Consider the following 115,343-nt stretch of genomic DNA (forward strand, 5'->3'; position numbering starts at 1 on the left):
GCGCCATCGAAGATCCTGACATCGCGATACGGATGTCGGAAGTCGAGGTCGATATCGATGCGCTCGAGATGACCGAGCTCAGGGTGTTGTCTGCGCTGCAGACCGGGCAGAATCCCGGCGCGGTGTCGTCGCTGATCAAGCTGCGGGTCAGCGAGATCCGCCAGGCGGTGACGCGGCTCGGCGTCGACGTGATCGGCCAGGACGGTCTTGCCGTCGAGCCGGCGCGGCCGTTCTACCGGCTCAACCATGAGCCGGCGATCCCGGAAGAGCTGTTGCCGGTGGTGCCGGAATATCTCAACGGGCGGGCCTACACGATCTTCGGCGGATCGTCCGAGATCCAGCGCGACATCATCGCGAAGATGGTGCTGGGGCTGTAGCGCACCCCGACGCGCTCGCCTTCCCGTCACCCTCCCCTGGAGAGAGGTGACGGTGAAGGAACTCCTCGCCAAGTGCGCCGCCAAAATATCGAAAACAACCCCATGCAAAGGAGCTGGCGGCTGCCGGCGTTCGACCAGGCAACTTGACACGTCGGGCAAATCGGGGATACATTTCCAATATTCCGAAATCGTGCAAGCAACGTCTTGGACGCCCCCTCGCCCGAGAGTGGCGACGCTGGCGGGCTACGCCCCCGCCTTGGCGTCCTGGATCGCCTGCCAGATCTTCACCGGCGTCAGCGGCGTGTTCAGCTGGGTGATGCCGAGCTCGCTCAGCGCATCCATCACGCCGTTGGTGATGCAGGGCGGGCCGCCGATCGCACCCGACTCGCCGCAGCCCTTGGCGCCCAGCGGATTGGTCTTGCAGGGCGCGGAGGGATCGAGCGTCACTGACATCGGCGGAATGTCCGAGGCGCGCGGGATGCAATAGTCCTGATAGCTTGCGGTCAGAAGCTGGCCTTCCTCGCTGTACGCCACACCTTCGTACAGTGCCTGGCCGATGCCCTGGACAACACCGCCATGCACCTGCCCCGTCACCAGCATCGGATTGACCGCGACGCCGACGTCGTCGACCGTGGTGTAGCGCACTACCCGCGTGACGCCGGTCTCGGGATCGATCTCGACCTCGCAGATATGGGTGCCGTTCGGCCAGCTCGGGCCGTCGACATTGCCCTCGCTCTCGACCGAGAGCTTGGCGCCACTTTCCTTCTTCGCGATCTCGAACAGGCTGATGCGCCTGTCGGTGCCGACCACGGTGAGGAAGCCGTCGCGATACTCGATGTCGCCAACGGAGGCTTCGAGCAGGTGGGAGGCCTTGTCGCGCGCCTTGTTGATCATGTCGTTGGTGGAGACCGCTACCGCGGTGCCGCCGACGAACAGCGAACGCGAGCCGACGCTGCCGAAGCCGGTGGCGAGATCGGTGTCGCCCTGGACGACGTCGATCTTGTCCATGGCAATGCCGAGCGTATCGGCGATCATCTGGGTGTAGGTGGTGGCGAGGCCCTGCCCCATCGCCATGGTGCCGGAATGCAGGATGACGCGGCCTTCGGCGGTCGCATGCAGCGAGACGTTTTCGGTGTGGGCGCGGCCGCCGGTCCATTCGATGTAGCTGGTCAGGCCACGGCCGTAGAGCAGGCCCTTCTTCTTCGCCGCCTTCTTGCGCGCGGCAAAGCCGTTTCCAGTCGGCCAAGTCAGACGCGCGCTCCAGCATGTGGGCGAAGGCGCCGGAGTCATACACCTGCCCGACCGCGTTGGTGTAGGGCAGCTGCGCCGGCTTGATGTAATTGACCTTGCGGATGGTGCGCGGGTCCATGCCGATCTGGCGTGCGGCGGCATCGAACAGCCGCTCGACGATGAACACCGCCTCGGGCCTGCCGGCGCCGCGATAGGCGCCGACCGGCGCGGTGTTGGTCATCACCGACTTCACCTCGAAATGCACCAGCGGCAGATCGTAGACGCCGGTCTGCACGAACGGGCCGAGCACCAGCGGAATGATGTTGGCGGTGCCCGACGAGTACGCTCCGGTGCCGCCGATCGAGCGCACGCGGTAAGCCAGCACGCGGCCCTTGGCGTCGAGCGCGAACTCGCCGGTCGACGTGAGGTCGCGGCCATGGGTGCCGCCGACGAACTCGTCGGTGCGGTCGCCGCGCCAGCGGATCTTCTCATTCAGCTTGGTCGCTGCATAGGCGACGATGCCGTCTTCGGGATAGAGGCTGGTCTTCTGGCCGAAGCCGCCGCCGATATCGCCGACCAGCACGCGCACGCTGTCCTTCGGCCGCTTCAGGATCGATTCCGCCAGGAGATCGCGGGTCGAACCCGGGGTCTGCGACTGCACATGGAGAATCAGCCGGCCGGTCTTCTTCTCGATCTCGGCAATGGTCGAGCGCGGCTCCATCGCCGACGGCACCAGGCGCTGGCTGACCAGGTCGAGCGACACCTTGTGCGCGGCGTTGGCGAAGGCTTCCTCGACCTTGGCGGCGTCGCCATAGCTCATCGCAGCCACGATGTTGTCGGGCGCCTCCGGCCAGACCGCCGGCGCGCCCGGCTTGATCGCCTCGACCGGATCGACCACCGAAGGCAGCACCTCGTAATCGACCTCGATTGCTTCGGCCGCGGTCTGCGCCAGCACGCGCGAGGTCGCGACCACAGCCGCGACACCCTCGCCCGCGTAGCGCACCCACCTCATGCGCCAGCAGCCGCCGCGGCGGCACGGTCATCGGCGAGCCGTCGGGGCGCTTGAAGATCGCGAGCGTCGGCAGCGTGCCGATATCGTCCTTCACGAGGTCAGCGCCGGTATAGACGGCCTTGACGCCGGGCATCGCCAGCGCGGCCTTGGCGTCGATCGACTTGATGTTGGCATGGGCATGCGGCGAGCGCAGCACGTGCAGCCAGAGCGCGCCGTCCTGTGGCTTGTCGTCGATGAAATGCCCCTTCCCGGTGAGCAGCCGCTGGTCTTCCAGACGCTTGACCGGCTGGCCCACACCAAAACGCATATTGCCGGGAAGAATGTTCATCGGAGGGTCCTTGATTTCAGAAATTTCGGCGGGTTTTAGCGGATTTTCGGCGCGAGACAACACGCCCAAGAAAGACGACGCAATGCGCCTTATGCAACGCGCAAGCCAGGTTCAGTTGAGATCGCGCAACGCGTCCTCGACCACCTTGCGCTGCTCGGCCGTGAGCGGCTCCTGCGGCGGCACGGGGTCGCCGACGTCGTAGCCCTGGATCGCGAGCCCGGCCTTGATGCAGGCCGCGAGGTTGAAGCGGGCGAACGCCTCGTTGATGCGCCAGAGCTTGCGCTGCAGGGCCATCGCCTCGTCCCAGCGGGCGCGGCGGCAGAGATTGTAGAGCTCGACGCTCTGGCGCGGGATGATGCAGGCCGGGCCGGCCATCCAGCCATGGCCGCCGATCAGCATCACTGCGGCCGGAATATGGGCGGAAGCCGAGAACACTTTCAGGCTGTCGCCGCAGCGGTTCATGATCGACAGCAGCCGGCCGGTGTTGGTCGAAGCGTCCTTGATGTAGCCGATCCGTGGATGCGCGGCGAGCCGCGCGATGACGTCGAGCGTGAGGTCGGAGCGCTGGAAATTCGGATTGGTGTAGATCACGACCGGAATGTCGACGGCGTCGGCGATGGCGCGGAAATAGGATTCCACCTGGGCGTCACTGAGCGGAAAATACGCCTCCATGATCGCCAGAATGCCGGCAGCACCCCGCTTCTGATAGGCCTTGGCCTGCGCCACCGCATCCGCCGTCGAGGTCGAGGCGACGCCGGCCACCACGGGCACGCGGCCCTGCGCAGCCTCGATCGTGGTCGCCACCACCTGCATGCGCTGCGCATTGTTGAGATAGGCGAATTCGCCGGTCGAGCCGAGCGGCGTCAGCCCGTGGACGCCGGCCTTGACCAGATCGTCGCAGAGCCGGCCCAGCACCTCGGTGCGGACATGGCCGGCGGGATCGACCGGGGACACCAGATACGGAAAGACGCCGTGAAAATCAGCCATTTGCGAGCCTCGTTGACGGCGAGACATAATCGGGATCGTGCGCAAAGGGAAGCGGCTCGCCGCTGCGCAGGGCGCCGAGCACCGCTGCAAAGTCGGTGACCGCGCGGAAACCGAGCAGGCGTTCGGCCTTGCTCGCGTCGTAGATCCGGCCGATCGAATGCGGCAAATGCCAGCCCGCGGCGCGCGAACAGCGCCGGTGCATCGGGGAAAATGCGCGCGATCACGCCGGCCGCGTCGGTCTTCAGATCAGCGACGTCGCTGCGCGCAAACGGCGTCGGCGCGCTGATCACGAAGACCTCGAAGCCACGGATCTTCTCCAGCGCCACGACATGGGCGTCGGCGGCATCCTCGACCGTGAGACGGCGATACAGCAGCTCGGTCGCCTTCAGGTTCTCGCCATGGATGTCGCGGATGGTGTCGTCGTCCTCGGGGAAGAAACGGCTGGTGCGCAGCACCGCGCAGTTCAGCCCATGCTCGCGGCTGTACAGCCGGCACAACCCCTCGGCGGCGAGTTTTGTAACGCCGTAGATGTTGCGCGGCTCGAGTGGCCCCGAGCTCTCGTCGAGCCACACCGCCGAGTGACCTTCATCGTCGCGGATCGCCTGCGAGATCATCAGCGATGTCGTCGAGGTGAAGACGAAACGGTCGTGGCCGGCGGCGGCCGCCGCCTGCAGCAGATTGAGCGTGCCTGACACGTTGACGTCGACAAAGGCCTGCGGCGAGAACCGCGCGATGTCAGGCTTGTGCAGCGCGCCGCCATGGATCACAGCCTCGATGCCGTGATCGCCGAACACCCGATCGACCACCGATCGGTCGGCCACGGAGCCGATCACATTGGTCGCCTCGCCCGCAACGACGTCGAGGCCAGTCACGTCATGGCCGGCCTGTCGAAGCCGCGGCGCGAGGAAGCGGCCGAGCCAGCCGGAGGAGCCGGTCAACAATACGCGCATGAATTCCGCCGGCCCCTGCCTCAGAACACCTTGGCGATCGCGGCCTGCGCGTCGCCCTGGATCTGTTTCAGATGATCCGGCCCGCGGAAGCTCTCGGCGTAGATCTTGTAGACATCCTCGGTGCCGGAAGGACGCGCGGCAAACCAGCCGGCCTCGCTCTCGACCTTGATGCCGCCGAACGGCTGATCGTTGCCCGGCGCCTTGGTCCTGACCGCGCGCACGGGATCGCCGGCGAGCTCGGTCATGTTGAGCTGCTCGGGCCCGAGCGCCTTCAGCGCGCTCTTCTGCTTCGGCGTCGCCGCAACATCGATCCGCTCGTAATAGGGAACACCCAATTCGGCCGTCAGCTCGTTGAACAATTCACTGGGATCACGACCGGTCCTGGCGATGATCTCCGCCGCCAGCAGGCCGAGGATGATGCCGTCCTTGTCCGTGGTCCACGCCGAGCCGTCGCGCTTCAGGAACGACGCGCCGGCGCTTTCCTCACCGGCGAAGCCGAAGGTGCCGCTGCCGAGCCCTTCGACGAACCATTTGAAGCCGACCGGTGTCTCGACCAGCTTGCGACCGAGCTTCTTCGCTACGCGATCGATGATCGAGCTCGACACGATGGTCTTGCCGATCGCGGCGTCCTTGCTCCATTGCGGCCGGTGCGCGAACAGATAGGCGATCGCGGTGGCGAGGAAGTGGTTCGGGTTCATCAGCCCGTTCGAGCGGGTCACGATGCCGTGGCGGTCGGCATCGGTATCGTTGGCAAAGGCGACGTCGAACCGGTCGCGCATCCCGATCAGGCTCGCCATCGCGTAAGGCGACGAGCAGTCCATCCGGATCTTGCCGTCCCAGTCCGCGGTCATGAAGCGGAAGGTCGGATCGACCGCATTGTTGACCACGGTGGCGTTGATGCCGTAGCGCGCGATGATCGGCTGCCAGTAATGCACCGCCGCGCCGCCGAGCGGATCGATGCCGATCTTGACGCCGGCGGTCTTGATCAGCGCCAGATCGACAGTGTTGCCGAGATCGGCAACGTAGGGCGTGATGTAGTCGTGCAGATGCGTGGTCGCGGCCTTGCGCGCGCGATCAAACGGCATTCGCGCGACGCCCTTGAGGCCGGCCTCGATATAGCGGTTGGCGTTCTTCTCGACCACGGCGGTGACGTCGGTGTCGGCCGGGCCGCCATGCGGCGGATTGTATTTGTAGCCGCCATCCTCCGGCGGATTGTGTGACGGCGTGATGACGACGCCGTCGGCAAGCCCCGTGCTGCGGCCCTTGTTGTAGCTCAGGATGGCGTGCGAGATCACCGGCGTCGGAGTGTAGCCACCCTGCGCGTCGATCATGATCTCGACGCCGTTGGCCGCGAACACTTCCACCGCGCTGGCCAGCGCCGGCTCGGCGAGCGCATGGGTATCGATACCGATGAACAGCGGCCCGGTGAGGCCCTTCTCACGCCGGTAGTCGCAGATCGCCTGGGTAGTGGCGAGGATATGGTCCTCGTTGAAGGAATTCTTCAGCGAGGAGCCGCGATGGCCCGAGGTGCCGAAGGCAACCCGTTGGGTGGGATCGCTGGCGTCGGGCTTGCCGGCAAAATAGGCCGTGACCAGCCGCGGCACATTGGCAAGCGCGGCGGGATCGATGGGTTTGCCGGCGGCAGGATTTGGTGCAGTCACGTGACCTCTCAGATCTGGTATCGCCGACCATCAGCACAACGAGTGATACTCATTGCGTAACATCCTGGCGTGCTACCATGGCGGCTTACGTTCAATCAAGCCGAGAGCATTTCGTTCCGTGCCGTCAGCGGCAATCCGCTATTCGACGTCGATCTGCTGCACCTTCTCGCGCAGTTCGTCGACCAGCACCCGCTTGTTCTCGGTATAGTCGATCGGCACCACCACGAGATGCACGCCGCCGCCGGAGAAGGCCCGCTCGAGGGTCGGGACGATCGCCTCCGTACTCTCGATCCGCGAACCCTTGGCGCCATAGCTTTCCGCATATTTGACGAAATCCGGATTGCCGAAGGTCAGTCCGAAATCCGGGAAGTTGTCGACCGCCTGCTTCCAGCGGATCATGCCGTAGGCAGAATCCTCCAGGATCAGGATCACCAGATTGAGCTTGAGTCGGACCGCGGTCTCCATCTCCTGCGAGTTCATCATGAAGCCGCCGTCGCCGCAGACCGCGAGCACGCGGTTCTTCGGATACAGCATCGCCGCCATCATCGCCGACGGCAGGGCCGGCGCCCATGGTGGCGAGTGCGTTGTCCAGCAGCAGCGAGTTCGCGAGCAGCGTGCGGTAGTTGCGCGCGAACCAGATCTTGTACATGCCGTTGTCGAGCGCGACGATGCCGTCCTCGGGAATGACCTGCCGCACATCGTGCACGATGCGCTGCGGCGTCGGCGGCCAACGGCCTTCGGTGGCGCGATCGGTGATCCTCGCCAGGATGCCCTCGCGCAGGCTGAGCAGCGCGCTGGCAGACGGCAGCTTTCCCGCGACCCGGTCGGCCAGCAGTTCGAGGCTCGGCCCGACGTCGCCGATCACCTCGCATTGCGGGAAGTAGACCTGCTCGACATTCGTTGCCGTGTAGCTGACATGGATCACCTGCGGCCCCTTCGGCCCCATGATGAACGGCGGCTTCTCGATCGTGTCGTGACCGATCGCGATGATCAGGTCGGCGCGGTCGATCGCCTCATGCACATAGTCGCGCTCGCTCAGCGCGGCCGTCCCCATATATTGATTCGTGCCGCCGGATACCGTGCCCTTGCCCATCTGGGTGGTGAAGAACGGAATCTTGGTGCGCCGCACGAAGTCGCCGATCCCCGCGGTACTACGCGGCCGTGATGCCGCAGCACCGAGCATGATCAGCGGACGCTGCGCCTTCAAAATCATGTCGGCGGCGCGGTCGAGGGCGGCCGCATGCGCGATCGGAATTTCGATCGGATGAGGCGGCACGATCTCGACCGGGGCGATCTCCTCGCGTGCGATATCCTCCGGCAGTTCGAGCAGCACCGGCCCCGGCCGCTCCTGCGTCGCGATCCGGAAGGCATCACGGACCAGCGTCGGAATGGTCGCGCCACTGACGATCTGCAGCGACAGCTTGGTCAGCGGACGAAAGGTGTTGACGATGTCGACGATCTGGAACTTGGCCTGCCGGCTGCTCAAGATGCCCTTCTGCCCCGTCAACATCACCATCGGCATCGCGCCGAGCAGCGCATAAGCCGCCCCCGTGGTGAGGTTGAGCGCGCCGGGGCCGAGCGTTGTCATACAGACACCGGGCTTTCCGGTCAGCCGGCCATAGGTCGCCGCCATGAACGCCGCCGCCTGCTCGTGGCGGGTCACGATCAGCTTGATCGAGGATTTGCGCAGGCTCTCGACGACGTCGAGATTCTCCTCGCCGGGAACGCCGAACACCCGTTCCACGCCCTCATTCTCGAGGGCCGCGACCAGCAAATCGGAACCTTTGACCATGTCAGCCTCGCATCGTTGATTGCATGCCGCGCATGGAGCATAGCCGCATCGCGCGCCGCCGGAAACTCTCTTGCGATCTCACGGCTTGTGCGCCCTGATCCAGGCGTCGGCGGCGGGGAGCACACGCGCGGCGAGATCGGCCGAGATCGCGATCGCCTGCAAGGAGCGCGCCACCATCACCCGCCCGCCGCTGGTGGACTGTGACGGGGCGAACGCGGCCAGCTCTGCCGCGTGGGCTTGATCGGTAAAATTGGTCATGAAGTTCGGCACGAACTGGTCGCGGAAGCTCGGCCCCTGCTTGACCAGCAACGTATCGAAATTCGCTTGGACGAAGTCCCAGGCAAGCTGCGGCTGTTCGCCTGCGGATGCAACCGCGTTGATCATCCCGGTGACGATCGTGTCGGGCAATTCGTTGGTCAGCGTCAACGCCAGCGTCGCGCGCGCCAGCTCCGTATCGCGGGCGCTGGCCGCGGCGAAATAATAGCGCAGCCGCTCATTGGTCGCCGTGCTGTTGCGAGCGAGCGCCAACAGTCTGTCATAGGTTGCCCGATCGGCCGTGATACCGGCAACATGGGTGACCGCATCACGCAGCGTGGTCGGCAGTGAATTGGGATCATCGCGGAACGCCGCAAAGCGCCGCTTCGCCTCGGCGACGATTGCCGCGTCGCCGAGATCGCCAAGCGCCGAGATCAGGCTCGCGCGCAGCAGCGCGGTGTCATCGTCGCCCAAGCCTCCGCCATCCCATCCGATCCGGTCGAACACCGGGCGCAGCCTGGCGCGGGCATAGGCCTGAATCACCGGCCGCTCGCTGCGGTCGCGCGACAGCCGGTTGAGCGCAGCAAATGTCGAGATCACCTGATCCCACACCGCGCGATGGTCGCCGGCATCGAGCGCGTCGAGCAGCGCGAGATGGGACGGCGCCTCGGCGCGGCCGGCCTGCACCAACGCCCAGCTGTCGGTGACGACGTTGAGCCGGTCAGCGACCTGCATTTGCGGAAATGCGTTCAGCAATGCCGCACGGTTCTTCGGGCCGTATTCGACCCTGAAGTAACCGACGTCGCCGAGATTGACCTTGATCGCATCGCCGCATGTGCCGGCCGGGATATCGGCACTGCCCTTCAGCAGTATCTCGTCAAAGGGCGTGCCGCGCGCCGGTCCTACCGCAACCGGGACCTGCCAGTTGTGGGCCGGCAGCGGCGGATCGTGGGCCGGCGCGATCACGAAACGGTCCTGCCGCAACGTCAGGCGTTGCGCTGTGCCATCGCAGGTCGTCTCGGCCACCACCAGCGGCACGCCATCCTGCTCGGTGAAGGAGGCGGCGATGCCGGTGATCGGCTTGCCGCCGGACATCTCGAGCGCCTGCCAGAGATCGGCCGTGGTGGAATTGCTGTAGGCATGCGCGGCCATGTATTTGCGGATACCGTCGCGGAACGCCTGCTCGCCGAGATAGGTCTCGAGCATGCGGATCAGCGCCTGGCCCTTGTTGTAGGTGATGGCATCGAACGCCGTGACCGCTTCGCTGTGATCGGCGATCGGCTGCTGCACCGGGTGCGAGGTACGGCGCGCATCGAGCGCCATGGCAAACTGCTTCGCACTGTTGCCGTTCAGCCAGCTCTGCCATTGCGGATAGAACTGCTCCGAGGCCTTGGTCGCCATCCAGCTGGCAAAGCCCTCGTTGAGCCAGAGATTGTCCCACCACGCCATGGTGACGAGATCGCCGAACCACATATGCGCCATCTCGTGCGCGATGATGGCGAAGATGCCGCGCTTGGCGGTCTCCGCATTGGTTGCGGGATCGAACAGCAGCCGGCTCTCGAAGAAGGTGATGCCGCCCCAGTTCTCCATCGCACCGCCGAACCCGCCGGGGACGGCGATCAGGTCGAGCTTCGGCAGCGGATATTTGACGCCGAAATAGTCGTTGTAATAGGCGAGCAGCTTCACTGCGCTGTCGAGCGCGAACCGGCCTTGCCCGCTCTTGCCCTCCGTCGTCACCACGCCGATGGTGACGCCGCCGGCATCCGCCGTGACGCGCTCGAGCTCGCCGACCGTGAGCACGAACAGATAGCTCGACATCTTCGGCGTCGGCGCGAACGTAACCTTCTTGAGATCGCCGGCGACCGGCGCCTCGCCCGCCACGGGCATGTTGCCGACCGCGAGCAGATTGCGCGGGATCACGACACTCAGCGCGAAGCTCGCCTTGAACGACGGCTCGTCCCAGCACGGAAAGATCCGCCTTGCATCGGCCGGCTCGAGCTTGCTGGAGATCAGCCGCTTGATCCCGGTCGGGGTCGGATAATCGACCGAGAACAGCCCAGTACCGAATTTGTTGATCTGCGCCGTGAAGGCGATGCGCAGCCTGTGCTGGCCGACGGCAAGCGGCCTGGCGAAGGTCAGCGTCGCGGTCTGCGCGGTGGCGTCGGTCGTCACCTCCGCGCGTTGCGCACCGTCATCGATCGTGGCCTCGGCAAACGTCGTGTTGATCGCGTTCAGCGTCAGTTGCGCCGTGGCCTCACGCACCTCGATGTCGACGGTCTCCACGCCCGGCAGCGCCAGGCTGGTGATATCAGGCGTCAGCTCGATCGCGTAGCTCAACGGGACAACCGTCTTCGGCAGCTTTCCGGGTGTGCTGTCGAACGAAAATGTCTGCTCTGCCTGCGCCGTAGCGGCCGTCGCCAGCAGCAAGCCGATTGCCGTGGCAAGACGGCGCAGGAGCGCGGATCGGACATGGGTCGCAGGCTTGTTCATCGCGCAGCTCACCGGGATCTCGGGATTTTTGGATGTCATTGCGGAAGGACGTAGCAGGCAATCTAGTAGAGAACATGTCGCCATAAAACTGACAACTCCGCGACATCTGACATCGCAACGGTTCGCACCGATTGGTGTGCCGCTCGCTACCGCGCCTCGACCTCTGGCCGTTGTTGCTCAACGGCGGGGTGGAAGGTTAACCTGCGGCTGGCATTCCAGCCGCAGCGTCCGGCCACGGGAGACAATAATGTTCGGTAAGTTCTCGCGCCGGCAGTTTGCGGGCCTTGCAGGCCTCTCGGCGCTCGGTTTGACCGGCCCTGCCGAGGCAGCGAACCATGCTCCGCGGCGTGACGGCGCGAACTTTCCAGCCGGCTTCGTCTGGGGCACCGCGACCTCGTCCTACCAGGTCGAAGGCGCGGTCAATGAGGATGGCCGCGGCCCGTCGATCTGGGACACATTCACCCACACATCGGGCAAGATCGAGGACGGTTCTACCGGCGACCGTGCCAACGACCACTATCACCGCTACAAGGAGGACGTCCGCCTCATCAAGGAGCTCGGCGCCAAGGCCTACCGTTTCTCGATCGCCTGGCCGCGGGTGTTCCCCGATGGCACCGGCGCGCCGAATCCGAAGGGCCTCGACTTCTACAACCGCCTGGTCGACGAGCTGCTCGCGAACGGCATCGAGCCCTACGCCACGCTCTATCACTGGGACCTGCCGCAGGCATTGCAGGACCGCGTTGGCGGCTGGCGCTCACGGGACACGTCGAAGGCGTTCGGCGACTACGCCGGCCACGTGGCGCAGCGGTTGACCGACCGGGTGAAGAACATCTTCACCCTCAACGAGGTCGGGCGTTTCCTCCCCTTCGGCTATGCGCTCGGCGTCGACGCGCCGGGCCTGACGCTGCCGCCGGCCGAGGTGAACCAGGCGCGCCACCATGTCGCGCTGGCGCACGGGCTCGCGGTGCAGGCGATCCGCGCCAAGGGCCGCCCCGGCACGCGGGTCGGCCCCGCCGAAAACATCACCGCCTGCGTGCCCGCGATCAACACGCCGGAGAACATCCGCGCCACCGAGATCGCGACGCGCGAGCTCAATGCGGGCTTCCTCGGCGTCGTGCTCGAAGGCAAGTACACCGAGGGCTTCCTGCAATATGCCGGCGCCGACGCGCCCAAATTCACCGCCGAGGAACTGAAGATCATCGCACAGCCCAACGATTTCGTCGGGCTCAACATCTACGCGCCGCACTGCTATGTCCTCGCCACCGACCGAGCCCCCGGCTGGAAGCCGCTGCCGATGCCGGGCTCGTTCCCGCACATGAGTTCGGATTGGCTGCGGATCGCGCCGGAGACGATCTACTGGGCGCCGCGGATTGCCGCCAAGCTCTGGAACATCAAGAGCATCTATATCAGCGAGAACGGCGCGTCCGGCGAGGACAAGGTGCAGCCGGACGGGCAAATCTACGACCTCGACCGCATCATGTTCCTGCGCAACTACCTCGCCCAATTGCAGCGCGCGACCGCCGACGGTGTGCCGGTCCACGGCTACTTCCTGTGGAGCCTGATGGACAATTTCGAATGGATCTTCGGCTACGCGAAGCGCTTCGGGCTGTACCGGGTCGATTTCGAGACCCAGGCGCGCGTGCCGAAACTGAGCGCGGCGTTCTATCGCGATGTGATCGCACGCAACGCCATCGGGGTTTGATCTATCCGGCCTGCGGCCGTGCGCCCGACCACGCGCGCCGGAGCAGATCGCTGATGCCGCGCTCTTCGATCGGCCGCGGATTCCAGTAAGGATTCCTGGTGGCGAGTGCGGCCGCCTTTGCGATGCCGTCTTCAGGCATGCCGATCTCGGCGAGCGAACGCGGCGCGCCGAGCCTTGCCGACAGATCGAACAGGCCGTCGGCCGCATCAGCAACCCCGAGCGCCCGCGCGGCGCGGCCGATCGCATCGCGCGCGGCCGGCGTGTTGTAGGCGATGGTATGCGGCAGCAGCACCGCATGGGTTTCGGCATGCGGCAGGTCGAACAACGCGCCGACGGTGTGGCAGAGCTTGTGGTGCAGCGCCATGCCGACGGTGCCGAGACAGACCGCGCACAGCCACGCGCCGTAGAGGGCATCCGAGCGCGCGTCGTGATCGCGCGGCCGCGCGATCACGTCCGGCAACGATGACGCGAGTTTCGCAATCGCCTCTTCCGCCATCAGCGAGGTGATCGGATTGCCGTCCCGCGCATACAGCGCCTCGGCCGCATGCGCGATCGCGTTGAGGCCTGATATCGCGGAGAATTTTGCGGGCATCGAGAGGGTCAGGTTGACGTCGTAGATCACGGCCTCGGGCAATATCTTGGGCGACGACTGCGTGGTCTTGACGCCGTCCACGGTCTCGCCGAGCACCGGCGTCATCTCGGAACCGGCATAGCTGGTCGGCACGATCAGTTGCGGCAGATCGGTGCGCAGCGCGATCGCCTTGCTGAGACCGGTCGCGGCACCCGCGCCGATCGCAACCACGCCATCGGGCTTCAACTCGCCGACCATCTGCATCGCGCGTTCGGTCACTGCGACCGGCGTGTGCACCACCGCGCCGTCGAACGCGCCAGCCATGCGGCCGCCGGTCAAGCCTCGGAGATCGCCGAGTTCGGACTGCTGCCGCCGGCTTGCGAGCACCAGCGCGCGGCTGATGCCGAGCCGGCCGAGCTCGTCGGCCAGCTGCGCGACCGTGCCGGTCCCGAACACGACCCGCATCGGGCTGACTTGATAAATGAACGATTGGGCCATGACGATTTCCAGAACGGTTGGTCAGCCGCGCCGCCAGTCGCGCAGCGCGCAGCCGAAGCGATGCCGGAAGCGCCGGGTGAAATGCGACAGGTCGGAGAAGCCCCAGTCGAACGCGATGTCGCCGATCGCGCGCCCGGTGGTCGCGGGATCCTTCAGGTCGCGCGCCGCACCGTCGAGGCGGCGGTCCATCACGTAGCTCGCGAATGTCGTCCCGGCGCGCTCGAACAGTTTGTGGACGTAGCGCTCGCTGGATGCCGATCGCGGCGGCGATGGCGGCAACAGCGAGCCCGGACTCGCGCAGCCTGCGGTCGACGGCGCGGCGCAGCGCGAGCCAGGTTGCATCGGCAAGACCCGCGCTCTCGGCAACGCCCGCGCGACCGGACCGCGACAGGCTGAGCGCGACCAGGTCGAGCAGCACGCCGAACAGCCGGGCATTGTCCGTATCGGACGCCCGGAGCGCCGAATTGTTCAGCACTTGTGCCGTCTCGGCGATGAGATGGCCGACGAACGGATCATCGGAGACCCGCGCCGGTGCGACCTCCGGCGCCGACGGCAGCCGTTCATCGAGCGCCTCGGCCGGCACCCAGAACGAGGCGACCTGCAGCGCGGGACCGCGGTCGTGCAGCAGCGAGAAGCGCTGACCGCTGTCGAAGATTCCGACCTGCCTCGGCGAGAGGCTGATCTCGCGACCCGCCTGCTGGATGCGGCAGCGGCCGGCGAGCTTCAGATTGAGATAGTAGCAGCGCCGGCTGGACGCGGCGATGTCGGCAGCCGAACGCCGCACGACATGCTCCGGGAAACCGACCCGGTTGACCGCGCCGTCGCCGAGCCCAACGGTCTCGACACGCGCGATGAAGCCCGGCGTCGCCGGCGGCTCCGGCGTCAGGTTCATGAAGGCCTGGCAGATCGCCTCGCGATAATAGGCGAACTGCTCGCCCGGCCGCGTGTCCGCGGTATTCCAGCTCAGCCTGCGGGAGCGATCCGCGGCGGCGATTTGCTGCATCAGTTCACTCCGAGCCCAGTCCGGTTCGGTTACAGCCAAGCGCGTTCCGTGGCCCCGGGTCAATATCCATCAGGAACCGCATGACGTCGGCGCGTATCCCCGGCCGTCCGAACCGCGCAATCGATCTGACCAAACCACACAGGAAGGTACAACATGTCGACCTATGTTCTCGTCCATGGCGCCTGGCATACCGGCGCCGAGTTCGAGCCGGTTGCGGCTGCCATCCGCAAGGCCGGCCACGTCGTCCCACACCCCGACCATCAAGGGCAACCGCCCCGGCGACCGCAAGGGCTCCGGCCTTGCCGAGGCCATCCAGTCGATCGTGGATTACCTCGTCGAGCACAATCTGAATGACATCGTGCTGGTCGGCCACAGCTATGGCGGCATGGTCATCACGGGCGTTGCCGATGCCGCCGCCGATCGCATCCGCCGGCTGGTGTACTGGAATGCGTTCGTGCCGAACAATGGCGAGAGCCTCAACGACATGGTGCCGCCGCACTATGTCGGCCTGTTCGATGCCATCCATGCCGAGCGCGGCGACGGCTCGGTGGTGTTGCCGTTCCCGGTCTGGCGCGAGGCCTTCATTAACGACGCCGATCTCGATACGGCGCAGCGGGCCTATGACCAGCTCAACCCGCATCCGCTCAAGACCTTTCAGGACAAGATCGCGCTGCGCAGCAATCCGGCCGAGATGCCAATCGCAAAATCCTACGTCAACTGCACCGAGGATACCGCGATGCCGCACGGGCCTGCCCTGGCACCCGCGGCTGTCGGAGAAGCTCGGGCTGTTCCGCCTGGTCCAGCTGCCAGGCAGCCATGAGCTGTGCTTCTCCAATCCCGAGCGCCTGGCGCAAGCCTTCCTCGACGCCGGCCGCGACTGAACCACATCGGCACGAGAGCGGCTGCACCTCTCCCCAACGGGGAGAGGTCGGCTTGCATAGCAAATCGGGTGAGGGGCCGCAGCTCCAACGAGAGACCGCAACCCCTCACCCGGCGCTGCGCGCCGACCTCTCCCAAGGGAGAGGCAAACCTGCGATGCCGCATCAGCACAGCCTAATTTCATCACGCTTTAGGCCACCGCCTTGTATTCAGGAGCGGTCGCAAGGAAGCGCGCATAGGCGTCCGCGTCCGGCGGCGTGAACTTTTCGACGAGCGGGTTGCGGCGCGACGCCTTGGTGCCGATGTCCGCCAGCAGCTCGTCGAAATGCTTGAAGTGATACGGCGCGACGCACAGGCCGCCATAGACGCCCGCCGCCGGCCGCTCGACGCGCTTGAAGTTCAGCATCATCGCGATGTTGTCATGCATCTCGGTCGCGCTCGGCTGCCGCGCGAGCTGGCCGTCGGCGTAGCGCACCAGCCAGTTCGCCGCGAGATCGGCGCACAGCACGGTGCAGAAGCTCGAATTGAAGCCGACAAAGCCCATGTCGGGCAGATCCGGGTTCGCGATCAGCCGATAGAGCCGATATTGCCCGTCGGGCTCGACCAGCTTGTTCTGATACTCCTTAGGGAGGAACGGCACGCCGAGCTTGTAACCGATCGCGAGCACCGCGACGTCGGCTGCGACACGCTGGCCGCCGCTCATCACGATGGTCTTGCCGTCATAGTGATCGAAAGTGCCCTGCACCGCCTTGATCCGGCCATCGGCAACCATCGGATAGAAGCCGGGGGTCGCGATCGGCACCGAGCAGTTGACGCCGTCCTCGATCCGCTCCTTCGGCACCATGCCGCATCGCTTCAGCTTGAGCTGCATCTTCAGCATGCTCTCGAGCCCCCGCCAGTTCGCCCAGACGAACGGCTTTGCGACGACATGCGCGAGGCGCGCCATCGGGCCGATGCCCCAGCTCGCGAACATCTGCTCCTGCGCGCGGATGTAGAGGATGCGCTTGAAGTTGACGAGACCGCCGACGAAATAGGGAATCCGCCAGACCGGTTCGCGAAACACGATGGTGACTTCGCTGGCGCCGGAATTGACCGCATTCACCGCAATGTCGGTCGCCGATTTCGAGCCGCCGAGCACGACCACCTTGCGGCCCTTGGCGAGATCGGGGTCGCCGTATTGCGACGAATGCAGGATCTGGCCGCCCTGCGCCTTGAAGCCGTCCTCGCCGGGCAGCGGCAGCGACTTTGGCTCGTTGAATTGCCCGGTACAGACCGCGACGAAGTCGAAATCCTCATGGTCGGTGGCGCCGTCGGTCGAGCGCAGCGCGAGCGTCCAGCCCGGTCTGCCGTCGGCGCGGCGCATCATGCTCTCGACCCTGGTGTTGAACCGCATCGCACCGTCGAGCCCATGGCTGCGGGCATAGTCACGCAGATAGGCATGGACCTGCGGACCCTTCGGCCATTCCGGATAGGATTCCGGCATCGCCTTGTCGGTGTAGCGATAGAGCTCCTTCGGGCTCTGGGTCTGCACGTCGGGATAGGAGCGCGCCGGCTCCCAGACCCCGCCGAGATCGCCGCTCCGCTCGATAATGGTCACCTTGTGACCGCGACCGGCAAAGGCCTTGCCGGCGGCGAGCCCGGAAATGCCGGCGCCGATGACGCACACATGCTTCTGCTTGACCATGAAACGTCTCCGCGATGAATGAACAGGTGCAATTTCGTAAGTGCGCGCATCCCCGCGATCGCCGGCGCCTGCTCCGGCGATTGCCGCCTCGCGTGCGTATTGTCTGCTGGCCGCCGGCCTACTCGTTGGCTTCCGGCGGCAGGAAGTCCACCTCGTGCTCGGCGGAAATGCGCACCACTTCGACGGGGTCCTGCAGATTGTGCAGCTTCTCGAACAGCGCCTCGAGCTTCTGCATCGGCGATACCCAGAACAGCGCCCGCGCCGGCTTATCGGATTTGTTGAAATAGCCGTGCGGAATGCCGCGCGGCATGCGCACGAGGTCGCCGGCCTTGGCCTGCACCCAGACGCCGTCGAGCTTGAGGTCGAGCACGCCCTCCTGCACCAGGATGAATTCGTCCTGGGTCGGGTGGATGTGCACCGGCACGAACTGGCCGGGATCGCTGTTGGTCTCGAATGCGAAGGTCGAGTCGGTGACGGCCTTCGGATAGTAGACCTGGCCCAGGATATTCCAGGTCTTGCCGCCGTAGCCGGTGCCGGTTCGGGTAATGCCTTTTTCGAGCGCGCCCATGTCAGCCTCTCCAGTTTTGGATGCGTATTGCCGACACCGAGCCTGTCGCCAGCCGGTGCGGCTGTCTAGCCGATAAACGAATCCGCAGCCGGCGCGACCATGCTGCAATGCGGCAGCGACGAGCCCGGAAGCCTCTGCCCAATGCCGCCGCATCCGCCTGCGCGCCGATCGGGCAGATTGCGCGACGAAACGGCGTTCCCCTTTGCCGGCGGATGCACTAGGCTGCATGATGTTTTAGACCTCAAACAACTCCGGACGGCCGGCGTGACTGCTGTTGGCAACGAGGTTTCGGCAAGGACAAATCCCGCGAGGGCAAGGCTCAAGGATTTCGCGCGCGTCGCGACGGCACGCGTCGATGACGCGGCCGAGGCGATCGGCCGCATCTTCTGTCCGCATGAGCTGACGCCGGTCGATCGTTCGGAGCGCGATTTCTCCGCGCACCACAATTGCGCCGGGTTCGACGGGTTCTCCGTCAACTATGTCGCCTATGGCGGATCGGTCGCGATCAATCCAGGTTGCCTCGACCGCTTCTTCCTGTTGCAGATGCCGCTGTCCGGCTCGGCCGCGGTGCGGACCGCCGCGCGTGAGCTCACCACCGGGCCGCAACACTGTGCCTCGCTGCTGTCGCCGACCATTCCGACCGAGATGACCTGGCGCGACGACTGCGCCCAGCTCATCGTGCTGCTCGACCGCAAGCTGGTCGAGCATCGCGCCGCAGCACTTGGCGGCGTCGCGGTCCAGCCGGTCGAGTTCGATCCGGCCGTCGCGCTGAGCGGGCAGCTCGGCGAGATGCTCTCCGCCAGGATCGAGCGGCTCGTGACGACAGCCGAGCAGCTCGGGCCACGCAAGACCTTGTCCACGGTCGCGGCGGCCGATTGGCGCGAGTCGTTTCTCAATGTCCTGCTCAACGAGCAGCGACACAGCCTGAGCTCGGCGATCGATGTCTTCAACGGCCGAACCGAGGCCCAGCCGGCGGCGCTGAAGCGCGTGCGGGCTTATCTCGAGACCCGCGCGACCGAGCCGCTGGATCTCGCCGAGCTTGCGGAGATCGCAGGCACCGGCGTCCGCGCGCTGCAACTCGGCTTCCGCCGTCACTTCGGCACCACCGTCTCCGAGATGCTGCTCGACATCCGCCTCGCCCATCTCAACGCCCGTCTCAAGACGGCGCGGCCAGGCGAACGCATCGTCGATATTGCATTCGACCTCGGCTTTACCCATCTGAGCCGCATGGCGAGCGCCTACCGCGCCAAGTTCGGCGAGAGCCCGAAGGCGACCCTGCAGCGGCTGAGCTGAGCGGCAGTTCCGATCGGCCCGTCCGCGCCCTGCCCATCCGGCCAGTATCGCCGTCAGCCGCGACATCCCAGATTGCGGGAAGCCAACGGAGTTTCCCATGACCGAACCGACCACACTCGCCTCGCTGTCGTCAGCCCTTTCCGAGACCATTGCGCGCGCGGCGCCTGCGATCGTTTCCGTGCATTCGCATCGCGCGCGCGCCTCCGGCTTTGTCTGGAAGACCGGCCTGATCGTCACTGCGGACGAAGCGCTCGCCGACGAGGGCGAGATCGAAATCCAGTTTGCCGACGGCAGCCGCAGGCAAGCCACCGTCGCCGGACGCGACCACACCACCGACGTCGCGCTGCTGCGGGTCGACGGCGACGTCGCGCCGATCAAGCTGTCGACCGAAATTCCCGCGCTCGGATCGCTCGCGGTGATCGTCGCGGCCGACCGCGGCGCGCCGATCGCGCGGCTCGGCATGGTCTCCCGGTCCGGCGCCGCATGGCGCAGCCTGCGCGGCGGCGAGATCGACGCGCGGATCGAGCTCGACGTCCGGCTGCGGCACAGCCAGCAGGGCGGGCTGGCGCTGAATGCCGCGGGCGTGCCCTTCGGCATGGCGGTGCTCGGCCCGCGCCGCGTGCTGACGATCCCTGCCACGACCATCGAGCGGGTCGCAGCCCAGCTCGAGAAGAACGGCCGCATCGCGCGCGGATATCTCGGCGTCGGGCTGCAGCCGGTTCGTCTCGACGATGGCCTCGGCGCAATGGTGATGAACGTCGACAAGGCCGGCCCGTCAGCTGCCGCCGGCATCCGCCAGGGCGACGTGATCATTGCCGTCAACGGCGAGAAGCTGTCGGGCGTGCGGGCGCTGTCGCGCGGCCTCGGGCCGCAGAGCGTCGGCAGCGTGGTCGAGCTCACCGTACATCGCGGCGGCGAGCCGTTGAACTTCAAGGTGACGGTCGGCGAAAGGCCCGAGACGTGAGCAGTGAGCCCACTTCCGACATCATCATCGCACTCGAGATCGACGACCCCGCCCTCGCCGACCGGCTGGCGACACTGCTCGGCAGCGTCGCCGGCCTGCGGCTTGCCGCGCCGGGCGAACAGGCGACCGCGACGATCGTCGCACGCAACCGGGAGACCGCGGGCGGCGGCGACTTCGAGCTGACGCCGCGCGAGCTCGACGTGCTGGCGCTGCTGGCCGAAGGCGCATCCAACAAGATGATCGCTCAGCGGCTCGGAATTTCGGTCCACACCGCCAAGTTTCACGTCGGCTCCCTGCTCGACAAGCTCGATGCCACCGGCCGCACCGACGCCGTGGCGCATGCGGCGCGGCGCGGCGTGATCAATTTGTGAGGGCCGGACGTACAAGGTTGATGCTGCCGGATTGACCTATCCCTCCGTCGTCCTGGCGAAAGCCAGGACCCATAACCACCGCATTCGATGCTGAACCGAACTGTGGCCCCAGCGTCGCGCAACAATTGAGATTTGGGGTAATGGGTCCTGGCTTTCGCTAGGACGACAGGATGGTTCTCGATTCAAGATGTCAAGCAACGCGGTGTCATCACCCGCGCATGCGGGTGATCCAGTATTCCAGAGGCAGCAGTGCTTGAGCCGAGAGGCCGCGGCGTACTGGATCGCCCGGTCGAGCCGGGCGATGACATATGAGAATGGGGATACACATCTGCATTCTCGCGACACGATCGCGCAACCACTCAAACGGCCCCAACTCAGTGGTCGCGAAAATTCCGCCGCACGGACGCTTAGACCAATTGTGTAGGTAGTCGTCCGGATACAGACGCCTCCTCGATCTGGTTATGCAATCTTCAGCCTACAAGAAGAAACGGCATGAAGAAGCTGATCGATCGTCATCGGGACATTCAATACACGCTCACCAACATCGAACCCGACCTCTGGAGCTGGTCATTCGAAATCAACGGCAAGATCAGGCAAGGCACTACGCGCGCGCGGCTCGGCCTGCTGGCGCAGCGGCGGGTCTGCACGCTGATCGATCGCGAATTGAAAAGCGCGGAACGCGACAAGCCGAAGAAGCCTGACTAGGCCCCGCGTACTGGCTCGGTTTCTCGGCACGGCGGTCGCCGCCGACTTGGCTCAAGACTTGGACTTTGACTCATGACAATGCGAACACGGCCGCAGCGACGTCGAGCCGTGGTCCGGCATATTGCCTGTCGTCCGGTCCATGCTGTCCGCACCCGACGCTCCAGAGCGCGGGCCACGAGAACCGCTCGAGCCCCGTCGCCGATATCGCCGCGAACGACGTCCAGCTGATGTCACCGCGGCGTCGCCACAGCACGCCTCCCGGTCCCATGTCCGGATAGAAGGCGATGTCGAGGTCGAAATCCCGCTCATCGCCGAGATCGGGACCGACCCAGTAATGCGGACTACGCCCGGGCTCGCGGCCGAGGATCAGGGTGAGCGTCTGGTTCGGCCCGCGCAGGCCGAGCCAGAGCGGCGCGATCATGTCAGGCACGGGCGTACAGAGCAGCGTTTGCGGCGCGGCGCTTGCCGCGGCCGTGCGGCCCGACAATTTCAGGGCGACCACCGTCGCGGGCGCCGGCGTTCCTGACAGCGGCGCAGGGCTGGTCCCGTGCGGCAATGGCGACCACGCGGCGCGGTCGAGAGAGGGCAGCGGCCATGCGAACTGCTCGCGCACGGCGCCTTCGGTGTCGAGCACCTGATAGCGAAGACCATCCTGATCGAGCGCCGCCTGCACGCAATGCAGATACTCGACGCCTTCGGGCATCCGGTGCGCGGTGCCCGCACCCGCCGTGCAGATCTGCAGCACGCCGCGATGGACCTGAACATCGAATGCGAGGATGTGGCTGCACAGATAGGCGGTCACGCCGGCGCCGACCAGGATCTCCCAGAAGCGCGCGCTGTATTCGTGACCGATCTCGCGCTGATAGCTGCCGCTGAAGCCGTTGATGGGGAACACGGGATGATGACCCAGCACCAGCTTGTGCCGGGCATCGCTGTGCTGTTCCAGCACCGCTTGCAGCCAGTCGGTCTCGACATGGCCCTCGCCGCCCAACCCGCTCCACAGCGTGTGCACGAACACCATCACGAGATCGTCGCGGCGGACCCAGTAGGACAGCCCCTCCTGACCGGGCGGACCATTGCGCGGCAGCTTCAGCACCTCGCGAAACACCGCCTCGCTCATCTCGTCATAGGTGGTGTGGTTGCCGGTCGTGTGCCACAGCGGCACCGCGCGCCGGTCGAGCCAGCCCATTTCGGTGTCGAGCCAATGCCGCCACTGTTCGCGCAACGCGTCGGCATCGGCGGTGAGGCCGATGATCTCGTCGCCAGGGAAGAGGATGAATTCGGGCGCAGGATGCAGCCGGCGGACCACGTTGTTGACCGATGTGAAGGTGCGCTCATGCAGCGCGCCGGCTACCCCCGAGCAGGCGTCGGCATAGATCACGAACTGGTGGCCCGAGTTTCTAGGTAGCAGAGACGGAATTGAATCACTCATCGCCGGATTGTAACGCGAAGCGGCGCGTCATGCGATGACCATGCCATGATCGAGAGAAAACCACACCGAGACGTGACGTTGCGGAACAGCTGATCTGCCGGCCGGCGCTAGGCGACATCATGCCAAGCTGCTAGCCTTTCGCGCTTCAGATTGCCTTAGTTGAGGAACCGAAGCAAATGGACAACCGTAATGATGTTTGGCGCGGCGTCGACACGATCAAGCCGCGTTTCATCGAATTGAGCGACCGGGTCTGGGCGATGCCCGAGGTCTGCTACACCGAGGCGCGCTCATCCGCCGAACATCTGGCCGAGCTGCGCCACCAGGGTTTCCGCATCACCGAGAACCTCGCCGACATTCCGACCGCGGTGATGGGCGAATGGGGCGAGGGCGGCCCGGTTATCGCCTTCCTCGGCGAATATGACGCCCTGCCCGGCCTCAGCCAGGAGGCCGGGGTTGCCGAACCTCGTCCGGTCGAGAGCGGCGGCCACGGCCACGGCTGCGGCCACAATCTGCTCGGCTCTTCCGCGCTGCTCGCAGCGACCGCGGTGAAGGACTGGCTTGCTGCCAACAAGGTGCCGGGCCGGGTGCGCTACTACGGCTGTCCGGCCGAGGAAGGCGGCGCGGCAAAAGCCTTCATGGTGCGCTGTGGCGCGTTCGAGGACGCCGACATCGCCATCACCTGGCATCCGCACAGTTTCTGGGAGGTCGCGGTGACGCCGTCGCTCGCCAACACCCGTGCCGATTTCATCTTCACCGGGCGAACCTCGCATGCAGCGGCCTCGCCGCATCTCGGCCGTAGCGCGCTCGATGCGGTGGAATTGATGAATGTCGGCGTCAACTACATGCGCGAGCACATGCCGAGCGATGCCCGGGTGCACTATGCGCTGCTCGACACCGGCGGGATTGCACCCAATGTGGTGCAGGCCCATGCCCGCGTGCGCTACTCGATCCGTGCCCGCGACCTGCCCGGCATGAACGAGCTGGTCGAGCGCGTGAACAAGATCGCGCAGGGCGCAGCCCTGATGACCGAGACCAAGATGGAGATGAAGATCATCTCCGCGGTCTCCAACATCCTGCCCAACACCCCGCTGGAGCAGACCCTGCACCGGATCATGGAGGATCTCGGCCCGCCGCATTTCGACGATGCCGACAAGGATTTCGCCGGCAAGATCCGCGCGACCCTGACCGACAAGGACATCGCCTCGGTCTATTACGCGATCGGCATGGAGCCGACTGACCGGCCGCTGGCCGATTTCCTGGTGCCGATCGACGCCAAGCGCAATCCGCTGATCGGCTCGACCGATGTCGGTGACGTCAGCTGGGTGGTGCCGACGGTGCAGGTCCATGCACCGACGGTTGCAATCGGCACGCCGTTCCACACCTGGCAGGTTGTGGCGCAGGGCAAGACGCCTGCCGCACACAAGGCAATGGTGCAGGCCGCCAAGGCGATGGCCGGCCTCGGCGTCAAGGCGCTGATGGAGCCGGCGCTGATCGCGGCCGCCAAGGCCGACCTCAAGAAGCGGACCACCCGAACACCTTATATCAGTCCGCTGCCGGCGAATGTTGCACCGCCGTTGGACATGTCGGTCGCCTGAGCGCCGCATCTGCGGCCGGGCCTGCGCGTCGATGCGAGGCCCGGCCAGCACCTATTCTGATCCGATCGGAGCGGAGCGGGGCCTCTGGATTTTTGCTTTGACGCGGTTTCGTCGCGCGAACCGGCACCCGCTTCGCTCGAAAACGCGCGCGCGTGACAAAAAAGCATCTCGGAACAAAGGATAACGAACAAATTTTCCGCACTGCGAGGTGCGCGCAGGCGCGCTTTGGCACCGAAATGCCGAACCGATGTGCGGCGCTGAGCGGTTCTGCACAAGCGATAGCCAAAAGACCTAGTCGCTGAACCTCGGGAGGCGTTGACCTTCGCGGTCATTCGGTGTGCCATCTGCCGCCAGCACGGCGGCCGGTTCCAAGGCCCGCCGCAATCACACGTGAGCCGGACCGAGGGGACAATGTTCGACAACAATCTGCGCGGGATGATCGACGACGTAAGGGACGGACGGATGCACCGCCGCGCCTTCGTCAAGCGAATGATTGCCGTCGGCCTCACCGCGCCGTTGGCGAACCAGATTCTGGCGATCGGCGGCGTCGCGATGGCGCAGAGCCCCAACCCCTACAAGCCGACCAAGCGCGGCGGCGGCGGTCCACTGAAGCTGTTGTGGTGGCAGGGCCCGACCCTGCTCAATCCGCATTTCGCCACCGGCACCAAGGACCAGGACGGCTCGCGCATCTTCTACGAGCCGCTGGCCAGCTGGGACGTCGACGGCCATCTCAACCCGATCCTCGCCGCCGAGATCCCCTCGATCCAGAACGGCGGACTCGCCGCCGACGCCAAATCGGTGGTCTGGAAACTCAAACCCGGCGTCAAATGGCATGACGGGAAGCCGTTCAGCGCCGACGACGTCGTCTTCACCTGGGAATATGCCAGCGACCCCGCGACGGCCGCGGTCTCGAGCGCGACGTACGCCGGCATGACCGTGGAGAAGGTCGACGAGCTCACGGTCCGCATCAAGTTCAAGGATCCGACGCCGTTCTGGGCCAACGCGTTCGTCGGCGCCTATGGCTGCATCATTCCGAAACACCTGTTCGCGGAATTCAAGGGCGGCAAGTCGCGCGAGGCGTCGACCAATCTGAAGCCGGTCGGCACCGGACCCTACAAGTTCATCGAATTCAAGCCGGGCGACCTGATCCGCGGCGAGATCAATCAGGACTACCACATGGCGAACCGGCCCTATTTCGACACGATCGAGATGAAGGGCGGCGGCGACGCGGTGTCGGCTGCCCGCGCGGTGATCCAGACCGGCGAATATGATTTCGCCTGGAATATCCAGGTCGAGGACGAGGTCCTGCTGCGGCTGGAGAAGGGCGGCAAGGGAAAGACGCTCTATGCCGTCGGCGGCGACATCGAGTTCATCGCCATCAACTTCACCGACCCCAACACCGAGGTCGACGGCGAACGCTCGTCGATGAAGACCAAGCATCCGATCCTGTCCGACCCGCGCGTGCGCCAGGCGCTCGCGCTGCTGGTCGACCGCGACTCCATCAAGAAGGTGATCTACGGCCGCGCCGGCCGCGCCACCGCCAACTATCTCAACGGCCCCGAGGAGTTCGTCTCCAAGAACACCAAATGGGAGTTCTCGGCCGAGAAGGCGAGCGCGCTGCTCGAGCAGGCCGGCTGGAAGGCGGGCTCCGACGGCATCCGCGAGAAGGACGGCAAGAAGCTGAAGCTCTTGTACCAGACCTCGATCAACGGGCCGCGGCAGAAGACCCAGGCGATCGTCAAGCAGGCCTGCCAGAAGGCCGGCATCGACGTCGAGCTGAAATCGGTGGTGGCCTCGGTGTTCTTCTCCTCCGACGTCGCCAACCCCGACACCTACTCCCATTTCTATGCCGACATCGAGATGTTCCAGATCCCGATGACGCAACCCGATCCCGCCCTGCACATGCGCCGCTATCATTCGCGCAACGTCGCCACCAAGGAGAACAAGTGGCAGGGACCGAACTTCCCGCGCTGGGTCAACAAGGATTTCGACGCCGCAGTCGATGCCGCCGATACCGAGACCGATCCGATCAAGCGCGCGGATCTCTACATCAAGTGCAACGATCTGATGTGGCAGGACACGGTGATGATCCCGGTGATGCATCGGCTTGCGGTGGAAGCCTGCTCCAACACGGTGCGGCCCGCACTCTCCGGCTGGGCCAACCAAACCGACAATCTGCAAGACTGGTATCGTGAAACCTGAGACACGGGGACGGGTTCGGAGTTGAGTGGGTGCATCTTCTCCCTCTCGGGGAGCGGGGCTCCGACCGCAAATACCGTGAGAGATGAGTTCTTGGAGAGTCCCCCTCGCCCGGAATTCAAGCTGTGCTTGAATTCCGACCTCTCCCCGCACGCGGGGCGAGGTGAAGCTCGCCTTTCGACTGGAAGCAAGATCAACGTGCTCAAGGTGCGAGCGTTAGCTAGATGATCTCTCGATGAGTCAGTATATCCTGCGCCGTCTGATGATCGCGATCCCGAGCCTGCTCGGGATTTCGGTCGTGCTGTTCGTCGTGCTGGCGCTCGCGCCGGGCGATCCGTTCAGCGAGCTCGCGACCAATCCGAACGTGCCGCCCGAGGTACAGGCCGCGCTGCGCACCAAGTTCGGGCTCGATGATCCGATCTACCTCCGCTATCTGCACTGGCTTGCGGCGATGGCGCAGGGCGACTGGGGCTTCTCCTTTGTCAGCCGGATCAACGTCGACACGCTGATCCTGCAACGGCTGCCGACCACGCTCTACGTGATCGGCTCGGCGCAGCTGCTGGCGCTGCTGATCGCGATCCCGGTCGGCGTCTATGCCGCCACCCGGCCCTATTCGCTGTTCGACCAGCTCGCCAACACCTTCGCCTTCATCGGCTTCTCGCTGCCGACCTTCTTCACCGGCATCCTGTTCATCCTGGTGTTCTCGGTGAAGCTGGACTGGCTGCCCTTCGTCTACACCGACGTGCCCGGCAGCGGCATCCCCTGGCTGCTGGAGATGATCCGGCAGGCCATCATGCCGGTGATGGTGCTCGGCCTGTTCCAGGCGGCGTCGATGACCCGCTTCGTGCGCTCGGCGATGCTCGACGTGATCCGGCTCGACTATGTCACAACCGCGCGCGCCAAGGGGCTCGGGCAGGCCAAGGTGATCGTCAAGCATGTGATGCGGAATGCGATGATCCCGGTCGTCACGCTCATCGCACTTCAAATGCCCGCCGTGTTCGGCGGCGCCATCGTCACCGAGCAGATCTTCCGGATTCCCGGCATCGGCTCGCTCCTGATTTCGTCCATCCTCGCCAACGATACGCCGGTCGTGATGGCGGTGACCTTCGTGTTCGCGTGTCTCGTGGTGCTCTTCAACCTGATTGCAGATGTCCTCTATGGCTGGCTTGACCCTCGCATCTCCTTCCGCTGAGCGGCGCGGCTACTCGCCCTGGCGCGAAACCTGGCGGCGCTACCGCCGGCACCGGCCTGCCGTGGTCAGCGCCGTGCTGCTGCTGCTGCTGATCGCAGCCGTCGTGATCGGCCCGTTCGTCTGGCGCGTCTCGATGAGCGACATCGACGTGGTGGCAGGCATGCAGGGCCCCTCGCTGGCGCATCCGTTCGGCACCGACGATCTCGGCCAGGACCTGCTCGCCCGCATGATCTATGGCGGCCGCATCTCGCTCGCGGTCGGCCTCGCCGCGATGCTGGTCTCGGTGTTCGTCGGCACGCTGATCGGCGCGCTCGCCGGCATGTCGCGCGGCCCGCTCGGCTATGCGCTGATGTGGCTGACCGACCTGTTCCTGTCGCTGCCGCAACTGCCGCTGCTCTTGATGCTGATCTATCTGTTCCGCGACGGGCTCAAGGCCGTGTTCGGCCCGGAGGGCGGCATCTTCATCCTGATCGTGCTTGTGATCGGAGGGTTACGCTGGATGCCGGTCGCACGCCTGGTGCGCGCCCAGTTCCTCTCCCTGCGCGAAAAGGAATTCGTCGAGGCGGCGCGTGCGCTCGGCGCGAGCCCGGTGCGGCAGGTGGTGCGTCACATCCTGCCCAATGCGCTGGGACCCGTGATCATCGCCGGCACGATCGACGTCGCCGCCGCGATCATCGCCGAATCGACGCTCTCGTTCCTCGGCCTCGGCTTCCCGCCGGATACGCCGACCTGGGGCCGCATCCTCTATGACGCCAAGGACTTTCTCGACATCGGCCCGCATTGGGCGCTGTTTCCGGGCGGCGCGATCTTCATCGCGGTCGTCGCCATCAACTTCATCGGCGACGGGCTGCGCGACGCGCTCGATGCGCGCAAGGTGATCTGATGGCGCTGCTCGACATCAAGGGTCTGAAAACCCATTTCACCACCGACGACGGCATCGTCCAGGCGGTCGACGGCGTCGACATCAGCATCAACCGCGGCGAGACGCTCTGCGTGGTCGGCGAATCCGGCTGCGGCAAGACCGTCACTGCGATGTCGATCCTGAAGCTGATCGCGATGCCGCCGGGCAAGATCGTCGCAGGCGAGATCATGTTCGAGGGCCGCGATCTGGCGCCGCTGACCAGCCATCAGCTCGACGACATCAGGGCCAAGGAGATCGGCTTCATCTTCCAGGAGCCGATGACCTCGCTCAACCCGGTGCTGACGATCGGCGAGCAGATCGCCGAGAGCCTGCGCCGCCACGAGGCGGTGACCAGGAAGCAGGCGCTCGAGCGCACCATCGAGATGCTGCAGCTGGTGCAGATCCCCAATGCCGCGGGCCGCGTGCATCACTATCCGCACCAGTTCTCCGGCGGCATGCGCCAGCGCGTGATGATCGCGATGGCGCTGGCCTGCCGGCCCAAACTCGTCATCGCCGACGAGCCGACCACCGCGCTCGACGTCACCATCCAGGCGCAGATCCTCGACCTGCTGCAGGACATGAAGGAGCGCCTCGGCATGGCGGTGATGCTGATCACCCACGCGATGGGCGTGGTCGCGGAGACCGCGCAGCGCGTCGTCGTGATGTATGCCGGCAAGGTTGTGGAAGAGGCGCCGGTCGACGAATTGTTCGGCAATCCGAGCCATCCCTACACCCAGGGCCTGATCCGCTCGATCCCGCGCATCGATCTCGACGCCGAGCACAAGACCCGGCTGGAAGCGATCGGCGGCTCGGTGCCGATCCTGATCAACCCGCCGCCCGGCTGCCGGTTTGCTTCCCGCTGCAAACACGCCATGAGCATCTGCACCGACCAGGAGCCGCGGCTGCGCGAGATCGCGCCCGGCCATCGCATGGCCTGCCACCTCGGAGACGCGTCATGAGCGAGTGCTTCGTAACCGCTGCTGCGCGTCAGCAATCTGAAGAAGCACTTTCCGGTGCTCGGCGGCCTCTTGTCGCGCGAGGTCGGGCAGGTCTATGCGGTCGACGGCGTGTCGTTTGCGGTCAACCGCGGCGAGACGCTGGGGCTGGTCGGCGAATCCGGTTGCGGCAAGTCGACCACCGGGCGTTGCGTGCTGCGGCTGATCGAGCCGACCTCCGGCGAAGTCGTGTTCGACGGCCAGAACGTGATCGGGCTTGGCGGCGGCGACCTGCGCGCCATGCGGCGCAACATGCAGCTGGTATTCCAGGACCCGTTCGCCTCGCTCAACCCGCGCATGACGGTCGGCGCGATCCTCGCCGAGCCCTTCATCATCCATAATCTCGTGACCTCGGCCAGCGAGCGCGAGGACCGCGTCGCGCGCCTTCTGGTCAAGGTCGGGCTGAAGGCCGAGCACATGCGGCGCTATCCGCATGAATTCTCCGGCGGCCAGCGCCAGCGCATCGCGATCGCCCGCGCGCTGACGCTGGAGCCGAAGCTGATCGTGTGCGACGAGCCGGTCTCGGCACTCGACGTCTCGATCCAGGCCCAGGTCATCAACCTGCTCGAGGATCTGCAGGCCGAGCTGAACCTCACCTATCTGTTCGTGGCCCACGATCTCTCCGTCGTCGAGCACATCTCCGACCGCGTCGCGGTGATGTATCTCGGCCGCATCGTCGAGCTCGCCAAGGCCAGCGATCTCTACCGCAATCCGCAGCATCCCTACACCAAGGCACTGCTGTCGGCGGTGCCGGTGGCGGATCCCAAGGCGAAAAAGCTGCGCATCCGCCTCAAGGGCGACGTGCCGAGCCCGATGAATCCGCCGAAGGGCTGCCACTTCCACACCCGCTGCCCGATCGCCGAAGAGCGTTGCCGCCAGAGCGCGCCGGAGCTACGGCAAGGCAGCAACGGGCATTCTGTGGCGTGCCATCTGGCGTAGCGGCGGATCGCCCTGCTCGATCAGGTCGAGCACGTAGCTGGCTGCAGCGCTCTCTGCTCCCTCACCGTCACCCTGAGGAGCGCGTAGCGCGTCTCGAAGGGTCGACGGCCACCAGCTGGGCCGTACATCCTTCGAGACGCCGCTTCGCGGCTCCTCAGGATGACGGGGCTGGATGAACTTCGACTAGCGTTGCCGCTTCTTCGCGGGCTTTGTTCTGGCCTTCTGCTTTGGCTTTTGGCTTGGGCCGTGCGGCGGCCATCTCCACCGCGCCCCTCACCTCTTCGCGCTCGCTCACCTCCGCCCGCAGCGTATCCAGCAGCCAATCCCGAAACGCGCGCATGCCTGGCGTCACCTCGCGCGACTTCAGCCAGGTCAGCCAATAGGACCCCGCCGGGACTTCAGCCGCGAATGGCCGCAGCAGCCGGCCCGACGCCAGCTCGTTCTTGAACATCGCAGTCGGCACCAGCCCGACGCCGACGCCGCGCGCGGCCGCCTCGGCCATCGCAACCGAACTGTCGAAGATCGGTCCCTGGATTTTCGGGCATGGCGCGCCGGCCACCGCAAACCACAACGGCCATTCTTCGGCGCGGTAGGAGCGCAGCAGGAATTCCTGCGCGAGATCGGACGGCTTGCGCAGCCGGCCCGCCACGTCAGCGCAGCACACCGGCGAGAGCGGCGCGGACAGCAGATGGATCGCCTCGGTGCCGTGCCACGAGCCGTCGCCGAAGCGCAGCGCAAGATCGAGCCCGTCGCCCGCGATATCGACGCGGTTGTTGTTGGTGAGCAGGCGCAGGTCGATATAGGGATGCGCGCGCTTGAAGCGATCGACCCGCTGCAACAGCCATCCGGTCGCAAACGTCGTGACGCAGCCGACGGTGACGACCTCGCGCGTGCCTTTGGCCTCGATGCGGTCGATCGCAGCCCCGATCCGGTCGAACGTGTCTGACAGCACCGGCAACAGCGCCAGCCCTTCGTCGGTGAGCACCAGTCCGCGCGGCAGACGGCGGAACAGGCTCGCGCCGAGGAGTTCCTCGAGCTGCTTGACCTGGTGGCTGATCGCGGTCTGCGTCACGCGCAACTCCATCCCCGCGCGCGTGAAGCTCAAGAGCCGCGCGGAAGCCTCGAAGGCGCGCAGCGCGTTCAGCGGGAGATGCCGGCGCATGGCGTCATGACCAAGTTTTTCTCATGCCTCGTTGTATAAATGATCGTTTGTGCGCCGTCACGCCGTTCGGCAGGTTCGCGCCGCCAACGGAGACGGGACATGCTGACGAGACGGACATTGGGATTGCGCGCACTGGGCCTTGCGGCCTCCTGGACCCTGCTGCGGCAAAGTGCAGCGGCGGCACCGGGCGAGCCGGCGCAACGGCTGCAGGAGGAGTTTGCGCGCATCGAGCTGGCAACCAGCGGCCGGCTCGGCGTCGCCGCGCTCGACATGGAGACCGGATTGCGCGCGAGCCAGCGCGGCGACGAGCGGTTCCCGATGTGCAGCACCTTCAAGGCGCTGGCGTCGGCCGCGGTGCTGCACCGGGTCGACCGCGGCGAATCCAGCCTCGACCAGCGCGTGCAGGTTGAGGCCAAGGACATCTTGGCCTATGCGCCGGTGGCCAAGCAACACGTCGGATCGAGCATGACGCTGTCCGAACTCTGCGAGGCCGCCATTACCCTAAGCGACAATACCGCTGCCAACCTGCTGCTGCGCGAGATCGGCGGGCCTGCCGGCTTCACCAGCTTCTTCCGCACCATCGGCGACAATGTGAGCCGGCTCGATCGCTGGGAGGTGGCGCTGAATGAAGCGGTGCCGGGCGATCCGCGCGACACGACGAGCCCTGTCGCGATGCTGAAGAGTCTGCAGCGCGTGGTGATCGGCGACGTCCTGCACGCCGCCTCGCGCCAGAAGCTGGTGGGCTGGATGGTCGCCAACAAGACCGGCGACACGAGGCTGCGCGCCGGCGTGCCCCGCGACTGGCGGGTTGGCGACAAGACCGGCACCGGCGAACGCGGCACCTATAACGATATCGGCGTGTTCTGGCCGCCCGGCCGCAAGCCGATCGTGGTGACGGTCTACCTGACCGGGGCAAGTGCTCCGATGGAGAAGTGCAACGAGGTGATCGCCAATGTCGCGCGCGCCGTTGCGAATGCGAGCACCGGACAGACCGGTTAGAGCAGCACAACGCCGCGCGGCACAACGGCGCTGCGCGGCGCGACATCCCTGCGCGGCTTGAAAATCGCCGCGCGGCTTGGCAGCAATCAAGGATCATGCGACGCTCAATCCGAATGGCGATGCCGTCAGCAGGCCATACGGAGGACACGTCTTGTATCGCTGCATCGCCCTCGCCGCGCTGCTTGTTGCAGGCCACGTTGACAGCAGCCGCGCGGCGGCTGACCCGGCGCGGTGTCGCGAGCTGATCCGCAAATACGAAACCGACAAGGCGCAGCTCAGCGCAGTCGAAATCTCGCTGACCTTGTTTGCGGCGGCCAATGCCGATTGCATCAATCTCGCCACCGCGCTGCTCGATGGCGGCGCCTCGGTCGACGCGCGGGGACCGGCTCGGCGCAAGGCCGCTGAGCCACGCCGCCCGCTCCGGCCATCTCGACATGGTCGACCTGCTGCTGGCCCGCGGTGCGCCGGTCGATGCGCGCAACCTCGCGGGATCGACCGCGCTGTATCTTGCCGCCGAGCGCGGCCATGTCGCAATCGTGCAACGCCTGATCGACCGCGGCGCCGACGTCAATCTCACCGGACGCAGCGGCGCTTCGGCGGTCGCGGCCGCCGCCTATGCCGGCCGGGACATGGTGGTGCGCATGCTGCTGGCGCACGGCGCCGACGGCCGCAAGGCCGACGACACCGGCAAGCCGCCGGTGGTGTATGCGGCCGCCGGCGGTCAGCTCGGCATCGTCAAACAGCTGCTCGCGCTCGAGATCGACATCAACGCACGCTATGCCAACGATCTGACGCTGCTGATGTGGGCGGCCGGCCCCGATGAGACCGTGCCGGAGGCGCAGGCGCTCGAGGTCGTCTCCTATCTCCTGGACGCAGGCGCCAGGATCGACGAACGCGACGCCCGCGGTCGCACGGCGCTGATGATCGCCGCCGAGGGCAACCACCCGGCGATCGCGAAAGCACTGCTCGCCCACGGCGCCGATGCGGCGCTGGCCGACAAGGCCGGCAAGCACGCCGCCGATCTCACCATCCTGTCGGCGCTGCGCGAGGAGCTGACGCCGCGCTGAGGCATGACGCGATGGACTCATTGGTTGCGAAAGGTCCGCGGGTCGGCTAGATTTTTCTCTACGAAGAGTCTCCGTGCTCATTCGTCCTATCGCGCGACTGGCGAGCTAACGTGGAATCGACCACGGGGAAGCGCGAAGGGTTCCAACGCCGATCGCCTGGGCAACCAATCTGCTGGAAAAACAGCGTGTTGAGGAGCCCGAGCATGCCGTCATTTCACAACGAACTGTCCATCAACGATCAAGAGATCGCTGCCGCCCTGGTAGGGGAAGAGCGCCGTCAACAGGACGGCGTCGAACTGATTCCGTCCGAGAATTACACGTACCCGGAGGTGCTTGAACTGCTCGGATCGATCTTCACCAATAAATACTCCGAGGGATATCCGGGACGCAGATACTACGGCGGCCAGCAGTATACCGACAGCATCGAGAACCTCGCACGCCAGCGGGCCTGCTCGCTTTTTCGTGCCGAGCACGCCAACGTTCAGCCGCTTTCCGGATCACCGATGAATCAGGCCGTCTATCTCGGCCTATTGAAGCCCGGCGACACGATTCTCGCCATGGACCTCTCCCACGGCGGTCATCTCACCCATGGCGCGCCGGTGTCCCACATGGGGCGCTTGTTCAACTTCGTTCGTTACAAGACGGCCCCGTCAAACGGCGCGATTGATTTCGATGAATTGCGCGCGATTGCGCGTGAAGCGCGTCCGAAGATGGTGTTGTGCGGCTACAGCTCCTATCCGCGCGACCTGGACTATGCGGCATTCAAGAGTATCGCCGACGAAGTTGGCGCGCTCACGATGGCTGACGTGAGCCACTATGGCGGGTTGGTTGCCGCGAATGTCATGCGCAATCCGCTTGATGCCGGCTTCGACATCATGACGACGACATCCCACAAGACACTGCGCGGCCCCCGCGGCGGGATCATCCTGTGCCGGAAGGAGAATGCCGGTCGGATCGATGCTTCCGTCTTTCCAGGTTTGCAGGGCGGACCTCACATGAACGTCGTGGCCGGGATTGCCGTGACGCTCAAGAAGGCGGCGACTTCGGATTTCCAGGTTTACGCGCGGCAGGTTCTGCACAACGCGAAGGTTCTTGCCGGCGCGTTGATGGAACGCGGGATGAAGCTGGTCACGGACGGGACGGACAATCACATGATGGTCGTCGATACAGTAGCGTCCGTCGGATTGGACGGGCGAGCAGCCGAGGACGTGCTCGATGCCATCGCCATCACCACAAACAAGCAGGTTATTCCAGACGATCCGCGCCCGCCGCTCAGGCCAAGCGGTATTCGCCTTGGGACACCGGCGGCGACCACGCGTGGTATGGGAGACCTCGAAATGCGCCGTATCGGTGAGTTCATTGCGGCGGCTCTGCAGGCGAACGGAGACGATGCGGTCGTCGCGCGTCTCAGGTCGGAGTGCATCGAGATGTGCCGGGCCTTTCCTGTTCCAGGCGTGGTGTCCAGGTCTCGACCGAACTGATCGGTTGTACGGCAACCGGAACTTGACTCGCAGATATGCAGAACGGGTCGGGCGCCGGCGCCCACCCTCGATCACCAAAGACGCATATGCGATAGCCCTGCCCGCTACAGCCCCGCCAGATAGTCCACCAGCGCGGCGAGGTCGTCGGGCGACGTCGCCAGCATCAGGTCGGACATGCCGGGATTGTTGCCGCGCGCGCGGGTACGGAAATCGGCGATGGTTTTCGCGAGGTAGTCGCGTCCCATCCCGGCAAGCCGCGGCACCGTGCCGTCGCCCTGGAAGCGATCGAGATGGCAGGCCGGGCAGCCGACCGAGCGGCTGGCGCTGACCGCCTTCTCCGCCACATCCTTGGGCGCGCGCGGCTGGCCGAGATCGGGCCATGGCTTCTGCGAGAAATATTCCGCGATCGCCAGCATGTCGTCGCGCTCGAACTGGGTCGCGATCGGCTGCATGATCTCGCTCTTGCGATCGCCGCGCTTGAAATCGCGGAGCTGGATATAGAGATAGCCGGCCTGCTGGCCCCAGATCGTCGGAATGGTCTTGTCGACGGGCTTGCCGTCCTCGCCGTGGCAACCGGTGCAGACCTGCACCTTCTCCTCGATCGTCTCCGCGCGCGCTTGCGCCGCCATCAGCAGCAGCGCGGCGCCGCACATCATCAATTTACCGAACATTGGCTCATCCGAAGAAAACAGAGGCGGGACCGAACCGGTCCCGCCTCGCCGCGCGATTATGCATCCCGCCTCGGCTCAGTCGAGCGTGAAGGCGATGATGTTGTTGCCACGCTTGTAATCGATCTGGGTGTTGCCACCCGCGCCGACCACGACATATTGCTTGCCGCCGATCATGTAGCTCGACGGCGGCGCGTTGACGCCGGCGCCGGCGCGGAAGCTCCACAGCTCCTTGCCGCTCGACGAATTATAGGCCGCGAACTTGCCGTTGCCCTCGCCGGTGAACACCAGGCCGCCGGCGGTGGCGAGGATGCCGCCGATCATCGGCTCGGGCGTCTTGACCTGCCATTTGATCTTGCCGGTGTTGTAGTTCACCGCGGTGATGTTGCCGGACTGCTTCTCGCTCGGGATCACCTTGAAGGCGCCGCCCAGCCACAGCTTGCCGTTCGGATAGGCCGAGCTCTCGACGTGGTAGGTCATCGGCTGGTGCAGGTTGATGGCGTAGGCCAACTCCTGTCCGGGGTCGGTGGCGATCGGCGACCATTCGACGCCGCCATTGGCGCCGGGCAGCATGCGCGCGCCTTCCTTGGTCGGCAGCACCCACATGTTCTCCTGCGGCACCATCGCCTCGGAGAAGCGGATCAGGCTGCAGTCCTTGCGATCGTGCACATAGATGTGCCCGGTCTTGCCGGCATGAATGACGCCGGGAATCGTCTTGCCGTCCTTGTCCTTGACATTGACCAGCACCGTCGGGCTGACCGCGTCGAGGTCCCACACATCGTGGGCGATGTACTGGAAGTGGCAGACATACTTGCCGGTATCGAGATCGAGCGCGACCAGCGAGTTGGTGTAGAGGTTGTCGCCGGGCCGGTTCGAGCCGTCGAGGTCGGGCGAGGGATTGCCGACGACGAAGTAGATCCGGTTGGTCGCCAGATCGACCGACGGGTTCTGCCACACGCCGCCGCCGAGCTTGGCATAGGGATCGCCGATCTTGGCGAGCATGTCCTTCTCGGCCTGGATATTGCGATGCATGTCGCGGCCGGTGGCGTCCTTGGTCGCCCAGACGCCGACGGAGTTCTCCGGAATGGTGTTGAAATTCCACAGCTGCTTGCCGGTCTTGGCGTCATAGGCGCGCACGAAGCCGCGAATGCCGTATTCGCCGCCATTGGTGCCGATCAGCACCTTGTCCTTGACCACGGTCGGCGCCATCGTCTCGCTGTAGCCGAGCTCGGGATCAGCGATGTTGGTGGTCCAGACCACCTCGCCGGTCTTGGCGTTCAGCGCCATCAGTTTGGAATCCAGCGTCGCCAGATAGACCCGGTCGCCGAGCACCTGGACGCCGCGATTGTTGGGACCGCAGCAATAGACGGTGATCGGGCCCATCTTGTGGGCATAGTGCCAGAGCTGCTGGCCGGTCTTGGCGTCGAGCGCATAGACATGGCTGAACGACGTCGTGACATACATCACGCCGTCGACGACGATCGGCGATGTCTCGAGCGACTCCTTGACGTCGGTCTGGAAAATCCAGGCGACGTGCAGGTTCTTCACATTGTCCCGGCTGATCTGCTTGCCCGGATAAAACCGTGTCTGGGCGTAATTTCCGTTGGTGAGCAGGAAGTCCTTGGCGTTCTTGTCGGCGGCGTTGAGCTGCTCCTGGGTCACCGGAGGCACATTGGCGTTACCCAGGACCGACTGCTTCTCCTGCTTGACTTCTTGTGCGATGGCAGCACCGGACAACAGGCCAACGCCGACCGCTGCGGCGAATGCCGCAAGCCCTTTCACGTACATGGTCTCCCCCGTTATTTCTTGGTTGCAGTATCAGGGATGATGTTTGCTACTTCCCCTTCGAGGCCTGGCCGCCGTAGCAAGCGCGCACCGTCGGTGGCCCTTGGTTGCGCTGCAATAGGTGATCAAAAAAAACAACGACAGGTATCGATGGACGGGTTCCATGTTAGCGCTGTCCTTCACAAAGACAACCAATGCGCTCAATGCGAAGCCACAACAACATGCGTTCGCGCGCCCGAAGTGCTACGAGCGCTGGCTTGCATCAACCTGAGCAATATCGGTGGCTTCCGGCGCCTTCGCGCATCGCCGGACACATTCGCCTTCGCAGGCGCAGCACGCAAAATGAGACTAAGCGTCAAGCGACGGCGTCGCGCGAGGTGCGGCGCCGGCTGAGGCCATTGGTCTCCGCCGGCGCGATCGCTTCCTCCCGGATTACTCCCAGGTTACTCCCAAGCCCAGGTCGAGAAATCATTCTCAAACTGCGGCACGTCCTTCCACACGCCCTTCAGCTTCTTGCTGGCGATCGTGATCAATTGCGGCTGGAAGAGGAAGCCGGCGACCGCATCGGTTGCCAGCATGCGCTGCGCGTCGCCGAGCAGCTTGGCGCGGCCGGCCTCGTCAGGCGTCGCCATGATCTGCTGATAGAGCGCGTTGAACGCCTCGGACTTGTAGCCGAGATAGTAATCCGGCTCGGTCAGCTTCACGAGGTCGAACGGCTCGACATGCGCGACGATGGTGAGGTCGTAATTGTGCGGGCCGGTGAAGACCTGCGACAGCCACTGCGCCCATTCCACGTTCTCGATCTTGGCAATAATGCCGACCTTGGCGAGCTGCGCCGCGAGGACTTCGCCGCCCTGCCGCGCGTAGGACGGCGGCGGCAGCTTGAGGCTGAGCTCGAGCGGCGTCTTGACGCCGGCCTCGGCCAGCAGCTTCTTGGCCAGTTCGGGATCATAGGGGTTGATGCCGGTGGTATCGACATAGCCGAGCGATCCCGGCGTGTAGAAACTGCCGATCGGCGTGCCGAAGCCGTCGACCGCGCCGTCGATCATCGCCTTGCGGTCGATCGCCGCCAGGATGGCGCGGCGAACGCGGACGTCGTCGAGCGGCTTCTTGCGCTCGTTGATGCCGACGATGGTCTTTGTTCGCGAGCCGCCGATCAGCACGTTGAAGCGCGGGTCGGCCTTGAACTGCGCCAGGCTGCGTGCCGCCGCAACCCGCGGGAACGCGTCGACGTCGCCCGACAGCAGCGCCGCGACCTGCGCGGCGGGATCGCCGATGAAGCGGATCGTCACCTTGGCGAGCTTGATCGCGGCGGCGTTGCGATACTCCGGCCATTTGACCAGCGTGATCGACGAGCCCTTGGCCCAGTTGCCCGTGAGCGTGTAGGGTCCGGTGCCGACCGGCTGGGTCGCATCGGTCGGCGCGCTCTTCGGCTCGACGATCGAGCCCGACGCCTGGCCGAGCAGGAACGGCAGGTTGGGCTCGGCGTACTTCAACGCGACGACGATGGTCTCCGGGTCCGGCGCCGTCACCGACGCGAAGGCCTGGTACAGGCTCCTGTCCTTGTTGGTCGAGGTCGGCGCCGCGGCACGGTCGAACGTGAACTTGACCGCCGCGGAATCGAACGGCTCGCCATTGTGGAATTTGACGCCCTTGCGGAGCTTGAAGGTGTAGGTCTTGAGGTCCGGCGAGGCCTGCCAGCTTTCGGCGAGCAGCGGCGACACCGAGCCGTCCTCGTTGATCTTGGTCAGCGTCTCATAGACGTTGTAGAGCGTGACTTCGGCGATCGCCGCGGCCGCCGCGTTGGTGGGATCGAGTCCCGGCGGCTCCAGCGTCATGCCCATCACGACGTTGTCCTTCTTGCCCTGCGCGAGGCTCGGCAGCGGTGCTGCGGCGAGCGCGGCGGCGGCCGCAACGATGCACAATTTTCTCAACATTGGTCTGCTCCCCGGACGTGCTCTTTGATCAGCCTGGGCCGGTCCCGCACAATAGACTAACCGGCCTCCGCGACCACCGGCGGCAGCGCCATCACGGCTTCGGCGTAATGGCAGGCCGCCAGATGGGCGTCTCCCACGCTGCGTAGCGCAGGCGCGGCCTCGCGACAATGCTGGTCGGCGAGAGGGCAACGCGGCGCGTAAGGACAGCCGGCCGCGGCCGATGCCTGCGAGCCGATCGCCTGCGCGCCGCGGCGCCGCCGGACGCGACCTGCCCGGGCGCGCGGAACCGCATCCAGCAGCGCGCGCGTATAGGGATGGGCGCTGTGGGCGAACAGATCGGCGGGACGCCCCTGCTCGACGATCCGCCCAAGATACATCACCGCGATCTCGTCGCAGAGCAGATCGACCACCGCAAGGTCATGGCTGATCAGGATATAGCTCAACCCGAACTCGTCCTGCAGGTCCTGCATCAAATTGAGCACCTGCGCCTGCACCGAGACGTCGAGCGCGGAGACCGGCTCGTCGGCGACGATCAGTTTCGGCTGGGTGATCAGCGCGCGCGCGATCGCGATGCGCTGGCGCTGGCCGCCGGAGAATTCGTGCGGGAACTTGTCCATGTCGGCATCGCGCAACCCGACCTGCTGCAGCACCGTGGCGACACGCTCGCGCAGGCTGCCGCGATCGATCCGCCCGAGCGCAGTCAGCGGCTCGGCCACGATGCGCGCGACGGTCTGGCGCGGATCGAGCGAGCCGTAGGGATCCTGGAACACCATCTGGAAATCGCGGCGCGCATGGCGCAGTTCGTCCGGCGGCATCCGGTTGAGGTCGCGGCCCAGCAAACACACTGTGCCCGATGTCGGCCGCTCTAGCGCCATCACCAGCCGCGCAAAGGTCGATTTGCCTGACCCGGACTCGCCGACGACGCCGAGGCTCTTGCCCGGCATGACCTGCGCTGTGACGCCGTTGAGCGCATGCACCTGCGCCGCCGGCTTGAACAGGCTTTCACGCGGCAAGGTGTAGCGTTGCGCGAGATCCGTCACCTCGAGCAGCGGCCTCGCGGGCGCGGACCGGGGTTGATCGAGCACAGTCATGTGCCAACGCTCCCGGCGGCCATCGAGACGTCCGTCCTGATGCAACGCACGCCATGCGCCGCGCCGACATCGACGACAGCCGGCAGCGCCGCGCGGCAACGTCCTTCCACGATCGCGCAGCGATCGGCGAAGGTGCAGCCCGCAGGCAGGTCAACCAGCTCCGGCACGGTGCCGGCGATGGTCCTGAGTCGCGTCCCCTTGCGCGCGCCGAGCCGCGGGCGGGCGCGGAACAGGCCCTGCGTATAAGGATGGCCCATCCGGGTGAACACGGCGTCGGTGGCGCCGCTTTCGACGACAGTGCCGCCATACATCACCATCATGCGCTCGACATTCTCGGCGATCACGCCGAGATCGTGCGAGATCAGGATCATCGACATGCCGCGCTCCGCGACGAGATCGGCGATCAGATCGAGGATCTGGCCCTGGATCGTGACGTCGAGCGCGGTGGTCGGCTCATCGGCGATCAGCACATCGGGCTGGCAGGCCAGCGCCATCGCGATCGTGATGCGCTGGCGCTGGCCGCCGGAAAACTGGTGCGGATAGGCATCGACCCGCCTCGCCGCATCAGGCAGGCCGACGCGATCGAGCAAGGCAATGGCTTCCAGCCGCGCCTCTGTTGCCGAGACGCCGGTATGACGCCGCAGCGGCTCGGCGACCTGGTGGCCGATCGTGTGCATCGGATTGAGCGCGGTCATCGGCTCCTGGAAAATCATGCTGATGCGGTTGCCGCGCAGCTTGCAATAGGCCGCGTCGGGCAGGCCGACGAGCTCTGCGCCGTCGAGCCGAATGCTGCCGCTGATCACGGCGCTGTCGGGCAAGAGCCCCATCAGGGCCAGCGCCGTGACCGATTTTGCCGCAACCGGATTCGCCAACCAGCCCGAGCGTCTCGCCGCGGCGAAGCGCAAAGCTGACGCCGCGGACGGCCTGCGCCAGGCCGCGGCTGGTGTTGAGCCGGACGCCAAGGTCCTTCACCTCGATCAGCGGCGCACCTGTGTCAGCCATTGCTCAACGCTCCCGCGCCAGACGGGGATCAAGCAGATCGCGCAACCCGTCACCGAGCAGGTTGAGCCCGAGCACCGCGATCGCGATCGCGACACCGGGATAGACCGCGAGCATCGGTGACTGGAACAGCAGGGTCTGCGCATCGTTGAGCATGCGGCCCCAGGACGGCTGCGGCGGCTGGGTGCCGAGCCCGAGATAGGACAGCGCGGCCTCGGCGAGGATCGCGAGCGCGAACTGGATCGTCGTCTGCACGATCAGGATCGACAGGATGTTCGGCAGCACATGCTCGATCGTGATACGGAATGAGCCCTTGCCCGCGGCGCGCGCCGCCAGCACGAATTCGCGGGCCCAGATCGCGTTCGCCGAGCCGCGGGTGACGCGGACGAAGGTCGGGATCTGGAAGATGCCGATCGCGGTGATCGAGGTCACCATGCCCGGGCCTGCGACCGCGGCCAGCATGATGGCCGACAGCACCGCAGGGAAAGCGAAGGTGAAGTCGCTCATCCGCATGATGAGCTCCTCGGTCCAGCCCTTGCGGGCAGCCGCGATCAGACCGAGGCCAACGCCGAAGGTCAGGCCGATGCCGACGGCGATGACGCCGACCATGATGGTGGAGCGCGCGCCGACCAGCAGCAGCGAGACGATATCGCGGCCGAGCACGTCGGTGCCGAGCCAGTGCGCCGCCGACGGCGGGTGCAGCTTCGAGGCGACGTCGATGTCGTAAGCAGACCACGGCGTCCAGACCAGCGACAGCAGCGCCGCGCCGAGCACAAGCAGGCTGAGCACCGCACCAAGCACGAGGCTGCGATGGCGCAGCGCGCGGCGCCAGAAGCCGGTCACAGGCCTCGTCCCCGGTGCGATCGCCGCTGTGGCGGATGCGGTCAGCGGCGTACTCACAGGTTGGCGACCTTGATGCGCGGATCGATGAAGGCATAGAGCACATCGACCACGAAATTGACTGTCACGACCATCGCGGCGAGCAGCATCACGCAGTTGCGCACCACGATCAGGTCGCGGTTGGCGATCGACTGGAAGATCAGCCGGCCGAGGCCCGGCAGATAGAACACGTTCTCGATCACGATGGTGCCGGCCAGGAGATTGGCGAATTGCAGGCCCATGACAGTCATGACCGGGATCATGGCGTTGCGCAGCACATGGCGCCACAACACCTCGCGCTTGCCGAGCCCCTTGGCGCGCGCGGTGCGGACGAAATCTTCGCGTAGCACCTCCAGCACCGCCGAGCGGGTGACGCGGGCGAGGATCGCGGCCTGCACCACGGCAAGCGAGATCGCGGGCAGCAGCAGCGAGCGTATCCCGAGCCAGATGCCGTCATCCCAGCCGGCAAATCCCGCCGGCGGACAGCAATTGCAGCTTTACCGAGAACAGCAGGATCAAGAGGATCGCGAACCAGAAATTCGGCAGCGCGATGCCGATCTGGGTGAGCGACATCACGCCGACATCGCCGAGCTTGTTGTGGTTGGCCGCGGTGTAGATGCCGGCGGACAACGCCAGCACCACGGTGATCAGCATCGACATGATCGCGAGCGGGATCGTCAGCACCAGCCGCTCCGCGATCAGGCCGGCCACCGGCGTGCCATAGACGTAGCTGTTGCCGAGGTCGCCGACCGCCATGCCCTTGATCCAGAGCAAATAGCGAACCGTGAGCGGCTGGTCGAGCCCGAGCTTGACGGTCAGCGCGCGCACCGCATCGGGCGAGGCGTCGGCGCCCATCAGCATCTGCGCGGCATTGCCGGGCAGCGCGTCGAGCACCAGGAAAATGATCAGCGAGGCCGCGAACAGCGTCGCCACCAGGGTCAGGATCCGTCGCAGGAAGAATACGCTCATGCCCGCACGAAGGGTAAGGAACAGGCCGCAGGTTTCAACATGTTCGCGAACGAATGCAAGCCCTTCACCGCGTCATTCATGATTTCAGCGCCGGCCAGCGGCCGAGCAGATCGCTCGCCTCTTCGAACAGCGCCGCAACGCGCAGCAGTTCCGCATCGGCCCGGAAGCGGCCGACCAGATGCAGGCCGATCGGCAGGCCGTCGCGGCCGAAACCCGCGGGGATGCTGACCGCGGGATGCCCGGTCATGTTGAACAGCATGGTCCAGGGAAACCAGTGCGGCCGCACGCTGTCGAAGCTCTGGCCGTCGATGTCGATGGTGCCGAACAGGTCCTGATCGATCGGCAGCGCCGTGCGGGTCAGCGTCGGCATCGCCAGCAGGTCGCCGCGCGCAAGCAGCGACTGCACGCGGCGGAACAGCGCGGTGCGGTCGAACATCGCCTGCTGGTAGGCGACGCCGCTGACCTTTGCGGCGAGTGCGAGCTGCTTCAGGAAGGTCGGGCTGAGGTCATCGGGATGGTCGGCCGCGAGCTTCTCGAAGCGGGTCCGCCAGACCGTGTGATTGATGGCGCGCCAGATCGGCTCGATGTCGAAGCCGTCGCCGGAAAATTCCTCGAGTTCGGCGCCGAGGCTGGCCAGCCGGTCGAGGCCCGCCTTGAAGTCAGCGGCGACGTCCGCGGTCACCGGGCGCCCGGGCGGCGACAGGCAGTACAGCACCCGCCGGCCCCTGAGATCGCCGCGCGGCGCCGCGCGATCGAGATAGTCAGGCACCGGCACGCCGATCGACCACGGATCGGACGGATCCTCGCCGGCCATCGCCTGCATCATCAGCGCGGTATCGGCGACGGTGCGCGTGGTCGGCGTGACATAGGTCTGGTTGCCGAAGGCGTCCTGCACCTGGCTGTGCGGGATCACGCCGTTGCTCTGCTTGATCCCGACCACGCCGTTGCAGGCCGCTGGAATCCGGGTCGAGCCGCCGCCGTCGGTGGCAACCGCCAGCGGCGCGATGCCGCTTGCGACCGCCACCGCCGCGCCGCCGCTCGAGCCGCCGCTCGTCCTTTCCGCACTCCACGCATTACGGGTGCGGCCGAACAGCGGCGAGTCGGTCAGGCACTTGCTGCCGAACTCCGGCGTCGTGGTCTTGCCGATCAATATTCCACCCTGCGCACGGAGCCGGGCCACCGCCACGGCATCGTGGTCGGGCACATTGTTCCGGTACGGCACCGCACCGAAGGTCGTTCGCACACCCTTGGTGCTGACGATGTCCTTCACGGTGAAGGGGATGCCGTGCAGCAAACCGAGCGGCTCGCCGGCCATGACCTGCCGCTCCGCCGCCTTCGCCTGACCCATCGCCGCCTCGCCGCACAGCGTGATGAAGCAGTTCAATTCCGGCTGCAGCCGCTCGGCGCGGGCCAGCACCGCGGCCGTCACCTCGACGGGAGATATTTCCCTGGCGCCGATGCGCGCACGCAATTCAGTCGCCGGCAAAAGGCAGAGATCTCCACTCATTCTGACGCACGCTCTCCAAAAGCCGGTCGGCACCTCTGACCGCGTTGACAGCCAGAATGCCTCCCATGTTAACTCGGCGTCCAATACGAATTTGAAGGCCAACCCATACGTTTTCGGTATGCCTATGGATTTGCGTCGGCTTCGTTACTTCGTCGCGGTGGCTGAGGAGCGCAGCGTCGGCAAGGCCGCCGAGCGGCTGCGGATGGCCCAGCCGCCGCTGTCCGTGCAGATCCGCAAGCTCGAGGCCGAGCTCGGCACACCGCTGTTCCGCCGCGGCACGCGCGGCATGGATTTGACGGAAGCCGGCCTCGCTCTGCTGTCGCGGGCGAGCGAAGCGCTGGCGCTGGCCGAGGAAGGGTTCGAGGCCGCGCGCGCGATCGCCTCCGGGCAGCGCGGACGGCTCTCGGTCGGCTACATGTTCGTGCTGGCGAGCGCCGTGCTGCCGCGCCTCGTCCCGGAGCTGCGGCGGTCGCTTCCGGGCGTCGATCTCGATTTCGTGGAGCTCAGCGCATCGACCCGCGAAACCTTGCTGCTCGACCGCGCCGTCAGCGTCGCCTTGTGCATGCCGGCAATCCATCATCCGGAAATCCAGGTGGCCCAGATCGGCACGCAGCCGCTGATGCTGGCGATGCCGGCGCGCTCGCCGCTCGCCCGCCTCTCTGCGGTGCCGGTCAGCCGATTGCAGGGACGCCCGCTGATCGCCTTGCCGCGGCCGGAGGAACAGCCCACCTCATCGGCGGTGTCCGCGATGCTGCGGCGGCATCAGGTGGTGATGCCGATCGTCAGCCGGGTGGAGACCGTGCACTCGGCGGTCAGCCTCGTGCTCGCCGGCGAGGGGTTCGCGATCCTGCCGGCTTGCGCCAAGCTCGGCGCGCCGCCCGGCGTCGCGTTCCGGCGCTTTGTCGACATCACCGACACGATCGAGATCGCGGCCTGCTGGCGGCGCGATTCCTCGAGCCCGTTGATTCGAAATTTCCTCAGGAGCGCCGAGAAGGTCGTCGCGCGGCTCTGACGCGAACTGCTGCCAACCAACTACCAATAATCCGCGGGCAGCTCCCGGCTTCGCGGCGGATCGGCGCCGGCGCGCGTGCAGGTGAAGGCGGCGCATCTGCAGGCAAAGGACAGCGCGCGCGCAAGCTCCGCCGCGGAGATGTCGCGCAGCCGCGGCCGTGCGATCCGGTCCAGCCGATGCAATGCGGCGAGCAGCGCCGCCTGAAAACTGTCCCCGGCGCCGATCGTATCGACGACGTTCACCACCGGCGAGGCGGCCTCGATCGCTCCGGCCTTGCGATGCCAGGCCAAGGCGCCGTCATTGCCGCGCGTGACGACGACGAGCGATGCGCCGCCCGAGAGCAGCGCCTCGGCGCGCGCCACATAGGCCTCGTCTCCGAACAGATAGGCAAAGTCGACGTCGGACATTTTCACGATGTCGGCCTTGCCGCAGAACGCGAGCATGCAGGCGCGATGGGCATCCTTGTCCTTGACCAGGTTCGGTCGGCAGTTCGGATCGAGCGAGATCGTCACGTTCGGCCGCGCATCCTCGATGAAGGCCAGCGTCTCGGCCGCGCCCTTGTCATGGACCAGCGTGGTCGAGCCGGTGTGCAGGCATGTAACGCCGGCAAGCGCGATCGCATCGCGCCGATAGATCCAGTTCCGCGATGCCGTGTCGGCGTCATAGAAGGCGTATTGCGTTTCGGTGCCGGTCACGCGCGCAAAGGCGAGCGTGGCCTGGCGATCGCTGCGCGTCGCGCGACTGAGATCGACCGCGGAGTTCGTGGCATGATCGGCGATCATCCGGCCGAAGGTGTCGGTCGAGATGCCGCCGACAAAGCCGGTGGGAACATCGAGCCGGGCGGCACCGATCGCGATGTTGAGGCAGGAGCCGCCGACCGCGGGCGTCAGGGCCTCGCGTCCATCCGCCGTCCGCGACGGCAGGAAATCGATCAGCGCATCTCCGCAACTCAGCAGCATGCAAACACCTCAACCCGGCGCCGCACCGGGCGCCCGCTTCATCGCCTCGCGGCTGTCGCGATCGAGCTGGCGCAGCATCTTGTGCACGCTGCGCTTCTTGCGGTGGAAATCGGCCAGCTCGGGCCCTGTCGGCTCGCTCAACCGTCCAAGTGCCGACATGCCGGCCATCGCCGCATTGATCGAGTCGTGCGCACCACTGGCGACCGCGCCCAGCATCGCGGCGCCGAGCAAGACGGGTTCTTGCGTCTGCGGCAACGCCACCGTGTAGCCGGTAGTGTCGGCCATGATCTGGCGCACCAGGGGGCTGCGGCTCGCACCGCCGCCGATCACGATGGTCTTGCCGCTGACGCCGTGGGCCTGCAGCGCCTCGATGACGTCGGCGAGGCCATAGGCCAGCCCGCACAGGCCGGCGACGAACAACCGCTCCAGCGCCGACACGTCGGCGTCGAGATCGAGCCCCGCGATCACGGCGCGCGAGCCGGGATCGGCATAGGGCGACCGGTTGCCGAGGAATTCCGGCAGGACATGAACGTTGCGCGCGAGCAGTGCTGCCGCGCCGGCATTGCCGCTGCGCGCCAGGATACGCCTCTCGAGGTACTCGATGACATCGACGCCGTCGTTCCTCGCAGCTAGCAAAACCTCACCATGCGCCGGGTGCGACTTCAGCAGATGATCGATCGCGGCACCTGCCGCGGATTGACCGCCCTCGTTCAGCCAGAAGCCCGGCACCATGCCTTCGAAATACGGGCCCCAGACGCCGGGCACGAAGCAAGGATCGACGGTCGTCGCCATGATACAGGCCGACGTCCCCATGATGTAGGCCAATCGCTGGCAGACATCGACATCGGCGCCTGAACCGTCACGGCCACCGATCGCGCCGACGCCGCCGGCATGGGCATCGATCAGCGAGGCGCCGACCGCGGTTCCCGGCACGAGGCCGAGATCGCGCGCGGCATCCTCCGACAAGCCGCGGCCGAGCGGCGAGCCGGGCGGCACGATCTCGGTACCGATGCGGGCAAAGCGATCGGCGGCGAGCGCCTCGAGCCCGACCCGCTTCAGGAACGGTTCGCTCCAGCCGCCCTCGCCCGCGACATAGGTCCATTTGCAGGTGACCGTACAGGTCGAGCGCGCCAGCGAGCTGGAGGCGCGGAACGAAAGATAGTCGGCGAGATCGAAGAAGTGCCCGGCGGCATCGAAGGTCGCGGGCAGATGCCGCTTCAACCAGAGGATCTTCGGGATCTCCATCTCGGGCGAGATGGCGCCGCCTACATAGCGCAACACGCGGTCGCCGGTCGCGTTGACGAATTCGGTCTCATCCATCGCACGATGGTCCATCCAGACCACGACATTGCGCGCGGGATCGCCGGACGGGCTGACGGTGAGGGGCCGGCCGGCTCTGTCGAGCACGACCAGCGAGCAGGTCGCATCGAAACCGATGCCTTTGACCTGTTCGGCCGCAACCGCCGCCTCCCGCATCGCGTGACGCACGGACGTCACGCAGGCCGCCCAGATGTCATCGGACGATTGCTCGACGATGTCGCCGGGCTCATGCCAGACCCGGATCGGATGCCGGGCCGAACCCAATAGCTTCCCGGCCTCGTCGAATACCCCCGCCCGGGCACTGGTGCTCCCGACGTCCACCCCGATATAGGCTTGCCGCATGGCCGCTCCGTTATTTCCGGCGCGATCCTACCAGCAAGTATAGCCGCCATCGACCAGAACGATGCTTCCAGTCATCAGGCTCGCCGCCTCGGAGGCCAGGAACAGCACCACGGAGGCGATCTCGTCGACCTGGCCCATCCGCGCCATCGGGGTTCCGCCGATCCAGGCGTCATACATGCGGGGGCTATTCTTCACGAAGGCGTTCAGCGGGGTCTCGATATAGGTCGGCGCCACGGCGTTGACGCGAACCCCGCGCGCGCCCCATTCGGCGGCGAGCGATTTGGTCAAATGATGCACCGCGGCCTTGGAGGCGTTGTAGAAGCACTGCTCCTGCGGCTTGTTGACGATGAAGCCGGACATCGAGCCGACGTTGACGATGGTGCCGGACTTCGCCTTGAGCATGTGATTGCCGAACGCGCGGCAGCACCAGAAGGTGCCGTTCAGATTGACATCGATGACGTTGAGCCAATGCTCGTCGGTCACGGTCTCGGCTGGCGTCTCGCTGCGCGCGATGCCGGCATTGTTGACGAGGATGTCGACCTTGCCGTACTTGCGGACCAGCTCGTCGGCGACCGCCGAGACGCGCCCGGAATCCGTCACGTCCATCAGCGCGATATCGGCATCGAAGCCCTTGGCCTTCAGCGCCGCCTGCGCATCATTGGCGACCTTGGCGTCGCGATCGCCGATGATGACCTTGGCGCCGGCTTCCGCGAGTGCCTCGGCACAGGCGAGCCCGATGCCCTGACCGGCGCCGGTGATGATGGCGGTCTTGCCGCCGAGTTTGAATTTCTCGAGATACATTTTCTTCTTCCTTTGCCTAGAGCCCGCATTTTCGCGGGCGTGCCGCCCCGGCCAGAGCGAGATCAACTGCGGAGGACGTCCATGCCTTACCCGTGGATCGATTTGCCGCTGTCGTCGAAACGATGGATGCGTGCCGGATCCGGGATCAGCGACACGCGATCGCCGGGATGCAGGTCGAGCTCGCCGACATAGCGCGCGGTCAGCGTTCCCAATGCCGCAGCGTCGACATAGAGAAAGGTGTCGCTGCCGAGATGCTCGGCGACCGCCACTGTCCCCTGCCAGCCGCCCTGCCCGTCGCGCTCGACCTTCAAATGCTCCGGCCGGACCCCGATGGTGGTCGCGCCCTGCTGCTTGGCGAGCTCGCCGGTGACGAAATTCATCTTCGGCGAACCGATGAAGCCAGCGACGAACAGGTTTGCCGGCTTCTCATAGAGCTCCAGCGGCGAGCCATATTGCTCGATCTTGCCGCCGTTGAGCACGACGATCTTGTCGGCCATGGTCATGGCCTCGACCTGGTCGTGGGTGACGTAGATCGCCGTGGTGCCGAGCTGCTTCTGCAATCGCGTCACCTCGAGCCGCATCTGCACTCGCAGCGCGGCATCGAGGTTCGACAGCGGCTCGTCGAACAGGAACGCCTTAGGCTCGCGCACGATGGCACGCCCGATCGCGACCCGCTGGCGCTGGCCGCCGGAGAGCTCGCGCGGCTTGCGCTCGAGATAGGGCGTCAGGTTGAGGGTGGCCGCGGCGGCTTCGACCTTGCGGTTGATCTCGTCCTTGGCGACCCCGGCCATTTTCAGGCCGAACGCGATGTTGCCGCGCACGCTCATATGCGGATAGAGCGCGTAGGACTGGAACACCATCGACAGCCCGCGCTTGGCCGGCGGCACATCGACCACGTTGCGGCCGTCGATCAGGATGGCGCCGCCGGTGACATCCTCGAGCCCGGCGATCAGCCGCAGTAGCGTAGTCTTGCCGCAGCCTGACGGACCGACGAAGACGACGAAGGAGCCGTCGGCGATCTCGAGGTCGGCCCCCTTGATGATGTGGACCGGCCCGAACGATTTTTGCACACCCTGCAGCGTAATCTGACCCATGGCGAAAGCCTTTCTGCTACTTGACCGCGCCGAAGGTCAGGCCGCGGACGAGTTGCCGCTGACTGAACCAGCCGAGCACGAGAATGGGCGCGATCGCGAGCGTCGACGCCGCCGACAATTTTGCCCAGAACAATCCTTCCGGGCTCGAATAGGATGCGATGAACACGGTGAGCGGCGCGGCCTCGAGGGTCGACAAATTGAGAGTCCAGAACGCCTCGTTCCACGCCAGGATCAGATTGAGCAGCAAAGTCGAGGCGAGCCCCGGCACCGCCATCGGCGTCAGCACATAGATCAGCTCGCGCCCGATCGTGGCGCCGTCCATCCGCGCCGCCTCAAGAATGTCCCTCGGGATTTCCTTGAAATAGGTGAACAGCATCCAGATCACGATCGGCAGATTGCCGAGGCACAGGATGAAGATCAGGCCGCTTCGGGTATCGAGCAGACCGAACGTCCGGTAGATCAGGTAGATCGGCACCAGCACGCCGACCGGCGGCATCATCTTGGTGGACAGCATCCAGAGCAGCACATCCTTGGTCCGCTTGGTCGGCGAGAATGCCATCGACCATGCCGCCGGAATTGCGATCAGCATCGCAATCAGCGTCGAGCCGCCGGCGATGATGATCGAGTTGAGCGCGTGATGAAGGTAGTCGCTGCGCTCCTGCACCGTGACGTAGTTCTCCGTCGTCCAGTGGAAGAACAGGAACGACGGCGGGATCGCGAAGGCTTCGAGCTCGGTCTTGAAGCTCGCCAGCACCATCCAGAGGATCGGGAAGAAGATCAGGAAGCCGACCAGCCAGGCTGCCGCCGTCGAGATCACCTTGTTTCGTGTCGTGACCATCCGCGCCATGACGTTACGCCTCCAGATTCCGGCCGACGATACGAACGAGGAAGAACGCAACGATGTTGGCGAGCACCACCGCGACCAGGCCGCCCGCCGAGGCGCTGCCGACGTCGTACTGGATCAGCGCCTGCGAATAGATCAGGAAGGCGATATTGGTGGTCTGCAGACCGGGGCCGCCGCCGGTGGTGACGAAGATCTCCGCGAACACCGTGAGCAGGAAGATGGTCTCGATCAGGATCACCACCGTGATCGGACGCGCCAGATGCGGCAGCGTGATGTAGATGAAGGTCGAGATCGCGCTCGCGCCGTCCATCTCGGCGGCCTCCTTCTGTTCCTCGTCGAGCGATTGCAGCGCGGTCAAGAGGATCAGGGTCGCGAACGGCAGCCACTGCCAGGAGACGATCAGGATCACCGAGAACAGCGGCGCATCGTTGAACCAGTCGATCGCCGGCAGCCCGAACAGATGTGCGATCCAGGCAAACAGGCCCGACACCGGATGCATCAGGAGGTTCTTCCAGACCAGTGCGCTCACCGTCGGCATCACGAAGAACGGTGCGATCACCATCAACCGGACGATCGAGAGCCCGACCACCTGCTGGTCGAGCAACAGCGCCAGCGGCACGCCGAGGATGATCGTGATCGCGAGCACCGATCCGACCAGCACCAGCGTGTTCTGCAGCGAGGCGAGGAAGGCCGGATCGGTGAGGAAGTAGCGGAAGTTCTCCAGGCCGACGAAGGATTCGGAGCCAGGATCGAGCAGATTGTAGTGCAGGGTCGCGAAGTAGATCGTGAGCGCCAGCGGCACGATCATCCAGATGAACAGCAGCGCCACCGCGGGCGTGAGCAGCGTGCGTGCGAGCAGTTGGGTCTGCTGGGTCGCCATCCCCGCCTCCTTCTTAAGGAAAGGAGCGACCACCCCGCTGCGGGACAGGATGGTCGCAGTGGTCCAGCTCGGGAGGTTTGAGCTGGTCGGGCGGCCAAGGCGCGTGCTGCGCCCTGGCTTTGTCTGGGCGTGGCTTATTTGATGTAGCCCGCGCGCTTCATCTCGCGCTCGGTCACGGACTGCGCAGCGGTGAGTGCCGCATCGACGGTGGTCGAACCCGAGAGCGCCGCCGAGAACTGCTGGCCGACCTGGGTGCCGATGCCCTGGAATTCAGGGATCGCGGCATACTGCACGCCCACGTAAGGCACCGGCTTCACCGTCGGCTTGTTCGGATCGGCCGCATCGATCGAGGCCAGCGTCAGCTTGGCGAAGGGCGCGACCTTCAGATAATCAGGGTTCTTGTACAGCGACGTGCGCGTGCCGGGCGGCACGTTGGACCAGCCTTCCTTCGACGCGACGAGCTTGGTGTAATCCTTGCTGGTCGCCCAGGCGATGAACTTCTCGGCCGCATCAACCTTCTTCGAGCCGGCGGGGATCGCGAGGCTCCATGCCCACAGCCAGTTGGCGTTCTTGCCGAGCCCGGTGTTCGGCGCCAGCGCGAAGCCGACCTTGTCGGCAACCTTGGAATCCTTCGGGTTGGTCACCATGGACGCCGCCACCGTGGCGTCGATCCACATCGCGCATTTACCGGCGCTGAACAGCGCGAGATTCTCGTTGAAGCCGTTGGACGAAGCGCCGGGAGGGGGCCGGCCTGCTTCATCAGGTCGACATAGGTCGTCAGCGTCTTCTTCCATTCCGGCGAATTGAACTGCGGCTCCCACTTCTCGTCGAACCAACGCGCGCCGAACGAGTTGGACATCGCGGTCAGGAATGCCATGTTCTCGCCCCATCCGGCCTTGCCGCGCAGGCAGATGCCGTAGACGCCGCCGGCCTTGTCGTTCAGCTTCTTGGCGGCATCGACGACGAAATCCCAGGTCGGGCTTTCCGGCATCTTCAGGCCGGCCTTGTCGAACAGGTCGGTGCGGTACATCACCATCGAGCTCTCGCCGTAGAACGGCGCGGCGTAGAGCTTGCCGTCGACCGAGACCGCGTCGCGGATCTTGGGCAACAGGTCACCGACGTCATAGTCGGCGCCGAGCTTGTCGAGCGGCACCAGCCAGTTCTTCTTGGCCCAGATCGGAACCTCGTAGGTACCGATGGTGAGCACGTCGAACTGGCCGCCCTTGGTGGCGATATCGGTGGTCACGCGCTGGCGCAGCACGTTCTCTTCCAGCGTCACCCATTTGACGGTGATGTCCGGATTCTTCGCGGTGAACTCGCTGCTGAGCCCCTGCATGCGGATCATGTCGCTGTTGTTGACGGTCGCCACCGTCAGCGTGGTCTGGGCGATCGAGGGGGCAGAGATCAATAGAGCAGCCGCGCCCGCAACGGCGCAAAGGACGTTTTTCAAGGTGACCTCCCTTATGTCACGTTGAGCATATGCCCACGTGTTGGGCGTATGTTCATCCCGTCGTTAAAATTTGTCAAGCACGCGACTGCACCGTCCCGCGCGATTGCGGGTTCCAACACAGCCTGGAATGGTGGTTTTCGCGGATGCGAAGGGAGCGACTGACGGCGAATTGGATTGAGCTGGAGCGGCATCGAAGGCTCACCTCTCCCGCCTGCGGGGGAGGTCGGATTGCATCGACGATGCAATCCGGGTGGAGGCGCTCTCCGCAGTACTCGAGGACAGACCCCCACCCCAGCCCTCCCCCGCAAGCGGGAGAGGGAGTGCACCCGACTCGTGACTTCTAGCGATCCAGAACCGCGCGTGCGGTCGCCTCATCCGTGATGAGACCGTTGATCACCCGGCCCGCCAGCGCGGCCCTGATCGACGGCACCTTCGCGACGCCGACGGCCGCCGCAATCGTGGTCGACACCGCAGGGATCTGCGGCGGAATGCTGGTCAGCCGCTTGTTGGTGCCACCCTTGATCAGACGGCCCTTGGCATCATAGGCCCAGCCGGTCACCTCGCCGACCGCCCCAAGCCGCATCATCTCCAGCAATTCTTCGCGGGTGACGAAGCCGTCGACGTGGACCTGGGCCTTCTGGTCCATCTGGCCGATGCCGATCAGGCGCAGATCGGCCTTGGCGGCGACCGCCCTCACCCGCGCGATCGGATCGATGCGGATCATGCGGTTGCGCTCGTCCTCGCTCGACATCAGGAACGGCAGCGGCATCGGGTAATGCCGCGCGCCGGTGCGGTCGGCGAGCCGCCCGACCGTGTCGTAGAAGCTTGCCGAGCCGTCGGCGGAGATGTTGCCGACCAGCGAGACGATCTGATGATCGGGCCGCTCGATCGGCGAGACCCGCTCAACCGCGGCACGCACCGCGCGGCCGGTGCCGAGCGCCACGATGACAGGCGTCTCCGAGCGCAGCGTCAGCTCCAGCAGATTGGCGCTGCGTTCGGCGATCCCTGCATTCGACAGCGGCGCCGCCGGGTCTGATGGCACGACGTCGCAATGCACCAGATCGAACCGCGCCTTCAGCCGGGAAGCGAGCTCCATGCAGGCGGCAATGGGGTGTTCGAGACGAAACGTGATCAGCCGCTCCGCAAGACACAGCGACACCAGGCGCTGCGCCGAGGCGCGCGACACCTGCAGCATTTTTGCAATCTCGTCCTGGGTATGGCCCGCGATGAAATACAGCCAGCCGGCGCGCGCCGCATCGTCGAGGCGAGACTTTTCGTTGTCGGGCGCAGCCATGATCGTGCGTCAGCCTTCGTTCCAGAAATCCGTCATCGCGGCGAAGATTCGATCCGCCCCGGCGTGCTTCAGCAGAGCACTGCCGTCCGCCAGCCGATAGTGGGCGCCGCCGACAAATCCCCACACTTTCATGCCCGCGGCCCTTGCCGCCGTCACCCCGCTGAGGCTGTCCTCGATGACCAGCGTGCGGCGCGGATCAGCTCCCATCCTGCCGGCGGCAAACAGGAACAGATCCGGCGCCGGCTTGCCATGCTCGACCATCTGCGCGGTGTAGAGCCGCTGTCCGAAGCTGGCCGCAAGGCCAGTCAGCTCCAGCGAGAACCTCACGCGGTCAAGATCGCTCGATGAAGCGACACAATACGGCAGCCGCAATTCCGCGAGCACGGCGGCGGTGCCCGCGATCGGCTTGAGCTGCGCGCGGAAGGTCTCGCGCACCTGGTGCGCCAATTCGGGCAGGAAAGTCGCAGGCAACGGTTTGCCCACGCCCCGGCAATAGTCGACCAGGGCCGTGGTGCTGCGCCCGAGGAAGAGTTCGAGCGCCCGCTCGGTGGTCATCTCGATGCCGGCCTTCGCCATCGCCTCGGCGAGGCAGCGGCAGCTCAACTCCTCGCTGTCGACGAGCACGCCGTCGCAGTCGAAGATGACCAGATCGGTCTTGGGCAGCCGCGGATCCATTCCGACATGAGATCATATGCTCACGCGATGAGCAATAGATCACGGTTCGACGCGCGGAATGCCGCGCCTCAAATGGTCGCGGTGCACCGCCAACCATGCTGTGCGACAAGGCGAAATGCCGCATGACACACCTTTGATCGCGACCGTCGTCGCCGGCCTTGGACTCGCCTTCGTCTTCGGAACCATCGCCCAGCGCTTTCGGGTTCCGCCACTGGTCGGTTATCTCATCGCGGGCGTCGCCGTGGGTCCGTTCACGCCCGGCTTCGTCGCCGATCAGGCGCTGGCAACCGAACTCGCGGAGCTCGGTATCATCCTCCTGATGTTCGGCGTCGGGCTGCATTTCTCGCTGAACGATCTGCTGTCGGTGCGCGCGATCGCGGTGCCCGGTGCGATTGCGCAGATTGCGGTCGCCACGCTGTTGGGCCTCGGCCTCGCGCTGGTGATGGGCTGGACCGTCGGCGCCGGCCTGGTGTTCGGGCTCGCATTGTCGGTCGCAAGTACCGTCGTGCTGTTGCGCGCGCTGCAGGAGCGCCGCCTGATGGACACCGAACGCGGCAAGATCGCGGTGGGCTGGCTGATTGTCGAGGACCTCGCCATGGTACTCGCGCTGGTGCTGTTCCCGGCGGTGGCGAGCTTCCAGGGCGGCGATGGCGCGGCACTCACCTCCGACCCGCTCGCCGCCCGCTTCGGCCTCGGGCTGACCGGCGTGCTTGCGCTGACGCTGATCAAGATCGCCGTGTTCATCGCGCTGATGCTGGTGGTCGGACGGCGGCTGATCCCGTGGGCCCTGCACTACATCGCGCATACCGGCTCGCGCGAGCTGTTCCGGCTGGCCGTGCTCGCGATCGCGCTCTGCATCGCGTTCGGCGCGACCAAGCTGTTCGGGGTGTCGCTCGCGCTCGGCGCCTTCTTCGCCGGGATGATGCTGCGGGAATCGCCGCTGAGCCAGCGCGCCGCCCAGGAAACCCTGCCGCTGCGCGACGCATTCGCGGTGCTGTTCTTCGTCTCGGTCGGCATGCTGTTCGATCCGCTCAGCGTAGTGCGCGAACCCTGGCCGTTCGTCGCGACGCTGTTCGTCATCGTGGTCGGCAAGTCGCTTGCAGCGCTCTTGATCGTCGTGCTGTTCCGTCACCCGATGGCGACCGCCCTGATGATCTCGGCGAGCCTCGCCCAGATCGGCGAATTCTCCTTCATCCTGGCGGAGCTCGGCGTTGCGCTCAATCTGCTGCCGAAGGCCGGCCGCGACCTGATCCTGGCCGGCGCGATCTTCTCGATCATGCTCAACCCGCTGGTGTTCGCGGTCGTCGACTGGCTGACCTCGCGGCTCGAGAAACCGCAGGCCGCCTCGCCGACCGCCGCAACCTCCGAAACGATCCCGGTCACCGACTTGCAGGATCACACCATCCTGGTCGGCTACGGCCGGGTCGGCAGCATCGTCGGCGATGCCCTGCATCGGCGCAACGCGCCGTTCCTCGCGGTCGAGGCGTCCGACGACATGGTCGCAAACCTCAAGCAGCGCGGCATCGAAGCCCTGATGGGCAACGCCGCGCGCGCCAGCGTGCTGCGCGCGACCAATCCGGCCGGCGCGCGATCGCTGGTCATCGCGATTCCCGAAGCGTTCGAGGCCGGACAGATCGTCGAGCAGGCGCGCGCCGCCAATGCCGATATCCGGATCATCGCGCGCGCCCATTCCGACGCCGAGGTCGATCATCTGAAGGGCCTCGGAGCCGACATCGTGATCATGGGCGAGCGCGAGATCGCCCGCGGCATGATCGAGGAGCTCGATCGCAGACACTCTGGTGCGGTCACGCAAAATGGTGCGAGCGCAAGGGAAGATTCCGCAGCCTGAGGTAACGGCGTCGACTGCGCGACGAAAGGAGATCAGACATGGCGTTCAAGAGCCCGCACGTTTCATTGGTGTCGTTCTCGATCGAGATCGGCGCCGATGCCACGACCAATGTGATGCAGATTGAGACCGATCTGCATCTGAACACCCGTCATCCGAGCTATGACGCCGCGGCGATCGAGCGTTTGGTACGCGACGCGCAGTCCTATCTTGCCGGCAATGCCGACCAGATCACGCAATTCCGGCTGGTCTCCAACCGCAGCGGCCAGACCTGACGAAATCAACCGCCGAGGAATGCCGGCGCCAGATCTTCCTGCACGATGATGTTGGCGGCTTCCGTCGTCAGCTCGCTGCCGACAAGGTCGAGATTTTTCGCGGCCTCGAACAGCATCGCGCGGACGTCGTCCGGCGTCAGCACGCCCTTTGCGATCAGCTTGCGCACCAGCGCCTGCAAAATCAGCACGTCGATCTCGCCATGGGCCAGCGGCGTCGGCTTGTCCGTCATGATCGTCTCCCGGGACTGAGGTTCGCCGCAAGCGAGGCGGCTAAGGCATGATCCGGAAAAGTGCGAAGCGGTTTTCCGACAAGATCATGCTCAAACAAAGAGCTAATGCGCGATGACGATTCAACCTAATCTCATCGCGCTTTAGCGCGGCGATGACGCGATATCCTTGTGCAACTCTTCGAACGCACGGCGCAAGCCATGCAGCTGGTCGACCAGATGGAGGATGACGTCGATCCCTTCATCGTTGACGCCGAAATCACCTTTCAGATCCCGGATCAGGTGCGCGCGTGCCACGTCGGTGTCGGAAAAGCTGATCTCGTGCGTGGTCTCGTCCGGAACGAGCCATTGCTGCTCGATCCAGAACTCCAGGGTCTGCACCTCCAGACCCGCATCGATCAGGAACTGCTGCTTGTTCATGATGCACCATCATCGCGTGGATTGAATCCCTTGCGATCCCAGTTCGACACGAACGCCTCGAGCGCGGGATCGGGCCCCTTGGGCAGGACCACCTTGAGCTTGACGAACTCATCGCCATGACCACCGCCGACCTTGGGCGCGCCCTTTCTGCGCAACCGCAGCGTCGTGCCGGTGTTCGAGCCTTTCGGAACCGTCATGGTGACCGCGCCGGTCGGCGTCGGAACGTTGACCTTGCCGCCGAGCACCGCCTCCGACAAGGAGATCGGCAGTTCCAGCGAGATGTCGTCGCCCTCGCGGGTAAAGCGCGGATCGGGCCTGATCTCCACTTCGATCAGCGCGTCGCCAGGGCCGCCCTTGCCGCTGCCGGGCATGCCCTTGCCGCGCAGACGAATGACCTGGCCGTCGATCAGTCCCGGCGGGATCGTCACATCGAGCGAGCCGCCATCGGGAAGCGCCAGGCGCTTGCTCGCGCCGGCGATCGATTCGGCGAAATCGATCACGAGGCTGTAGTGCAGATCGCGGCCGCGCCGATTCGCCCGCGCCTGCTCTGTGCGCCGCAGCAGCTCGGCGAACGCGTCGTCCTGGTCCATATAGTCGGCATAGCCCGAACTATCGGCATAGGGATGCCCCCCATCCGCGGTGGCGAAATCCCGATAGTAGCGATGCTGTGGCCGCTCGGTGCCATCAGCGTCGATCTCGCCGGCGTCGAAGCGCTTGCGCTTGTCGGCATCTGAGAGCAGATCGTTCGCCGCGGCGACTTCCTTGAACTTTTCTTCGGCCGCCTTGTCACCCGGATTGAGATCCGGATGCAGCTTCTTCGCCAGCTTTCGATAGGCCTTCTGGATATCGGCCGAGGACGCCGTCGGGGCAACGCCTAGAACCTCGTACGGATTTCTCACAACCTGCTCCGCAACACCGTGAGTGCACCTGCAATCATGAGGGCGCAAAAGCAGGCGATTTGCAAGTGCGCCCGCGCGCCGCCCGGCAATGGGCGGCGCAGCACGCGCTCAGATCGCGGGCGCTACGAGGTATGTCCGGGATCGAGATAGTTCGGCATGATGTTCTTTTTCTGTTGCGGCGTCATCCTGGCGGTATCCGGCTTGCCCGGCACGCCCCTCGGACCGAGCAGGGCTCGCTGCATGTCGTCCTCGCTGAGGCGCGGCTTGCCGTCGTCAAGCTGTCCGCTGCCACCGTGACTCTGTGCCATGACCGACCTCCAGTGATGATCGCTTGCGCGCGGATGGAAGAGAGTGCGCGCTCCGCCGGAACGAGCCGGCGGAGCGCGACTGTACCTTAGCGCTGCTCCTGCCGCTTCTCCTCTGCGGGGTGACCTGCGGCAGGCGCAGCATGCGGCGGCGCCTGAACGTGCGGCGCGGCCTGAACGTGCGGCTCCGGCCGTGGCGCCGGCTGCGGATGCGCCTCAGGGCGCGCCATGGTCTCCGGCCGCGCTTCCGGCCTTGCCGCAGGCTCCGGTCGTGGTTCGGGCCGTGCTGCCTGCTCCGGCCGCGCGACGGGCTTCGCGGCAGGCTCGGGCCGCGGCTCCTCCTTGCGCACCTCTTCAGGCCGCCTCTGCGGTGCGGCAGGACGCGCCGCTTCCGTTGCAGGCCGCGGTTCAACCTTCGGCTCGGCGGCGGGCGCCGCGCGCTTTTCCTCGACCGCAGGCCTGCTCACCTCGGCGGGCGGATGCGCCGCAATCCCCTTCTCGGGGACCGGAAGCGCGTGAGATCCCGCAGCCGCCGGTGCAGCAGGATGCGGCTCGACCTTCGTCTCGGGCGCCGGCGCTGCGTGCTTCTCCTCGACCGCAGGCTTGTTCTCCTGAGCGGTCGGATGCGCCGCGGGGGCTTCCTTCCCCGGGACCGGCAGCGCGTGAGAGGCAGCCGGTGCATTGGCCGTCGCACGCGCAGGTGCAGCCGGAGACCCCGGCCGCGCCGGCTCCCCGGGCGCCGGCTTTGCGGCGGTGGCAGGCACCGCCTCGCCGGCCGGGCGCGCGCGAACCACGCCCGGTCCCTTCAGTTCGCCGGGACGCGCGGTCGCGGCGACGACGGGCACGCCATTGTTGGTCCGCCTGAACAGGCTTGGATCCTGGCTTGCGGTCTCGACCTGCTTGCGTTGCAACGGCGTCGCCGCGAAATGCTGCTCCTTGGCGACCGCACGTTCGGCGGGAGTCGGTCGCACCTCGATGCCGCCGCGGCCGCCATTGTAGCTGACGTTGTTGACGGTGGTCTGGTTGATCGTGACGTTCTTCTCGTAGACGTTGGTGATCCGCGCGCCCTGAAGATTGTTCACGGTACGATTGTAGAAGAAGTTGCCGTGATCCCAACGGCCGCCTTCATAGCCTGAACCGCCGTAGCCGAAGCCGTAATTGATGCCGCCGTAGAAGCCGACGCGATCACCCCAATAGCCCTGATGGAAAATGAAGCCGCCGCCGAACGCGCCCCAGTAACCGGGGGTCCACAGCAGCCCGACCCGTGGCGGCTGCACCCAGGTGCCCGGCACCCAGTAGTAATCGCCGCGATCCTCGTCCCACGACCAATTGCCCGGCGACCACATGTAACCGGGGGGGCGGGGGGGGCCCCGGCACCGGCGGCTGATCGTAGGTCGGCAACGGCGGCGGCGCGGTATCGACGGCAGAGACCGGCGCGCATGCCGCATCCTGCGCGATTGCCGGCACGGCGGTCGCAGTGAACAGCGCCGTGGCAATCGCAGCGCACGACGCGGTCGAAAGAAGACGAGTGATCATTGGGGGAGCCTCTTCGATGAGCACATTCAACGTGAGAACCGGAACAAAAGTTCCGTGCATCGGCAACGCACCGACACACTTCATCGCTAGCGCCTTGACCTTACATCAACCTGAAACAGCGCCAAACGCATCACACAGCTATTCATCGACGGTTCAGAGTGTGCAGTGACTCATGATCGCGCGATGCAGTGGAACAGCGCGCGAGGCACGTCTGCATCATCGCGTGCATTCCGCGAGGTGCGAGATGACAGTTACTGAAATCGCGAACATGACTTCCGCTCGCGCACGATTGCAACCATCCGGGTTCGTCGCGCCGCTCATTCCGCAAGCATCACGATCAGCCGAGCCGCCATCGGCGCGATGCCGGACCCCGATTTGTCGGTGCGTCCGTAACAGTGCCTCCGGATCAGTGCCAGAAGCGAACACCGGCAGTCGCAACACCTCAAAAGCGGTATGCCGGCGGCCACGCTCCGCGATTGACACTCCCCTGAAACGATCACACGATACGAGCTACGGCAGCGTCAGGCCCGCGGTTCTCCGCCCGGCACGATTGGACGCCTGTCGCATGATGGATGTCATCGTTCCGCCATCTGTCGCCGGCGGCAATGCATGGCATACCGGATCTCGACGAGCCTGTGCTGCCTTGAGGTGCCACGATGAACATTGAAAGATATACCGATCGCGTCCGCGGCTTCATTCAGTCGGCACAATCGCTCGCGACGCGCGAAGGACACCAGCAGTTCTCGACGCTCCACATCCTGAAGGTGCTGCTCGACGACAGTGAAGGCCTCGCAGCCGGCCTGATCGACCGGGCCGGCAGCAACTCGCGCGCGATCCTCAAGGCGACCGAAGACGCGCTGGCGAAGGTGCCGAAGGTCAGCGGCGCCGGCTCCGGACAGATTTACCTCGCGCCCGAGACCGCGCGCGCCTTCGCCGCGGCGGAACAGGCCGCCGACAAGGCCGGCGACAGCTTTGTCTCGGTCGAACGCCTGCTGCAGGCGCTGGCAGCCGACAAGGACAGCGAGGCCGGCAAGCTGCTCGCCAAGGGCGGCGTCAGTCCGCAGAACCTGAACGCGGCGATCAATGCGCTGCGCAAGGGCCGCACCGCCGACAGCGCGTCGGCCGAGAATGCCTATGACGCGCTGAAGAAATACGCTCGCGATCTCACCCAGGCCGCGCGCGACGGCAAGCTCGATCCGGTGATCGGCCGCGACGAGGAGATCCGGCGCACGATTCAAGTTCTGTCACGGCGCACCAAGAACAATCCCGTCCTGATCGGCGAGCCCGGTGTCGGCAAGACCGCGATTGTCGAGGGCCTTGCGTTGCGCATCGTCAATGGCGACGTGCCGGACAGCCTGCAAGACAAGGCGCTGCTCGCGCTCGATCTCGGCGCCCTGATTGCCGGCGCAAAGTATCGCGGCGAGTTCGAGGAACGGCTCAAGGCGGTGCTGCAGGAGGTGACGTCGGCGGAAGGCGGCATCATCCTGTTCATCGACGAGATGCACACGCTGATCGGCGCCGGCAAGGGCGACGGCGCGATGGACGCATCGAACCTTCTGAAACCCGCGCTCGCCCGCGGCGAGCTGCACTGCATCGGCGCCACCACGCTCGACGAATACCGCAAGCATGTCGAGAAGGACGCGGCGCTGGCCCGCCGGTTCCAGCCGGTGTTCGTCTCCGAACCGACGGTCGAGGACACCATCTCGATCCTGCGCGGCCTCAAGGACAAATACGAGCAACATCACGGCGTGCGCATCGCGGATTCGGCGCTGGTCGCCGCCGCCACGCTGTCGAACCGCTACATCACCGACCGTTTCCTGCCCGACAAGGCCATCGACCTGATGGACGAAGCCGCGGCGCGGCTGAAGATGCAGGTCGATTCCAAGCCTGAGGAACTCGACTCGCTCGACCGCGAGATCATCCGCCTCAAGATCGAGCAGGAGGCACTGAAGAAGGAGACCGATCTCGGCTCCAAGAGCCGTCTGCAAACCCTCGAGAAGGATCTCGTGGATCTCGAGAAGAAGTCGGCGGACATGACGTCGAAATGGCGGTCGGAGAAGAGCAAGCTCTCCGACGCGCAGAAGATGAAGGGCGAGCTTGAGCAGTTGCGCACCGAGCTTGCCAACGCGCAGCGCAAGGGCGAATTCCAGAAGGCGGGCGAGCTGGCCTACGGCCGCATTCCGGAGCTCGAGAAAAAACTCGCTGCCGTCGAGGCCAGCGAGACCTCCTCCGCCAGCGAGACCGTGACCGCCGACAACATCGCGCAGGTCGTGTCGCGCTGGACCGGCGTGCCGGTCGACAAGATGCTCGAAGGCGAGAAGGACAAGCTGCTGCGCATGGAGGAGATGATCGGCAAGCGCGTCGTCGGCCAGGCCGAGGCCGTGCGTGCGGTGTCGACCGCGGTGCGCCGCGCCCGCGCCGGCCTGCAGGATCCGAACCGGCCGATCGGCTCGTTCATGTTCTTAGGTCCGACCGGCGTCGGCAAGACCGAGCTCGCAAAAGCACTTGCCGAATATCTGTTCGACGACGAGACCGCGATGGTCCGGCTCGACATGTCCGAATACATGGAGAAGCACTCGGTCTCGCGGCTGATCGGCGCGCCGCCCGGCTACGTCGGCTATGACGAGGGTGGCGCACTGACAGAGGCCGTTCGGCGGCGGCCTTACCAGGTCGTGCTGTTCGACGAGATCGAGAAAGCGCACCCTGACGTGTTCAACGTGCTACTACAGGTGCTCGATGACGGCCGCCTCACCGATGGCCAGGGCCGCACCGTCGATTTCCGCAACACGCTGATCATCATGACCTCGAATATCGGCGCCGAGTACCTCGTCAACCAGCCGGAGGGCCAGAGCACGAGTGCGGTGCGCGAGCAGGTGATGAACATGGTGCGGGCGCACTTCCGCCCCGAATTCCTCAACCGCATCGATGAGATCATCCTGTTCCACCGGCTGCAGAAGAGCGACATGGGCCGCATCGTCGAGATTCAATTCTCACGCCTGCGCAAGCTGCTCGAGGATCGCAAGATCGAGCTCGAGCTCGATCCGAAGGCACGCGACTGGCTCGCAGAGAAGGGCTGGGATCCGGCCTATGGCGCCCGTCCGCTGAAACGGGTGATCCAGCGCAGCGTGCAGGACCCGCTCGCGGAGATGATCCTCGCCGGCGACGTGCGCGACGGCTCGCGGGTGAAGCTCTCCGCCACCAAGGCCGGCCTCACCTTCAACGGCAAGAAGCCCGAGAACGCCGCCGCGGACGAATTCGAACCGGTGTGAGAGAAGCCCCGGATCGCCAGCGACGCGCCGTCATCGCCGCGTCGTCTGCGCGCATCATATGCAAGCTGAATATACAAGCCGACCTGCAACCAGGGAGAGCGCCATGACGCAGCAGAGCATCAAGGACAACATGGAGATCATCGGCGCCGACGGCGTGCATGTCGGCACCGTCGATCACGTCGAAGGCAACCGCATCAAGCTCAAGAAGAGCGAAAGCGACGGCTTCCACAAGGGCCATCACCACTATATCGAGCTCGGCTTCGTTGCCGGTGTCGAAGGCTCCAAGGTGCGGCTCTCCGCCAACGCCGCCATTGCGGTGACCCTCGAGGAGGAGCAGTCCGGAAAGCCGGTTGGTCCGTCCGCGGAAGCCTAGCAATCCGGGCTCTTGTAAAGGCTCCGATGGCATGCTCCTCTCCCCCGTATCTGGACGTCAATCCGGCGTCCGGCCCGTCTTTTTGTCGTCGTGGAAGTGCCGTTAGTTAAGGAGAGATGCGTGCCATCAGCCGTTCCGCAACCGGTCGCTGCGAAGCTGACGCGCGCGGCCATCTTCCTTGCGGTCACGATCAAGCCCAATCCGGAATATGATACTGTGGTACGGTCGCTGTGTGCCGATCTGGCTGCGCTGGTGCGCGCGGTCGGCTTCCGCGATCTCGAGGGCCGGCTGTCCTGCGTCATGGGCATCGGCTCGGATGCGTGGGACCGGCTGTTCGGTGCGCCGAAGCCGCAAGGTCTGCATCCGTTCCGCGAGATCAACGGCGTCCACCACGCCGTCGCCACACCGGGCGACCTGCTGTTTCACATCCGCGCCGTGCCGATGGACCTGTGCTTCGAGCTCGCGACACAGATCATGTCGCGGCTCGGCGATGCGGTTGCCACCTCGGACGAGGTGCATGGCTTCAAATATTTCGACGAGCGCGACCTGCTCGGCTTCGTCGACGGCACGGAGAATCCGGAGGACCAGGCGGCGACTGAGGCCACGATCATCGGCGACGAGGACGCGGCCTTCGCCGGCGGCAGCTATGTGATCGTACAAAAATACCTGCACGATCTGAAGAAGTGGAACGAGCTGCCGGTCGAGATGCAGGAGAAGATCATCGGCCGCACCAAATTGTCCGACATCGAGCTCGACGATGCGGTGAAGCCGAGCTACGCGCACAACGCCCTGACGACGATCGTCGAGAACGGCGAGGAGCTCGATATCGTCCGCGACAACATGCCGTTCGGCAACATCAGCAAGGACGAGTTCGGCACCTATTTCATCGGCTATGCCAAGTCCCCGCACCGGATCGAGCAGATGCTGGAGAACATGTTCGTCGGCAAGCCGCCGGGCAATTACGACCGCCTGCTCGACTTCAGCCGCGCCGTGACCGGCACATTGTTCTTCATCCCGTCGGCCACCTTCCTGGAGGAAGTCACCAGCGAGGCACCAGCGGCCGCGCCCGCCGAGCCGTCGCTGGATGACGCCGGGGCTGACGAGCCACCTGCACCAAGAATACCGCCGTCCGACGGCTCGCTCGGGATCGGCTCACTCAAAGGAGAGGCTGGACATGAATAATCTTCATCGGGGACTAGCCCCCATCTCAGACGCGGCATGGGCCCAGATCGAAGAGGAAGCCTCGCGGACGTTGAAGCGCCATCTGGCGGCGCGCCGTGTTGTCGACGTCGATGGTCCGAAGGGCACGGACTTCTCCGCGGTCGGCACCGGCCATCTCAAGAAAATTGCGACGCCCGGCGACGGCGTCGAGGCGACGCAGCGTGACGTGCGCGCGCTGGTCGAGCTGCGCGTGCCGTTCGAGCTATCGCGGCAGGCGATCGACGACGTCGAACGCGGCTCCAATGATTCCGACTGGGATCCGCTCAAGGAGGCCGCGCGAAAGATCGCCTTCGCCGAGGATCGCGCAGTGTTCGATGGCTACACGGCCGCCGGCATTCAGGGCATCCGTCAGGGCACCAGCAACCCGGTGCTGAAGCTGCCGTCGAGCATCAAGAACTATCCCGCCGTGGTCGCGCAAGCGGTCAGCCAGTTGCGGCTCGCCGGCGTCAACGGTCCCTATACGCTCCTGCTCGGCACCGAGCCCTATACTGCGATCGGCGGTGCGACCGACGACGGCTACCCCGTGCTGCAGCACATCCAGCGCCTGATCGACGGCAAGATCATCTGGGCGCCTGCGATCGAGGGCGGCGTCCTGCTCACCACCCGCGGCGGCGACTTCCAGCTCTCGATCGGCCAGGACCTTTCGATCGGCTATCTCAGCCACTCGGCGACCTCGGTCCAGCTGTATTTCCAGGAGACCATCACCTTCCTGATGCTGACCAGCGAAGCGTCGGTGGTGCTTGCGCCGGAGGCGAAGAAACCCGCCTAGACCCGCCGGCGTTGGCTCTTCCAGGAAGCCTCCGGCCAATCTGTGCCGGAGCTTCCGTTGAACTTCAACGGAGAGGAGGCGCGCAATGGACTACGATCTCTACATCAACCCGAAGAAGCCGTCGGTCGGCATTTATGTCCGCAAGGGTGCGGGTCTCCCCGATCTGGCGGATGCCAAGGACTGGGTGTTCGACGGCACACCTCGGCGCAAGCCAACCTGCCGCCGCAGCTCGTGAAGGAGATCGAGGCCAACGGCCACGCCTTTCGCAACATGGACTGAGCCTGAGCTCAGCGGTTACTTCTCGCCTATCTTCACCGGCGCAGTCTCGGGCATCAGGCTCATCGCCACGATACCGACCGCCGCCGCGAGCAGCAGATACCAGGACGGCGCCAGTGGATCTCCCGTCACATGAAGCAGCCACGTGACCACGAGTTGCGCGGTGCCGCCGAAGGTCGCGATCGCGACCGCGTAGATCGTGGCGAACACGCCGCCGCGAATATTCTGCGGCAGCGCTTCGGTGAAGGCCGCATAGAACGCCGTGAACGGCAGCGATCCGATGAATGACAGGATGCCGAAGCCGAACAGCAGCGACCACGCGCCGGGGTCCCGGACGATCCACAGGAAGGCCGGATAGGTCAGCACCAGCACGACCAGTTGCGGCCAGATCATGATCGGCTTGCGTCCGAGCCGGTCGGCAAGCCAGCCGCCCAGTACCGCGCCGATGATCTGGAGTCCGTTGCTCACCAGCGAGACGGTGAATGCCAGAGAGGGCGACACATGCAGCGTATTCTTGGCATAGGTCGTCATGTACTGCGTCACGTAGGTCGAGATCGTGCCGCTGGCCAGGATCATCACGGCCAGCATGATCACGCGAAGGTGCCGGCGCGCCAGCATGACGTGGTTCGAGCGCTCGACGCTTGCGACAGCGCGCTCGCCGTGAGGGACCGTTTCAGGCAGCGTGCGGCGCATCCATATGCCGAACGGCAGGCACACCGCCCCGAGCAGGAACGCGACGCGCCATCCATACGCCTGGAGCATGTCAGGCGCCATCGTGCTGCTCAGGATGACACCGACGAGGGCGCCGACGGTCGCTGCGACCTCCTGGCTGGCGGGCTGCCATGCCACCACCAGGCCGCGATTCCTGGGTGCCGCGATCTCGATGAGATAGGCCGTGGTCGGTCCGACTTCGCCGCCGAGCGCGAACCCTTGCACCATCCGCGCCAGGATCACGATGATCGGCGCCACGACGCCGATCGCGGCATAGGACGGCGTCAGCGCGATGGTCAGGATCGCTCCACCCATCAGCGCAAAGCTCAGCAACATCGCCGGCCGCCGGCCGACCCGATCGGAGAAGATGCCGAGCACGATGCCGCCGATCGGCCGTGTCAGGAAGCCGGCACCGAAGGTCGCAAGCGACAGCATGAGGCTGCCGTATTCGCTATGCGCGGGGAAGAAGGTGCGGCCGATCTCGGTCGCAAAGAAGCTGTAGGTGATGAAGTCGTAGAACTCCAGCATGTTGCCGATGGTCGCGGCAAAGGCGGCGCGCTTGACATCGAACTGTTCCCTGCTCGCAATGTCCGGCAACGCTCTCGATTCCCTAGGCTGTCCGGAGCGAGTATCATTCCTCGGGCCATGCAAGGCAAGGCATGGCGTACTGCGCGATCCTGCATCAGGGGCCGCGCATGGGCCGCAAGGGTTCATCGAACCGGCGGAATGATCGCGCGGAGGATGTCCCTGTTCCAGCGTTGCCGGGCGCCGTCGAATGCCGCGAAATCGTGATCGAATTGCCAATAGGCCCACGCCCAGCCGAAGCTTTCAGCGCGCCTCGCCACGAACGACAGGTACTTCGCCCGGCTCTCCACCGGCGCACGCTCGTAGACGCCGAACTCGCCGAGATAGATCGGGCGCTGCTCCCTCTTCGACCAGGACCTGACCTTGTCGAAATCGGCAGCGGCCTTGGCTTCGTCCTCCGCGGAGCCCCAACTCAACGGGCCGATTTTCGAGAAAGTCGCCGACCACGGCGCGCCTTGATGGGTGAATTGCAGCGGCAGGTAATAGTGGAACGTGACGATCAGGTTCCTGTCACCGGCCGGCAGCGTCAGCTGCTCGACCGGCAGCTCCTCGGTGTTCAGGACGGCGACAACGACATCGCGCGTCGGATTCGTTCCCCTGACGATGGCCAGGCATTCGCCGAGCAGCCGGCGCGTTCCACTCGGCCGACGTCATATTCCCACCGGGCTCGTTCAGGATCTCGAACACCAGCGCCGGGTATTTGCCCGCGTAGCGCGATGCGATCTGGCGCCAGAACGCCTTGAGCTTCGCCGTGCATTCCGGCACGTCGCGTTGGCAGAGATCGGTGTCGTGCTCATCGAGGATCGGGATCAGCTTGCTCGCCAGCACCTGCTCGATCACGGCATCGAGGCGCCGCAAGACGGCATCATCCAGGATGTTGCCGGCATCCATGTGCTTGAAGCCGAAGAAGTTGATCCGGACGTGTGAAAAGCCCGCCTTGCGGATGGCGGTGAGGTTTTCCAGGCGAAAGGGCGCGTTCGGGTAACCTTGCCAGATGCCGTCATAGCCAAGAATATTGATGCCGCGCCCCAACGCCGCGACGTCCGCAGATGCCCCCTGCCCGGCCGCACGCGCGGGCGAGATCAGCACGGCAGAAAGCGCCGCCGCCAGCAGCACGCTTAAGGCTCTTTGCGGAACAAATCGAAACGCGGTCATGACGGCTCCAGCTCGCGCAGCTGCAGGCGCGACGACGGCAACGAGCGGCAAGCGGCGAAGAAAAAGGCGATCAGCAGCACCGATGTGAACATCGTCGAACGCAGGAAGACCGTTTCGGTAAAATTGGTCTGGCAGTTGAGGAAGACGAACCCGACGATCAGCGCGCAATGCAGACGGTCGATCGCCCGCTCCGCGATCAGGCAGAGCATCTTGTAGGAAAACAGAAGGACGCTCGCCGTGAACAGCAAATAGCCCAGGAATCCGGTTTCGACGAGAATGGCGATGTAGCCGTTGTGGTAATTGTCGAGCACCCAGCCGTGGTTCTGGTTGAAATAGTCGTAGATCTCCGGTCTGGTCCAGAACCCGTTGATGCCAAATCCGAATAGCGGCGCATCATCGAAATGGCTGATGGCGTAATGCCAGATGAAGGTTCTTTCGGTAAAATTGATCGTCGTGTCGAACACGTGGATCGAGCCGTAGCCGGTCGTGTAGAAGTACAGCATCAGCAACGCGGCCGCGACGCACATGGCACATGGCAGCACCGCGTAGACCCGCATGCAGCTGACCGACCACAAGGAGGTCAGCAACAGCGCACAGGCGACCAGCGACAAGGCGCCGGCGCCGCGCGACTCCGAAAAGACGACGCAGGTCGAGGCCAGTGCGAACGTCACGAGGAACGGCAGCCATCCCTGTCCGGTTATCTTTCGATAACAGGCAAAGAACATGAGATAGGCACCGGCGAAGCCCAGGGTCTGCTTCGACTCGAAGACGCCCTGCCATTGCCCATTATGCATCCAGGTCTGGTCCACGCCGATGTCCGGGAGTGCGACCGCACAAAACGCCGAGCCCGCGATCAGGACGAGGAGGCCGCGGGTGGTCGCCTTCACGATGTCGTCGATGTCGACGCGGCTGACCATGCAGAACGCGCCCAGCGTCGTGATCGCGAGCGCCCCGGCCTTCATCAGCGCCGCCGCGTCCAGATTGGTCCAGAACACCGAAAGCGTGGCAAACGCATAGAATGCGACGATCACAAGCGTGTCGAGATTGAACGCCAGGCGCAGGCAGGGACGCACGAACAGGCTCGCATAGATCAGCACGCCCCACATCAGCAGGGCGACGGCCTGCTGAACCAGCGTTACCTCGGTCGGAAGCAGCGCGGGGTGGAACGTCCCCATCGACATGATCACGTTGACGGTGATCGACCAATTGACGACGGTTCGCGCGAAATTTTCCGCATCAACGCCCGGCGTCTGCCAGACCGAGCTATCGACTGCTCGACCGTCCATATCAGTTGTACTCCGCTCACTGAAGAGCTCGCCGCTCCGGTGGATCGGAGCGGCACATTGCACTCGGTACGGATTCAGTCCCTGGTCGCCGAGGACCGGGTCCGGTTGAACAGCAGATAGAGAGCGTGCGGATTGGTCGTCAGATAGCGCCAGAACAGCCGGCGCGGCTCGAGCCAAAGACGCCAGGCCCATTCGAGCCCGACGATCTGCATCCATCTCGGCGCGCGCGGCCGCGATCCGGACAGGAAGTTGAACAATCCGCCCGACGTCTTGATGACGCCGACATTACCAAGCCGCGACATGAATTCGTCGACGAAGGCCTGCTCGTAGGGCACGCCAAGCGCGACCCAGAGAAAGTCCGGCGCAAGAGCGTTGATCTGATCCACCTTGGCCCGAAGCGCGTCGCCGCGCAGATAGCCGTGCGAATGGCCGACGATCTTGAGAGCCGGGTAGGCCCGGCGGACATTGGCGATTGCCGCCTTGTTCTCGGCCTCGTTCGCGCCAAACAGGTAGAAGGTCAGCCCGAGTTCTTCCGCCTTGCGCGCGACGTTGTGGAACAAATCCGTGGTCGCAACACGCTCGGGAAGCGGGTTGGGCGACCGCAGCTTCGACACCATGACCAGCGGCTGCCCGTCGGCATTGATCAGGTCGGCGGCACGGAACAGCCGGTCGGTCATCGGCTCGGTGGAGCAGCGCGACAACACCTCGCCATTGGCTGATGTCAGATACAGCGGCCGATTGATACGCCGGTTCGGATACACCGCCTCGACCATGAAGTCCGCGGTCTGCTCGCGATCGAGCACGGCGAGCCGCAGCCCGCCGATCGTCGCCCGGGCAACCCTGGCGGTCGCAGCCCTGCCGACAGGATTGGTGCGCCGCTCCAGCATGCCGTTCGGCATCGTTGATTCGGCTAGCACATCCGTCGAGGAAGCCAGCCGCCCGGCGCTCGAAGTGTTGCAAATCCGGACAGCTGGAGCAGCCATATCCGAATCGAGACGCCGCGGCCGCTCGCGATCGGCCTGCAGGGGCGAGATTGCGTCGGAAACGCGAGCTTTTTGGCTGTTAGTCAACATTTCAGCAGGGGCTCCAGTGCTTACGTGCACCTAACTGCAATATCCGGTCCAGACGGATGCGATATCACGCGGCAGCGCGACGTGCGAGACGGACCGTAAGGGATTGTTAACGATGCCGGCGCTGGGCGGAGCGACAGCATCACACAGGATTCCGCAAGGCCGGCGACGTTTGAGCAGCAACACTGCGCAAAGGTCAAGGGACTACATTAATACAAATCGTAATCTCCCGGTGCCCGAGATCATCAGCCTTTGCTATAAGCAGATCACGGCGGCTCGACCGGCGCTTTGAAAACCCGTTTGTTTGGTTTCACATGAATAAGAATGATGACGCGTTCGATGTTTGCATCGACGACGCATTCGACTTCCTGTCTGAAGAATACGCGACATTGTTCGAAGGCTCGGACGCGACCGCCTTCCAGCATCCGCTATGGCTCGACAGCCTCTATCGCAGGCTCGCTCCCGCCGCGGCAGCGAAGCCGCTGGTCGTCGTCGTCCGTCATCGCACCAACAAGGCGCTGGCGGCCGTGCTGCCGCTGCTCCGCGTGCGGCGCGGCCCGATGCGCACGATCGAATTCGCGGACCTTCGCGTGTCCGACTATTTGTCGCCGGTCTGCGCCCGCCAAGACATTCGCCGACCTGCTGGTGGACCGGCAGGCCTGCGAGCAGCTTCGCAAACTGGTCCGGCCATTCGACCTGCTGCGCATTCCCAAGCTGCTCGACGCAAGGATGCCGATCGAGAATCTGCTCGGGGCGCCTCACCGCAGTCTGATGGATACCAATGCCTATGCGACGGTCCTGTCCGCGCCGTTCGAGCAATGGGAGCTCAACGCACTGGGAAAATCCTATCAAAAGGAACTGGCAAAGAAATGGCGCCAGATCCACAAGAAGGGCACGCTCACCTTCGCATGCTGCAACGACAGCGCTTCCATCGGCGAAGCCATGGACGTGATGAGGAAGTTTCGCGGCCCGCGTTTCCAGGCACACGGCGACGGTGACCTGCTGCAGCGTCCGGAATATTTCGATTTCTACTCGAGCGTGGCGCTTCGCGGCATGGGCTCGTTTACTCGGCTCTATGCCATGAAGATGGATGGCAAGGTCATCGCCACCGCCCTTGGGCTGGCGCACCGCGGCAGCCTGCTCGTCGTCATGACGGCTTTCGACATCGAGGGATACAAGAGCCAGTCGATCGGCGCGCTGACGTTCGAGAGTGTCGCCAAAGACTGCATCGAGCGCGGAGACCGGGTGCTGGATTTCACCATCGGTGACGAACCCTACAAGATGCAGTTCGGAGGCCAGCCCACGCCGATGTCGAGCGTGACACAGGCCGGCAGCGCGGCCGGATCGCTTGCACTGTTTGCGCTGAAGCAGGCGCCCTGGATCAAGCAGGCCGCCAAGCGGGTGACCGACCTCAGGCCGGTCCGCACCTCGACCGGCACGCGGTAAGGCCGCCTGGGAAAAGCCTAACTGCTGCCTAAGGCGCGATGAGATTAGGTTGAATCGTCATCGCGCATTAGCTCTTTGTTTGAGCATGATCTTTTCGGAAAACCGCTTCGCACTTTTCCGGATGATGCTCTAGGTGGTGTGGACACTTACCGCATCCAAAGGACGATGGCTGCGAGAGTGACGACGGCTAGGTAATTTCGGGCGGTCTTTTCGAAGCGGGTTGCGACGCGTCGGAACTGCTTGAGCTTTGAGAAGCAGCATTCGACGAGGTGACGCTGGGCATAGAGGTGCTTGTCCAGCGGGTATTTGAGTGCGCGTGACGGGTTGTTGGGGATGACGGCGAGCGCGCCCTTGGCGGCGATGGCTTGGCGCAAATGATCGGCGTCATAGGCCGTATCGGCCATGACGACCTCGGCAGGTAGTCCCTCGATCAATGCGGCAGCTTGCGGTGCATCGCCCTTCTGGCCTGCGGTCAGCGCGAACCGTACGGGACATCCCAAGCCACGAACGGCCATATGTATCTTGGTGCTCAGGCCACCGCGCGAGCGGCCGATCGCCTGATCTTCAGACCCCCTTTTTTGGCCCCGGCGGCGTGCTGATGCGCCCGGACGATGGTGGAATCGACGATCAAATATTCGAAGTCCGGATCATCGGACATCGCCTCGAAGATCCGCCACCAGACGCCCTTGATGCTCCACCGACTGAAGCGCCGGAACACGCTGTTCCAATCCCCGAACGCCTCCGGGAGATCACGCCAGGGAGAGCCCGTGCGAACAATCCAAAGTACACCTTCCACGAACATCCGATTGTCGCGCCCAGTGGAGCCCTTCTGGTCGGGGCGACCTATGATCAGCGGCGCCATCCGCTCCCAAGCCGCGTCGCTCAATACCAAACGGTCCATCACACCCAAGACTGCCTCCCCAAAAGCAGTCTTGAATCTGATTTGCGCCTAAAAGGGAATCCTTAGAGTCCACACCACCTAGCGGAGCGCGCTGCGAACGCGCATGATCCATCCCGGATGAATCCGGTCCACCTGATGCGTAATCATGCGGCGCAGGAAGTGCAGCTTCCGCTGCATGGTCCAGCGCACATCGGTGTTGGAGGTCAAGGCCTGGCGGAAGCGCGCCAGTTGCAGCGAATGCCGGTCGGCGGCGAGCTTGTCGCGATCGGAATAAGAACTGCGCAATCTTCTCCGTGCCCATGCCGTCGGTCTCGAGCCAGCGCGGCACATATTCGGTGCAGAGACGCTCGACATCCACCAGCAGGCGGCTCACGCCGGTACCGGCCGCAGGACAGTTGGTCTGGTAGGCATCGCCGATCAGCACGACGCCCGGCTGCAGATGGCCCCCGGTCACCGACAAGTCCATGACCCAGTTGTGCACCTGGCCGACGATCTGGAAATCGCCAAGGTAGCGCTCCAGTCCCGGCATCAGACGGAGCAGCGTCCGCCTGGTGTCGCGGCGCAGCTCGCGCATGATCGGATCGGTCGGATCGCGGAACATGAACAGGTTCGCGCGCATGCCGCCAGACATCGGAAACAGGCTGAGATAGTCGACGCCGTCAGCCGCCTCCTTGCCGTAGCAGGTCAGCGCGTCGAAGCCGAATGGCGCGTTATCCGGCCGCGCGATCGTGAAGCCGAACGTCACCGAATGGCGCGCGGCGATCATCTGCCGGCCGCATTCCGAGATTGTAGCCAAGCGCGCCCGCCATGCCGGTCGCCAGAACGACCAGGCGCGAGACGACGCGTTTTCCGGAGGCCAGCGTCAGTTGCTGACGATCCTCGCTGCAGCTGACATTGGTCACCTGGTCGAGCAGGAAGCTGGATGTATCAGGCGTCAGGCCACGGGCCATGTCGACGAGGTTGGCATAGGAAACCCCGTAGGACCGACCGACGCCGATATCGACCAGTCTGCCGTCCCTGATGTTGAGCACCCGGTCATAGGACGAGGCGACGGCCTCGACATCGTCGATGAAGCCCAGGCGGCGGAAGATATCGATCTGCCGTCCGGCGATCTTTTCGACGCGGAATTCATCCGGCGGGATCGAGCGCTTGTCGATCAGGACGACCCGATACCCGGCACGCGTGAGGACGGCCCTCGCGAGCGAGCCCGCCAAACCGGCGCCAACAATGGCAACGTCCGCTTCGATCGTTTCAGCCTCGCAGGCTGCGATCGGCTGGGTCATGCTTTCCTCGGCAATCATCTTTGTCCGCTCCGACGGCTAATTGGCCTGGAACTGCAATTTCCTTGCCTGCCCTGCAGCCTCGCACAACGGACACGATGAGTTCCACTATCGAGGTTAACGACAACGCCCCCACCGCGATCAGCCCGTTCCCGGCATGTGGCTTGCAGCCAATACGGTCATGAAACTGACGTTTTGGCCGCTCCACGGCGGGCCGGCAGGGCAACTGCCAGGCCGTGGCGCTTCGACGGGTGCCGTTGACGCGCTAACGCGGCTTCAACCAGCGCGGCCCACGCTGTCGAACCGGGCCCGGAGGAAAATCCAATCTGCGCCGTTTGGACACAGCGAGGACGGCAGCGTTCCAGAATGGAGCAGCGCGACATATTGGCCGTAGCGCCTCAAGCCCGGTTGGAAGGAACGGAATTTTAGCAAGAGAACATTAACACTCCAGACCTCACCGGTTGCTAAGGTCAGCAGCCTGACAGGATATTGAGACGTCGCTTGTGATTGCCTCCGTTCTTCAAATGCTACGGCGCGATGTCACGCGCGGCGTTGCCGGGACCATCCTGCTCAAGGTTGGCAGCGGCGGGCTCGCGTTCGCCCTGTTCTCGCTGGCGGCGCGGACGATGACGCCTGACGCGTTCGGAGACTTCGCAACTTTGCTCTCCGTCGCCCAGATCGCCGCGGTCGTGGGCCTGGTCGGCCAGGAGCTGCTGCTGGTTCGCTTCCTCAATGAGTACGAGGTGCGCGGCCAGGCCGAGTTGACCAAGGGCGTGCTGCTGTCGAGCCTGAAGTACTCGGCGATCGGGATGCTGATCTCGATCGCCGCGATCGCCGCGGTGGCAAGCATTCGCGGCGAATGGTGGCTCTTGATCCTCTCGGTCTCGGCGTTCACCGCCGTCAATGCCGGGCTGATGCTCGGCAGCCAGATCGCACGATCGCTGGTCAGCATCCTGATGGGCGAAGGCAATCGCGAATTCTTCTGGCGAGTTGCCATTGTCCTGGTCCTGATCGCGGCGCTGTTCGGCCACCGCCAGCTCACCCCCGCCGAACTGTTCGCCGCGATGACGGTCGCGATGGCGTTGGGGCTGGTCGTGCAGATCGTGTCGATCGTGCGCGTGCTGCCGAACCTGCGCGCGGTCACGGCGCGCTTCGAGACGTCGCGCTGGAACCGCAGTGCGTTCCGCTTCTGGCTCGCCTCGATTCTCGAAGCGGCGAACCAGTATTTCGACGTCATCCTGGTCTACTGGATGCTGGATCCGGCCACTGCGGGCGTCTATTTCGCCGCCTCGCGTCTGGCCAACATCTTCGCGATGCTTTCCGCCGCGCTCTACACGTTCGGCGCGCGCCGGCTGCCGTCGCTGTATTTCAGCAAGAATCACCGCGAGCTCGAACATACGCTGAAGCTGATGGCCGAGGTGACCGCGCTCTGCGTGCTCAGCGGGCTCGTCATCGTCTGGGTCGGCGCTCCCTACCTGCTCGGCCTGTTCGGACCGCATTTCGCCGCGCAGCAGTGGGTGTTGATCGTGCTCGCGATCGGGACGGCCTTGCAGGCGGCGGGCGGCCCGTCGGCCGCGGTCCTGCAGCTGACGGGGCATGAGCGCGATTATGTTCCGGTTGTCGCCGCCAACGTAGCGTTGCGACTGGTCGGATTCGTCGTGCTGATCCCTTGGCTCGGCGTGCTCGGGGCGGCGATCTCGGCGACGGTTTCCCTGGTGCTCGCCACCGTCGCACTCAATGTGCTGTGCCGCCGGCGGACCGGCGTCGACCCGTCAATCCTGGTGTTGTCGCATCTCGCGTCGTCGAAGGCCGGCGCTTACGCAGTCCGCGTTGCGGATAGCAAGGACTAGAGCGTTTTCAAGCGAAGTGGACGCCGGTTCGCGTGAAGAAAACCCATCAAACAAGAATTTAGATCTTCAGCTTGCCAATCCCACGGCTTCGCGCTGAGGGTTGCTGACCGCGGCATTGGCCGCCACGCGATTGATGACGAGCGCGATCGGGACCGAGCCGAACCTGGACAGATCGGTCCGCGCCTTGCCGATCGCAGCCGGGTTGGCAGCGCCCTCGCGAACCACCAGGATCACCAGGTCGGCTTGGGCGGCCAGCGCGACCGCGGCCGGCTGCATGGCAAGCGACGATGCGTCGACGATGATCAGGCCGAAATCGGCGCGGATGTCGTCCTGCGGATAGGGCGGCGCCTTGCTGCTGGCGCCGAGCAGTTCGACGACCGAAGGCAGATCGGCCTTGATGATCCCCGAGCCTTGCGGCGGCGCGGCTTCGGCGCGGCTGGTTTCCATCTCGATCAGGACGCTAAGCATCCCGTTCTTGACGGCGGACCGGTTGAGCGACCGTGCGACGGTGCTGCCGCCCGCACCGGTCTCGACCGACAGCAGCAGCGCCACCTTGCCGTGCTCACCCGGAAGCTGCTCGATGTTCTCGATCAGCAACTGAAGATGCGGACTGAGATCGGGCTCGGCCGTCGTCGAAATCGGGGTCTGCCACACACTCCTGACGGCATCTGACGACACCATGTTGGGAATGCGGGCCAGCACCGGCAAGCCCGGCGGCAGCGCAGATTGCGGCGCGGCCGAGGGCAATGCCGGGGCCGGTGCGGGCGCCTCGGCGCGGCGAAGCGGAATACTTTTGATCGGGAGCTGCTTCAGATCCAGACCGGGCACGGCGACGATCGCCGTCGACGTCAGCAGCGAGACGATCGCGAGCGCGACGAGCAGCAGAGGAAGCGGCGGAAGCGTCGAACGCACCGGCGGCGTCGCGGGCGATGCCACCTTGGTCTGCGAGTTCTGAAGACCGCGCTGCTCGTCGGTCGTCCTGTAGCGCGACAGGAACTGCTCGTAGATATTCTTGTTGGCATCGGCATCGCGCTGCAATTCCTGCAGCTTGACGAGCGCTTGACCGTCGACAAGGATCTGCTGCTCGGCCGCCTTCAGCTGGTCTTCGAGCGCCTTCTGCTGGTCGCGCTGCGCCTCGTATTCCGACTTCGCGGTGTCGATGTTCTTCTTGCGCTCGATCTCGATCTGCCGGTTGAGATCGTTCAACTGGCTGAGCGCCATCACGAGGTCGGGATGACGATCGCCGAGCACGCCGCGCTTCTGGGCAATCTGGTCGTTGAGCGCGGAGCGCTGGGCGCGCAGCGCGCTCAGCAGGTCCTGCTTGACCGGCCCGTCGACATTGGCCTTCAGGTCGCGTTGCAGCTGCTCATAGCGCGACTTGGCCTCCTCGGCACGGGCGCGCGCCGCGGCAACCTGCTGCGTCAGGTCGGTGACGCGCAATTGCTGCGTGGTGGATTCCTTGCCCGCGTTGACGATCCGGTGCTCGAGCTTGAACTTGGCAACGGCATCTTCCGATGACCGCAGCCGGTCGTTCAAGGTCTTGAGCCGGCTCTTCAGCCAGTCGGCGGCCTCGTCGGTTGCCACGCTGCGCGTCCCGCGCTGGCTGGCGACGAACGCCTCGGCCACCGCATTGGCGTAGTACGCGGCGCGCTGCGGGCTGTTGGACGTGAACTTGATGGCGATAACATAGGTTAACCCGCGCCTCGAGATATCGAGCCGGTTGCGAAACCGGTCGAGCAGGCGCGTGGCGTCGGTCCTGCCGCCGGCGATGTCGCCGTCCTCGGCGACCTTGAGCTGATCGATCAGCGGCCCGAGAAATCCATCGGATTTGGCGATTTCGACGTAGCTTTGCAGAGCTGCGGCATCTTGACCGATCCCAGGCAGGACGTCCTGGTCGGCGGTCACGCGCTGCTCGCGCGGATCGAGTACGACGAGCGCCGTCGCGGCGTAACGCGCCGGGATCAACATCAACAGGATGACACCGACCGCGAAGATGACCGCGGCGAGCATCAAGATGCGTTGACCCTTCTCGCGAAAAAAAGCCAACACACCCGGAATGCTAAGCACGCCCTTGGTGGTTTCCGCCGAGGATTGGCCAGCCGGTACGCCAGCAGTTTCCCACGACGCTGCGGGTTCCGTGACTTCGGAACGTCTCGGGCCTATCCGGCTACCGAACTTCATGGGCTCTGACTCGACTTCAACTGACAGTACTGCTCCAACGTAAATATCTATGGTTAATCGCCGGTTACCCCCTCTTTGCGTTGCCGTAACCAATTAGTTAACGAGCCGGCTGTACCCTATCTGTGAGATAATAGCTCTCGATTGCCGACACATGTCTGATTGCTAAATGAGCAGTAACCTCAACACACGCTACTCGATGCACGAGCGCGCTTCGCGTGATAGTTACGCGCGCAAAAATGCAGGGGACGAATCCACCCCTTCAACGGGTGAGGAATCCGTGCTCCAGCACACGCCAAGCACAGAATTGCGCGAAGCATCGACCGCATCACGCGATCGACCGAACGAGAGCAAGCGAAAGCTTCGTGTTGTCCTGGTGCAGACCCAGGCCGAGAACGCCGGCGCGCAGGAGATCTCGCGGTTGCTCGGCGCCGGCCTCACCGCACGCGGCTACGACGTCGCCAACCTGTTCTTCTTCCGCAAATCGGATTCGTTCGACGAGCCGCCCAATACGTTCTATTGCGCGCAGACCCGTCCGGGAAACCCGGTGGCCCTGCTGCGCATGCTGTGGGCGCTCGCCGGTCATCTCAGGACCATCAAGCCCGACGTCGTCCTGACTTTCCAGCACTTCGGCAATGTGATCGGCGGAGTCGTGTCGCGCCTCGTCAGCCGCGCCCCCGTGATCGCCAACCAGGTATCCTCGGCGCTGTCGATGAGCATGCCGGTGCGCGCTGCCGACATCATCATGGGTTCTACCGGTTTCTTCCACTGCATCACGCTGAACTCGCGGGACATGGAGCGCGAATATGCGCGCTATCCGGCTCCGTACCGATCGCGCATGAAGCACGTCCCGCACGGCTTCGACGACAAGTCGCACAGCCTGCCTAAGGACGTTGCGCGGCAACAGTTCAAGCTGCCGCCGGACTGTACCCTGCTCGGCTGTGCAGCAAGGCTGCACCCGCACAAGCGGCTCGATGCGGCCATTCGCCTGCTGGTTGCCGATCCATCCTGGCACCTTGCGCTCGCCGGCCAGGGCGCGGATGAAGGGCGGCTGAGGGCCCTGGCGGACGAGCTTGATGTCTCCGACCGGCTGCACCTCATCGGCGAGATTGCACCGCGCCAGATGGCCGATTTCCTGGCCTGTCTCGACGTCTTCGTATTCCCCACGCAGGCCGAAACCTTCGGCCTTGCCGCGGTCGAAGCCGCGGGCGCCGGCATTCCCTGCGTCGTCAACGATCTCCCCGTGCTGCGCGAGGTGCTGTCCTACCAGGGACAGCCTGCCGCGGTGTTCGTTGACGCTTCGAACGAGGCCGAATTCTCGGCCGCCGTATCGAAGGTCCTGACAGATCGTGTGTTGAGCGACCAGCTGCGGCAAAGCGCCGTGGGCCTGAAGTCGCGCTATTCGTTGGATGCCATGATAGGGGAATACGTCCGCATTCTCGGCGACGCCGTGGGCGCGGACGCGCACTAGGAAGTTGGGCTGGCCATGATTATCGAGTTTCGCTGCGACCGCGCGCAGCCACGGCTCTGGATGTGCCGCGAGTCGTTGCGCGTCAACGATCAGGATATTCCCGTTCAAATCGCCTGGGCCACGACGCCGGAGCCTCGACCCGCGGGCCTCGACATGCTGTTCGAGCTCGAGCGCATCGTCCTGCGCAAGGGCAAGACCGGCGGCGCCGACCGGCTGAAGGCGATCCCGGAGCGTCCGCGCGCCGGCGAGCCCGACGTGGTGGTCGACTTCACCACTGCCACACGGGATCCTGGCTGCTCCGCCAAGCTCTATCTCCGTCCGCGGTTCAATGGGCACGCGGGGGAGAGTGGGCTACTTTCGGCCATTCTCGCCGGCGATCTGCCGGTGATCGAAATCGTCAATGAGCTCGACGGCTCGGTGATGGACCGCGGCCATCCCTCCGCGGAAATCGCGGCCGGCCTGAGCGGCGGGCTCGAAACGGTGATGGCACGCACGCTGTCGATGCTGCCGCCGATTCTGTCAGGAGCTCCGCGGCTGGTGCCGCAATTGGCTGCTCCGGCGAGCGGCGGCGAGCTGCGAAATCCAGCGCCCTTTGTCGTGCGCGGCGTGGCGACTTCGATCGCGAAGGAAATCTATCGCCTGTGCTGCTACGCGCCGCATTGGCATGTCGGTTGGCGCTTCGCCGGGAATACGGATACCTGGCGCACCGGCGACCTGTCGGGACCTGCCTGGAACGTGCTCGGCGATCCCGGTAACCACTTCTATGCCGATCCGTTTCCGGTGCAATGGCAGGGCAGGACGTTCGTCTTCTTCGAGGACCTCGACCACCGGACCGGCAAGGGCATCATTTCCGCGATCGAATTCGACGGCAGCGGGCCGATCGGCACGGTGATGCCCGTGCTCGAAGAGCCCTGGCATCTGTCCTACCCGTTCCTGATCGAGGATGGCGGCGAGCTCTGGATGATCCCGGAAAGCACCGCGCATCGGGACGTTCCGATCTACAAATGCATCCGCTTTCCGGACAAGTGGGAGCGGCACTCAACGCTGCTGTCCGGCCTCGAACTTGCCGACGTGACGATCACGCAGCACAACGGCCTGCACTACATGTTCGGAGCCTGGCGCGACGGCACCGGCGGCTATTCCGACACGCTGGCGATCTACTACGCCGGGCAATTGCTCGGCCCCTGGCAACCGCATGCGGCCAATCCGATCCTGATGGATCGCGCGACCACGCGGCCGGCCGGCAACTTCGTGACCGTCGATGGAAAGCTGTGGCGGCCGGTGCAGGACTGCACCAACGGATACGGCGCGGCGCTCGGACTTGCAGAAGTGCTCGAACTGTCGCCAACGACCTACAAGCAGGCCGTTCGGCATCTGCTCAAGCCCGGGCCGCTATGGAGCGGGCGCAAGCTCCACACGCTCAACCGGTGTGGCCAGCTCGAGGTGATCGACGGCTCGCGGGTCCAGCCGAAGACTACGGCGTTTCTGGCGAGCCTGCGATCGAACGACCAATCATCGCAATGGGGCTGGCATGGTACGCTGGCGAAGCCGATCGCACGACGGCTCCTCTAGCAGTCTGCTGAAAAAGCCCTCGCAAAGGGCTGCGGTTGATGATTCAATTATCTATCATGAATCGTCGGGGGCTCGCATGCGGGGCGATTTTGCGGATCAAGGCGGGTTGTTTTCGTACATCTCGCCGGAGGCACGGGTACCTCCGAACCATCCGCTGAGGAAGATCCGAGGGCTCGTCCGCGATGTGCTGGGCGAGATGAACCGTAACTTGGGGAAGCTTTACGCGAGCGAAGGACGGCCCTCGATCCCTCCGGAGCAATTGCTGAGCGCAATGTTGCTGCAGGTGTTCTACGGCATTCGATCGGAACGCCAGTTGATGGAGCAACTGGACTACAATCTTTTGTACCGCTGGTTCGTAGGACTTTCGCCGGACGCCCCCGTCTGGGACCCGACCACCTTCACCAAGAACCGCGACCGGCTGCAGAACGGCGAGGTGTTTGCGACGTTCATGAACCGGCTTCTGAACCATCCGCAAGTCAAGCCACTATTGTCGGACGAGCATTTCTCGGTGGACGGAACGCTGATCGAAGCCTGGGCATCACAGAAGAGCTTTCGCCCCAAAGACGGCAGCGGTGATGACGACGACGGCGCTAACTTCCACGGCCAGAAGCGCAAGAACGACACCCATGCGAGTACCAGCGACCCCGACAGCCGGCTCTATCGCAAGGCTGCCGGGCGGGAGGCGAAGCTCTGCTATATGGGCCACGCCACCATGGAGAACCGGCATGGGCTGGCGGTAGCCGGCATGGTCACGCACGCCAATGGCACCGCCGAACGCCGAGCCTCGGAGATCATGCTGAAGGCGAGAGGCAAAGTTGCCGGCTGCCGCATCACGGCCGGTGAGGACAAAGCGTACGATACGGTCGATCATGTGGCCAATCTTCGCGCCATCAACGTGACACCGCATGTGACGCAGAACCAGGCCGTCACCAAAACCGGCAAGACCCGCAACAGCGCCATCGACCAACGAACCACGCGGCATCCGGGCTATGGCATGTCGCAATCGCGCCGGGCGATGATCGAGTGCATCTTCGGCTGGGGCAAGCAGCACGGCACCATGCGCAAGACCAAACATCGCGGCATCGCTCGGGTCGCTGCCGACTTCATGCTCAATCTGATCGCCTACAACCTGATCCGCATCCCCAAACTGGTTGCAGCGTAGCCAACTTGGCGTTCAGACCACCAAAGCGCTTCAAACTCTCAAACAAATCATCCCAAAAATGGCACCCGCGACAGAACAAACGCCCAATTCCTTGGATTTTTCAGTAAACTGCTAGAGCGGGATGGGGTTAGGTTGAATCGGGTTTTGGCCCCGGATTCGGGTCACCTCTCCCCACCGGGGAGAGGTCGATTTGCGCAGCAAATCGGGTGAGGGGCCGCAGTTCCAATGAGAGACCGCAACCCCTCACCCGGGCGCTTCGCGCCGACCTCTCCCAAAGGAGAGGTGGGCCTCCGATGCCGCTCCAACTCGACTTGATCTCATCACGCTTTAGCACGACGCGTTAGTTATCCTTGCGACGGCTCAGTTCGGCTCGGCGCTCAGCACGCCGCCGAACTGCTCCCAGGAGCTCCCCGTCCAGCGCTGCAGCTGAAGCTGCGTATAGGCCATGCTGTTGTCGGGTCCCGTGTTGACCGTGATGCCCGGCATCAGCGTCGGCAGCGCAAGTCCCTTGATGTTGCGCGCCTGCTTCACGATGTTCTCGCGCGACAGGTCGTCGCCGCACTGCTTCAGCACCTGCTCCAGGATCTGGCCCTGCTGGGTCCCGAACAGATAATTGCTATCGCCGATATCGGCACCCGGAAGATACTTCTCGAAATGAGCGCGATACCATTTGATGCCGGGATCGTCGGCCCACTTCCTGTCGTTCGGATCCTTCGCGATGGTCGCCACGACGACACCGACCGCCTTGTCCGCTCCGGCCGGCACGATGGTCGAGGAGACCGAGCTCGACACGTAATTCACGATGGTGAGTGGCGTCCAGCCGATCTCACTCGCCTTCTTGATCGCTTGCGCGGCGAATTTCGGCGTGCCGGCGATCAGGAACGCCTGGGCGCCCGACGCCTTCAGCGTCACCACGCGTGATTCAATGGTGGGCTCGGTGACCTCATAAGGAGACGTCACCACCTTCCTGTCGAACTCGCCCTTCAGGGTTTCCTTGAACGCGGCCACGAAGTCACGGCCGAGATCGTCGTTCTGGTAGAGGATCGCGATCTTCGCGTCGGGCGCCGTCTGGGCAATGTACCTGGCGTAGATCTTTCCTTCGGTGTTGTAACTCGGCAGCCCGGTGGTCGTCAGCGGAAACTCGGCGAAGTTCGCAAACTTGGTCACACCGCTGACGACGAAGAGGTGCGGCACCTTCTTCGCGGTCACATATTTGATGGTTGCGCCGATGCCGGGCGTCCCCAGCGGGCTGAACAGGAACGCGACCTCGTCGCTCTCGATCAGCTTGCGGGTCTGCTCCACCGCCTTGGGCGGCGAATAGGCATCGTCATAGGTGATGAGGTTGATCTTGCGGCCGTTGATGCCGCCGCGATCATTGATGGAATGGACGTAGGCGATGAGGCCCTTGCCGGTATTGCTCAGCGGGGATGCCGGGCCGCTGAACGGGAATGTCGCGCCGATCCTGATCTCAGACTCCGAGACGCCGGGCGTTTCCGCGCGGACCGCAGTAACAGCAACGGCCGCAAGCATCGCGATGGACACAGCAAACGTCTTCACCAACATGAACTCCCCCTGAACGCTTATGAATAGACCGGCTCTTGCGGCGCCGAGCGGCGCCTACCAGGCTTCGCCGAACGGCCTGATCTCGACGTTGAACGACCACGCGCTGCGGTCCTGATGGGCGACGTGCCAGACCTCGTCCGCGATCGCGCGCGGCTTGATGAAGAAATCGTCCGGCCGCTCCGGCCAGCGCTTCCGCGTCCACTCCAGATCGATCACCGCATCGATCACGAGATAGGCGACGTGGACGCCCTGCGGCCCGAGGTCGCGCGCCATCGCCTCGGCCAGAATGCGCTGCGCCGCCTTGGTCGGCGCGAACCCGGCGAAACCGGCCTTGCCGCGCAAGGCCGAGGTGTTGCCGGTCGCAACGATGGCGCCCTTGCCGGCGCTGATCATCGCCGGAGCAAACCGCCGTGCCAGGTACAACAGGCCCATCGTGTTGACCTGGAAGTTGCGATTGAGAATCTGCGGATCGATCTCGCGGAACGTGCCGAACGCCCCGCCGACGGCATTGTGGATCACAACGCCGGGGCTGCCGAGATCGCGCTCCACGGCCGATGCCACCGTCTCGACCTGCACCGGGTCGGAGACATCGCATCGATAGGCCTTTGCACCCGGCAGCTGCTTCTCGAGCGCGGCGAGACGCTCCTCGTTCCTGGCGAGAAGTGCGACCCGATAGCCGCCTTCAGCGAACCTCCGGGCAAGCGCCGAACCGGTGCCGGGCCCGACGCCGGATATCAGACAGACGGGTGCGGTCATGCAGTCAATCCTCCGCGTAGCAGCCAACAGATTTCAAGATCAGGCGGCCGCCTTCGCCAGCAGCTTCTCGACGTAGGGCTTGAGATCCGGCCTGACATGCGCGTGCTCGACCAGCCGGGCAAAGTGAGCGAACATCAGCGGATACGCATCCTGCACCCCCGGGTGCAGAATTCTCTCCAACCCCTGCTCGCGCAATTGCTCGGTCCGCGCATGCTCATTCATGAACAGCGCAAGCTCGGCGGCAAGGCAAATGTCGGCAATCGAGATGCCGTTTCCGACCAGCGCCTCTCGCCGTGGCGACAGCGCCTGCTCGATCCCCGAGGCATAGATCGCGAACGCATCCTTGGCGCGGGCATGGATGGCCGCATCGACCGTGCCGCCCGACAGCGCGAGCAGATAGATCTGCGAGTCCCGCGCAAACACCAGGCTGGCATCGAGAAAACTGTCGATCCTGGACGCCTCATAGGCGTCACGTCCGTAGAGCGGGAACTTCGCCTCGCCGAGCCGCGCCACTGCCCGCATGATGCTGTTCGATTCGAAGATTCCGACCTTGCCGTCGGCACCGAACGCCGCCGGCACATTGCCGAACGGTTGCGCCGCCATGAACGCATCGGTCTTGAAGAGCTGCGCGCCGGTCAGTCCGACCCGGCCGGCTCGCGCGAGCGAGGCGAGCTCAGCGCGCTCCTGCTCTGCCAGCGGACGGGCATCGTAATCCCACAGCCAGTCACGCAATTCCTTGCCGGAGGCGCCCCTGACCTCGACGTCGACGCCGCAGAACCGCGCGGCGATGGTTGCCTTCCAGACCCGCGGGTTCGGCAGATAGGAGAAGATGCGCAAGGCGGCCATGATGGGCTGCTCCAGATGCTGTTGCCTCAGGCGGCCAGTTTCAGGATCTTGACGACATCGCCGGGCTCGCGGATCGGCTGCGGGTTGGTGCGGGTGAAGATCGACAGCATGGCGTTCCGGCCGATCAGCTCGAAGCGGTCTTCGCCGACTCCGACATCGGCCAGCCGCCGCGGCAGGCCGAGCTCCGCGATGAACGCCGCGAATGCCTCGCCGGCATCATGTCCCGGCGCACCGAGCGCGGCGGCGATCGCTTGCTGGGCCGTTTCCGTCGCGGGACGGTTGTAGCGCAGCACGCTCGGCATCATCACCGCCGTGCAGAAATAGTGCGGGACGTCGCAGGTGCCGCCGAGCACATGGCCGATGGCGTGGCTGGCGCCCATCGGCACCCGCGACTGCAATCCGAAAGCCGACAGCCACGAGCCCAATTGGCAGCTCAGCCGCGCTGCCTCGTCGTCGGGATTGGCCTTGGTGCGCAGCAGGCCGTGATGCAGATAGCGCAGTCCCTGCTGACACACCGAATCGACCAGCACGTTGGGCCGGCTGGAGCAGATCGCCTCGATGCCGTGATCCATCGCGCGCGTGCCGGAGCCTAGCCAAAGCTTCTCCGGCGTATATTTTGTGATCGCGGGATCGAGGATGATGCTGCGCGGCATCATCATCGGGTGATTGAAGATCTGCTTCAGCTTGCGGCTGGTGTCGGTGACCAGCGCGCCGGAATTGTATTCACCGCCCGAGAGCGTGCTGGGGATCGCGATCATCCGGACCTTCGGGTTCCGGAACGGCCCAAACCGGCGGTCCGGCGTGGTCTCGAAGCCGTCGAGCCCCGCCGGTTCGAAGATCGCATGCTCCATGCACATCAGCACGATCTTCGCCGCATCGACCACCGAGCCGCCGCCGATCGCGACGACGAGGTCCGCCTTGGCTTCGCTCGCCTGTCGCGCGATCTGCGTCACCACATCCCGGGTCGTGTGCTGCGGCACGCCGTCGAAGGTCGCGGCATGGCGATCGCCGAGCCCTTTGCGGATCTTCTCGATCTCGTCGGTGGTGGTGTTCAGCGTGCGGCTGGCGATCAGATAGACGCGTTTCGCGCCCAGCCGTTCGGCCTCCTCGCGCAGCGCTTCGGCTGCCGGCTTGCCGTAGATCACGGATTCCATGCTGGGATATTGATGGCTGCCGACGACGCGCATGCTTTCGCTCCCTCGATGTGTCCGTGAGTTCGGCTGCCGGTCAGGCCGACAGCTTGGTGAAGTCAGGCTGGCGCCGTTCGGCAAACGCGGCAAAGGCCTCGCGCGCCTCCGGTGTCGTCAGGCGCTGCTTGAACAACACGCCTTCCTCAGCGATCTGCGCCGCGATCCGCTGCTGCTCGCGCATCAGCTTCTTCGTCAGGCCAAGCGAACCGGCCGGCCGCTTGGTCAGCGCGACCGCCGCGTCATGCGCCTTCTTGCGCAGATCCGCCTGCAGCACCACGGCATTGGCGAGGCCGGACGCCAGCGCGCCCGCCGCGTCCATCGGCTCGCCGAGCGCGAACATCGCATAGGCGCGCGCATGCCCGATCCTTAAGGGAAGCAGCCAGCTCGACGCTGCCTCCCGGCACCAGAGCGAGATTGACGAAGGGCGTAATCAGCCGCGCGGTCTCGGCGAGATAGACCAGGTCGCAATGCAGCAGCATGGTGGTGCCGACGCCGACCGCATTGCCCTGCACGGCTGCGACCAGCGGCTTGCCGACCTGGCTGATGGTCTCGATGAAGCGATGGGCGGGGCTATCGACCGCGCTCTCGCCGCGCGCCTGGCTCGCGAAGTCGACCAGGTCGTTGCCCGCGGTAAAGCTGTCGCCATCGCCCTGGAACAGGATCACACGGACGGCTGGATCCGCCTCGGCCTGCTTCAGCGCGTTCGACATCGCGTCATACATGGCCCCGGTCAGCGCGTTCTTCTTCTCGGGCCGTTGCAGGGTCAGCGTCATGACGCCGGCAGCGATTTCGACTTTGACATGCTCGGTCATGGCACTCTCCGTCAGGCGACCGCGCGGGCCGCCGTGGTTTCAAACTTGCCGTCGAGGAAGCCGGTCAGCCGCTGCCGGATGATCTGCTCCGCCTCGGTCATGATGCGGTCGATCAGCTCCTTGACGGTCGGGATATCGTGGATCAGGCCGACCACCATGCCGCAGCTCCAGGCACCGGCATCCATCTCGCCGTCGATCATCACCTTCGGGTAGACGCCGGCGACCTGCTCGTGGATGTCCTCGATCTTCAGTTTGGCGCCCTTGTCGCGCTCGATCTCGAGCAGCTCATCGACGCCCTTGTTCTTCAGCACCCGTTCGGTGTTGCGCAGCGCCCGCATCACCAGGCGCGTATCGAGCTCGTCGGCATCGAGCAGCGCCTGCTTCACATTGGCATGGACCGGCGCTTCCTTGGTCGCGATGAAGCGCGTGCCCATGTTCATGCCGGCAGCGCCCATCGACAGCGCGGCGACGAGGCTGCGCGCATCCGCCATGCCGCCCGAGGCCACGAACGGGATCGTCAGCTCGTCCGCCGCGCGCGGCAGCAGGATCATGTTCGGGATGTCGTCCTCGCCAGGATGGCCGCCGCACTCGAAGCCGTCGACGCTGACCGCATCGCAGCCGATCTTCTCGGCCTTCAGCGAGTGCCGCACCGAGGTGCATTTGTGGATCACCTTGATGCCGGCTGCCTTCAGCGCCGGCATATACTGTTCCGGGCTGCGGCCCGCGGTCTCCACCGCCTTGACGCCGCCCTCGCGGATAACAGCGATATATTCCGGATAGGGCGGCGCGGTGAAGCTTGGCAGGAAGGTGAGGTTCACGCCGATCGGCTTGTCGGTCATGTCGCGGCAGCGCGCGATCTCGTTCGCCAGCAGCTCCGGCGTCCGCTGGGTCAGGCCGGTGATGATGCCGAGGCCGCCGGCGTTGGACACCGCGGCCGCCATCTCGGCGAAGCCGACATAGTGCATGCCGCCCTGGATGATCGGATGCTGGATGCCGAACAGTTCAGTGATTGCTGTCTTCACAAGTTTCTCCCGCGTTTCCGGTCAGTGGACGATTTCAAACAGGCCCGCCGCGCCCATGCCGCCGCCGATGCACATGGTCACCACGCCGTATTTCGCCTTGCGCCGCCGGCCCTCGATCAGGAGGTGGCCAGTGAGCCGCGCCCCGGTCATGCCATAGGGATGGCCGATCGCGATCGAGCCGCCATTGACGTTCAGCTTGTCCGGATCGATGCCGAGCTTGTCGCGGCAATAGATCACCTGCACCGCGTAGGCCTCGTTGAGCTCCCAGAGATCGATGTCGTCGATCTTCAGATCATGCCGCTTCAGCAGCCGCGGGATCGCAGCAACCGGGCCGACCCCCATCTCATCCGGCTCGACGCCGGCGGCGACGAAACCGCGGAAGATACCGAGCGGCTTCAGCCCCTTCTGCGCGGCGATCTTGTCGCTCATGATCACGCAGGCCGAAGCACCGTCCGAGAGCTGGCTGGCATTGCCGGCACTGATGGTCTTGCCCTCGAACACCGGCTTGATCTTGGCGAGCCCGTCCGCCGTGGTATCCGGCCGCGGACCTTCATCCTTGGCCAGCGTCACCTGCTGGAAGCTCACTTCCTTGGTGTCCTTGTTGACCACGGCCATCTTGGTCGTGATCGGCACGATCTCGTCGTTGAAGCGGCCGCCCTGCAGCGCGGCGCCGACGCGGCGCTGGCATTCCAGGCTGTATTCGTCCTGCTTGTCGCGGCCGATCCCGTAGCGCTCGGCGACGACTTCCGCCGTCTCCAGCATCGACATGTACATCTCGGGCTTCATCGCCATCAGCTCGTCATCGACGGCGTGGAACCTGTTCATGTGCTCGTTCTGCACCAGGCTGATCGACTCGATGCCGCCGCCTATCGCGATCTCGACGCCGTCGAGCATGACCGAACGCGCGGCGACCGCGATCGCCTGCAGCCCGGAGGCGCATTGCCGGTCGATGGTGGTGCCGGCAACGGTGACGGGAAGTCCGGCCCGGATGGCGCCCTTGCGCGCGACATTCATCACCATGGTGCCCTGCTGCATGGCGCAGCCCATCACCACGTCCTCGACCTCCGCCGGGCGCGATGCCGGCGCGCTTGACGGCCTCGGCCATCACGTGGCCGGCCAGGGTCGGGCCGTCGGTGTTGTTGAGCGCGCCACGATAGGCCTTGCCTACGCCGGTACGCGCGGTGGAAACGATGACTGCATCCTGTGACATGCTTGCCTCTCTGGCTTAGGCGACCGCGTCGAGCTGCGCATAGCGCAGCACGTGGTAGGCGGGATCGCCGAACTGGATGTTGATGGAGGAAATCCGCTTGAAGTAGTGGCCGACATTGAGCTCGTCGGTCATGCCCATGCCGCCGTGCAGCTGCACCGCCTGATCAGCCACGAACTTGCCGGCATAGCCGATCTTGGACTTGGCGCCCGAAGCCAGCCGGGAGATGCCGGCCTCATCGTCGTTGAGGCTGAGGCTGAGGCTGAGATGCTGCATCAGGGACAACGCCTCCTGATGCGCGATGAACATGTCGACCATCCGGTGCTGCAGCACCTGGAAGCTGCCGATCGTGACGCCGATTAATTGCTTGCGCGTCTTGGAGTAGTCGAGTGTCGCGTCATTCAGCTCGCCGATCGCACCGACCGCCTCGGCGCAGAGCGCGCCGATAGCCCGGTTGCGGCAGGCTTCCAGCGCGGCGACGCCCTCGCCTTCCCGGCCGAGCAGCTCGCCGTGTACGCCGCGCAGGCTGATCTCGGCCGCCCGGCGGCCATCGATCGTCTTGAAGCTCTGCAGATCGAGGTTGGCAGCGCGGCGATCGACCACGAACAGGCTGACGCCGCCGCGATCATGACGGTGGCCCGAGGTGCGGGCGGAGACGATCAGATAATCCGCCCAGGGCGCGGCCATCACCGCCGTCTTCTCGCCGGTGAGGACATAGTCGTTGCCCTCCCGTCGGGCCGCGGTAGTGACCGTGGCGAGATCGAAGCGCGCGCCCCTCTCGGTCCACGCCAATGCCCACAGCTTGGTCCCCGCGATGATGTCGGCGATGTAGGCTTGTTTCTGCGCGTCTGAACCCGCCTGCTCGAGCAGGCCACCCGCAACGACAACCGTCTCGACGAACGGCTCAACCACGAGATGGCGGCCGAACTCCTGCATGATAATCATGGTCGACAGCGGGCCGCCGCCGAGGCCGCCGGCGGCCTCCGGGAATGGCGCGGCGAGCAGGCCGAGCTCGGCGAACGCGGCCCAATGCTTGCGGCTGAAGCCGTCCTCGCTCGCGACGATCTTGCGGCGCGCGTCGAAGTCATACCGGTCACGCAGCAGCCGCTGCACGCTGGACCGCAACAATTCCTGCTCTTCCGTGAACTGGATATCCATCCGATCCTCTCGTGCCGCCGCTGCCAAAGCGCGATGCGATGCGCTCCAACGCCTTGTTTGAGCACCATGCTCTAGAGACCAAGCACCGCCTTGGCGATGATGTTGCGCTGGATCTCGTTCGATCCGCCGTAGATCGAGAGCTTGCGCGAATTGAGATATTTCTCCGATGCCGTGTGGCCGTAGTCCGGACCCGGCATGAAGTGATTGGCGCTGACCGGATGCTCGCGGATCGCAAGCCCGTCATTGCCGATCGCCCGATGCGCCAGCTCGGTGATGTCCTGGAAGATCTCGGTGCCGCGGATCTTGAACAGCGAGGCCGCCGGCCCCGGATCGATGCCGCGCGCCATCTGGGCGACGACCCGAAGCTCGGTCGCCTCCAGCGCCAGCACGTCGAGCTCGACGCGGGCGATGTCCCGGAGGAACTCCAGATGCGCCGGATCGTCCTCGGGAATCTCGGCCTTCACGATCTTCTTCAGCCGCGCGATGTAGCGCGTCGAGCGGCCGATGCCGGCCATGCTGGTGCGTTCATTGCCGAGCAGGAATTTCGCGTAGGTCCAGCCCTTGTTTTCCTCACCGATCAGGTTCTCGACGGGAACGCGGACATCCTCCAGGAAGACGTCGTTGACCTCGTGCGAACCGTCGATGGTGATGATCGGGCGCACCGTCACGCCCGGCGACTTCATGTCGATCAAGAGAAACGAGATGCCGGACTGCGGCTTGGCCGTGGGATCGGTGCGGACCAGGCAGAAGATCCAGTCGGCGTGCTGCGCCAGCGTGGTCCACGTCTTGTGGCCGTTGACGATATAGTGGTCACCGTCGCGCACCGCCTTGGTGCGAACGGTGGCGAGGTCGGAGCCGGAGCCCGGCTCCGAATAGCCCTGGCACCACCAGTCCTCGCCGGACAGGATGCGCGGCAAGAACTTCGCCTTCTGCGCGGCGTTGCCGAACGTGTAGATGACGGGGCCGACCATGGTGACGCTGAACGCCAGCGGCGGCATCGTGCCGGCGCGCGTCGTCTCCTGCTCGAAAATGAACCGGCGGGTAATCGACCAGCCGGGCCCGCCATATTCCTTGGGCCAGAGCGGCGCGATCCAGCCCTTGTTGTGCAGGATGCGATGCCACAGCAGCATCTGCTCCTTGGAGAGATCGGTCTCCGGATTGGGAACGCGCATCTCCGCCGGGTAGTTGTCCTTAATGAAGGCACGGACTTCGTCGCGAAACGCCGCGTCTTCAGGAGATAGCGCGAGCTCCATCTGTGATGCTCCCTACCACTTCTCGCCGAAGGGCCGGATTTCCAGCTCGAAGGTCCAGGCGCTCTTCGGCTGCTGGTAGAGCTGCCAGTAAGACGTGGCGACCGAAGCTGGTGGCATCAACAGATCGGGATCGTCGAGCGCGTTCGGGCCGAGCGCCTCGATGCGACGCTGCCGCACCCATTCGGTGTCGACGCCGGAATCGATGATCAGATGCGCAACGTGGATGTTCTTCGGTCCGAGCTCGCGCGCCATCGCCTGCGCCACGGCGCGCAGGCCGAACTTGGCGCTGGCAAACGCGGCATAACCGCTGCCGCCGCGCAGCGACGCGGTCGCGCCGGTGAAGAAGATGTTTCCCTCGCCGCGCGCCGTCATCAGCCGCGCCGCCTCGCGCCCCGCCAGGAAGCCGGAATAGCAGGCCATCTCCCAGACCTTGCGGAACACGCGCTCGGTGGTCTCCAGGATCGGAAAATTGACATTGGCGCCGATGTTGAAGATGCAGACCTCCAGCGGCGCATGCTTGTCGGCGTCGTTGAGGAAGGAGATGATCTCCTCCTCCTTGCGCGCGTCGAGCGAGCGCGCGTGAATCTCGCCGCCGGCGGCCTCGATCTCCTTGACCAGCGGCGCGAGCTTGTCGCCGTTGCGGCGGCCGGCGAAGATGGTAAAGCCTTCGGAGGCGAACTTCTTGGCGATCTCGCCGCCGATGAAATCACCGGCACCAATGACGGCCACCGTCTTGTTTCTCTTCTGCATGGTGTACTCCGGTCGTGTTTGAGTGAACTGGCTTGCGGCGTCGGCTCAGCCTCAGCTGCGCAGCGACTCCGCCAGCTTGTGCTTCAGCAGCTTGCCCGTCGATGTCGCGGGCAGCGCATCCATCAGGATAATCTCCGACGGGCGCTTGTACGAGGTGAGTTGCGGGGCAATGTGGGCCATCAGGTCCTGCACGGTGGCGGTCGAACCCTTGATCAACTGCACAAAGGCGATGACCTCCTCATTGCCCTCGACGGGCCGGCCGACCACGGCGCACTGCACAACGGCGTCGTGCGTACTCAGCACCGCCTCGATCTCGGCCGGATAGACGTTGAACCCGGAGCGGATGATCATCTCCTTGGTACGCCCGACGATGTAGAGGACATCATTCTCGAAACGCGCTAGATCGCCGGTGTTGAACCAGCCGTCGGGATCGATTGCCTTGGCGGTCAGATCAGGCGCGCGGTAGTAGCCGCGCATCACGTTAGGACCGCGAACATGCAGCTCGCCGACCTCACCCGGTGCAACCGGCTTGAGATCGCGGCCGACCAGTTTTGCTTCGAGGCCCGGCATCACGGTGCCGACCGCGTGGTCGGCACGCGGGTTATCGGGCCGCACGCCGGAGATGCCGGGCGAACATTCGGTGATGCCATAGCCATTCAGCAGCGGCAGCCCGAGCTCCTGCTCGACCCGGGATTTAAGCTCGAGGTCCAGCGGCGCGCCGGCCACCGAGATCACCCGCAGCCGGCCACGATCGAGCTTCGGCAGGCCGGCATTGCGCCGGTATTCGAGCAGGCGCTGATAGGTGGCGGGCACACCGTTCAGGATCGTGATGCCTTCCTCGGTCATCGCCTTGACCAGCGCGGCCGGATCGTACTTGGCGACCAGGCGCACGGTGGCGCCGACCATCAAGGTCATCGTCAGCAGCGAGATGCCGACGATATGCGAGATCGGCAGCACGCAATATTGCACGTCGTCGGCCGCCATCTTGCGGAAGCCCGCGGTACCCCGGGCGCTGAACAGCAGATTGCGATGGGTCAGCATCACGCCCTTCGGCGCACCGGTGGTGCCGGACGTGTAGATCAGGACCGCGACCTGGTTTGCGCCGTCGGGCTCGACCGGCTCGGCCGTGGTTGCTAAGTTCAGGCCGGTGACGGCAACGCCGCGGAGCGGGCCGACATCCTGCACGACAGCCTCATAGCGTGCAGCATGCACGGCCGCCTCTTGGGATACATCGGCGGTCAGCAACACACGGCGGGCGCCGCTGTGATCCCTGATCTGATCCAGCTCCCGCGGCGACAGCCGCGGATTGACCACGATTGACCAGACATCGAGCCGGCTCGCCGCCAGCAGCAGGCAGGCCAGCGGAATCGAATTCTCGCTCACGATCATCATGCGGTCGCCGGCGCGGATGCCCAGCGCCTGCAATGCCTCGGCGACACGGCCGACCGTTCGATCGAGCTCGCGATAGGTCAGCCGCCCCTTGTCGTCGATCAGCGCCGGATGATCCGGCGTCGCCGCGACGTGATGATCGATCACCTCGTGGAGGCGGTTCGGCAAGCCTTCCACACTTCCTTCGATAATCCGGATCGGCGCCTGCACTCAAACCTCCCTGTCGCTGCCCTTTGGGCTTGTGTGTTGAGGAATCTTCCGCTCAGGCGGTCTTGCGCTGCCCCGCAGCCAGCTGCGCGACGATCTCTTCCTCGACTTCGCGCACCTTGTCCTTGCCGAAGAAGATCTCGCTGCCGACATAGAAAGTCGGCGATCCGAACGAGCCGCGCGCGACCGCGTCGCTGGTGTTGTCGATCAGTTTCTTCTTGACGTCATCCTGCTGGGCGCGGGTGATCAGACGATCGATGTCGATATCCGAGGACAGGAATGCCTCGCGGAAGACCTGCGGGTCGTCCATCTTCTTGGGTTCAACCCACATGTGGTTGTAGGCCGCCCGGAAATAGGGCTCGAACACGCCCTCGAACTGCGCGGCCACCGCGCCGCGCATCAGCGCCAGCGTATTCACCGGAAAGAACGGGTTCATGGTGAACTTCGTGACGTTGTGGCGGCGCAGGAAGCGCTCGGTCTCGAGCGCGTTGTATTCGGGCTTGTTCTTGATCCCGCGCAGCGACTCGCCGGGCGACATGTTGCCGGTCGCCTTGTAGACGCCGCCGAGCAGCACCGGGATGTACTCGAACGTGACGCCGGTGCGCTTCTCGATCCCCGGCAGCGCGAGCTCGGCGAGATAGGCGTTCGGGCTTCCAAAATCGAAATGGAATTCGACCTTGAGCGGAGCAGCCATGGAACGCCCTTCCCTTCGTTTGGCGGCAATCGCCTGTTGCCGCCGGTTGATCGTGGCCCGGACCATAAGTTCTATTTTAGAACTGTCAATATGATATTTGTCATCCAATGACTGTGCGGCAGCCATTGGCTGGGCATCCTATTGAAATGACGTCAGTTCTGTTTTAGAATTTTCTGTGCGATGCCGTCGCAGATCGCAGGAGACGCCGATGAAATGGGATACCCTCGAAGAGGAGCCGTGCTCGCTGGCCCGCACCGTCGCTGTGATCGGCGACCGCTGGAGCTTGTTGATCCTGCGCGAATGTTTCCTGCGCATCCGACGGTTCGATGACTTCCAGGCATCGCTCGGAATCACACGGCATCTGCTCGCCGACCGGCTGAAGAAGCTGGTGCGGTTCGGCGTGCTGCGCAAAGATCCCCTATCAGGAAGCGCCGAAGCGCTACGAATACATCCTGACGCAGAAGGGTCTCGACCTCTATCCGATCATCATGTCGATCGTGCACTGGGGCAACGTCCACATGGTCGATGCGCGCGGCCGTCCGATGCTGCACGAACACAAGACCTGCAACAAGATGTTCGATCCCGTCATGGTCTGCTCGGAATGCGGCGAGCCGCTGACGGCCAAGTCCGTCCACGTGCATCCCGGCCCCGGCGCGCGGAAATCGTCGCCCGTGCATGCACGGGCGCAGGAACGGGCCAAGCGCGCCGCTGAATCGACCTAGAGATCAGCCCGCTTCAGTGTGACGGCGCAGCCATCAACGCGACATTGCCGCCGAGCAGGCAGCCGACCGGACGGCCGCCGGCGAAACCGATGCGGACGCGAATCTCCGACAGACGCCCCATCGCCCTGCCCTGCAGGATGCGAATCTCCGCGTCGTTCGGAGCGATCAGGCCGTTTTCGAGCAGGCCGAATGCCAGCGCCGCGGCCGCAATGCCGGTTGCGGCATCCTCGCGATAGCCGGACGAGCGCGGGAATTGCCGCGCCTCGAACAGGCGCGCCTCGCGGTCGATCACCGCGAACGGATAGAGCCCGGTCGATCCGATCCGGCCGCAGACCGCTTCGACGGCCTCGGCGGCGGGATCCAGCGCGTTCAGCGCCTCCGGAGAGCGCATCGGAATCAGGGTCTTGATCCGCGATGTGACCGCATTGCGGGGCGCAGCCCGGCCGATCGCATCCGACCCGACCGCGAGCGCCTGAAGCACGTCATCGCTTTGACTTGCGGTCAGCGGAACAGTCTTTCCGGCCGGCTGGGTGATCTCGACACGGGGCTCGCCGTTGCGATCCCGGCTGATGAAGCCGGTGACAGGACCGCTGCGCGTCGAGATCCGGACCGTATCGCCCGGCAGCTTTCCATGGCGCGCCAGCAGCCAAAGCGCACCGATGGTGGCGTGGCCGCACATCTCCATTTCGTGTGGTTCGGGACGAAGAAACGGAACGTGGCGTCGAAATCGTCGCTCTGCGCCGGCAATACAAACCCGGATTCGTGACCATGACGGCGGGCAACGTCCTGCATCTCGGACGCGCTCATGCCGCTTGCATCGACCACGATCGGACAGGGATTGCCGCCCTCCCCATCCACCGTGAACACACTGACCAATTCGGCTATCGTCATGATGTCGTCCGCTTGTCCCACCGCCCCTTATTTGACCAGCGTCGCGCCCGTCTCCGGATTCTGCAACCAGCCGAGCAGCGCCGCGTGGAAGCGCTCCGGCGCCTGGATCTGCGGCGAATGGCCGAGGTCCGGGAATTCGATCAGCTGGGCATGTGGAATTCGCTTGGCGGCCGCCTTGCCCAGCACCGGATAATTGCCGAGCGTCTTGCGGATCTCGGGCGGCGCGGTGTCCTTGCCGATCGCGGTGGTGTCCTTGTCGCCAACGAACAGCAGCGTCGGCGGCTTGATCTGCTCGAACTCGTAGAACACCGGCTGGGTCGCGATCATGTCGTAGAGCCGCGCCGAGCTCGATGCCACGGCGGCGCGGCCCTCCCCGCGATACATGCCGGCCAGCATCTGCACCCAGGTCTCGTAGGACGGATCCCAGGTGTCGGCGTAATAGGTGGCGCGCTCATAGGTGCGGATGCTGTCCGCGGTGACGCGCGTCTCGCGCTGCATCCAGCCGTCGAGGCTGAGCCACGGCACGCCCTTGACCTTCCAGTCCTCAAGCCCGATCGGATCGACCAGCACCAGACGGTCGGTGGCGTCCGGATACATCAGCGCATAGCGCATCGCCAGCATGCCGCCGGTCGAGTGGCCGACCATGATCGCATGCGCGATTCCGAGCGAGGCGAGCAACGCGCGGCTGTTGCCGGCGAGCTGCTGGAAGGTGAACTGATAGCGCTCCGGCTTGGAGGATTTGCAGAAGCCGATCTGGTCCATCGCGATCACGCGATAGCCGGCGCCGCTGAGCGCCTTGATGGTGCCGTCCCAGGTCGCGGCACAGAAATTCTTGCCGTGCAGCAGCACCGCGGTCTGGCCGTTCGGCGTGGCCGGCTTGACGTCGAGATAGGCCATGTCGAGCTCCTGCTCCTGCGAGCTGAAGCGATAATGCTCGACCGGATAGGGATAGTCGAAGCCCTGCAACTCCGGTCCATAGGCCGGCTCGGCGGCCGATTGCGCCAATGCGCTCGGCGCGCCGAGCACGACGGTTGCAGCAACGGCAAGGTGAAACAGGGCTTTCAGGTGCATCTCGGCAAATCCAGAACTCAGGGGCGGCTTCGTGATGCCGTAGCCGAACGGCTGGGCGCCATCCAGCGCCCATCGATGATTTGTTCGTGATCGATCGTGCCCCCCGGTTACGCCGGATCGAACGCCCGGATCGGCGGCAGATTGCCGTTGAAGCGCTCGACCTCGACGGTCGTGAGCTGGCCGGTGCAGCCCTGCGCGAAGGATGACGTGCCGATGTCACGGGTCAGCACATTCGGATTGCCATGCACGCAGAGCGGCGCCTCCTCCTCGGGGTCCATCGGGTCATACCAGGCGCCGGTCGGCAGCTGCACCACGCCGGGCGCGATGCCGTCGGTGACATGCACCGCGGCGAGGCAGGCGCCGCGCGCATTGAAGATGCGGATGATGTCGCCGTCGGCGATGCCGCGCGCCTTGGCATCGCGCGGGTTCATGCGCGCGACCTCGCGGCCGCGATGCTTGGCCTCCTGCGAGTGCCCGCCGAAGTCGAGCTGGCTGTGCAGGCGCGTCACCGGCTGGTTGGCGACGAGAAAGCACGGCGCACCTGATGTCGGCGTGTCGGTCTTCGCGAGCCAGACCGGATGGCCCGGGCAGTCCGCGTCGCCGTGGCTAGCGATCTTCTGCGAGAAGATCTCGATGCGCCCGCTCGGCGTCGGCAACGGCCGCGCCACCGGGTCCTCGCGGAAGCGGCGCAGCGAGCCGCCGTCGTCGAGATGTTGCGGCACCACCAGGCTGCCGCGTTGCCAGAATTCCTCGAAACTAGGCGCCTCCAGCCCGCGCGCGGCGAGCGCCTTGCGGGTCGGCTCGTAGAGATGTTCCAGCCATTGCCGCGACGTGCGCCCTTCGGTGAAGGGCTCGCGGGCGCCAAGCCGCTCGGCGAGATCGGCGAAGATCTCGTAGTCGTCGCGGGCGAGGCCGAACGGCTCGGCGATCCGGTGCATCGCGACCATCAAGGGATCGTTGCTGGAATAGCCGATGTCTTCGCGCTCCAGCGTCATGGTCGAGGGCAGCACGATGTCGGCGTGGCGCGCGGTGGCGGTCCAGGCCAGTTCATGCACCACCAGCGTGTCGAGCTTCGCAAACGCCTTGCGCAGGCGATTGAGATCTTGGTGATGGTGGAACGGATTGCCGCCCGCCCAATAGACCAGGCGGATATCCGGATAGGTCCGCGTCTCGCCATTGTAGCGATAGGCGGTGCCGGGATTGAGCAGCATGTCGGCGATGCGCGCCACCGGAATGAAGTCGGCGACGCCGTTGCGGCCCTGCCCGAGCGTCGGTCCAGGCACGGCATTGACGCGGCGGCCGTAATAGCCGATCGCGCCGAGCGAATAGGCATAGCCGCCGCCGGGCAGGCCGATCTGGCCGAGGGCTGCCGCCAGCACCATGCCCATCCACACCGGCTGCTCGCCATGCTCGGCGCGCTGCAATGAGTGCGACACGGTGATCAGCGCGCGACGCCCGGCGAGCCGCCGCGCCAGCGTCTTGATGGTGTCGGCATCGATGCCGCAGATCGCGGCGGCCCACTCGGCGCTCCTGGGCACACCGTCGCTCTCGCCGGTCAGATAGCGCAGGAACACCGGCCAGCCCTCGGTGTAGCGATCGAGGAAGGCCTGATCGTGCAGGCCTTCGCTGACCAGGGTGTGGACGATGCCGAGCATCAGCGCGGTGTCGGTGCCGGGCGTGGCCGTCATCCATTCGGCGCCGGCCTCGACCGGCAGATCGTCACGCAGCGCGGACTGACCAGGATGAACCGGCAGCCGCGCCGCCGCGCCGCTTCCATGGCGCCGCGCTCGACATGCTTGCTGATCGAGCCGCCCGCCACCATCGAGTTCTTCAGCGCCATGCCGCCGAACGCCAGCACGATGTCGGTCTCGGCGGCGATCTGCTCCCAGGTGACGTTGCGCTTGGTGATGTCCTCGTAGCCGCCAAGGATCTGCGGCAGCAGCACCGAGGACGCGCCCGAGGAATAGCTGTTCACCGAACGGACATAGCCGCCGAGTGCGATGTTGAGGAAGCGATGCACCTGGCTCTGCGCGTGGTGAAAGCGGCCCGCGCTCGACCAGCCGTAGGAGCCGCCGAACACCGCGCCGGGACCGACCGTGTCGCGGATCCGCGCAAGCTCGCCGCCGAGCAGGTCGAGCGCCTGCTCCCAGCTGACCGGGACGAATTCGTCGCGGCCGCGCCGATCGTCCGGCCCGGGACCGCGCTCGAGCCAGCCGCGGCGGATCGCCGGCTGCGCGATGCGCGCCTGGTGGCGCAGCGCGCCGGGGAAGTTGTTGATGATGCGGTTCGGATCGGGATCGCCGCCATAGGGCCGGACTTCGAGACCTGCCTTGCCGAGCCGCGCCGAGAACACGCCCCAATGCGAGGTATGCGGCTTGAAATCATCGGACAGATCGAGGCCGGGATCGGGGTAGCCAATGGTTTCGCTCATTCGGTTTCGCTCATCGAGTGTCCTTGATCCGCAGGCCGGCGGTCAGGCCGCGCCGGCCGCGACGCTCCGGCCAGTATAATGATCCGATCGGCGCGCGGTACCCGCTGGCCGGTTATCGCCCCGTGCCTTGCCGGCATGACTGCGGGTGATGTTGCCGGAACGCCCCGCCGCAGGGCCCGTCGCCAAAATATCGAAAACAACCCCATGCAAAGGAGCGGGCGGCGGCCAGCGTTCGATGAGGTAACTTGACACGTCGGGCAACTCAGGGGTATTTTTCCAATATTCCGAAATCGTGCAAAAACACCCCCCCTCGCCCGCACCAGCGGGCGCGCCGGGTGCGCTTGCGACCAACCCCTCCACACAACTGACATCGCACCGGCGCCCGCAGCGAGCGATCGCCTGCGCGCGCGCCGCGCGCGTTCCAGGGACACCCGACATGACCACTGCACCTGACATCACCGTGCCGACGACGGCGGCCGCAACCGATCAGACCCCGGCTGCCACAGCCCCGCGGATCAAACTCTCGCCGCGCGGATACGCCATCGACCATCCTGACCCGAAGCTCGGCGAACAGCTGATGGCGAACGCACTGGGCGTAGCCGATCGCGACGCGATGGAGGGCATCCTGCGGCAATTGGTCAAGGCCAGCGTGAACGGCGGCAAGGCCTGCAAGGTCAATCTCGCCTTCATGATCTCGATGGTGAAGAGCATTGGCCCACGGGATTCCGTCGAGGCCATGCTGGTGGCGCAGATGGCTTCGGTTCATGTGATGGCGATGCGCTGCGCCCATCACCTCGCGCATGCCGACGACCTCGCCCAACACGACAGCGCCGCGCGGGCGCTCGGCCCGCTCACCCGCACGTTTCCCGCACAGATCGACGCGCTGACCCGCTACTGCAGCCAGCGCGAACCCGCCATCACCGTGCAGAACGTGAAGGTGGAGGACGGCGGCAACGCCATCGTCGGCAACGTCACCCAGCATGCGAACGTGATCGTCTCGGACAAGCCGCCGGCACCCGCGGCGCGAGCAGTGAGGCCCGCGGGCTCCAGGCGACGGCATGATTGCGCCGATGCCAGGCAGGACGCGCAGGCATGAGCGGTCACAGCGGCACGGCCGGCCCGATGCTGGCGAGCCCGCGCTGTGGCGCCAAAACCCGCTGCGGCGGTTCGTGCCGCGCGCCGGCGGTGCGCGGCAGGACGCGCTGCCGCATGCACGGCGGCGCCGAGGGCTCCGGCGCGCCAAGGGCAAACAGGAACGCGCGCAAGCACGGCTTGTTCACCAAAGATGCGATCGAAGAGCGGAGGCAGATGCGGGCGTTGTTGGGGGACGTGCGGAAGGTGCTGGAGGGGATGAAGTGATTAGCTGCGGAGACCGTGCACGAATCTAGGCGCTGCGTCATGTGTCCGACCCCTCTCCATCTTCGTCCGGAAAATGGGCCTTTACCACGACGTTGTTGATATGGCCCAGCGCCGTCACGACATTTGCGATTTCAGCTCTGAAGGGCCGCGTCCTAACCGCTCGACGAAGGCAGCATGAGACGGAAGTCAACACCTTGACGTACGGGCGGTCGAGCCAATAGATGATCTTCATCATATAACAACCCGACGCCCGGGCACTTGTGCGTCCCGGCCATGCCGGTTCGCACGAAGGGCGCGACAGGAGAACCATGCGGCGAATTGTTGTGACGGGCCTGGGGACGGTGTCCCCGCTGGGCTGTGGCACCGAATTGGTCTGGTCGAGGCTGCTGGCGGGGCATTCCGGGCTTACGGCATTGCCGGAGTGGGCGGCCGCACTGCCGGGGCGCGTCGCGGGACAGGTCCCTAGCAAGGCCGCCGATGCCGAGGGCGGGTTCGATCCCGATTCCGCGGCGCCGCGCAAGGACCAGAAGAAGATGGACCGATTCATCCTGTTCGCGCTGCTGGCCGCGGCGGAAGCCGTGGCGCAGGCCGGCTGGATGCCGGCCGAGGCGCTTGCGCAGGAGCGCACCGCGACCGTGATCGCATCCGGCATCGGCGGGTTTCCCGCGATCGCGGACGCCGTGCGCACCGCGGAGACGAGCGGGCTGCGCCGGCTGTCGCCGTTCACCGTTCCCTCCTTCCTGGCCAATCTCGCGGCCGGGCACATCAGCATCCGATACGGCTTCAAGGGTCCGATCGGCGCGCCGGTGACCGCCTGCGCAGCGAGCGTGCAGGCGATCGGCGATGCCGCGCGCCTGATCAGATCCGGCGAGGCCGACATTGCGATCTGCGGCGGCGCGGAGGCCTGCATCGATCCCGTGAGCCTCGGCGGCTTTGCGGCGGCGCGGGCGCTTTCGACGTCGTTCAACGACACGCCGGCCCGGGCCTCGCGGCCGTTCGACCGCGACCGGGACGGTTTTGTGATGGGCGAAGGCGCGGGCGTGCTCGTCATCGAGGAGCTCGACCACGCGCTGCGGCGCGGCGCCAGGCCGATCGCCGAGCTCGTCGGCTACGGCACGACGGCGGACGCCTATCACATCACCGCGGGTCCCGAAGACGGCGACGGCGCCCGGCGCGCCATGGAGGCGGCGCTGCGGCAGGCGGGGTTGCGGCCCGACCAGATCCAGCATCTCAACGCGCATTCGACATCGACGCCGGTCGGCGATCTCAGCGAATTGGAGGCCATCAAGCGCGTGTTCGGGCGTCAGGGGCGCGTTGCCGTCAGCGCGACCAAGTCGGCGACGGGACATCTGCTTGGCGCGGCCGGCGGCGTCGAGGCGATCTTCACGATCCTGGCGCTGCGCGATCAGGTCGCGCCGCCCACCCTCAACCAGGAGAACGCCGATCCGGCGGCGCAGGGCATCGACCTTGTCGCGAACGTCGCGCGGCCGATGCCGATCGAACACGCGATCTCGAACGGTTTCGGATTTGGCGGCGTCAACGCCAGCCTGGTGTTTCGACGCTGGTCGTGAAGCGGCCAGTTGCTTCATCGGCAGCGGAGGCTCACCTCTCCCCAGCGGGGAGAGGTCGGCGCGCAGCGCCGGGTGAGGGGCTACGGTCTCTCGTTGGAGCTGTGCCCCCTCACCCGATTTGCTTCGCAAATCGACCTCTCCCCGCTGGGGAGAGGTGAAGCAAGCAAGTCGCTCACCCTCACCCCTTCGCCACGCTTGCATCGATCAGCAGCTTCGCAACCGTCAGCGCCGACTGCGCCGGTCCGTCTTCCGACTGCTGGCCGGTGACGTAGATGCCTTCGATCAGCAGCAGCAGCGCATCGCCGAGCACGGCGGGGTGACGCGCGCCCATGCCGGCTGCGAGCTCGCGCAGGCGCTTGCGAAACACTTTTCTTGTGGGCTTCGGCGACCTGCCGCGCGGGATTGTCCCGCGCCGGATATTCTACGGTCGCATTGCTGAGGCCGCAGCCGCGATAGCCCTTGCGCACCGCGCGCGTCGACAGGTCACGAATGTAGGCGAGCACGTGCTCGCGCGCATCTGAATAGGATTTGCCGCCGGGCTTCTCGAATTCCTCCCAGAAGGCCAGGTCGTAATCGCGCATATAGGCGGCGGCGAGATCGTCCTTGGATGCGAAGCTGCGATAGAGGCTCGGCTTGGTGACGCCGGCCCGGTCGACCACTTCATCGACGCCGACCGCGCGGATGCCCTCGCGATAGAACAGCTCGCGCGCGGAGGCGCGGATCCGGTCGGCGGCGCGCGCGGGGCGTTCCGCAGACGGCGCGACGGTCTTCTTCATGACGGCTCCCTCCAGTTTTGCGCTGGGCACGCTTGACAATGTTACTGACCGGTACGTATACATGCCGCATCGCAACACGTACCGGTAAGTAACATGCCCGATGCCTCCATTCAACCCGCCCCCGTGTCGAGACGGCCGTTCGGCCAGAACTACGCTTTCGTCGTCGTCGCCGTGATCTTCCTCGCGCTGCTCGCGTCAGCCGGCCTGCGCTCAACGCCGGGCGTGCTGATGCTGCCGCTGCAAAAGGCGTTCGGCTGGGATGTCGGCGTGATCTCGTCGTCGGCCGCGGTCGGCATCTTCCTCTATGGCCTCGCGGGCCCGTTCGCGGCGGCCGTGATGCAGCGCTTCGGCATCCGCCGCACGGTGCTGGGCGCGCTGGTGCTGATGTCGGCCTCGACCGGCGCCAGCACTTTCATGACCGCGCCGTGGCAATTGTTCATGAGCTGGGGACTGCTCTCCGGCATCGGCTCGGGCGCGGTCGCCAACGTGCTCGGCGCCACCATCGTCAATCGCTGGTTCACCACCAATCGCGGCCTCGTCATGGGGCTTTTGACGGCGTCGACCGCGACCGGCACGCTGATCTTCATGCCGGGCCTCGCGGCGCTGGTGGAATGGGGTGGCTGGAAGCCGGTGGTGCTGACGGTGGCCGCGTGCTGCGCGGCGCTGATCCCGCTGGTGTATTTCCTGGTGCCGGAGCGGCCCGCCTCGGTCGGCCTGCGCTCGTTCGGCAGCCCGCACGAGGATCATGCCGCGCCGAAGGCTGAGGGCAACCCGTTCACCGCCGCGTTGTCAAACCTCGCGCGCGCCGCGAAGACGCGGGCGTTCTGGTTCCTGTTTGCCACCTTCTTCATCTGCGGCTTCACCACCAACGGGCTGGTCGGCACCCATCTGATCGCGTTCTGCGGCGACCATGGCATCGTCGAGGTGCAGGCTGCGAGCCTGCTCGCGCTGATGGGGTTCTTCGACCTGTTCGGCACCACCTTGTCGGGCTGGCTCACCGACCGTTTCGATCCGCGCAAGCTGCTGTTCTTCTATTACGGGCTGCGCGGCCTGTCGCTGATCTACCTGCCCTACTCGGATTTCTCGCTGGTCAGCCTGTCGGTATTCGCGGTGTTCTATGGTCTCGACTGGATCGCGACCGTGCCGCCGACCGTGCGCATCGCCAACGAAGCGTTCGGCGACAAGAACGCACCGCTGGTGTTCGGCTGGGTGGTCGCCGGCCATCAACTCGGCGCCGCCTGCGCCGCGTTCTTCGCGGGCTTCATGCGCTCGGCCCAGGGCGATTATCTGCAGGCCTTCATGATCGCAGGCATAACCGGCATCGTCGCGGCCGTGCTGTCACTGACGATCACCCGGCGGCCGGCGCAACCGGTCCTGGTCGCAGCGTAAGCCCGCGCCGACCTCGATGCGACCCTGCAGCATGTCCGGGGTGGGCCACCCCGGAATACAATTGCGAACTCATACACAATTGAAATTACTTGCGATTTTGTCTGACCCCATGATCCGTCGGCCGCCAGCGCCGACTTCGGCCTCACGCGCTGCAGCAGGGCATCCCGGCACGTCTCACGACCGCATCCGCCTTGGATAGCTTTGGGATCGGAGTATTGTCGACGGGAGTTGTCGCAACTTCGAGACCGGGGATTTCGCGGACGCGCTCGATCGCGGTCAAGGCTGAGGCGCTCGAAGCGATGCACTCCAGAATCAAGCTGATGATCGCGGCTGCGATCGGACGGCGCGGCAAATGGAGGACATGATGGCTTGGCGTGACGACAAGGCCCGTTCGATCCTGATCCGCGATGCAGCGGGAAGCGTGCAGCCGGGCAAGGCGCCCCGGAGCTTTGCCGAACTTCTGTTCGGCTACACCAATGTCGAGGACCTCGCCAATCACGATGCCCGGTCGATGGCCTTCCTGGCGGAACAAGCCTGGGAGCACGTGCAGCAGCGTACGGCCGGCAGCGCCGATATCCGTGTCGTCAATCCGATGATGCCGGACGGGCGCGAGATTTCCGTGCTCGAGATTCTCAACGACAACATGCCCTTCCTGTTCGATTCCACGACGGCGGAGCTGGCCGAGCAAGGCATCGAAGTGACCCTCGTCGCTCACCCGATCCTCGCGGTGGAGCGCGACAGCCAAGGCAAGCTCCTGCGCTTCCACGGCGAAGCGCTGCCGGCGGGAGCAAACGGCACGCGGGAAAGCCTGATTCACCTCCACATTACCCGCCTGGACGCCGATGCCGATCGCCAGAAGCTGATCGACGGCCTCACCAGGACGTTGAACGACGTCCGCGCCTGCGTCACCGACTGGCGTGCCATGCACGACCGGGTCGAGGACGCGATCAAGACCTTCACTTCCAATCCCCCGCCGCTGCCGATCGACGAGGTCGCCGAGGCCAACCAGTTCCTGCAATGGCTGTGCGCGGACAATTTCACCTTCCTCGGCGTGCGCGAATATCGCTTCTCGCCCGACAGCGATGCATCCGACGACATCACGACCGGCAAAGGCCTCGGCGTCCTCCGCGATCCGGATGCGAAGGTCCTGCGCCGCGGTAGCGAAATGGTGGTGATGACGTCGGAAATACGCGAGTTCATGCACGACCCCACCCTGCTCATCGTCATCAAGGCCAACGTCTCCAGCCGCGTTCATCGCCGCATTCGCATGGATTATGTCGGCATCAAGCTCTATACGCCCGACGGCCGGCTGGAGGGCGAATTGCGGGTCGTCGGCCTGTTCATCTCGGGCGCCTATACCCGCTCCGCACGGCAGATCCCTTATGTCCGCCACAAGGTGACGCGCGCGCTGCAACGCGCCGGCTTCGACCCGAACGGCCATTCGGGCAAGGCCCTCATGCATATTCTCGAAGAATATCCGCGTGACGAACTGTTCCAGATCGACGTCGACACGCTCTACAATTTCGTCATGGAGATCCTGATCCTCTACGAGCGTCCGCGCGTCCGGGCGCTGGCGCGGGTGGACAAGTTCGATCGCTTCGTCTCCATCCTCACCTTCATTCCGCGCGAGAAATACGACACGAACGTCCGCACCCGCGTCGGGGCCTTCCTGTCGCAGGTCTACAAGGGGATGCTGTCGGCCTCCTACGTTTCATTCCCTGAAGGGGCGCTTGTGCGCGTCCACTACATCATCGGACGCTATGACGGCAAAACACCCGTCGTCGAACGCGCCACGCTCGAAGCCGGGATCAGCGCCATTGCCGCGACGTGGGCCGACAAGCTGAAGGCCGCGCTCACTGCCTCTACCGACGGCATGCGGGCGCGCATGCTCACCAACCGATATGCCCAGGCGTTTAGCGGCGGCTATACCGAGGTGTTCAGCGCGGAACGGGCGATCACCGATATCGCCACCATCGAAAAGCTTACGCCAACCGGCCCCGTGGCGATTTCGGTTTACCGTGACGAAAGCGAGGCCGATCCCAAGCGCTTCGGACTGAGGGTGTTTTCGCACGGCGCGCCCCTGTCGCTGTCCTACCGCGTGCCCGTGATCGAAAATCACGGCCTGCACGTGGTCAACGAACGCACCTATCAGATCGCGCCGCGCGCCACGCCGGCGCCTCCGCCGGCTTGGCTCCACGAGATGACGATCGAGACCAGCGACGGCCAGCCGATCACGATCAGCCCCGAATTCAGCCATCGCCTTGAAGCCTCGATCATGGCAGTGGTCCGCGATCACGCCGAATCCGATGGATACAACGGCCTGATCCTGCGCACCGCCCTGGGCTGGCGGGAAGTCTCGACCATCCGGGCACTGTCCCGCTACCTGCACCAGATCCGCGCGCCGTTCACCCAGGATTATATGTGGGAGACATTGCGCAAGAACGCCGCGATCACGGCCAACCTCGTCGCGTTGTTCCAGACCCGCCTCGATCCACGCCTCGCCTCCACGGATGCCGAGCGCTCGGCACGCGAGACGGCCCTGCTTGCCGAGGTCGAGGAGCAACTCAAATCCGTCGCCTCGCTGGACGAGGACCGCATCCTGCGCCGTTTCACCAACCTGGTGCAGGCGACGATTCGCACCAATCTGTGGCAGATCGGCGAGGATGGACAGCCGCGTCCGGTGATCTCCTTCAAGTTCGACGCGCGCCGGATCGACGACCTGCCGGCTCCACGACCTCTCTACGAGATCTTCGTCTATTCACCTCGTGTCGAAGGTATTCACCTGCGCTTCGGCAAGGTTGCGCGCGGTGGCTTGCGCTGGTCCGACCGGCCGCAGGATTTCCGCACCGAGATCCTCGGCCTCGTGAAAGCGCAGCAGGTCAAGAACGCCGTGATCGTGCCGGTCGGCGCCAAGGGTGGCTTCGTGCCCAAGCGCCTGCCGCCGCCTGCCAATCGCGACGCCTGGCTCGCGGAAGGCACCGAAGCCTATTGCATCTTCGTTCGCTCGCTGCTGGAGCTCACCGACAATCTCGACGGCGACATCGTCGTGCCGCCCGACTCCACCGTGCGCCACGACGGCGACGACCCCTACCTCGTTGTCGCCGCCGACAAGGGCACCGCCACCTTCTCCGACGTCGCCAACGCGATCTCGGCCGAGAAAAACCATTGGCTCGGCGATGCCTTCGCTTCCGGCGGCAGCCAGGGCTACGACCACAAGAAGATGGGGATCACGGCGCGCGGCGCCTGGGAAGCGGTCAAGCGCCACTTCCGCGAGCTCGGCACCGACATTCAGACCATGCCGTTCACCGCGGTCGGCGTCGGTGACATGTCCGGCGACGTTTTCGGCAATGGCATGCTGCTGTCGCCAGCGACAAAGCTTGTGGCGGCTTTCGATCACCGCGACATCTTCATCGATCCCTCGCCTGATCCTGCGATCAGCCTCGCCGAGCGCAAGCGTCTGTTCGACCTGCCGCGATCGAGCTGGCAGGACTACGACAAGTCGCTGATCTCGGCGGGCGGCGGCGTGTTCTCGCGCCAGCTCAAGGCGATCCCGCTCGCTCCGGAGATACGCGCCCTGCTCGATCTCGACAAGCCGCAAGCGACGCCTTTCGAGGTGATGACGGCAATCCTGAAGGCGCGCGCGGATCTCCTGTGGTTTGGCGGCATCGGCACCTATGTCCGCTCCGCCGCGGAAAGCGACGATCAGGCCGGCGACCGCGCCAACGATCCAATCCGCATCACGGGCAGCGACGTGCGGGCCCGGGTGATTGGCGAAGGCGCCAATCTCGGCGTCACCCAGCGCGGTCGCATCGAGGCGGCGCAGAAGGGCGTCAAGCTCAACACCGACGCCATCGACAACTCGGCCGGCGTGAACACGTCCGACGTCGAGGTCAATATCAAGATTGCGCTGGCGCGGCTCGAGCGCGAGGGACGGCTCAGCCCCGCGGACCGCAACAGTTTGCTGGCCGCGATGACCGACGAGGTCGGCACGCTGGTGCTGCGCAACAACTATCTGCAGTCGCTGGCGCTCTCGCTCGCCGAACGCAAGGGCGTGGCCGAGACCGGCTTCCTCACGCGCCTGATGCAGTCGCTCGAGCAGCGCGGTCTGCTCAGCCGCGCGGTGGAGTTCCTGCCCGATGACGCGGTGCTCACCGAGCGCACACGGCGCGGCCATTCCCTCACACGGCCCGAGCTTGCCGTGCTGCTCGCCTACGCCAAGCTGACGCTTCACGATGACCTGCTCGTCACCAGCGTACCCGATGATCCCTATCTTGCCCGAGAACTATCCCAGTATTTTCCGCGCGAGGTTCAGGACAAATTCCCGACAGCGGTCGAATTCCACCGCCTGCGGCGGGAGATCATCGCGACGAGCCTCGCCAATGCGGTAATCAACCGCGGCGGGCCGGCCTGTGTCGTGCGCCTGATCGACGAGACGGACGCCGATATCCCGACCATCGTCATGGCCTATGTGGCGGTCGATGAATGCTACGGGCTCAAGTGGCTCAGTGACGCGATCGATGCACTCGATGCCTGCATCGACGGGCAGGTGCAGCTGTCCCTCTACGCGTCTGTCCATGACCTCCTGCTCTCCCGCATGGTCTGGTACGTGCGCAATGTTGATTTCAAGAACGGGCTGGAGGCCGTCGTCGCGCGCTTCGGCCCGGCTATCCGCCAGATCGTCGCAGGGCTCGACACCGCGCTGCCGCCGGACTTGCAGGCCGCACGTGCCAAGCGTCGGCAGGACCTGACCGATGCCGGTGTCCCGGCCGGCCTCGCCGGCGAACTCGCCGATCTCGACGCTCTGGTCTCGGCACCCGATATCGTGACGGTTGCCGAGCGCACCGCCCGCCCCATCGGCGACGCCGCCGCGACCTTCTTCGCCGCCGAAGCGAATTTCCGCCTCGACTACATCGCCGCCGCCGCGCGCAGCGTGCCGGCAAACGATTATTTCGAACGTATGGCGATCGATCGCGCCGTTGAGCAGATCGCTGGCGCCGAAAGAAGACTGGCGGCAGATATGCTGTCAACCGGGCAGTCCGGCCAGCAGGCTGTCGAGACCTGGCTCGCGGCCCACCCCGAAGCGACGCGCATCCGCCGCTCGGTCGAGGAGATCGCGGCCAGCGGCCTGACGCTCGCCAAGCTGACGGTGGCGGCGAACCTGCTGGGGGACCTGGTCAAAGCCTGAGGCATGCGAGGCGGCGATGTGAAACTCCAAGAGCAATGCCAGCGCAGGTTGTTAGCCGGCGAACGGAGGAATCCAATGATCCACGCGACTTGCCATACCGCCGATAATGCCCGCTGCATCGAGTTCGATGCCACACCCTGGTTCAGCGAGGCCGACGCTCCGAGCATTGTCGATTTGGCCCAGCGAGGATGGGCCAGCAAAGCGATTGCAGATTCCCTTGAGCGCCGACGAGGCTATGAACGCTTGCACGACCTCGTTGAGTATGCGGCGAAGCGACTGCAACCGGAATCCCTGGAGGACCCAACCTGGGAAACCTTCGCGTGCGTTGTCGATGGACCCGACGCCGTGGCCTGGCTCGAGAGCAACCGGCCGGAGGTTGTGGCAAGGATCCGGAACGCCACCGGATGCGCCAGCAATTGCGACGATTGATCGGCGGCACCGCAGGCGAAGCGGAAATGGCGCGCCGTCCAGAACACAACTGCGAACTCTTATGTCATTGAAACGTAACCTTTAACAGCACCCAATTGAGGCGCGCGTCCGCGCTCACGATTCGCCCGCGCCATTAGTGACCGACGGAGCGCCGGTTCATTTCCTCCAGGGGCTCGCGCAGGGCATCGAACTGCGTGCCGAAACCTTTCAAGTCTCCGGCCTTCAATCGCTCCACCGCCTGATTGTAGCGATCGAGCGCCTGCTGCGCCGGGCTCGCCGCCCCGCCCGCAGGGGACACCGCTTCCGTTGCGTTTGAAGCCTCCGGCACGGCACCGGGCTCTGCGAACAACGCGGCCAGGGCATCAGCGAGCGTCTCTTTCATCACGACATGTTCACCGTAGGCTGCGATCACGCGTTTCAGCTCCGGCAGGTGTCCAAGCTCGGCGCGCATATAGAGCGGCGAGACATAAAGGATCGAGTTCTCGATCGGGATCACCAGCAGGTTCGCACCGCGTATCACCCGCGAGCCCATCTGATTCCACAGCGTGAGTTGTTGCGAGATCTCGGTGTTCTGGTTGATCCGCGCCTCGATCTGAAACGGCCCGTAGACAAGCTTGTCCTTTGGGAATTCGTAGACGATCAGTTTGCCGTAGTCGGGGGCGTCGCAACGCGCAGCGAGCCACGCGATCATATTGTCGCGACGACTCGGCACCATGGGAAGCATCAGAAAGAACTCGGCCTGAGGCTCGCCGGGCAGCCGCATGATGATGTAATAGGGGGTCATCACCGAGGTGCCATCGCCGCCCGGCTGTCGCGGAAACTGCCAGAAGTCCTCTCGGTTATAGAAAGTTTCGGCCTGCTCCATGTGATAGGTCTGATAGAGCCGCGCCTGAATCAGGAACAGATCTTCCGGATAGCGAATGTGCTTCTGCAAATCCGCCGGCATGGCCGTGAACGGCTTGAACAGGCTCGGAAAGATACGCTGGTAGGTCGCTGCAATGGGGTCGCGTGGGTCGATCAGATAGAAATCAACCGTCCCGTTATAGGCATCGACAACAATTTTCACCGAATTCCTGATGTAGTTGAGATCGAGCTCCGGCACGGGCTGCGCAGAGGGGAAATAGGAGCTCGTGGTGTAGGCGTCCTGCATCCAGAACAGCCGCCCGTTGCTGATGACCAGATAGGGATCATGATCGAGCCTGAGGAATGGAGCGATCGTGCGCACCCGTTCCGTGATATTGCGCCGGATCATGATTCGGCTGTCGGCCGTGATGTAGCTTGAGAGGACCAGATTCGCGTCATTGAAGTAGTAGGCGAACAGCGTTCTCCATCCCAATGCTCCGATCGGAACACCGCCACTGCCGTCATAGGCCGCATAGACGTTGTCTTTCCCCTTCGGATAATCGAACTCCGGGATGCTGGCCTTGACGATGACGTAGTCGTCGCTCTCTTCGCCGTAGTAGATGCGCGGTTCCTCGATCTTGGGACCGCCGTCCGCAACGGGCGGAATATCGCGCAAATAGAAGAACGGCAGTCCTTCTGGGCTCTTACGGGTGACCGGGCTCATCACCGCGCCGTTGCCGTGCGTAAACAGCACGTGGCGATTGACCCACGTCTGGGCGTTTGCCGGCAGCAGGGAGGCCCGCAGTTCGCGGGCCGAGAGCATCACGCTCTGGTAGGAGCCGTCGAGCCAGTAGCGATCGACGTCAAGATCGTGGAATTTGTAGTAGGTACGGATCTCCTGCAGTTGCGCGTAGGTATTCGACAGCGGCAGCCAGTCCCAGAGCCGGATATTGTCGATGGTGGCCTTGTTCGCTTCCAGCGTCTTGAAGGTCAGCCGCTGTTCGGCGGCAAACGGCTTGGCTGCGATCCGGTCGAGATTGTAGGCCTGCCTGGTGAGCGCGATGTTGCGTTCAATGTACGGCTTCTCCAGCTGCAACTCCGTCGGTTTGACGACGAGGTGCCGGAACAGCGAAGGGACGAGGCTCGACAGCACGACAGAGCCGACGCCGACGAGGATGAACCCGGCGGCAAGAAGCCGGTAGGTGCGGGCGCGCAAATTGGCCCATGCGATCAACGCCGCGATAATCGAAAGCCCGATCATCAGCCACAGAGCCGGCAGCCCCAGATGGACATCGGTGTAGCTTGCCCCGACCACGACACCATTGTCGCCGTAGAGCAGCAGATAGCGGTCGAGCCCATAGGACCAGGCCTTCACCGCGAACAGAAGGCCAACCAGCGCCGAGCCATGTGTGATGACCGTCGGCGAGATTGATCGGCTGTGAACATCGTACTCGATGTCGCCGCGCGCCCAGTAGATCGCTCCGGCAAACAGCGCACTCAGGACGATTGCGAGCAGCATCCAGTTCTTGATCGCGAGATAAGCGGGTAGCGCAAAGAGATAGAAGCCGATGTCCCTGTTGTAGAGCGGATCCTCCGCGCCATAGGGCACATGGTAGAGAAACTGCAGGAAGATGCCCCAGTTGCCGGCTTCGCCTGCGGCAACCAACACCGCGAGCAAACCCGCACCGAGCGCGATAAACCACGGCCGTGTTAGTCGATCGCGCAGCAATACGGACAGATCGGGCGGCGTAACACCCGCCACCTTCCACGGGGCGGCCGGAATCTGTCGCGGCGGCTGCATGGCAAACCGCGCCGCCAGCACTCCGTTCAGCCAGAGAACGACGGCGGTCGCCGCCAAGACGGCGAAAAAGACGGTCGCCTTGGCGCCGATCGCCGTCAGGAAAACCTCAAGATAGCCGATCGAGGAAAACCAAAGCCAATCGACCAGGAAGTCGCTC

Annotated in this window: 83 protein-coding genes, 14 pseudogenes and 1 riboswitch (2 of these 98 only partly in view); of the genes and pseudogenes, 36 read left to right on the forward strand and 61 right to left on the reverse strand. The window is 65.1% G+C overall.

Features of this window, described 5'->3' with window-relative positions; genetic code table 11:
* A protein-coding gene (locus tag ACVWW1_RS22565; RefSeq protein ID WP_456657480.1) for an acyl-CoA dehydrogenase family protein crosses the window boundary here: on the forward strand, positions 1-377 show its end. 820 nt of this gene lie to the left of the window's left edge; 377 of the gene's 1,197 nt are visible here — the last part of the coding sequence; the start codon falls outside the window, past its left edge; its stop codon occupies positions 375-377.
* Positions 378-620: 243 nt separating this feature from the next.
* On the opposite strand, the pseudogene ACVWW1_RS22570 reads toward ACVWW1_RS22565, so the two are convergent.
* From ACVWW1_RS22570 to ACVWW1_RS22595, 6 genes and pseudogenes are all read right to left on the reverse strand, one after another.
* Positions 621-2,947, reverse strand: a pseudogene (locus ACVWW1_RS22570) (xanthine dehydrogenase family protein molybdopterin-binding subunit).
* A 111-nt stretch (positions 2,948-3,058) separates the two neighbouring features.
* The gene (locus ACVWW1_RS22575; RefSeq protein ID WP_456660653.1) at positions 3,059-3,901 is read right to left on the reverse strand and encodes a dihydrodipicolinate synthase family protein; all 843 of its coding nucleotides are present in this window, start codon (positions 3,899-3,901) and stop codon (positions 3,059-3,061) included.
* On the reverse strand, positions 3,811-4,884 hold the full coding sequence (locus ACVWW1_RS22580; protein WP_456657481.1) for an NAD-dependent epimerase/dehydratase family protein: 1,074 nt from the start codon (positions 4,882-4,884) through the stop codon (positions 3,811-3,813). The genes ACVWW1_RS22575 and ACVWW1_RS22580 overlap by 91 nt, the downstream gene beginning before the upstream one ends.
* A gap of 20 nt (positions 4,885-4,904) precedes the next feature.
* On the reverse strand, positions 4,905-6,545 hold the full coding sequence (gene pgm / locus ACVWW1_RS22585) for a phosphoglucomutase (alpha-D-glucose-1,6-bisphosphate-dependent) (protein ID WP_456657482.1): 1,641 nt from the start codon (positions 6,543-6,545) through the stop codon (positions 4,905-4,907).
* A gap of 138 nt (positions 6,546-6,683) precedes the next feature.
* Positions 6,684-8,337, reverse strand: a pseudogene (locus tag ACVWW1_RS22590) (acetolactate synthase large subunit).
* 78 nt (positions 8,338-8,415) lie between these two features.
* Positions 8,416-11,082 (reverse strand): M1 family metallopeptidase, encoded by a 2,667-nt coding sequence (locus tag ACVWW1_RS22595; RefSeq protein WP_456657483.1) that lies wholly within the window; start codon positions 11,080-11,082, stop codon positions 8,416-8,418.
* Between the two features lie 247 nt (positions 11,083-11,329).
* Between ACVWW1_RS22595 and ACVWW1_RS22600 the strand changes: the two genes are divergently transcribed.
* Positions 11,330-12,784 (forward strand): GH1 family beta-glucosidase, encoded by a 1,455-nt coding sequence (locus tag ACVWW1_RS22600; RefSeq protein ID WP_456657484.1) that lies wholly within the window; start codon positions 11,330-11,332, stop codon positions 12,782-12,784.
* A 1-nt stretch (position 12,785) separates the two neighbouring features.
* Here ACVWW1_RS22600 and ACVWW1_RS22605 read toward each other — a convergent pair whose 3' ends face one another.
* Positions 12,786-13,853: a maleylacetate reductase gene (locus ACVWW1_RS22605; protein WP_456657485.1), complete on the reverse strand. Its 1,068-nt coding sequence runs from the start codon at positions 13,851-13,853 to the stop codon at positions 12,786-12,788.
* Positions 13,854-13,874: 21 nt separating this feature from the next.
* Positions 13,875-14,856: pseudogene (locus tag ACVWW1_RS22610) on the reverse strand (helix-turn-helix domain-containing protein).
* Between the two features lie 153 nt (positions 14,857-15,009).
* Between ACVWW1_RS22610 and ACVWW1_RS22615 the strand changes: the two are divergent.
* Positions 15,010-15,737 (forward strand): annotated as a pseudogene (locus ACVWW1_RS22615) (alpha/beta hydrolase).
* Positions 15,738-15,925: 188 nt separating this feature from the next.
* Here the strand turns inward: ACVWW1_RS22615 and ACVWW1_RS22620 are convergent.
* Both ACVWW1_RS22620 and ACVWW1_RS22625 read right to left on the reverse strand, forming a co-directional pair.
* Positions 15,926-17,419, reverse strand: coding sequence for a flavin-containing monooxygenase (locus ACVWW1_RS22620; protein WP_456657486.1), 1,494 nt, complete (start codon positions 17,417-17,419; stop codon positions 15,926-15,928).
* Between the two features lie 118 nt (positions 17,420-17,537).
* Positions 17,538-17,987, reverse strand: a complete 450-nt coding sequence (locus ACVWW1_RS22625; protein ID WP_173638340.1) for a cupin domain-containing protein — start codon at positions 17,985-17,987, stop codon at positions 17,538-17,540.
* Positions 17,988-18,251: 264 nt separating this feature from the next.
* Between ACVWW1_RS22625 and ACVWW1_RS22630 the strand changes: the two genes are divergently transcribed.
* The 4 genes from ACVWW1_RS22630 to ACVWW1_RS22645 all read left to right on the forward strand — a co-directional run bounded on the left by ACVWW1_RS22630 (position 18,252) and on the right by ACVWW1_RS22645 (position 21,320).
* The gene (locus ACVWW1_RS22630) at positions 18,252-19,280 is read left to right on the forward strand and encodes an AraC family transcriptional regulator (protein ID WP_456657487.1); all 1,029 of its coding nucleotides are present in this window, start codon (positions 18,252-18,254) and stop codon (positions 19,278-19,280) included.
* Between the two features lie 97 nt (positions 19,281-19,377).
* Positions 19,378-20,244 carry a S1C family serine protease gene (locus ACVWW1_RS22635; protein WP_456657488.1) on the forward strand — a complete coding sequence of 289 codons (867 nt, stop codon included), beginning with the start codon at positions 19,378-19,380 and terminating at the stop codon, positions 20,242-20,244.
* Complete coding sequence (locus ACVWW1_RS22640) at positions 20,241-20,615, forward strand: response regulator transcription factor (RefSeq protein ID WP_176529453.1); 375 nt, start codon at positions 20,241-20,243, stop codon at positions 20,613-20,615. The genes ACVWW1_RS22635 and ACVWW1_RS22640 overlap by 4 nt, the downstream gene beginning before the upstream one ends.
* A 492-nt stretch (positions 20,616-21,107) precedes the next feature.
* Positions 21,108-21,320, forward strand: coding sequence for a hypothetical protein (locus tag ACVWW1_RS22645; protein WP_212319406.1), 213 nt, complete (start codon positions 21,108-21,110; stop codon positions 21,318-21,320).
* A gap of 70 nt (positions 21,321-21,390) precedes the next feature.
* Here ACVWW1_RS22645 and ACVWW1_RS22650 read toward each other — a convergent pair whose 3' ends face one another.
* On the reverse strand, positions 21,391-22,701 hold the full coding sequence (locus ACVWW1_RS22650) for a metallophosphoesterase family protein (protein ID WP_456657489.1): 1,311 nt from the start codon (positions 22,699-22,701) through the stop codon (positions 21,391-21,393).
* 227 nt (positions 22,702-22,928) lie between these two features.
* On the opposite strand from ACVWW1_RS22650, the gene ACVWW1_RS22655 reads away from it, so the two are divergent.
* From ACVWW1_RS22655 to ACVWW1_RS22680, 6 genes are all read left to right on the forward strand, one after another.
* Positions 22,929-24,347: a M20 family metallopeptidase gene (locus ACVWW1_RS22655; RefSeq protein WP_456657490.1), complete on the forward strand. Its 1,419-nt coding sequence runs from the start codon at positions 22,929-22,931 to the stop codon at positions 24,345-24,347.
* Positions 24,348-24,758: 411 nt separating this feature from the next.
* Positions 24,759-26,549, forward strand: coding sequence for a peptide ABC transporter substrate-binding protein (locus ACVWW1_RS22660; protein ID WP_456657491.1), 1,791 nt, complete (start codon positions 24,759-24,761; stop codon positions 26,547-26,549).
* A 232-nt stretch (positions 26,550-26,781) separates the two neighbouring features.
* Positions 26,782-27,738, forward strand: coding sequence for an ABC transporter permease (locus tag ACVWW1_RS22665; RefSeq protein WP_092116606.1), 957 nt, complete (start codon positions 26,782-26,784; stop codon positions 27,736-27,738).
* On the forward strand, positions 27,704-28,621 hold the full coding sequence (locus ACVWW1_RS22670) for an ABC transporter permease (protein ID WP_342726820.1): 918 nt from the start codon (positions 27,704-27,706) through the stop codon (positions 28,619-28,621). Before ACVWW1_RS22665 ends, ACVWW1_RS22670 begins: the two co-directional genes overlap by 35 nt.
* Positions 28,618-29,598 carry an ABC transporter ATP-binding protein gene (locus ACVWW1_RS22675; protein WP_456660654.1) on the forward strand — a complete coding sequence of 327 codons (981 nt, stop codon included), beginning with the start codon at positions 28,618-28,620 and terminating at the stop codon, positions 29,596-29,598. Before ACVWW1_RS22670 ends, ACVWW1_RS22675 begins: the two co-directional genes overlap by 4 nt.
* Positions 29,599-29,616: 18 nt before the next feature.
* Positions 29,617-30,573 carry an ABC transporter ATP-binding protein gene (locus tag ACVWW1_RS22680; protein ID WP_456660655.1) on the forward strand — a complete coding sequence of 319 codons (957 nt, stop codon included), beginning with the start codon at positions 29,617-29,619 and terminating at the stop codon, positions 30,571-30,573.
* 154 nt (positions 30,574-30,727) lie between these two features.
* Here the strand turns inward: ACVWW1_RS22680 and ACVWW1_RS22685 are convergent, their stop codons facing one another.
* Positions 30,728-31,735 (reverse strand): LysR substrate-binding domain-containing protein, encoded by a 1,008-nt coding sequence (locus ACVWW1_RS22685; protein ID WP_456657492.1) that lies wholly within the window; start codon positions 31,733-31,735, stop codon positions 30,728-30,730.
* Positions 31,736-31,834: 99 nt separating this feature from the next.
* Here ACVWW1_RS22685 and bla point away from each other — a divergent pair, with 99 nt between their 5' ends.
* The 3 genes from bla to ACVWW1_RS22700 all read left to right on the forward strand — a co-directional run bounded on the left by bla (position 31,835) and on the right by ACVWW1_RS22700 (position 35,282).
* On the forward strand, positions 31,835-32,734 hold the full coding sequence (gene bla, locus ACVWW1_RS22690) for a class A beta-lactamase (RefSeq protein WP_456657493.1): 900 nt from the start codon (positions 31,835-31,837) through the stop codon (positions 32,732-32,734).
* A 317-nt stretch (positions 32,735-33,051) separates the two neighbouring features.
* Positions 33,052-33,801: an ankyrin repeat domain-containing protein gene (locus ACVWW1_RS22695; RefSeq protein ID WP_456657494.1), complete on the forward strand. Its 750-nt coding sequence runs from the start codon at positions 33,052-33,054 to the stop codon at positions 33,799-33,801.
* A gap of 83 nt (positions 33,802-33,884) precedes the next feature.
* A riboswitch (ZMP/ZTP riboswitch) is annotated at positions 33,885-33,970 on the forward strand.
* Between the two features lie 34 nt (positions 33,971-34,004).
* Entirely contained in the window at positions 34,005-35,282 is a 1,278-nt protein-coding gene (locus ACVWW1_RS22700; RefSeq protein ID WP_456657495.1) for a serine hydroxymethyltransferase, read from the forward strand.
* 104 nt (positions 35,283-35,386) lie between these two features.
* Here ACVWW1_RS22700 and ACVWW1_RS22705 read toward each other — a convergent pair whose 3' ends face one another.
* The 8 genes and pseudogenes from ACVWW1_RS22705 to ACVWW1_RS22740 all read right to left on the reverse strand — a co-directional run bounded on the left by ACVWW1_RS22705 (position 35,387) and on the right by ACVWW1_RS22740 (position 45,117).
* Complete coding sequence (locus tag ACVWW1_RS22705) at positions 35,387-35,953, reverse strand: c-type cytochrome (protein WP_224943536.1); 567 nt, start codon at positions 35,951-35,953, stop codon at positions 35,387-35,389.
* A gap of 75 nt (positions 35,954-36,028) precedes the next feature.
* Entirely contained in the window at positions 36,029-37,738 is a 1,710-nt protein-coding gene (locus tag ACVWW1_RS22710; protein WP_456657496.1) for an outer membrane protein assembly factor BamB family protein, read from the reverse strand.
* A 440-nt stretch (positions 37,739-38,178) separates the two neighbouring features.
* Positions 38,179-39,672: an ABC transporter substrate-binding protein gene (locus ACVWW1_RS22715; RefSeq protein ID WP_456657497.1), complete on the reverse strand. Its 1,494-nt coding sequence runs from the start codon at positions 39,670-39,672 to the stop codon at positions 38,179-38,181.
* Between the two features lie 56 nt (positions 39,673-39,728).
* On the reverse strand, positions 39,729-40,763 hold the full coding sequence (locus tag ACVWW1_RS22720) for an ABC transporter ATP-binding protein (protein WP_456657498.1): 1,035 nt from the start codon (positions 40,761-40,763) through the stop codon (positions 39,729-39,731).
* Positions 40,760-41,765: pseudogene (locus tag ACVWW1_RS22725) on the reverse strand (ABC transporter ATP-binding protein). Before ACVWW1_RS22725 ends, ACVWW1_RS22720 begins: the two are co-directional and overlap by 4 nt.
* Positions 41,766-41,768: 3 nt before the next feature.
* Complete coding sequence (locus ACVWW1_RS22730; protein WP_456657499.1) at positions 41,769-42,662, reverse strand: ABC transporter permease; 894 nt, start codon at positions 42,660-42,662, stop codon at positions 41,769-41,771.
* Positions 42,659-43,610 (reverse strand): annotated as a pseudogene (locus ACVWW1_RS22735) (ABC transporter permease). The gene ACVWW1_RS22730 and the pseudogene ACVWW1_RS22735 overlap by 4 nt, the downstream one beginning before the upstream one ends.
* A 76-nt stretch (positions 43,611-43,686) precedes the next feature.
* On the reverse strand, positions 43,687-45,117 hold the full coding sequence (locus ACVWW1_RS22740; RefSeq protein ID WP_456657500.1) for an amidase: 1,431 nt from the start codon (positions 45,115-45,117) through the stop codon (positions 43,687-43,689).
* 124 nt (positions 45,118-45,241) lie between these two features.
* Here ACVWW1_RS22740 and ACVWW1_RS22745 point away from each other — a divergent pair, with 124 nt between their 5' ends.
* Positions 45,242-46,129, forward strand: a complete 888-nt coding sequence (locus ACVWW1_RS22745) for a LysR family transcriptional regulator (protein ID WP_456660656.1) — start codon at positions 45,242-45,244, stop codon at positions 46,127-46,129.
* 20 nt (positions 46,130-46,149) lie between these two features.
* Here ACVWW1_RS22745 and ACVWW1_RS22750 read toward each other — a convergent pair whose 3' ends face one another.
* From ACVWW1_RS22750 to ACVWW1_RS22790, 9 genes and pseudogenes are all read right to left on the reverse strand, one after another.
* On the reverse strand, positions 46,150-47,088 hold the full coding sequence (locus ACVWW1_RS22750) for a carbohydrate kinase family protein (RefSeq protein ID WP_456657501.1): 939 nt from the start codon (positions 47,086-47,088) through the stop codon (positions 46,150-46,152).
* A 9-nt stretch (positions 47,089-47,097) separates the two neighbouring features.
* Positions 47,098-48,750 (reverse strand): FGGY-family carbohydrate kinase, encoded by a 1,653-nt coding sequence (locus ACVWW1_RS22755; RefSeq protein WP_456657502.1) that lies wholly within the window; start codon positions 48,748-48,750, stop codon positions 47,098-47,100.
* A 27-nt stretch (positions 48,751-48,777) separates the two neighbouring features.
* On the reverse strand, positions 48,778-49,551 hold the full coding sequence (locus ACVWW1_RS22760; RefSeq protein WP_176529435.1) for an SDR family NAD(P)-dependent oxidoreductase: 774 nt from the start codon (positions 49,549-49,551) through the stop codon (positions 48,778-48,780).
* A gap of 86 nt (positions 49,552-49,637) precedes the next feature.
* Positions 49,638-50,645, reverse strand: coding sequence for an ABC transporter ATP-binding protein (locus ACVWW1_RS22765; RefSeq protein ID WP_456657503.1), 1,008 nt, complete (start codon positions 50,643-50,645; stop codon positions 49,638-49,640).
* A gap of 16 nt (positions 50,646-50,661) precedes the next feature.
* Positions 50,662-51,492, reverse strand: coding sequence for a carbohydrate ABC transporter permease (locus ACVWW1_RS22770; RefSeq protein WP_176529433.1), 831 nt, complete (start codon positions 51,490-51,492; stop codon positions 50,662-50,664).
* A gap of 4 nt (positions 51,493-51,496) precedes the next feature.
* Positions 51,497-52,369: a carbohydrate ABC transporter permease gene (locus tag ACVWW1_RS22775; protein ID WP_171947724.1), complete on the reverse strand. Its 873-nt coding sequence runs from the start codon at positions 52,367-52,369 to the stop codon at positions 51,497-51,499.
* Positions 52,370-52,503: 134 nt separating this feature from the next.
* A pseudogene (locus ACVWW1_RS22780) lies at positions 52,504-53,819 on the reverse strand (ABC transporter substrate-binding protein).
* 340 nt (positions 53,820-54,159) lie between these two features.
* The gene (locus tag ACVWW1_RS22785) at positions 54,160-55,113 is read right to left on the reverse strand and encodes a sugar-binding transcriptional regulator (protein ID WP_207832445.1); all 954 of its coding nucleotides are present in this window, start codon (positions 55,111-55,113) and stop codon (positions 54,160-54,162) included.
* 9 nt (positions 55,114-55,122) lie between these two features.
* The gene (locus tag ACVWW1_RS22790) at positions 55,123-55,788 is read right to left on the reverse strand and encodes an HAD family hydrolase (RefSeq protein WP_456657504.1); all 666 of its coding nucleotides are present in this window, start codon (positions 55,786-55,788) and stop codon (positions 55,123-55,125) included.
* A gap of 115 nt (positions 55,789-55,903) precedes the next feature.
* Here ACVWW1_RS22790 and ybaL point away from each other — a divergent pair, with 115 nt between their 5' ends.
* On the forward strand, positions 55,904-57,637 hold the full coding sequence (gene ybaL / locus ACVWW1_RS22795) for a YbaL family putative K(+) efflux transporter (protein WP_456657505.1): 1,734 nt from the start codon (positions 55,904-55,906) through the stop codon (positions 57,635-57,637).
* Between the two features lie 38 nt (positions 57,638-57,675).
* Positions 57,676-57,909 (forward strand): hypothetical protein, encoded by a 234-nt coding sequence (locus ACVWW1_RS22800; protein ID WP_176529427.1) that lies wholly within the window; start codon positions 57,676-57,678, stop codon positions 57,907-57,909.
* Between the two features lie 5 nt (positions 57,910-57,914).
* Here the strand turns inward: ACVWW1_RS22800 and ACVWW1_RS22805 are convergent, their stop codons facing one another.
* From ACVWW1_RS22805 to ACVWW1_RS22825, 5 genes are all read right to left on the reverse strand, one after another.
* Entirely contained in the window at positions 57,915-58,139 is a 225-nt protein-coding gene (locus ACVWW1_RS22805; RefSeq protein WP_021081495.1) for a hypothetical protein, read from the reverse strand.
* A gap of 141 nt (positions 58,140-58,280) precedes the next feature.
* Positions 58,281-58,556, reverse strand: coding sequence for a chaperone modulator CbpM (locus tag ACVWW1_RS22810; protein WP_176529426.1), 276 nt, complete (start codon positions 58,554-58,556; stop codon positions 58,281-58,283).
* The gene (locus tag ACVWW1_RS22815; protein WP_456657506.1) at positions 58,553-59,455 is read right to left on the reverse strand and encodes a DnaJ C-terminal domain-containing protein; all 903 of its coding nucleotides are present in this window, start codon (positions 59,453-59,455) and stop codon (positions 58,553-58,555) included. The genes ACVWW1_RS22810 and ACVWW1_RS22815 overlap by 4 nt, the downstream gene beginning before the upstream one ends.
* 122 nt (positions 59,456-59,577) lie before the next feature.
* Positions 59,578-59,763 carry a hypothetical protein gene (locus ACVWW1_RS22820; protein WP_456657507.1) on the reverse strand — a complete coding sequence of 62 codons (186 nt, stop codon included), beginning with the start codon at positions 59,761-59,763 and terminating at the stop codon, positions 59,578-59,580.
* An 86-nt stretch (positions 59,764-59,849) separates the two neighbouring features.
* Positions 59,850-61,106 carry a hypothetical protein gene (locus ACVWW1_RS22825; RefSeq protein WP_456657508.1) on the reverse strand — a complete coding sequence of 419 codons (1,257 nt, stop codon included), beginning with the start codon at positions 61,104-61,106 and terminating at the stop codon, positions 59,850-59,852.
* An 846-nt stretch (positions 61,107-61,952) separates the two neighbouring features.
* Between ACVWW1_RS22825 and clpB the strand changes: the two genes are divergently transcribed.
* From clpB to ACVWW1_RS22850, 5 genes are all read left to right on the forward strand, one after another.
* Positions 61,953-64,565: an ATP-dependent chaperone ClpB gene (gene clpB / locus ACVWW1_RS22830; RefSeq protein WP_456657509.1), complete on the forward strand. Its 2,613-nt coding sequence runs from the start codon at positions 61,953-61,955 to the stop codon at positions 64,563-64,565.
* Between the two features lie 103 nt (positions 64,566-64,668).
* Positions 64,669-64,938 carry a DUF2171 domain-containing protein gene (locus ACVWW1_RS22835; protein WP_456657510.1) on the forward strand — a complete coding sequence of 90 codons (270 nt, stop codon included), beginning with the start codon at positions 64,669-64,671 and terminating at the stop codon, positions 64,936-64,938.
* Between the two features lie 120 nt (positions 64,939-65,058).
* Positions 65,059-66,120: a Dyp-type peroxidase gene (locus ACVWW1_RS22840; RefSeq protein ID WP_456657511.1), complete on the forward strand. Its 1,062-nt coding sequence runs from the start codon at positions 65,059-65,061 to the stop codon at positions 66,118-66,120.
* Complete coding sequence (locus ACVWW1_RS22845; RefSeq protein WP_342709490.1) at positions 66,113-66,928, forward strand: family 1 encapsulin nanocompartment shell protein; 816 nt, start codon at positions 66,113-66,115, stop codon at positions 66,926-66,928. The genes ACVWW1_RS22840 and ACVWW1_RS22845 overlap by 8 nt, the downstream gene beginning before the upstream one ends.
* Before the next feature lie 85 nt (positions 66,929-67,013).
* Positions 67,014-67,163 carry a hypothetical protein gene (locus tag ACVWW1_RS22850; RefSeq protein WP_456657512.1) on the forward strand — a complete coding sequence of 50 codons (150 nt, stop codon included), beginning with the start codon at positions 67,014-67,016 and terminating at the stop codon, positions 67,161-67,163.
* A gap of 59 nt (positions 67,164-67,222) precedes the next feature.
* Here the strand turns inward: ACVWW1_RS22850 and ACVWW1_RS22855 are convergent, their stop codons facing one another.
* The 4 genes and pseudogenes from ACVWW1_RS22855 to ACVWW1_RS22870 form a co-directional block, all read right to left on the reverse strand.
* Complete coding sequence (locus ACVWW1_RS22855) at positions 67,223-68,512, reverse strand: MFS transporter (RefSeq protein ID WP_456657513.1); 1,290 nt, start codon at positions 68,510-68,512, stop codon at positions 67,223-67,225.
* A 113-nt stretch (positions 68,513-68,625) separates the two neighbouring features.
* Positions 68,626-69,655, reverse strand: a pseudogene (locus ACVWW1_RS22860) (glycoside hydrolase family 5 protein).
* Positions 69,652-70,941: an O-antigen ligase family protein gene (locus ACVWW1_RS22865; RefSeq protein ID WP_456657514.1), complete on the reverse strand. Its 1,290-nt coding sequence runs from the start codon at positions 70,939-70,941 to the stop codon at positions 69,652-69,654. The pseudogene ACVWW1_RS22860 and the gene ACVWW1_RS22865 overlap by 4 nt, the downstream one beginning before the upstream one ends.
* Positions 70,942-71,015: 74 nt before the next feature.
* The gene (locus ACVWW1_RS22870) at positions 71,016-71,828 is read right to left on the reverse strand and encodes a WecB/TagA/CpsF family glycosyltransferase (RefSeq protein WP_207840308.1); all 813 of its coding nucleotides are present in this window, start codon (positions 71,826-71,828) and stop codon (positions 71,016-71,018) included.
* A gap of 828 nt (positions 71,829-72,656) precedes the next feature.
* Here ACVWW1_RS22870 and ACVWW1_RS22875 point away from each other — a divergent pair.
* Positions 72,657-73,457, forward strand: coding sequence for a GNAT family N-acetyltransferase (locus tag ACVWW1_RS22875; protein WP_456657515.1), 801 nt, complete (start codon positions 72,657-72,659; stop codon positions 73,455-73,457).
* A gap of 146 nt (positions 73,458-73,603) precedes the next feature.
* Here ACVWW1_RS22875 and ACVWW1_RS22880 read toward each other — a convergent pair.
* A protein-coding gene (locus ACVWW1_RS22880) for an IS5 family transposase (protein ID WP_207832802.1) occupies positions 73,604-74,367 on the reverse strand; the annotation gives its coding sequence in 2 pieces (ribosomal slippage) (positions 73,604-74,029 and positions 74,032-74,367; 762 coding nt in all).
* Between the two features lie 69 nt (positions 74,368-74,436).
* Positions 74,437-75,659, reverse strand: a pseudogene (locus ACVWW1_RS22885) (FAD-dependent monooxygenase).
* 503 nt (positions 75,660-76,162) lie between these two features.
* Here ACVWW1_RS22885 and ACVWW1_RS22890 point away from each other — a divergent pair.
* Complete coding sequence (locus ACVWW1_RS22890) at positions 76,163-77,488, forward strand: lipopolysaccharide biosynthesis protein (RefSeq protein ID WP_456657516.1); 1,326 nt, start codon at positions 76,163-76,165, stop codon at positions 77,486-77,488.
* 66 nt (positions 77,489-77,554) lie between these two features.
* On the opposite strand, the gene ACVWW1_RS22895 is transcribed toward ACVWW1_RS22890, so the two are convergent.
* Positions 77,555-79,669, reverse strand: coding sequence for a GumC family protein (locus ACVWW1_RS22895; RefSeq protein ID WP_456657517.1), 2,115 nt, complete (start codon positions 79,667-79,669; stop codon positions 77,555-77,557).
* Positions 79,670-79,835: 166 nt separating this feature from the next.
* On the opposite strand from ACVWW1_RS22895, the gene ACVWW1_RS22900 reads away from it, so the two are divergent.
* The 3 genes from ACVWW1_RS22900 (at position 79,836) to ACVWW1_RS22910 (ending at position 83,871) form a co-directional block, all read left to right on the forward strand.
* Positions 79,836-81,137, forward strand: a complete 1,302-nt coding sequence (locus ACVWW1_RS22900) for a glycosyltransferase family 4 protein (protein WP_456657518.1) — start codon at positions 79,836-79,838, stop codon at positions 81,135-81,137.
* A gap of 15 nt (positions 81,138-81,152) precedes the next feature.
* A complete protein-coding gene (locus ACVWW1_RS22905) occupies positions 81,153-82,709 on the forward strand; it encodes a glucosamine inositolphosphorylceramide transferase family protein (protein ID WP_456657519.1) in 1,557 nt (518 codons plus the stop codon).
* 76 nt (positions 82,710-82,785) lie between these two features.
* Positions 82,786-83,871 (forward strand): IS5 family transposase, encoded by a 1,086-nt coding sequence (locus tag ACVWW1_RS22910; RefSeq protein ID WP_456655252.1) that lies wholly within the window; start codon positions 82,786-82,788, stop codon positions 83,869-83,871.
* A gap of 360 nt (positions 83,872-84,231) precedes the next feature.
* Here the strand turns inward: ACVWW1_RS22910 and ACVWW1_RS22915 are convergent, their stop codons facing one another.
* The 13 genes and pseudogenes from ACVWW1_RS22915 to ACVWW1_RS22975 all read right to left on the reverse strand — a co-directional run bounded on the left by ACVWW1_RS22915 (position 84,232) and on the right by ACVWW1_RS22975 (position 96,718).
* Positions 84,232-85,434 carry an ABC transporter substrate-binding protein gene (locus ACVWW1_RS22915; protein ID WP_456657520.1) on the reverse strand — a complete coding sequence of 401 codons (1,203 nt, stop codon included), beginning with the start codon at positions 85,432-85,434 and terminating at the stop codon, positions 84,232-84,234.
* A gap of 54 nt (positions 85,435-85,488) precedes the next feature.
* The gene (locus ACVWW1_RS22920) at positions 85,489-86,190 is read right to left on the reverse strand and encodes an SDR family NAD(P)-dependent oxidoreductase (RefSeq protein ID WP_092116696.1); all 702 of its coding nucleotides are present in this window, start codon (positions 86,188-86,190) and stop codon (positions 85,489-85,491) included.
* 39 nt (positions 86,191-86,229) lie between these two features.
* Positions 86,230-87,036, reverse strand: coding sequence for a glutathione S-transferase (locus tag ACVWW1_RS22925; protein ID WP_456657521.1), 807 nt, complete (start codon positions 87,034-87,036; stop codon positions 86,230-86,232).
* Between the two features lie 26 nt (positions 87,037-87,062).
* Entirely contained in the window at positions 87,063-88,223 is a 1,161-nt protein-coding gene (locus ACVWW1_RS22930; RefSeq protein WP_456657522.1) for an iron-containing alcohol dehydrogenase, read from the reverse strand.
* 40 nt (positions 88,224-88,263) lie between these two features.
* Entirely contained in the window at positions 88,264-88,566 is a 303-nt protein-coding gene (locus ACVWW1_RS22935; RefSeq protein WP_456657523.1) for an enoyl-CoA hydratase-related protein, read from the reverse strand.
* On the reverse strand, positions 88,466-89,038 hold the full coding sequence (locus ACVWW1_RS22940; protein ID WP_456657524.1) for an enoyl-CoA hydratase-related protein: 573 nt from the start codon (positions 89,036-89,038) through the stop codon (positions 88,466-88,468). The genes ACVWW1_RS22935 and ACVWW1_RS22940 overlap by 101 nt, the downstream gene beginning before the upstream one ends.
* An 11-nt stretch (positions 89,039-89,049) precedes the next feature.
* Positions 89,050-90,060 carry an NAD(P)H-dependent flavin oxidoreductase gene (locus ACVWW1_RS22945; RefSeq protein WP_456657525.1) on the reverse strand — a complete coding sequence of 337 codons (1,011 nt, stop codon included), beginning with the start codon at positions 90,058-90,060 and terminating at the stop codon, positions 89,050-89,052.
* A 21-nt stretch (positions 90,061-90,081) separates the two neighbouring features.
* A pseudogene (locus ACVWW1_RS22950) lies at positions 90,082-91,270 on the reverse strand (acetyl-CoA C-acyltransferase).
* 15 nt (positions 91,271-91,285) lie between these two features.
* The gene (locus ACVWW1_RS22955) at positions 91,286-92,425 is read right to left on the reverse strand and encodes an acyl-CoA dehydrogenase family protein (RefSeq protein ID WP_456657526.1); all 1,140 of its coding nucleotides are present in this window, start codon (positions 92,423-92,425) and stop codon (positions 91,286-91,288) included.
* Between the two features lie 71 nt (positions 92,426-92,496).
* The gene (locus tag ACVWW1_RS22960) at positions 92,497-93,678 is read right to left on the reverse strand and encodes an acyl-CoA dehydrogenase family protein (RefSeq protein ID WP_456657527.1); all 1,182 of its coding nucleotides are present in this window, start codon (positions 93,676-93,678) and stop codon (positions 92,497-92,499) included.
* A gap of 12 nt (positions 93,679-93,690) precedes the next feature.
* Positions 93,691-94,428: an SDR family oxidoreductase gene (locus tag ACVWW1_RS22965; RefSeq protein WP_456657528.1), complete on the reverse strand. Its 738-nt coding sequence runs from the start codon at positions 94,426-94,428 to the stop codon at positions 93,691-93,693.
* 51 nt (positions 94,429-94,479) lie between these two features.
* Positions 94,480-96,027 (reverse strand): class I adenylate-forming enzyme family protein, encoded by a 1,548-nt coding sequence (locus ACVWW1_RS22970; RefSeq protein WP_456657529.1) that lies wholly within the window; start codon positions 96,025-96,027, stop codon positions 94,480-94,482.
* A 52-nt stretch (positions 96,028-96,079) separates the two neighbouring features.
* The gene (locus ACVWW1_RS22975; protein WP_456657530.1) at positions 96,080-96,718 is read right to left on the reverse strand and encodes a DsbA family protein; all 639 of its coding nucleotides are present in this window, start codon (positions 96,716-96,718) and stop codon (positions 96,080-96,082) included.
* A 208-nt stretch (positions 96,719-96,926) separates the two neighbouring features.
* Here ACVWW1_RS22975 and ACVWW1_RS22980 point away from each other — a divergent pair.
* A pseudogene (locus tag ACVWW1_RS22980) lies at positions 96,927-97,440 on the forward strand (winged helix-turn-helix transcriptional regulator).
* 13 nt (positions 97,441-97,453) lie between these two features.
* Here the strand turns inward: ACVWW1_RS22980 and ACVWW1_RS22985 are convergent.
* The 4 genes and pseudogenes from ACVWW1_RS22985 to ACVWW1_RS23000 form a co-directional block, all read right to left on the reverse strand.
* Positions 97,454-98,119: a PhzF family phenazine biosynthesis protein gene (locus ACVWW1_RS22985; RefSeq protein ID WP_456657531.1), complete on the reverse strand. Its 666-nt coding sequence runs from the start codon at positions 98,117-98,119 to the stop codon at positions 97,454-97,456.
* A gap of 71 nt (positions 98,120-98,190) precedes the next feature.
* Positions 98,191-98,331 (reverse strand): annotated as a pseudogene (locus ACVWW1_RS22990) (phenazine biosynthesis protein PhzF); the annotation flags it as partial.
* A gap of 27 nt (positions 98,332-98,358) precedes the next feature.
* A complete protein-coding gene (locus ACVWW1_RS22995; RefSeq protein WP_456657532.1) occupies positions 98,359-99,402 on the reverse strand; it encodes an alpha/beta fold hydrolase in 1,044 nt (347 codons plus the stop codon).
* A 107-nt stretch (positions 99,403-99,509) separates the two neighbouring features.
* Positions 99,510-101,833: pseudogene (locus ACVWW1_RS23000) on the reverse strand (molybdopterin guanine dinucleotide-containing S/N-oxide reductase).
* Between the two features lie 436 nt (positions 101,834-102,269).
* Between ACVWW1_RS23000 and ACVWW1_RS23005 the strand changes: the two are divergent.
* From ACVWW1_RS23005 to fabF, 3 genes are all read left to right on the forward strand, one after another.
* Positions 102,270-102,929, forward strand: a complete 660-nt coding sequence (locus ACVWW1_RS23005) for a hypothetical protein (RefSeq protein ID WP_456657533.1) — start codon at positions 102,270-102,272, stop codon at positions 102,927-102,929.
* Positions 102,926-103,192 (forward strand): HGGxSTG domain-containing protein, encoded by a 267-nt coding sequence (locus ACVWW1_RS23010; RefSeq protein WP_456657534.1) that lies wholly within the window; start codon positions 102,926-102,928, stop codon positions 103,190-103,192. The genes ACVWW1_RS23005 and ACVWW1_RS23010 overlap by 4 nt, the downstream gene beginning before the upstream one ends.
* A 308-nt stretch (positions 103,193-103,500) precedes the next feature.
* Positions 103,501-104,763 (forward strand): beta-ketoacyl-ACP synthase II, encoded by a 1,263-nt coding sequence (gene fabF, locus ACVWW1_RS23015; RefSeq protein WP_456657535.1) that lies wholly within the window; start codon positions 103,501-103,503, stop codon positions 104,761-104,763.
* A 178-nt stretch (positions 104,764-104,941) separates the two neighbouring features.
* Here the strand turns inward: fabF and ACVWW1_RS23020 are convergent, their stop codons facing one another.
* Entirely contained in the window at positions 104,942-105,130 is a 189-nt protein-coding gene (locus ACVWW1_RS23020; RefSeq protein WP_456657536.1) for a hypothetical protein, read from the reverse strand.
* A 277-nt stretch (positions 105,131-105,407) separates the two neighbouring features.
* A pseudogene (locus ACVWW1_RS23025) lies at positions 105,408-105,602 on the reverse strand (hypothetical protein); the annotation flags it as partial.
* 30 nt (positions 105,603-105,632) lie between these two features.
* On the opposite strand from ACVWW1_RS23025, the gene ACVWW1_RS23030 reads away from it, so the two are divergent.
* The 3 genes from ACVWW1_RS23030 (at position 105,633) to ACVWW1_RS23040 (ending at position 112,542) form a co-directional block, all read left to right on the forward strand.
* On the forward strand, positions 105,633-106,928 hold the full coding sequence (locus ACVWW1_RS23030; RefSeq protein ID WP_456657537.1) for an MFS transporter: 1,296 nt from the start codon (positions 105,633-105,635) through the stop codon (positions 106,926-106,928).
* A 352-nt stretch (positions 106,929-107,280) separates the two neighbouring features.
* On the forward strand, positions 107,281-112,113 hold the full coding sequence (locus ACVWW1_RS23035) for an NAD-glutamate dehydrogenase (protein WP_456657538.1): 4,833 nt from the start codon (positions 107,281-107,283) through the stop codon (positions 112,111-112,113).
* A gap of 75 nt (positions 112,114-112,188) precedes the next feature.
* Positions 112,189-112,542: a hypothetical protein gene (locus ACVWW1_RS23040; protein WP_456657539.1), complete on the forward strand. Its 354-nt coding sequence runs from the start codon at positions 112,189-112,191 to the stop codon at positions 112,540-112,542.
* A gap of 133 nt (positions 112,543-112,675) precedes the next feature.
* Here ACVWW1_RS23040 and ACVWW1_RS23045 read toward each other — a convergent pair whose 3' ends face one another.
* On the reverse strand, positions 112,676-115,343 hold the 3' portion of the coding sequence (locus tag ACVWW1_RS23045) for a UPF0182 family membrane protein (protein ID WP_456657540.1). It continues 113 nt past the right edge of the window; only the last 2,668 of its 2,781 coding nucleotides appear in the window; its start codon lies beyond the right edge, outside the window; it ends in the stop codon at positions 112,676-112,678.

Source organism: Bradyrhizobium sp. JR3.5 (genome assembly GCF_054057015.1).

Bases quoted from the DNA above. Each gene is read 5' to 3' on its own strand.
- ACVWW1_RS22895 (WP_456657517.1), bottom strand. From the start codon at position 79,669: ATGAAGTTCGGTAGCCGGATAGGCCCGAGACGTTCCGAAGTCACGGAA.
- ACVWW1_RS22820 (WP_456657507.1), bottom strand. From the start codon at position 59,763: ATGGCACAGAGTCACGGTGGCAGCGGACAGCTTGACGACGGCAAGCCG.
- ACVWW1_RS22760 (WP_176529435.1), bottom strand. From the start codon at position 49,551: ATGTATCTCGAGAAATTCAAACTCGGCGGCAAGACCGCCATCATCACC.
- ACVWW1_RS23005 (WP_456657533.1), top strand. From the start codon at position 102,270: ATGACCACTGCACCTGACATCACCGTGCCGACGACGGCGGCCGCAACC.
- ACVWW1_RS22805 (WP_021081495.1), bottom strand. From the start codon at position 58,139: ATGACGGACAAGCCGACGCCGCTGGCCCATGGCGAGATCGACGTGCTG.
- clpB (WP_456657509.1), top strand. From the start codon at position 61,953: ATGAACATTGAAAGATATACCGATCGCGTCCGCGGCTTCATTCAGTCG.
- ACVWW1_RS22655 (WP_456657490.1), top strand. From the start codon at position 22,929: ATGGACAACCGTAATGATGTTTGGCGCGGCGTCGACACGATCAAGCCG.
- ACVWW1_RS22825 (WP_456657508.1), bottom strand. From the start codon at position 61,106: ATGTGGTCGCCGGGCAATTGGTCGTGGGACGAGGATCGCGGCGATTAC.
- ACVWW1_RS22670 (WP_342726820.1), top strand. From the start codon at position 27,704: ATGGCTGGCTTGACCCTCGCATCTCCTTCCGCTGAGCGGCGCGGCTAC.
- ACVWW1_RS22900 (WP_456657518.1), top strand. From the start codon at position 79,836: ATGAGCAGTAACCTCAACACACGCTACTCGATGCACGAGCGCGCTTCG.
- ACVWW1_RS22800 (WP_176529427.1), top strand. From the start codon at position 57,676: ATGGCGTTCAAGAGCCCGCACGTTTCATTGGTGTCGTTCTCGATCGAG.
- ACVWW1_RS22765 (WP_456657503.1), bottom strand. From the start codon at position 50,645: ATGGGTCAGATTACGCTGCAGGGTGTGCAAAAATCGTTCGGGCCGGTC.
- ACVWW1_RS22955 (WP_456657526.1), bottom strand. From the start codon at position 92,425: ATGGATATCCAGTTCACGGAAGAGCAGGAATTGTTGCGGTCCAGCGTG.
- ACVWW1_RS22635 (WP_456657488.1), top strand. From the start codon at position 19,378: ATGACCGAACCGACCACACTCGCCTCGCTGTCGTCAGCCCTTTCCGAG.
- ACVWW1_RS22865 (WP_456657514.1), bottom strand. From the start codon at position 70,941: ATGGACGGTCGAGCAGTCGATAGCTCGGTCTGGCAGACGCCGGGCGTT.
- ACVWW1_RS22700 (WP_456657495.1), top strand. From the start codon at position 34,005: ATGCCGTCATTTCACAACGAACTGTCCATCAACGATCAAGAGATCGCT.
- ACVWW1_RS22930 (WP_456657522.1), bottom strand. From the start codon at position 88,223: ATGCGCGTCGTCGGCAGCCATCAATATCCCAGCATGGAATCCGTGATC.
- ACVWW1_RS22720 (WP_456657498.1), bottom strand. From the start codon at position 40,763: ATGACTGTGCTCGATCAACCCCGGTCCGCGCCCGCGAGGCCGCTGCTC.
- ACVWW1_RS22870 (WP_207840308.1), bottom strand. From the start codon at position 71,828: ATGCTGGAGCGGCGCACCAATCCTGTCGGCAGGGCTGCGACCGCCAGG.
- ACVWW1_RS22775 (WP_171947724.1), bottom strand. From the start codon at position 52,369: ATGGCGACCCAGCAGACCCAACTGCTCGCACGCACGCTGCTCACGCCC.
- ACVWW1_RS22740 (WP_456657500.1), bottom strand. From the start codon at position 45,117: ATGAGTGGAGATCTCTGCCTTTTGCCGGCGACTGAATTGCGTGCGCGC.
- ACVWW1_RS22620 (WP_456657486.1), bottom strand. From the start codon at position 17,419: ATGGTCAAGCAGAAGCATGTGTGCGTCATCGGCGCCGGCATTTCCGGG.
- ACVWW1_RS22695 (WP_456657494.1), top strand. From the start codon at position 33,052: ATGCCGATTGCATCAATCTCGCCACCGCGCTGCTCGATGGCGGCGCCT.
- ACVWW1_RS23030 (WP_456657537.1), top strand. From the start codon at position 105,633: ATGCCCGATGCCTCCATTCAACCCGCCCCCGTGTCGAGACGGCCGTTC.
- ACVWW1_RS22975 (WP_456657530.1), bottom strand. From the start codon at position 96,718: ATGGCTGCTCCGCTCAAGGTCGAATTCCATTTCGATTTTGGAAGCCCG.
- ybaL (WP_456657505.1), top strand. From the start codon at position 55,904: ATGCCGCATGACACACCTTTGATCGCGACCGTCGTCGCCGGCCTTGGA.
- ACVWW1_RS22935 (WP_456657523.1), bottom strand. From the start codon at position 88,566: ATGTTCGCGCTCGGCGAGCCGATGGACGCGGCGGGCGCGCTGGCGTCC.
- ACVWW1_RS22710 (WP_456657496.1), bottom strand. From the start codon at position 37,738: ATGTACGTGAAAGGGCTTGCGGCATTCGCCGCAGCGGTCGGCGTTGGC.
- ACVWW1_RS22685 (WP_456657492.1), bottom strand. From the start codon at position 31,735: ATGCGCCGGCATCTCCCGCTGAACGCGCTGCGCGCCTTCGAGGCTTCC.
- ACVWW1_RS22600 (WP_456657484.1), top strand. From the start codon at position 11,330: ATGTTCGGTAAGTTCTCGCGCCGGCAGTTTGCGGGCCTTGCAGGCCTC.
- ACVWW1_RS22995 (WP_456657532.1), bottom strand. From the start codon at position 99,402: ATGCACCTGAAAGCCCTGTTTCACCTTGCCGTTGCTGCAACCGTCGTG.
- ACVWW1_RS23040 (WP_456657539.1), top strand. From the start codon at position 112,189: ATGATCCACGCGACTTGCCATACCGCCGATAATGCCCGCTGCATCGAG.
- ACVWW1_RS22790 (WP_456657504.1), bottom strand. From the start codon at position 55,788: ATGGATCCGCGGCTGCCCAAGACCGATCTGGTCATCTTCGACTGCGAC.
- ACVWW1_RS22645 (WP_212319406.1), top strand. From the start codon at position 21,108: ATGAAGAAGCTGATCGATCGTCATCGGGACATTCAATACACGCTCACC.
- ACVWW1_RS22845 (WP_342709490.1), top strand. From the start codon at position 66,113: ATGAATAATCTTCATCGGGGACTAGCCCCCATCTCAGACGCGGCATGG.
- ACVWW1_RS22850 (WP_456657512.1), top strand. From the start codon at position 67,014: ATGGACTACGATCTCTACATCAACCCGAAGAAGCCGTCGGTCGGCATT.
- ACVWW1_RS22905 (WP_456657519.1), top strand. From the start codon at position 81,153: ATGATTATCGAGTTTCGCTGCGACCGCGCGCAGCCACGGCTCTGGATG.
- ACVWW1_RS22920 (WP_092116696.1), bottom strand. From the start codon at position 86,190: ATGACCGCACCCGTCTGTCTGATATCCGGCGTCGGGCCCGGCACCGGT.
- ACVWW1_RS22770 (WP_176529433.1), bottom strand. From the start codon at position 51,492: ATGGCGCGGATGGTCACGACACGAAACAAGGTGATCTCGACGGCGGCA.
- ACVWW1_RS22910 (WP_456655252.1), top strand. From the start codon at position 82,786: ATGCGGGGCGATTTTGCGGATCAAGGCGGGTTGTTTTCGTACATCTCG.
- ACVWW1_RS22745 (WP_456660656.1), top strand. From the start codon at position 45,242: ATGGATTTGCGTCGGCTTCGTTACTTCGTCGCGGTGGCTGAGGAGCGC.
- ACVWW1_RS22965 (WP_456657528.1), bottom strand. From the start codon at position 94,428: ATGCAGAAGAGAAACAAGACGGTGGCCGTCATTGGTGCCGGTGATTTC.
- ACVWW1_RS22890 (WP_456657516.1), top strand. From the start codon at position 76,163: ATGCTACGGCGCGATGTCACGCGCGGCGTTGCCGGGACCATCCTGCTC.
- fabF (WP_456657535.1), top strand. From the start codon at position 103,501: ATGCGGCGAATTGTTGTGACGGGCCTGGGGACGGTGTCCCCGCTGGGC.
- ACVWW1_RS22580 (WP_456657481.1), bottom strand. From the start codon at position 4,884: ATGCGCGTATTGTTGACCGGCTCCTCCGGCTGGCTCGGCCGCTTCCTC.
- ACVWW1_RS22835 (WP_456657510.1), top strand. From the start codon at position 64,669: ATGACGCAGCAGAGCATCAAGGACAACATGGAGATCATCGGCGCCGAC.
- ACVWW1_RS22940 (WP_456657524.1), bottom strand. From the start codon at position 89,038: ATGACCGAGCATGTCAAAGTCGAAATCGCTGCCGGCGTCATGACGCTG.
- ACVWW1_RS22985 (WP_456657531.1), bottom strand. From the start codon at position 98,119: ATGTGCGGCCACGCCACCATCGGTGCGCTTTGGCTGCTGGCGCGCCAT.
- bla (WP_456657493.1), top strand. From the start codon at position 31,835: ATGCTGACGAGACGGACATTGGGATTGCGCGCACTGGGCCTTGCGGCC.
- ACVWW1_RS22960 (WP_456657527.1), bottom strand. From the start codon at position 93,678: ATGGAGCTCGCGCTATCTCCTGAAGACGCGGCGTTTCGCGACGAAGTC.
- ACVWW1_RS22625 (WP_173638340.1), bottom strand. From the start codon at position 17,987: ATGGGCGCGCTCGAAAAAGGCATTACCCGAACCGGCACCGGCTACGGC.
- ACVWW1_RS22925 (WP_456657521.1), bottom strand. From the start codon at position 87,036: ATGGCCGCCTTGCGCATCTTCTCCTATCTGCCGAACCCGCGGGTCTGG.
- ACVWW1_RS22715 (WP_456657497.1), bottom strand. From the start codon at position 39,672: ATGTTGAGAAAATTGTGCATCGTTGCGGCCGCCGCCGCGCTCGCCGCA.
- ACVWW1_RS23035 (WP_456657538.1), top strand. From the start codon at position 107,281: ATGGAGGACATGATGGCTTGGCGTGACGACAAGGCCCGTTCGATCCTG.
- ACVWW1_RS22665 (WP_092116606.1), top strand. From the start codon at position 26,782: ATGAGTCAGTATATCCTGCGCCGTCTGATGATCGCGATCCCGAGCCTG.
- ACVWW1_RS22605 (WP_456657485.1), bottom strand. From the start codon at position 13,853: ATGGCCCAATCGTTCATTTATCAAGTCAGCCCGATGCGGGTCGTGTTC.
- ACVWW1_RS22785 (WP_207832445.1), bottom strand. From the start codon at position 55,113: ATGGCTGCGCCCGACAACGAAAAGTCTCGCCTCGACGATGCGGCGCGC.
- ACVWW1_RS22595 (WP_456657483.1), bottom strand. From the start codon at position 11,082: ATGAACAAGCCTGCGACCCATGTCCGATCCGCGCTCCTGCGCCGTCTT.
- ACVWW1_RS22660 (WP_456657491.1), top strand. From the start codon at position 24,759: ATGTTCGACAACAATCTGCGCGGGATGATCGACGACGTAAGGGACGGA.
- ACVWW1_RS22810 (WP_176529426.1), bottom strand. From the start codon at position 58,556: ATGAACAAGCAGCAGTTCCTGATCGATGCGGGTCTGGAGGTGCAGACC.
- ACVWW1_RS23010 (WP_456657534.1), top strand. From the start codon at position 102,926: ATGAGCGGTCACAGCGGCACGGCCGGCCCGATGCTGGCGAGCCCGCGC.
- ACVWW1_RS22705 (WP_224943536.1), bottom strand. From the start codon at position 35,953: ATGTTCGGTAAATTGATGATGTGCGGCGCCGCGCTGCTGCTGATGGCG.
- ACVWW1_RS22915 (WP_456657520.1), bottom strand. From the start codon at position 85,434: ATGTTGGTGAAGACGTTTGCTGTGTCCATCGCGATGCTTGCGGCCGTT.
- ACVWW1_RS22750 (WP_456657501.1), bottom strand. From the start codon at position 47,088: ATGCTGCTGAGTTGCGGAGATGCGCTGATCGATTTCCTGCCGTCGCGG.
- ACVWW1_RS22755 (WP_456657502.1), bottom strand. From the start codon at position 48,750: ATGCGGCAAGCCTATATCGGGGTGGACGTCGGGAGCACCAGTGCCCGG.